This window comes from Deinococcus marmoris DSM 12784 (assembly GCF_000701405.1).
Lineage (GTDB): Bacteria > Deinococcota > Deinococci > Deinococcales > Deinococcaceae > Deinococcus > Deinococcus marmoris.
Window position 1 is genome coordinate 1 of the sequence record NZ_JNIV01000002.1, and the last position, 112,957, is coordinate 112,957.

General features: G+C 65.4%; 111 protein-coding genes and 1 pseudogene (1 of these 112 cut by a window edge). 45 read left to right on the forward strand and 67 right to left on the reverse strand.

All coding sequences use genetic code 11. From position 1 onward, the window contains the following. The 6 genes and pseudogenes from Q319_RS0100740 to Q319_RS0100765 all read right to left on the reverse strand — a co-directional run. Positions 1-249, reverse strand: a pseudogene (locus Q319_RS0100740) (IS4 family transposase); the annotation flags it as partial. Positions 250-315: 66 nt separating this feature from the next. Then, a complete protein-coding gene (locus Q319_RS0100745) occupies positions 316-819 on the reverse strand; it encodes a putative ABC transporter permease subunit (protein WP_029479804.1) in 504 nt (167 codons plus the stop codon). A 139-nt stretch (positions 820-958) separates the two neighbouring features. Next, a complete protein-coding gene (locus tag Q319_RS0100750; protein ID WP_029479805.1) occupies positions 959-1,735 on the reverse strand; it encodes an ABC transporter ATP-binding protein in 777 nt (258 codons plus the stop codon). Between the two features lie 46 nt (positions 1,736-1,781). Beyond that, complete coding sequence (locus tag Q319_RS28540; RefSeq protein ID WP_245618866.1) at positions 1,782-2,495, reverse strand: hypothetical protein; 714 nt, start codon at positions 2,493-2,495, stop codon at positions 1,782-1,784. A gap of 9 nt (positions 2,496-2,504) precedes the next feature. Continuing rightward, positions 2,505-3,068 carry a DUF402 domain-containing protein gene (locus Q319_RS0100760; protein WP_051654980.1) on the reverse strand — a complete coding sequence of 188 codons (564 nt, stop codon included), beginning with the start codon at positions 3,066-3,068 and terminating at the stop codon, positions 2,505-2,507. An 80-nt stretch (positions 3,069-3,148) separates the two neighbouring features. Further along, positions 3,149-5,707 carry a U32 family peptidase gene (locus tag Q319_RS0100765; protein ID WP_029479808.1) on the reverse strand — a complete coding sequence of 853 codons (2,559 nt, stop codon included), beginning with the start codon at positions 5,705-5,707 and terminating at the stop codon, positions 3,149-3,151. A gap of 171 nt (positions 5,708-5,878) precedes the next feature. Here Q319_RS0100765 and Q319_RS0100770 point away from each other — a divergent pair, with 171 nt between their 5' ends. Beyond that, positions 5,879-6,448 (forward strand): ankyrin repeat domain-containing protein, encoded by a 570-nt coding sequence (locus tag Q319_RS0100770; RefSeq protein ID WP_034413223.1) that lies wholly within the window; start codon positions 5,879-5,881, stop codon positions 6,446-6,448. Positions 6,449-6,630: 182 nt separating this feature from the next. Then, positions 6,631-7,965 carry an aspartate--tRNA(Asn) ligase gene (gene aspS, locus Q319_RS0100775; protein ID WP_029479811.1) on the forward strand — a complete coding sequence of 445 codons (1,335 nt, stop codon included), beginning with the start codon at positions 6,631-6,633 and terminating at the stop codon, positions 7,963-7,965. Positions 7,966-8,112: 147 nt separating this feature from the next. On the opposite strand, the gene Q319_RS0100780 is transcribed toward aspS, so the two are convergent. Next, positions 8,113-8,601, reverse strand: coding sequence for an FKBP-type peptidyl-prolyl cis-trans isomerase (locus Q319_RS0100780; protein WP_029479813.1), 489 nt, complete (start codon positions 8,599-8,601; stop codon positions 8,113-8,115). Between the two features lie 156 nt (positions 8,602-8,757). On the opposite strand from Q319_RS0100780, the gene Q319_RS0100785 reads away from it, so the two are divergent. Both Q319_RS0100785 and Q319_RS25275 read left to right on the forward strand, forming a co-directional pair. Next, positions 8,758-9,963 carry a molybdopterin molybdotransferase MoeA gene (locus Q319_RS0100785; protein WP_029479815.1) on the forward strand — a complete coding sequence of 402 codons (1,206 nt, stop codon included), beginning with the start codon at positions 8,758-8,760 and terminating at the stop codon, positions 9,961-9,963. Between the two features lie 223 nt (positions 9,964-10,186). After that, positions 10,187-11,386, forward strand: coding sequence for an Ig-like domain-containing protein (locus Q319_RS25275; RefSeq protein WP_156039117.1), 1,200 nt, complete (start codon positions 10,187-10,189; stop codon positions 11,384-11,386). 75 nt (positions 11,387-11,461) lie between these two features. On the opposite strand, the gene Q319_RS0100795 is transcribed toward Q319_RS25275, so the two are convergent. The 4 genes from Q319_RS0100795 to Q319_RS0100805 all read right to left on the reverse strand — a co-directional run bounded on the left by Q319_RS0100795 (position 11,462) and on the right by Q319_RS0100805 (position 16,902). Next, positions 11,462-12,670, reverse strand: coding sequence for a thiolase family protein (locus tag Q319_RS0100795; RefSeq protein ID WP_029479820.1), 1,209 nt, complete (start codon positions 12,668-12,670; stop codon positions 11,462-11,464). A 12-nt stretch (positions 12,671-12,682) separates the two neighbouring features. After that, positions 12,683-13,180: a hypothetical protein gene (locus Q319_RS26785; RefSeq protein ID WP_156039118.1), complete on the reverse strand. Its 498-nt coding sequence runs from the start codon at positions 13,178-13,180 to the stop codon at positions 12,683-12,685. Then, positions 13,177-14,346 (reverse strand): alpha/beta hydrolase family protein, encoded by a 1,170-nt coding sequence (locus tag Q319_RS0100800; RefSeq protein WP_051654983.1) that lies wholly within the window; start codon positions 14,344-14,346, stop codon positions 13,177-13,179. The genes Q319_RS26785 and Q319_RS0100800 overlap by 4 nt, the downstream gene beginning before the upstream one ends. A gap of 210 nt (positions 14,347-14,556) precedes the next feature. Then, positions 14,557-16,902, reverse strand: coding sequence for a 3-hydroxyacyl-CoA dehydrogenase/enoyl-CoA hydratase family protein (locus Q319_RS0100805; protein ID WP_029479824.1), 2,346 nt, complete (start codon positions 16,900-16,902; stop codon positions 14,557-14,559). Between the two features lie 318 nt (positions 16,903-17,220). Between Q319_RS0100805 and Q319_RS0100815 the strand changes: the two genes are divergently transcribed. Continuing rightward, the gene (locus Q319_RS0100815) at positions 17,221-17,868 is read left to right on the forward strand and encodes a hypothetical protein (protein ID WP_029479826.1); all 648 of its coding nucleotides are present in this window, start codon (positions 17,221-17,223) and stop codon (positions 17,866-17,868) included. A gap of 5 nt (positions 17,869-17,873) precedes the next feature. On the opposite strand, the gene Q319_RS0100820 is transcribed toward Q319_RS0100815, so the two are convergent. The 3 genes from Q319_RS0100820 to Q319_RS0100830 form a co-directional block, all read right to left on the reverse strand. Beyond that, positions 17,874-18,971, reverse strand: a complete 1,098-nt coding sequence (locus Q319_RS0100820) for a hypothetical protein (protein ID WP_029479827.1) — start codon at positions 18,969-18,971, stop codon at positions 17,874-17,876. A 249-nt stretch (positions 18,972-19,220) separates the two neighbouring features. After that, a complete protein-coding gene (locus Q319_RS0100825) occupies positions 19,221-19,487 on the reverse strand; it encodes a hypothetical protein (protein WP_029479828.1) in 267 nt (88 codons plus the stop codon). Further along, positions 19,484-20,251 carry a sulfite exporter TauE/SafE family protein gene (locus tag Q319_RS0100830; RefSeq protein ID WP_029479829.1) on the reverse strand — a complete coding sequence of 256 codons (768 nt, stop codon included), beginning with the start codon at positions 20,249-20,251 and terminating at the stop codon, positions 19,484-19,486. Before Q319_RS0100830 ends, Q319_RS0100825 begins: the two co-directional genes overlap by 4 nt. Positions 20,252-20,420: 169 nt before the next feature. Between Q319_RS0100830 and Q319_RS0100835 the strand changes: the two genes are divergently transcribed. Further along, positions 20,421-20,789, forward strand: coding sequence for a hypothetical protein (locus tag Q319_RS0100835; protein WP_029479830.1), 369 nt, complete (start codon positions 20,421-20,423; stop codon positions 20,787-20,789). A gap of 77 nt (positions 20,790-20,866) precedes the next feature. Here the strand turns inward: Q319_RS0100835 and Q319_RS0100840 are convergent, their stop codons facing one another. The 5 genes from Q319_RS0100840 to Q319_RS0100860 all read right to left on the reverse strand — a co-directional run bounded on the left by Q319_RS0100840 (position 20,867) and on the right by Q319_RS0100860 (position 26,110). Continuing rightward, positions 20,867-22,561, reverse strand: coding sequence for a VanW family protein (locus Q319_RS0100840; RefSeq protein WP_029479831.1), 1,695 nt, complete (start codon positions 22,559-22,561; stop codon positions 20,867-20,869). A 159-nt stretch (positions 22,562-22,720) separates the two neighbouring features. Next, positions 22,721-24,049: an aspartate aminotransferase family protein gene (locus Q319_RS0100845; RefSeq protein ID WP_029479832.1), complete on the reverse strand. Its 1,329-nt coding sequence runs from the start codon at positions 24,047-24,049 to the stop codon at positions 22,721-22,723. Between the two features lie 86 nt (positions 24,050-24,135). Further along, on the reverse strand, positions 24,136-25,014 hold the full coding sequence (locus Q319_RS0100850) for a DMT family transporter (protein WP_029479833.1): 879 nt from the start codon (positions 25,012-25,014) through the stop codon (positions 24,136-24,138). Further along, positions 25,011-25,667, reverse strand: a complete 657-nt coding sequence (locus Q319_RS0100855; protein WP_051654984.1) for a pyridoxamine 5'-phosphate oxidase family protein — start codon at positions 25,665-25,667, stop codon at positions 25,011-25,013. Before Q319_RS0100855 ends, Q319_RS0100850 begins: the two co-directional genes overlap by 4 nt. Next, entirely contained in the window at positions 25,664-26,110 is a 447-nt protein-coding gene (locus Q319_RS0100860) for a GNAT family N-acetyltransferase (protein WP_029479836.1), read from the reverse strand. Before Q319_RS0100860 ends, Q319_RS0100855 begins: the two co-directional genes overlap by 4 nt. Positions 26,111-26,127: 17 nt before the next feature. On the opposite strand from Q319_RS0100860, the gene pdxR reads away from it, so the two are divergent. After that, on the forward strand, positions 26,128-27,609 hold the full coding sequence (gene pdxR / locus Q319_RS0100865; protein WP_029479838.1) for a MocR-like pyridoxine biosynthesis transcription factor PdxR: 1,482 nt from the start codon (positions 26,128-26,130) through the stop codon (positions 27,607-27,609). Between the two features lie 9 nt (positions 27,610-27,618). On the opposite strand, the gene Q319_RS0100870 is transcribed toward pdxR, so the two are convergent. The 4 genes from Q319_RS0100870 to Q319_RS0100885 form a co-directional block, all read right to left on the reverse strand. Further along, positions 27,619-28,191 carry a cob(I)yrinic acid a,c-diamide adenosyltransferase gene (locus tag Q319_RS0100870; protein WP_029479840.1) on the reverse strand — a complete coding sequence of 191 codons (573 nt, stop codon included), beginning with the start codon at positions 28,189-28,191 and terminating at the stop codon, positions 27,619-27,621. Positions 28,192-28,318: 127 nt separating this feature from the next. Continuing rightward, positions 28,319-29,905: a 4-alpha-glucanotransferase gene (gene malQ, locus Q319_RS0100875; RefSeq protein WP_081845824.1), complete on the reverse strand. Its 1,587-nt coding sequence runs from the start codon at positions 29,903-29,905 to the stop codon at positions 28,319-28,321. A gap of 248 nt (positions 29,906-30,153) precedes the next feature. Then, a complete protein-coding gene (locus tag Q319_RS0100880; protein WP_029479844.1) occupies positions 30,154-31,851 on the reverse strand; it encodes a bifunctional metallophosphatase/5'-nucleotidase in 1,698 nt (565 codons plus the stop codon). A 306-nt stretch (positions 31,852-32,157) separates the two neighbouring features. Next, positions 32,158-32,865 (reverse strand): TetR/AcrR family transcriptional regulator, encoded by a 708-nt coding sequence (locus tag Q319_RS0100885; RefSeq protein WP_029479845.1) that lies wholly within the window; start codon positions 32,863-32,865, stop codon positions 32,158-32,160. Positions 32,866-33,377: 512 nt separating this feature from the next. On the opposite strand from Q319_RS0100885, the gene pnp reads away from it, so the two are divergent. Then, a complete protein-coding gene (gene pnp, locus Q319_RS0100890; RefSeq protein ID WP_029479846.1) occupies positions 33,378-35,546 on the forward strand; it encodes a polyribonucleotide nucleotidyltransferase in 2,169 nt (722 codons plus the stop codon). Between the two features lie 127 nt (positions 35,547-35,673). Here pnp and Q319_RS0100895 read toward each other — a convergent pair whose 3' ends face one another. The 3 genes from Q319_RS0100895 to Q319_RS0100910 form a co-directional block, all read right to left on the reverse strand. Beyond that, complete coding sequence (locus Q319_RS0100895) at positions 35,674-36,465, reverse strand: amino acid ABC transporter permease (RefSeq protein WP_029479848.1); 792 nt, start codon at positions 36,463-36,465, stop codon at positions 35,674-35,676. A gap of 197 nt (positions 36,466-36,662) precedes the next feature. After that, positions 36,663-37,598, reverse strand: a complete 936-nt coding sequence (locus tag Q319_RS0100905; protein ID WP_029479850.1) for a hypothetical protein — start codon at positions 37,596-37,598, stop codon at positions 36,663-36,665. Positions 37,599-38,090: 492 nt separating this feature from the next. After that, positions 38,091-39,449 carry an acyl-CoA dehydrogenase family protein gene (locus Q319_RS0100910; RefSeq protein WP_029479851.1) on the reverse strand — a complete coding sequence of 453 codons (1,359 nt, stop codon included), beginning with the start codon at positions 39,447-39,449 and terminating at the stop codon, positions 38,091-38,093. Between the two features lie 107 nt (positions 39,450-39,556). On the opposite strand from Q319_RS0100910, the gene Q319_RS0100915 reads away from it, so the two are divergent. Then, the gene (locus tag Q319_RS0100915; protein ID WP_029479853.1) at positions 39,557-40,072 is read left to right on the forward strand and encodes a hypothetical protein; all 516 of its coding nucleotides are present in this window, start codon (positions 39,557-39,559) and stop codon (positions 40,070-40,072) included. 29 nt (positions 40,073-40,101) lie between these two features. On the opposite strand, the gene Q319_RS0100920 is transcribed toward Q319_RS0100915, so the two are convergent. Then, positions 40,102-41,502: a M1 family metallopeptidase gene (locus tag Q319_RS0100920; RefSeq protein WP_245618868.1), complete on the reverse strand. Its 1,401-nt coding sequence runs from the start codon at positions 41,500-41,502 to the stop codon at positions 40,102-40,104. 73 nt (positions 41,503-41,575) lie between these two features. Beyond that, positions 41,576-42,052 carry an NUDIX domain-containing protein gene (locus Q319_RS0100925; RefSeq protein WP_029479857.1) on the reverse strand — a complete coding sequence of 159 codons (477 nt, stop codon included), beginning with the start codon at positions 42,050-42,052 and terminating at the stop codon, positions 41,576-41,578. 174 nt (positions 42,053-42,226) lie between these two features. On the opposite strand from Q319_RS0100925, the gene Q319_RS25280 reads away from it, so the two are divergent. From Q319_RS25280 to Q319_RS0100955, 6 genes are all read left to right on the forward strand, one after another. Further along, positions 42,227-43,369, forward strand: a complete 1,143-nt coding sequence (locus Q319_RS25280; protein ID WP_051654986.1) for a MerR family transcriptional regulator — start codon at positions 42,227-42,229, stop codon at positions 43,367-43,369. 77 nt (positions 43,370-43,446) lie between these two features. Beyond that, positions 43,447-44,331: a complex I NDUFA9 subunit family protein gene (locus Q319_RS0100935; protein WP_029479860.1), complete on the forward strand. Its 885-nt coding sequence runs from the start codon at positions 43,447-43,449 to the stop codon at positions 44,329-44,331. Between the two features lie 163 nt (positions 44,332-44,494). Continuing rightward, a complete protein-coding gene (locus Q319_RS0100940; RefSeq protein WP_029479862.1) occupies positions 44,495-45,655 on the forward strand; it encodes a YjgN family protein in 1,161 nt (386 codons plus the stop codon). A 2-nt stretch (positions 45,656-45,657) separates the two neighbouring features. After that, on the forward strand, positions 45,658-46,809 hold the full coding sequence (locus tag Q319_RS0100945; RefSeq protein ID WP_029479864.1) for a M48 family metallopeptidase: 1,152 nt from the start codon (positions 45,658-45,660) through the stop codon (positions 46,807-46,809). Positions 46,810-46,818: 9 nt separating this feature from the next. After that, positions 46,819-47,397, forward strand: a complete 579-nt coding sequence (locus Q319_RS0100950) for an NADPH-dependent FMN reductase (protein WP_029479866.1) — start codon at positions 46,819-46,821, stop codon at positions 47,395-47,397. Continuing rightward, a complete protein-coding gene (locus Q319_RS0100955; protein WP_029479868.1) occupies positions 47,394-48,134 on the forward strand; it encodes an RluA family pseudouridine synthase in 741 nt (246 codons plus the stop codon). Before Q319_RS0100950 ends, Q319_RS0100955 begins: the two co-directional genes overlap by 4 nt. Before the next feature lie 36 nt (positions 48,135-48,170). On the opposite strand, the gene Q319_RS0100960 is transcribed toward Q319_RS0100955, so the two are convergent. Together Q319_RS0100960 and Q319_RS0100965 are read right to left on the reverse strand one after the other, a co-directional pair. Then, positions 48,171-48,872: an aminotransferase class IV gene (locus tag Q319_RS0100960; RefSeq protein WP_034413270.1), complete on the reverse strand. Its 702-nt coding sequence runs from the start codon at positions 48,870-48,872 to the stop codon at positions 48,171-48,173. Then, on the reverse strand, positions 48,869-50,782 hold the full coding sequence (locus Q319_RS0100965; RefSeq protein ID WP_051654997.1) for a chorismate-binding protein: 1,914 nt from the start codon (positions 50,780-50,782) through the stop codon (positions 48,869-48,871). The genes Q319_RS0100960 and Q319_RS0100965 overlap by 4 nt, the downstream gene beginning before the upstream one ends. A gap of 87 nt (positions 50,783-50,869) precedes the next feature. Here Q319_RS0100965 and Q319_RS0100970 point away from each other — a divergent pair, with 87 nt between their 5' ends. From Q319_RS0100970 to Q319_RS0100980, 3 genes are all read left to right on the forward strand, one after another. After that, positions 50,870-51,334 (forward strand): Rrf2 family transcriptional regulator, encoded by a 465-nt coding sequence (locus Q319_RS0100970; protein WP_029479874.1) that lies wholly within the window; start codon positions 50,870-50,872, stop codon positions 51,332-51,334. Positions 51,335-51,466: 132 nt separating this feature from the next. Beyond that, positions 51,467-52,552 (forward strand): quinone-dependent dihydroorotate dehydrogenase, encoded by a 1,086-nt coding sequence (locus Q319_RS0100975; protein ID WP_029479877.1) that lies wholly within the window; start codon positions 51,467-51,469, stop codon positions 52,550-52,552. A gap of 2 nt (positions 52,553-52,554) precedes the next feature. Next, complete coding sequence (locus tag Q319_RS0100980) at positions 52,555-53,304, forward strand: metallophosphoesterase family protein (RefSeq protein ID WP_029479879.1); 750 nt, start codon at positions 52,555-52,557, stop codon at positions 53,302-53,304. 218 nt (positions 53,305-53,522) lie between these two features. Here Q319_RS0100980 and Q319_RS0100985 read toward each other — a convergent pair whose 3' ends face one another. From Q319_RS0100985 to cobA, 3 genes are all read right to left on the reverse strand, one after another. Continuing rightward, complete coding sequence (locus Q319_RS0100985) at positions 53,523-54,758, reverse strand: aminopeptidase (RefSeq protein WP_029479881.1); 1,236 nt, start codon at positions 54,756-54,758, stop codon at positions 53,523-53,525. A gap of 97 nt (positions 54,759-54,855) precedes the next feature. Next, positions 54,856-55,038: a 50S ribosomal protein L32 gene (gene rpmF / locus Q319_RS26055; RefSeq protein ID WP_029479883.1), complete on the reverse strand. Its 183-nt coding sequence runs from the start codon at positions 55,036-55,038 to the stop codon at positions 54,856-54,858. Positions 55,039-55,231: 193 nt separating this feature from the next. After that, positions 55,232-56,755, reverse strand: coding sequence for a uroporphyrinogen-III C-methyltransferase (cobA, locus tag Q319_RS0100995; protein ID WP_029479886.1), 1,524 nt, complete (start codon positions 56,753-56,755; stop codon positions 55,232-55,234). Positions 56,756-56,825: 70 nt separating this feature from the next. Between cobA and Q319_RS0101000 the strand changes: the two genes are divergently transcribed. Then, entirely contained in the window at positions 56,826-57,557 is a 732-nt protein-coding gene (locus Q319_RS0101000; RefSeq protein ID WP_029479888.1) for a GNAT family N-acetyltransferase, read from the forward strand. Positions 57,558-57,560: 3 nt separating this feature from the next. Here the strand turns inward: Q319_RS0101000 and Q319_RS25285 are convergent, their stop codons facing one another. From Q319_RS25285 to Q319_RS28935, 6 genes are all read right to left on the reverse strand, one after another. Continuing rightward, a complete protein-coding gene (locus tag Q319_RS25285) occupies positions 57,561-58,811 on the reverse strand; it encodes a peroxiredoxin-like family protein (RefSeq protein ID WP_029479890.1) in 1,251 nt (416 codons plus the stop codon). A gap of 131 nt (positions 58,812-58,942) precedes the next feature. Then, positions 58,943-59,389, reverse strand: a complete 447-nt coding sequence (locus Q319_RS0101010) for an NUDIX hydrolase (RefSeq protein WP_029479892.1) — start codon at positions 59,387-59,389, stop codon at positions 58,943-58,945. After that, positions 59,386-59,829, reverse strand: coding sequence for an NUDIX hydrolase (locus Q319_RS0101015; protein ID WP_034413234.1), 444 nt, complete (start codon positions 59,827-59,829; stop codon positions 59,386-59,388). Before Q319_RS0101015 ends, Q319_RS0101010 begins: the two co-directional genes overlap by 4 nt. Positions 59,830-59,838: 9 nt before the next feature. After that, positions 59,839-60,741, reverse strand: coding sequence for a P1 family peptidase (locus Q319_RS0101020; protein WP_029479896.1), 903 nt, complete (start codon positions 60,739-60,741; stop codon positions 59,839-59,841). A 126-nt stretch (positions 60,742-60,867) separates the two neighbouring features. Next, positions 60,868-61,518, reverse strand: coding sequence for a M3 family metallopeptidase (locus Q319_RS28930; RefSeq protein WP_281173818.1), 651 nt, complete (start codon positions 61,516-61,518; stop codon positions 60,868-60,870). After that, the gene (locus tag Q319_RS28935) at positions 61,400-62,659 is read right to left on the reverse strand and encodes a M3 family metallopeptidase (protein WP_281173819.1); all 1,260 of its coding nucleotides are present in this window, start codon (positions 62,657-62,659) and stop codon (positions 61,400-61,402) included. Before Q319_RS28935 ends, Q319_RS28930 begins: the two co-directional genes overlap by 119 nt. A 177-nt stretch (positions 62,660-62,836) precedes the next feature. Between Q319_RS28935 and Q319_RS0101030 the strand changes: the two genes are divergently transcribed. From Q319_RS0101030 to Q319_RS0101045, 4 genes are all read left to right on the forward strand, one after another. Continuing rightward, entirely contained in the window at positions 62,837-64,078 is a 1,242-nt protein-coding gene (locus tag Q319_RS0101030; RefSeq protein ID WP_029479899.1) for an ABC transporter substrate-binding protein, read from the forward strand. A gap of 216 nt (positions 64,079-64,294) precedes the next feature. Continuing rightward, positions 64,295-65,233, forward strand: a complete 939-nt coding sequence (locus Q319_RS0101035; RefSeq protein WP_034413238.1) for a carbohydrate ABC transporter permease — start codon at positions 64,295-64,297, stop codon at positions 65,231-65,233. 133 nt (positions 65,234-65,366) lie between these two features. Beyond that, positions 65,367-66,221 carry a carbohydrate ABC transporter permease gene (locus Q319_RS0101040; RefSeq protein WP_029479903.1) on the forward strand — a complete coding sequence of 285 codons (855 nt, stop codon included), beginning with the start codon at positions 65,367-65,369 and terminating at the stop codon, positions 66,219-66,221. Between the two features lie 235 nt (positions 66,222-66,456). After that, on the forward strand, positions 66,457-67,584 hold the full coding sequence (locus tag Q319_RS0101045; protein ID WP_029479904.1) for an LLM class flavin-dependent oxidoreductase: 1,128 nt from the start codon (positions 66,457-66,459) through the stop codon (positions 67,582-67,584). A gap of 60 nt (positions 67,585-67,644) precedes the next feature. On the opposite strand, the gene Q319_RS0101050 is transcribed toward Q319_RS0101045, so the two are convergent. The 4 genes from Q319_RS0101050 to Q319_RS0101065 form a co-directional block, all read right to left on the reverse strand. Further along, positions 67,645-68,160, reverse strand: a complete 516-nt coding sequence (locus Q319_RS0101050; protein ID WP_051654989.1) for a hypothetical protein — start codon at positions 68,158-68,160, stop codon at positions 67,645-67,647. 88 nt (positions 68,161-68,248) lie between these two features. Further along, positions 68,249-69,622 carry a phosphoglucosamine mutase gene (gene glmM, locus Q319_RS0101055; RefSeq protein WP_029479906.1) on the reverse strand — a complete coding sequence of 458 codons (1,374 nt, stop codon included), beginning with the start codon at positions 69,620-69,622 and terminating at the stop codon, positions 68,249-68,251. A 39-nt stretch (positions 69,623-69,661) separates the two neighbouring features. Beyond that, positions 69,662-70,771: a DNA glycosylase AlkZ-like family protein gene (locus tag Q319_RS0101060; RefSeq protein WP_029479907.1), complete on the reverse strand. Its 1,110-nt coding sequence runs from the start codon at positions 70,769-70,771 to the stop codon at positions 69,662-69,664. A 2-nt stretch (positions 70,772-70,773) separates the two neighbouring features. After that, on the reverse strand, positions 70,774-71,244 hold the full coding sequence (locus Q319_RS0101065) for a peroxiredoxin (RefSeq protein ID WP_029479908.1): 471 nt from the start codon (positions 71,242-71,244) through the stop codon (positions 70,774-70,776). A gap of 251 nt (positions 71,245-71,495) precedes the next feature. On the opposite strand from Q319_RS0101065, the gene Q319_RS0101070 reads away from it, so the two are divergent. From Q319_RS0101070 to rpsI, 3 genes are all read left to right on the forward strand, one after another. After that, positions 71,496-72,635: a deoxyguanosinetriphosphate triphosphohydrolase gene (locus Q319_RS0101070; RefSeq protein ID WP_029479910.1), complete on the forward strand. Its 1,140-nt coding sequence runs from the start codon at positions 71,496-71,498 to the stop codon at positions 72,633-72,635. Between the two features lie 222 nt (positions 72,636-72,857). Next, the gene (gene rplM / locus Q319_RS0101075) at positions 72,858-73,331 is read left to right on the forward strand and encodes a 50S ribosomal protein L13 (RefSeq protein WP_034413241.1); all 474 of its coding nucleotides are present in this window, start codon (positions 72,858-72,860) and stop codon (positions 73,329-73,331) included. Between the two features lie 2 nt (positions 73,332-73,333). Continuing rightward, positions 73,334-73,735, forward strand: coding sequence for a 30S ribosomal protein S9 (gene rpsI / locus Q319_RS0101080; RefSeq protein WP_029479913.1), 402 nt, complete (start codon positions 73,334-73,336; stop codon positions 73,733-73,735). A 102-nt stretch (positions 73,736-73,837) separates the two neighbouring features. Here the strand turns inward: rpsI and Q319_RS0101085 are convergent, their stop codons facing one another. Together Q319_RS0101085 and Q319_RS0101090 are read right to left on the reverse strand one after the other, a co-directional pair. Next, positions 73,838-74,308 carry an NfeD family protein gene (locus tag Q319_RS0101085; protein WP_029479914.1) on the reverse strand — a complete coding sequence of 157 codons (471 nt, stop codon included), beginning with the start codon at positions 74,306-74,308 and terminating at the stop codon, positions 73,838-73,840. 2 nt (positions 74,309-74,310) lie between these two features. After that, positions 74,311-75,231, reverse strand: coding sequence for an SPFH domain-containing protein (locus Q319_RS0101090; RefSeq protein ID WP_029479915.1), 921 nt, complete (start codon positions 75,229-75,231; stop codon positions 74,311-74,313). A 75-nt stretch (positions 75,232-75,306) separates the two neighbouring features. Here Q319_RS0101090 and Q319_RS0101095 point away from each other — a divergent pair, with 75 nt between their 5' ends. Further along, positions 75,307-76,731 (forward strand): ATP-binding cassette domain-containing protein, encoded by a 1,425-nt coding sequence (locus Q319_RS0101095; RefSeq protein WP_051654990.1) that lies wholly within the window; start codon positions 75,307-75,309, stop codon positions 76,729-76,731. A 47-nt stretch (positions 76,732-76,778) separates the two neighbouring features. Here Q319_RS0101095 and Q319_RS0101100 read toward each other — a convergent pair whose 3' ends face one another. Then, positions 76,779-77,732, reverse strand: coding sequence for an SMP-30/gluconolactonase/LRE family protein (locus Q319_RS0101100; protein ID WP_034413243.1), 954 nt, complete (start codon positions 77,730-77,732; stop codon positions 76,779-76,781). Between the two features lie 158 nt (positions 77,733-77,890). On the opposite strand from Q319_RS0101100, the gene Q319_RS0101105 reads away from it, so the two are divergent. After that, on the forward strand, positions 77,891-78,481 hold the full coding sequence (locus Q319_RS0101105; RefSeq protein ID WP_029479918.1) for a PsbP-related protein: 591 nt from the start codon (positions 77,891-77,893) through the stop codon (positions 78,479-78,481). A 178-nt stretch (positions 78,482-78,659) separates the two neighbouring features. On the opposite strand, the gene Q319_RS0101110 is transcribed toward Q319_RS0101105, so the two are convergent. Together Q319_RS0101110 and Q319_RS0101115 are read right to left on the reverse strand one after the other, a co-directional pair. After that, complete coding sequence (locus Q319_RS0101110) at positions 78,660-79,508, reverse strand: HAD-IIB family hydrolase (protein ID WP_342667876.1); 849 nt, start codon at positions 79,506-79,508, stop codon at positions 78,660-78,662. Positions 79,509-79,603: 95 nt separating this feature from the next. After that, on the reverse strand, positions 79,604-80,611 hold the full coding sequence (locus tag Q319_RS0101115; RefSeq protein WP_029479920.1) for an MDR family oxidoreductase: 1,008 nt from the start codon (positions 80,609-80,611) through the stop codon (positions 79,604-79,606). Between the two features lie 348 nt (positions 80,612-80,959). Here Q319_RS0101115 and Q319_RS0101120 point away from each other — a divergent pair, with 348 nt between their 5' ends. Continuing rightward, positions 80,960-82,297, forward strand: a complete 1,338-nt coding sequence (locus Q319_RS0101120) for a hemolysin family protein (RefSeq protein WP_029479922.1) — start codon at positions 80,960-80,962, stop codon at positions 82,295-82,297. Further along, on the forward strand, positions 82,294-82,758 hold the full coding sequence (gene cdd / locus Q319_RS0101125; RefSeq protein WP_029479924.1) for a cytidine deaminase: 465 nt from the start codon (positions 82,294-82,296) through the stop codon (positions 82,756-82,758). Before Q319_RS0101120 ends, cdd begins: the two co-directional genes overlap by 4 nt. 75 nt (positions 82,759-82,833) lie before the next feature. On the opposite strand, the gene mnhG is transcribed toward cdd, so the two are convergent. The 7 genes from mnhG to mbhE all read right to left on the reverse strand — a co-directional run bounded on the left by mnhG (position 82,834) and on the right by mbhE (position 89,381). After that, positions 82,834-83,205 (reverse strand): monovalent cation/H(+) antiporter subunit G, encoded by a 372-nt coding sequence (gene mnhG, locus Q319_RS0101130; protein WP_029479926.1) that lies wholly within the window; start codon positions 83,203-83,205, stop codon positions 82,834-82,836. Between the two features lie 97 nt (positions 83,206-83,302). Then, on the reverse strand, positions 83,303-83,563 hold the full coding sequence (locus Q319_RS0101135) for an MrpF/PhaF family protein (RefSeq protein ID WP_029479927.1): 261 nt from the start codon (positions 83,561-83,563) through the stop codon (positions 83,303-83,305). Then, entirely contained in the window at positions 83,560-84,072 is a 513-nt protein-coding gene (locus tag Q319_RS0101140; RefSeq protein ID WP_029479928.1) for a Na+/H+ antiporter subunit E, read from the reverse strand. Before Q319_RS0101140 ends, Q319_RS0101135 begins: the two co-directional genes overlap by 4 nt. 115 nt (positions 84,073-84,187) lie before the next feature. Beyond that, the gene (locus tag Q319_RS0101145; RefSeq protein WP_029479929.1) at positions 84,188-85,756 is read right to left on the reverse strand and encodes a proton-conducting transporter transmembrane domain-containing protein; all 1,569 of its coding nucleotides are present in this window, start codon (positions 85,754-85,756) and stop codon (positions 84,188-84,190) included. After that, a complete protein-coding gene (locus tag Q319_RS0101150; protein ID WP_081845826.1) occupies positions 85,753-86,217 on the reverse strand; it encodes a Na+/H+ antiporter subunit C in 465 nt (154 codons plus the stop codon). The genes Q319_RS0101145 and Q319_RS0101150 overlap by 4 nt, the downstream gene beginning before the upstream one ends. Positions 86,218-86,386: 169 nt before the next feature. Further along, complete coding sequence (locus Q319_RS0101155; protein ID WP_029479932.1) at positions 86,387-86,890, reverse strand: MnhB domain-containing protein; 504 nt, start codon at positions 86,888-86,890, stop codon at positions 86,387-86,389. Between the two features lie 133 nt (positions 86,891-87,023). Then, on the reverse strand, positions 87,024-89,381 hold the full coding sequence (mbhE, locus tag Q319_RS0101160; RefSeq protein WP_034413247.1) for a hydrogen gas-evolving membrane-bound hydrogenase subunit E: 2,358 nt from the start codon (positions 89,379-89,381) through the stop codon (positions 87,024-87,026). Between the two features lie 335 nt (positions 89,382-89,716). Here mbhE and Q319_RS0101165 point away from each other — a divergent pair, with 335 nt between their 5' ends. Further along, a complete protein-coding gene (locus Q319_RS0101165; RefSeq protein WP_051654991.1) occupies positions 89,717-90,817 on the forward strand; it encodes a 3-deoxy-7-phosphoheptulonate synthase in 1,101 nt (366 codons plus the stop codon). A gap of 175 nt (positions 90,818-90,992) precedes the next feature. Here Q319_RS0101165 and mglA read toward each other — a convergent pair whose 3' ends face one another. Together mglA and mglB are read right to left on the reverse strand one after the other, a co-directional pair. Then, positions 90,993-91,583: a GTPase MglA gene (gene mglA / locus Q319_RS0101170; protein ID WP_029479937.1), complete on the reverse strand. Its 591-nt coding sequence runs from the start codon at positions 91,581-91,583 to the stop codon at positions 90,993-90,995. A gap of 79 nt (positions 91,584-91,662) precedes the next feature. Further along, positions 91,663-92,148, reverse strand: coding sequence for a GTPase-activating protein MglB (gene mglB / locus Q319_RS0101175; RefSeq protein WP_029479938.1), 486 nt, complete (start codon positions 92,146-92,148; stop codon positions 91,663-91,665). 174 nt (positions 92,149-92,322) lie between these two features. On the opposite strand from mglB, the gene Q319_RS0101180 reads away from it, so the two are divergent. Together Q319_RS0101180 and Q319_RS0101185 are read left to right on the forward strand one after the other, a co-directional pair. Next, on the forward strand, positions 92,323-94,254 hold the full coding sequence (locus Q319_RS0101180) for a phosphodiester glycosidase family protein (protein WP_034413249.1): 1,932 nt from the start codon (positions 92,323-92,325) through the stop codon (positions 94,252-94,254). A gap of 131 nt (positions 94,255-94,385) precedes the next feature. Beyond that, a complete protein-coding gene (locus Q319_RS0101185) occupies positions 94,386-95,615 on the forward strand; it encodes a S8 family peptidase (protein ID WP_029479940.1) in 1,230 nt (409 codons plus the stop codon). A 30-nt stretch (positions 95,616-95,645) separates the two neighbouring features. Here Q319_RS0101185 and Q319_RS0101190 read toward each other — a convergent pair whose 3' ends face one another. The 6 genes from Q319_RS0101190 to Q319_RS0101215 form a co-directional block, all read right to left on the reverse strand. Continuing rightward, a complete protein-coding gene (locus Q319_RS0101190; protein ID WP_029479941.1) occupies positions 95,646-96,215 on the reverse strand; it encodes a 3'-5' exonuclease in 570 nt (189 codons plus the stop codon). 70 nt (positions 96,216-96,285) lie between these two features. Further along, on the reverse strand, positions 96,286-97,182 hold the full coding sequence (gene uvsE / locus Q319_RS0101195; RefSeq protein WP_156039122.1) for a UV DNA damage repair endonuclease UvsE: 897 nt from the start codon (positions 97,180-97,182) through the stop codon (positions 96,286-96,288). Next, positions 97,176-97,355, reverse strand: a complete 180-nt coding sequence (locus Q319_RS29060; protein ID WP_029479944.1) for a DUF2256 domain-containing protein — start codon at positions 97,353-97,355, stop codon at positions 97,176-97,178. Before Q319_RS29060 ends, uvsE begins: the two co-directional genes overlap by 7 nt. Further along, entirely contained in the window at positions 97,345-97,842 is a 498-nt protein-coding gene (locus Q319_RS0101205; RefSeq protein WP_029479945.1) for a gluconokinase, read from the reverse strand. The genes Q319_RS29060 and Q319_RS0101205 overlap by 11 nt, the downstream gene beginning before the upstream one ends. A 109-nt stretch (positions 97,843-97,951) precedes the next feature. Continuing rightward, positions 97,952-99,190 (reverse strand): TCR/Tet family MFS transporter, encoded by a 1,239-nt coding sequence (locus Q319_RS0101210; RefSeq protein WP_029479946.1) that lies wholly within the window; start codon positions 99,188-99,190, stop codon positions 97,952-97,954. Between the two features lie 204 nt (positions 99,191-99,394). Further along, positions 99,395-100,030 carry a nitroreductase family protein gene (locus Q319_RS0101215; RefSeq protein WP_029479947.1) on the reverse strand — a complete coding sequence of 212 codons (636 nt, stop codon included), beginning with the start codon at positions 100,028-100,030 and terminating at the stop codon, positions 99,395-99,397. Positions 100,031-100,118: 88 nt separating this feature from the next. Between Q319_RS0101215 and Q319_RS0101220 the strand changes: the two genes are divergently transcribed. The 9 genes from Q319_RS0101220 to Q319_RS0101260 all read left to right on the forward strand — a co-directional run bounded on the left by Q319_RS0101220 (position 100,119) and on the right by Q319_RS0101260 (position 108,214). Then, positions 100,119-100,499, forward strand: coding sequence for a winged helix-turn-helix transcriptional regulator (locus Q319_RS0101220; RefSeq protein ID WP_029479948.1), 381 nt, complete (start codon positions 100,119-100,121; stop codon positions 100,497-100,499). Position 100,500: 1 nt separating this feature from the next. Next, positions 100,501-100,728 carry a hypothetical protein gene (locus Q319_RS0101225; protein ID WP_029479949.1) on the forward strand — a complete coding sequence of 76 codons (228 nt, stop codon included), beginning with the start codon at positions 100,501-100,503 and terminating at the stop codon, positions 100,726-100,728. A 43-nt stretch (positions 100,729-100,771) separates the two neighbouring features. Beyond that, positions 100,772-101,347 carry a hypothetical protein gene (locus Q319_RS0101230; RefSeq protein ID WP_029479950.1) on the forward strand — a complete coding sequence of 192 codons (576 nt, stop codon included), beginning with the start codon at positions 100,772-100,774 and terminating at the stop codon, positions 101,345-101,347. 205 nt (positions 101,348-101,552) lie between these two features. Further along, complete coding sequence (locus Q319_RS0101235; RefSeq protein ID WP_029479951.1) at positions 101,553-102,524, forward strand: aldo/keto reductase; 972 nt, start codon at positions 101,553-101,555, stop codon at positions 102,522-102,524. Then, positions 102,518-103,438: an NAD-dependent epimerase/dehydratase family protein gene (locus Q319_RS0101240; RefSeq protein WP_051654992.1), complete on the forward strand. Its 921-nt coding sequence runs from the start codon at positions 102,518-102,520 to the stop codon at positions 103,436-103,438. Before Q319_RS0101235 ends, Q319_RS0101240 begins: the two co-directional genes overlap by 7 nt. Next, positions 103,435-104,436 carry an SDR family oxidoreductase gene (locus Q319_RS0101245; RefSeq protein ID WP_029479954.1) on the forward strand — a complete coding sequence of 334 codons (1,002 nt, stop codon included), beginning with the start codon at positions 103,435-103,437 and terminating at the stop codon, positions 104,434-104,436. Before Q319_RS0101240 ends, Q319_RS0101245 begins: the two co-directional genes overlap by 4 nt. A gap of 110 nt (positions 104,437-104,546) precedes the next feature. Then, entirely contained in the window at positions 104,547-105,845 is a 1,299-nt protein-coding gene (locus tag Q319_RS0101250; RefSeq protein ID WP_029479956.1) for an aspartate aminotransferase type Ic, read from the forward strand. Positions 105,846-105,899: 54 nt separating this feature from the next. Next, complete coding sequence (locus Q319_RS0101255; protein ID WP_051654993.1) at positions 105,900-106,400, forward strand: MarR family winged helix-turn-helix transcriptional regulator; 501 nt, start codon at positions 105,900-105,902, stop codon at positions 106,398-106,400. Between the two features lie 149 nt (positions 106,401-106,549). Further along, positions 106,550-108,214, forward strand: coding sequence for a VOC family protein (locus tag Q319_RS0101260; RefSeq protein WP_029479960.1), 1,665 nt, complete (start codon positions 106,550-106,552; stop codon positions 108,212-108,214). Between the two features lie 5 nt (positions 108,215-108,219). Here the strand turns inward: Q319_RS0101260 and Q319_RS0101265 are convergent, their stop codons facing one another. Continuing rightward, a complete protein-coding gene (locus tag Q319_RS0101265) occupies positions 108,220-108,915 on the reverse strand; it encodes a DUF2259 domain-containing protein (protein WP_029479962.1) in 696 nt (231 codons plus the stop codon). 164 nt (positions 108,916-109,079) lie between these two features. Between Q319_RS0101265 and Q319_RS0101270 the strand changes: the two genes are divergently transcribed. Next, positions 109,080-110,999 (forward strand): heavy metal translocating P-type ATPase, encoded by a 1,920-nt coding sequence (locus Q319_RS0101270; RefSeq protein ID WP_029479964.1) that lies wholly within the window; start codon positions 109,080-109,082, stop codon positions 110,997-110,999. Positions 111,000-111,025: 26 nt separating this feature from the next. Here Q319_RS0101270 and Q319_RS0101275 read toward each other — a convergent pair whose 3' ends face one another. Both Q319_RS0101275 and Q319_RS0101280 read right to left on the reverse strand, forming a co-directional pair. Further along, positions 111,026-111,322, reverse strand: a complete 297-nt coding sequence (locus Q319_RS0101275) for a hypothetical protein (RefSeq protein WP_029479965.1) — start codon at positions 111,320-111,322, stop codon at positions 111,026-111,028. An 82-nt stretch (positions 111,323-111,404) separates the two neighbouring features. Further along, positions 111,405-111,701, reverse strand: a complete 297-nt coding sequence (locus Q319_RS0101280) for a hypothetical protein (protein ID WP_029479967.1) — start codon at positions 111,699-111,701, stop codon at positions 111,405-111,407. 135 nt (positions 111,702-111,836) lie between these two features. Between Q319_RS0101280 and Q319_RS0101285 the strand changes: the two genes are divergently transcribed. Beyond that, entirely contained in the window at positions 111,837-112,058 is a 222-nt protein-coding gene (locus Q319_RS0101285; RefSeq protein WP_029479968.1) for a hypothetical protein, read from the forward strand. A gap of 24 nt (positions 112,059-112,082) precedes the next feature. Further along, the gene (locus tag Q319_RS0101290; protein WP_029479969.1) at positions 112,083-112,412 is read left to right on the forward strand and encodes a hypothetical protein; all 330 of its coding nucleotides are present in this window, start codon (positions 112,083-112,085) and stop codon (positions 112,410-112,412) included. 61 nt (positions 112,413-112,473) lie between these two features. Here the strand turns inward: Q319_RS0101290 and Q319_RS0101295 are convergent, their stop codons facing one another. Next, positions 112,474-112,957, reverse strand: the 3' portion of a protein-coding gene (locus tag Q319_RS0101295) for a type III polyketide synthase (protein WP_029479971.1). 578 nt of this gene lie beyond the right edge of the window; only the last 484 of its 1,062 coding nucleotides appear in the window; its start codon lies off the right edge, out of view — the gene reads right to left on this strand; the stop codon is at positions 112,474-112,476.

The following is a 112,957-nucleotide window of genomic DNA, read 5'->3' on the forward strand; positions in this document are numbered from 1 at the left end:
CAGGAAGAAATCGCTGTCCAGTTGCGGATCCTGTATACACCGTCCCAGACGCTTTTTCTTGGCTTCTGGGGAGCCAGTCCCAGGCATGGCCTGGGACCACTGCTGCTGATTGGTGGAGCGCTGCTCAATCAGCGCACATATCGCATCCTGGGCACGTTGCAGGGTATCGCGGCGCAAGAAGGGGAAGCGCTCTTTCAGGAGCTGGACGAACTTGATAGCGTCGATCTGGGCGGCTTCTTCTTGTTTCACAGCTTCAGGAAGCCGCCTACTGCCGTTTCAGACTACGATCAAATGCCCAAACGGCAAAAATGCCGTTCAGAACACTGTCAACATCAAGTTGTCCAGTACTGAAGCCCAGATCGGCGCGTGGAAATACACGCCCACCGTCAGCAGCAGCGGAATGGTCAGGAAGGCAGGAACCAGGGCCGTATTCAGGAACGTCTCGGAGACTTTGAGGGCAAAGACGCGCCATGTCTTGATCGGCTGGGTCAGCAGGAAATTCAGGTCTTCGCTGAGGTACAAAGTAGAAATAGCGGCGGTGGTGGCGCTGAAGGTCACGCCGCTGCTCAGGGTGATCAGGCCGATTTCCAGCACGCGCGCAAAGACGTTGGTGCCAATGCTGCCGAATGACCCCAGGAAATTGAGCGCCCTCCAGGTGCCGTAGACCTCACCCCAGACGAGTAACACGGCCAGCACGGCGACGAAGGCATAGCCCCACTTCGGCCCCCGCCGCAGCGTATGCCGCAGGGCGGTCAGTTTGAGGCCCACGAGACTGGGTTGGCGCAGGGGCTGGGTGTTGGAGGCAGGGCGGGTGGTCATGGGCTGGGTTGATGGTTGAAGGGTGATGGTTGATGGAGGCGGACACGGATGGGATGGGTTCGCTTCTGGGTGGCCCCCCCTCCCCGGCCCTCCCCCACGAGGAGGGAGGGAGAAAAGCTCGCGGCTCTCAGCAAGCCATTCATCCTGCCGCCACCACTTCCCGCCGCTGCCTTTCTTCCTCCTGCTCCTCTTCCATCAGGCGGAAGAAGATGCGCTCCAGGCTGTCGCCGTGGACGCCCCCGGCTGCCGTGCCAGTGCGGGCGCGCAGGTCATCCATCGTGCCCTCGCCCAGCACGCGGCCCCGGTCCAGCACCACCAGCCGGTCACACACGGCCTCGGCCAGCGGGAGGCTGTGGGTGGTCAGCAGCACGGTGCGGCCCCGGTCCGCATGGGCGCGGAACAGTTCGCGCACCTGACGGGCGGCGTAGGGGTCCAGGCCCACCATCGGCTCGTCGATGATCAGCACGCCGGGATCAGGAAGCATGGCGGAGATGATCGCCACCTTCTGCCGCATCCCGTGCGAGAAGGTCTCGATCAATTCGTTGCCGAAGTCCTCCAGGCGAAACAGCGTGAGCCAGCGGTCAATCTCGGCGTCTGCGCCCTCCACTTTATAGAGCTGGCCCACGAAGCGCAGCAACTCCCGCGCCGTCAATTTGCCGTACAGGTAGGGGCGGTCCGGGATATAACCGAAGGCGGCCTTGGCCTTGACCGGCTCCTTCCACACGTCAAATCCAGCCACGCGCACCGTGCCGGAAGTCGGACGCGTCAGGCCCACCAGCGCGCGAATGGTGGTGGTCTTCCCCGCCCCGTTGCTGCCCAGCAGGCCAAAGACCGCTCCTGGCTGCACGGTAAAACTGAGGTCCTGCACCGCCTCGTGTGCGCCGTAGCGCTTGCTGTAGTGGCTGACCTCGATCATTGGGCAAAGTTTAGGCCGGGTGGAATGACAGGGGCCTGACTTGGATTCAGGGCACGGCTTCGGGTTCGCTGCCGCCGTCCCGGTAGGTCAGATCGCCAGTCAGGCGCGTGGCCAGACGTTCCAGCGCGTCCTGACGTGACCGCGCTTCAGGTGCGACGAGGACGGCATTCAAATCCTGCGCCACCTCTGGATTCTTGACGGCGAGATCAGCGGGCCAGCGCTCACGCTTGATCTCCCACCAGCCGTTTACGGCGTACAGACGATCCACAGCGCGGCTTGCCACAGCCAGCGCTAGCAACGAATGAATCGGCTGACCCATGACGCCCCGGCAATCCATCACCTCCTCAATCAGATTGAACCGTTGTGCCTCGGTGAGCGGGTGGAGCGGCGGGCCAGCCGCGTACAGCGCCCGAGCCTCGGTCATCAGCGCTTCCAGATCGGGATGAGACAGCACCACGCGGCCCTGGGCGAACATCGTGATCGTCGCGGCGTCCTCTGCGGCGAACATGGCACGCACCTTGCGAACCGGGTTGTGAAAGACCTCCACGGGTACGCCGTCCACCACAAAATTGCTGCGCCAGCGGTGATCGCCCGTCACCAGCGCGTGAAAATCCAGATCGCTGTAGGCGTTGGCCTCCCCACGCGCCGCAGACCCGCACCACAGCGCGGCATAAACGCCTGGCGTGGCGAAAATACGCTCCAGCGCGGCGGGCAGGGCAGCTTCCAGGCGAGTCTGATGTGGGTTGTCGGCAGCCTTCACCCGTAGATGTTAGGACAGAACCGTCTGCCTGATCTCTACTTTCTGTTCTCTCTGCTCGTCCTGAACATCGCTCTGCCATTCCAGCCGCAAATCCTGCGCGGTCAGCCAGTGGTTCAGGGTGTACTCGGCGCGGGCCAGTTCCGAGACGGTGCCGTGGGCCACCTCGATGGCCTGCCGCAGTTCGTCGGAGGTCAGGAAACCCGCCTCCCAGGCTGCCAGCAGTTCATCGGTGTCAGCGATTTCTGCGCCCAGACCGTCGTGCAGCACGATGTCCAGATACAGGTCACGCACGCTCCAGACTCCGCCCTCGCGGCTGATCTGGGCCACGTCGATGTAATAGTCGTGTTCGCGTCGCCCGTGAAAGGCGTAGCGGCAGACCACCAGATGCTGCGCGGGCAGCAGGTGCGCCTGCCAGTGGCGAATGCGTGGATGTCCAACGAAATCGCGGGCCACATACAGGCCCGCGCTCGTCTCTCGGTAGGTTTTCACGGCGCGCACGCCGGTATTGGTGTAATGACATTTTGCCTGAACATCGTGCCGCTCCACCTTGACCGGATGCGCGTGAGGAAGCATGGGACAGCGTACCCGAATACACCCCAATTGACCGGGAGGAATCTAACATCCCCGTTCGGAATGCCGGGACTGCCTGGAGATTACACGATGGGCAGCGCGTCCAGCATTCCGAAGTCGTGCGGTATGAACAGGCTGCCCTCGGTGGTCCCACCCTCCGAAAGTTTCGAGAGGGTGGCCTCCAGTTCACCCCCACCGATCTCTCCTGCCAGGAAAGCGCGGTGGGCGCGGATGACCTCGCGCACCTGCTCTGGCGCTTCGTGAACGAATTCCAGGCGCAAGTCGTGCAGGCCCGCCGCCAGCCAGTCCTTCAGATGAGCGGCGGCGATCTGCGGACGGCCCTCGAACACGGTGTTGCGGCAGCCCACGTCGGCCATCACCGGATGCGTGCGCCCACGTTCGTCACGCAGGGCAATGCGGTGGGTCTCGCAGGGGTGACCGCAGTTGGTGTAATCGGTGCCGTCGCTCAGGAAACGGCAGAACACGCAATGCTCGGTGTGGAAGACCGGGAGGTGACCGTAGGCGATGACCTCCAGCCGCCTGGGGCCAACCAGCCCGGCCAGCTCCGTGATCTGCTGCGCGTTCAGGTCATGCGTGGGCGTCAGCCGTTGCAGCCCCAGCTCCAGAAGCGCGCGGGCGGTCAGCACATTGACGGCGTTGAGGGAGAAGTCGCCGGTCAACTCGGTTTCGCCCGCGTCCTGCAAGCCTTCCAGCAGGCCGCCGCTGCGAATCAGAATCCCGGCGTCCAGCGACAGCAGGAACTTCTGCAAGTTCTGCTCGGTGGGCTTGAGGATGCGCGGACTCGCCACCCGCACGGCGATTCCAGCCGCTTTCACGCGCTCCACGCTGGGTTTCAGGCCATACAGTTCCAGATAATCCAGGGTGATGGAATCCGGCGCTTCGGCCAGGGCCGCGTCCAGTTGTTCGGGGGTGCGGACGAGGATGTGCAGGCGTGGGTTTTCAGTCCTCTGTTCATCCAGTGGACGTGGGGCGGCGGAAAGAACATGCTCCAGCACGCCCTCGATCCGCCGCACCGGAGCCGCTGCCCGCAGTTCGGTCAATCCCTCCACCACTTCCCGCCGCAGTCCGTTCAGAGCGCTGACGGGCAAAAAGCCCTCGCCGCGTAAATCCACACTCAGGCCGGAGAGGTGATAGCCGGTGCCGCCCAGCTTGCCCAGTTGCTCCCGCAAGCCGGATTCGTCCAGTGCGCGGTTGCGTGCGGGTGACAGCGGTTCGGGAAGAACGGCGGTGAAGCTGTGGCCTGCCTCATCGGTCAGGGTGAGCTGGGGCGGCTGCCCGACATAGCCCACGAAATGCGCGCTGATCGGGCGGGTGTAGACCGGATCGCCCGCCTCGATCAGCGGTTTGACGCGGGCATTCAGGCTGGGATCATGCGTGCGCCAGACCGGATCGCCCACGCGCACGCGCGAGCCGTCCACCGCGCCGCGCCCGAAGCGCAGTTCGTAGACGCCTCCAGCCCGCACGTCTTCGGTCTGCTGGCCGTTTTGCCACAGGCCGTACAGGAAGCCGCCTTCCTCGCGGCCCTCGGGGGTGCGCCAGTTGGCGGGATCGAAGACCAGACCGTCGCCGGGCCTGAGCGGTTCGGACAGTTCAGCCAGCACACCGCGTTCGGTGACGCCGCGCACGGTGCCGATGGGCACGCCCCGGTGCCTCGGCGCACGCCCACGCACCACCGTCTGGTGGTTGGTTCCGGCCATGAAATGCGGGGCCAGGCCGCGCGAGTAGACCTGCTCCAGATCCTGCTCCTGCTGCGGCGTGATGCTCAGGGGCAGGCCCGCCCACGCCTCGTCCACGGCCTGGCGGTAGGCGGCGGTGGTCAGGGCCACGAATTCGGCGTCCTTGTAGCGGCCCTCGATTTTCAGGCAATTCACGCCGATCCGCACCAGTTCCGGCACCTGATGCAGCGCGTAGAGGTCACCCGGCGACAGCAGGTAGCGGGCGTCGCCCAGATCACGGTATTCACCGTCCACCAGCAGGTCATACGGCAATCGGCACGCCTGGGCGCACTGGCCCCGGTTGGCGCTGCGGCCCCCCCACGCCTCGGAGGAAAAGCACTGGCCGCTGTAGCTGACGCACAGTGCGCCGTGGACGAAGGTTTCCAGCTCCACGTCGGTCTGGCTGGCAATGCGCTCGATGTCCTTCAAGCTCAGCTCGCGGCCCAGCACCACGCGGCTGGCCCCGAAGCGGCGGGCGTGTTCGGCCCCCTCGGCGGAGGTGATACTCATCTGCGTGCTGCCGTGGATGGGCAGATCGGGGCAGATCTGCTGGGCGAGGCGGGCGACACCGTGATCCTGCACGATCAGGGCGTCCACCCCCGCCTCGGCCAGCGCCATCAGTTGACGTTCGGCATCTCGCAACTCGCGGTCAAAGACCAGCACGTTGAAGGTGACGAAGCCCTGCACCCCGCGCGCGTGCAGGCCGCGCATGATCTCTGGCAGGGCCTCGGCATCGAAACCGACTTTGGCCCGCGCGTGAAAGCCCGCGCCATCTGCCCGGCCCTCGCCACTGGCCGGGTTGACGCCGAAGAACACCGCGTCGGCCCCGGCTTCCACCGCTGCCTTCAGTTGGGGAAAGCCTCCCACTGGACTCATCACTTCGGGCTTGACTCGGGGACGCAACATAACAGGGCAGTGTACGGGCTGCGGGGCAGCGCATATGGGAAGGGGGAACAAAGCGCGTCCGCTCACTCCCAGATCACCAGCCCTCACACCAACGGCCCTTATGCTGGCGGCAGAAGTTTGTCCGCCTCCCAGCCGCACTTTCCCCAACCTCATCCGCAAAGGAGTTTCACCATGTCTGCCGACAACGATCCACAAACCCAGCCGCAATCCGCCGACGCCACCGACGCCGAGGTGCTGGACATCATGCAGTCGGCCTTCGAGGCAGCGCGCAACGGGGACGCCGATTTTCTGAAAACGTGGCTGGAAAAGGGCCTGCCACCCAACCTGCAAAATACGCGCGGCGACACGCTGCTGATGCTGGCGGCCTACCACAGCCACACGGAAGCAGTTCGCACGCTGCTGGACCACGGCGGCGATCCCGACATCCTGAACGATCAGGGACAGACACCACTGATGGGCGCGGCCTTCCGGGGCGATCAGGCCACCGCCGAACTGCTGGTAGAGCGCGGCGCGGGGCTGGACGTGGCCGCGCCCGGCGGCAGGACAGCGCTGATGATGGCCGCCATGTTTAACCGCATGGACATGCTGAACTGGCTGTTGGAGCTGGGGGCCGATCCCAGCGTGCGCGACGTGGGTGGAGCCAGCGCCGCAGACGCCGCCCGCGTGATGGGCGCGGCAGAGACGGCGGCAAGATTGGACGCCGTGATGGCGGCCCGTGGTGAGGATGCCACCGCTGATTAGCCTCCCCTGCCTAGCCGCCGCATTGACCCCCACCCACGCGCCCGCTAGACTTGCCCGCATGTTCGCGGCCCCCACCAACAACAGCGACAACGATCCCCGGTAGGGGACGCCTGAGCCGTTGCGCCCCCGACCTCCTCACTGGAGTCGGGGGCTTTTTTTAGCCAGTCCATACAGGAGACTTCATGACCACCGAAACCCAGCCTGCCGCATCGACACAGAAACTCCCCCGCACCCTGACCCGTGATCTCGCGCAGCACGACGGGCAGACCGTGCGCCTGCAAGGCTTCGTCCATGCCCGGCGCGATCTGGGCGGCGTGCAGTTCGTGGTATTGCGCGACGTGTCCGGCATTACCCAGTGCGTGGGCAGCGGCCTCACGTTGCCCCTGCCCGAAAGCAGCGTCGAGGTGATCGGCAAGGTCAAGGCGCACCCCAAAGCGCCGGGGGGTTTTGAGGTCCAGATTGAGGACTTCAAGGTGGTCAGCGCCGCCGTGGAAGCGCCGCCCCTCGAAATCCCCAAGATGGAATGGAACGTCAACCCCGAGACCATGCTGGATTACCGCTACGTGTCGCTGCGTGGGCTGCGCGAACGGGCGGCGCTGAAGGTGCAGGGCGAGATCGTCTACGGCTTCCACACCTACCTGCGCGAACATGGGTTCACCGAGATCAGCACGCCCAAGATCGTCTCGGCGGGGGCGGAGGGCGGCGCAAACCTGTTCAAGCTGGATTATTTCGGCGAGCAGGCGTATCTGGCGCAGAGTCCTCAGCTCTACAAGCAGATCATGGTGGGCGTCTTCGAGCGCGTGTACGAGGTGGCCGCCGTCTACCGCGCCGAGGAACACGCCACCAGCCGCCACCTCAACGAGTACCTGTCGCTGGACATCGAAATGGGCTTCATCGACAGCGAGGAAGACGTGATGGCCCTTCAGAACGGCCTGCTGGCGTCCATCATGGAACGGCTGCGCGAGACCAGCGCCGGAGAGTTTGAGCTGCTGGGCGCGACAATTCCCGACGTTCCGGCCCACATCCCGCGCATTCCACTGATGGAGGCCCGCGCCCTGGTCACCGAGAAATACGGGCATCAGGTGGGCGGCAAAGATTTAGACCCAGAGGCCGAACGCCTGCTGAGCCAGCACTTCGCAGAGACAGAGGGCAGCGATTTCGTGTTCGTGACCAAGTACCCGCGCGCCGCCCGGCCCTTCTACACGCACGCGGACCACAATGCGGACGGCAGCCTCAACCCAGACCTGACGCGCGGCTACGATCTGCTGTTCCGGGGCATCGAGATCACCTCCGGCGGGCAGCGCATCCACGACTACGCCATGCTGATGGACTCGATCCGCGCCTACAAGATGAACCCCGACGCCATGACCGGCTACTCGGAGGTCTTCAAATTCGGTATGCCCCCGCACGGCGGTTTCGCCATCGGGGCCGAGCGCCTGACGGCCAAGCTGCTGGGCATCTCCAACGTGCGCTATGCCCGCGCGTTCCCACGGGACCGGAACCGCCTGACGCCCTGACTTCCAGCGCCCCCTCACACACGGGCAGAGGGGGCGATGCAAAGCGGCGGAAATAAGCCGTACCCTCCACCAGCATCTAAAAAGCAGGGCAGAGACTGGCCGTCCATCGGCCCACCTCTGCCCTGCTCCGTCCTGCACGTTCAGGTTTTACGCGTCGTGTTCGTGGTCCATCATGTCCGGGGTGTGGGCGTGGCCGTGTTCCAGTTCCTCGGCGGTGGCGTCGCGCACGCCCACCACAGTCACGTCGAAGTTCAGGACCTCGCCCGCCAGCGGGGGGTTGAAGTCCACCTTGACCATGTCGCCGTTCAGTTCCATGACCGTGAAGGGAATCACGCTGCCGTCCTCGGCCTGCGCGTAGTAGGTTTCACCGATCTCGATGTCGTCCTCGAAATCCTCGCGGGCCAGTTCCTCGGTGTTGTCCTCGTCGCGCTCGCCGTAGCCGTCCTCGGGCTGCACGGTCACCTGCATGGTGTCGCCCTCGCTCTTGCCTTCCAGCGCCTTTTCTAGGCCCGGAATGATGTTGCTGTGACCGTGCAGGTAGGTCAGCGGCTCGCCGGGTTCACTCTGATCGACGACTACACGTTTCACGGTCAGCTTATATTCCAGATCGACAACTTTGTCCTGTTCAATGTTCATATGGCCCTCCATAGCTCGTCCGGCGGCAGATGCCAGTGGGTACGGGACGAGTTTTCTCGCCCGAAGAGTGTAACGCTTTGGGATGAGCGGCGCGGCCCCGGCCCTACAGCTTCGCTTCACGGAGGGCGGCTCCGGCTGGCCCACTATGCTGACAGCATGTCTGCCCCCACTTCCGCCAACCCATCCTTCCCCATGCACGTCAGCGTGGCCGAGGCCCGCGAGATGCTGGCCGCGCTGCTGCCCGAACTGGAGACCGAGACCGTGCCTGTCGCCGGGGCGCTGGGCCGCACCCTGGCCGCCGATCTGGAAGCTCTGGTCAGCCACCCCAGCGCCACCGAGAGCGCCCTGGACGGCATCGCCGCGCGTGAGGTGGACACACTGAGCGCCAGCGCCGAGACCCCGGTGCGCCTGAAGATCGTGGGAGAAAGCCGCGCCGGAATGCCGTTTGATGGCCGCGTGGGCGCGGGCGAGTGCGTGCGAATCTACACGGGTGCGCCGCTGCCACCGGGGGCTGATGCCATCTGTCCCGTTGAGGAACTGGCCGACGACGGCCCCGAACACGTTCACCTGCTGCGCCCCGCCTTTCCCGCCGACGTGCGCCCCGAGGGTGGCGACTTCCGCGCGGGCGAAACGGTGATGCGCGCCGGACTGCGTCTGAGCGCCCCCCGTGTGGCGCTGGCCGTTGCGCTGGGTCACGCCCGCCTGCCGGTGCGCCGCAAATTGCGCGTGGCGCTGCTGTCCACCGGAGACGAGGTGATTGAGCCGGGGTTGCCCCTGCAAGCCGGGCAGGTCTACGACAGCAACCGCGTGGGCCTCTCGGCCATGCTGGGGGAAAGCGGCTGCGAGGTCATCGAGCTGGGCCACGCCCCGGACAGCCCGGCGTCACTTCAGGCGGCCATCGCGGGGGCGGGCGGCGCGGATGTGCTGCTGACCAGCGGCGGCGTCAGCATGGGCAAGTACGACTTCATGCGCGACCTGCTGATCGAACGTGGCCGGGTCTCGTTCTGGAAGGTGCGGATGCGGCCCGGCGGCCCGGCCATTCTGGGGGGCTGGAACGGTCTGCCGGTGTTCGGCCTGCCGGGGAATCCGGTCAGCAGCCTGGTGGTCTTTCATGTCATCGTGCGCCCCGCCCTGACCGGGCAGCCGGTACAGAGCCTGAAACTGCGTGCCGCCACGCCGTTTCGCGGCCTGAAAGACAAAACGGCCTTCTGGCGCGGCGTGATTCAGGACGGAGAGGTGAGGGACTACGGCTCCCAGGGCAGCGGCATCCTACGCTCGTTGAGCGACGCCGACGCGCTGGTGATCGTACCGGAAGGCGGCGGTGTGAAGGCCGGGGAATTGATAGACGTGGTGCTGCTGTAGACGCTCTAAATCTCTGTTCAGACCCGGCAGCCCAGGCAGGATGGTGTGATCGTCCGCGAAGTGACGGACAAAATAGCCCTGCTGCCTGGAAGGGCTGCATCTGGATACGCGCCATGCCGATCACCTTGCAGAACGACTGGTGGCGGACAGCGCCAAGCTAGACAGCGCCGGGGAGAGTGCGAAAATCCACTCCCGCCTCTCTTATGAGATTTAAAATATTGACGTGAAGAAACTCTTCCTGCCAGTCCTCGGCCTTTCTCTGCTTCTCGCTGCCTGTGGTGGTGGCACTCCACAGATTGCCGACGCTACAGCTCCCACAGTCACATTAGACGCTTCCCAGAGCGGTACCACTGTCAATCTGAGCGCCGCCGCCAACGACAACGTGAAGGTCACCAGGGTGGAGTTCTACCGGGGCAGCACCCTGGTCAGCACCGACGATTCCGCGCCCTACACGGCCATTGCCACCGTTTCTGCCGCCGATAATGGCAACGTGACCTACACGGCCAGAGCGTTTGACGCCGCAGGCAATGTAGGGCAGGGCAGCAAGACGATTGCCGTGAGCGTGACGCCGTCCACCGACATCACCGCCCCCACCGTCAGCCTGAATGCCTCCCAGAGTGGAACCAGCGTCAATCTGCTGGCCACGGCCACCGACAACGTGAAGGTCACCAGGGTGGAGTTTTACCGGGGCAGCACCCTGATCAGCACCGACGATTCCGCGCCCTACGCGGCCATTGCCACTGTTTCAGCCGCCGACAACGGCGACGTGACCTACACCGCCAAAGCCTATGACGCTGCCGGAAACGTGGGGCAGGGCAGCAAGACGGTTGCTGTGAGCGTGACGCCTGCCCCCCCAGGAACCGCGACGTTATATCAGGGCGTATGGAGCTGGGCCATCGGTGACCTGACTTCCAGAGCAGTGATCGACAGCGGCGTGGTTATATTTTCAGATGAATTTGCGAACGAGGGCCAGACTATCGCCTTTGGCGTGTACGCCAATCAGACCGAGATTGCAGCTCAGGGCACGGGCAAGTTCGGCGCGGCCCTGATGGGTCCTGTCCTCCAGGCGGGCAACCTGGATGTGGGATTTTTCCTGGGCACAGATGAGGATGCCAGGATCTTCTTTACCGGTCAGGACAGCGACAACGCATTGGGCGTGTTCCAGGGCAAAGCCGCTTTCGAGGGAGCGGGCAACATCGCCACCGCCAGCAATGAATCAGGGCAGGCGGTCGCAATTGCCCTGGTTCAGGTCAGTGACACTGTCCCCACCAATGCGGCGGCTCAGAATGTGATGAAGGCCGAGGGCAAGTTGATGGCGGCAGGGGCACTGAGAGCCACTTTCGACGCTCCTGCACGTGCCACCGCCAAGGCCAATCCAGCACTGTTCAGGGCCATGCAGCAGAGTCTTCAGCTCAGGCGCTAAATCCATATCGAACAGAGCAAAGAGAGAAGCGCGGCCCCCAATCGACGGGGCCGCGCTTCAATTTAAAACCAGAGGTCAGTCTGCCGCTTGCGCCTTCTCTTCTGCCGGGTAAACCTCCAGCACGCCCGCCGCGCCCATGCCGCCGCCGATGCACATGGTGATCAGCGCCTTGCCGCCGCCGCGCCGTCCGAGTTCGTAGATGGCCGTGGTGGCCAGCTTCGCGCCGCTGCATCCCAGCGGATGGCCCAGCGCAATCGCGCCGCCGTTGACGTTGGTAATTTCTTCGTTCAGGCCCAGTTCACGGATCACCGCGAGGCTCTGGGCGGCAAACGCCTCGTTCAGCTCAATCAGGTCAATGTCGTCCAGGGTCAGGCCCACCTGCGCCAGCACCTTGGGAATGGCCTTGACCGGGCCGATGCCCATCAGTTCGGGATCGACGCCCGCCACCGCGAAGCCCAGGAACTTCGCCAGCGGCTTGAGGCCCAGTTCCTGCGCCTTGTCGCCGCTCATCATCAGGACGGCGGCGGCACCATCACTGAAGGGGCTGGCGTTGGCTGCCGTCACGCTGCCGGTGGTCTTGAAGGCGGGGCGCACCTTCGCCATGTCTTCAAGATTGGCATCGCGGCGGATCAGCTCGTCCTTTTCAAACTGCACCGTTTCGGTTTTGATCTTGGTGCCTTTCACGGTGTCCCGCTCCACCGGCACGGCCACGATCTCGGCATCAAACTTTCCGGCGTCCTGGGCAGCGGCGGCGCGCTGGTGGCTGCGCAGGGCGAAGGCGTCCTGATCGGCGCGGCTTACACCGTACTTGTCGGCCACGTTCTCGGCGGTCATGCCCATGCCGATGTACGAGCCGGGGCGGCTGTCCACCAGATCGGGGTTGGGACTGGGGTTGTGGCCGCTCATGGGCAACATGCTCATGCTCTCCACGCCCCCGGCCAGCATCACTTCCGCCTGTCCGGTCTGGATGGCCGCCGCCGCCATCGCAATGGTCTGGAGGCCGCTGGAGCAAAAGCGGTTGACGGTCACGCCGCCCACGCTGTCGGGCATTCCGGCGCGCAGGGCGGCGAGGCGGGCCACATTCAAGCCCTGCTCGGCTTCGGGAATGGCGCAGCCCAGGTAGACGTCTTCCACCAGGGCGGCGTCAATTCCGGCGCGGCGCACGGCCTCGTTCATGACCAGGGCGGCCAGATCGTCGGGGCGGGTGTTGGCGAGGGTGCCTTTGATGCCGCGTCCCACGGGGGTACGGACAGCGGATACGATTACAGCGTCTTTTAGATTCATGGTGAACTCCTCTCAATACATTTGTGCAAGTTTAGATTCATGAAAATCAGGCTCGCTAAAAAAGAGCCGACTTTGCAAAGGCTGCTGGGTCAATCCTATATTCAGAATGGTGTGCGTATATCGCCAGGTATGCTCTAAAACGATGCGTTGGTTCCATTCATATTTGGCTGTCTGGCCCAAGCTCAGCTCTGCTACTTTTCCTCGGCCCGATGGATGGCTAGCGTAAGGAATCAATTGTAATTTACCGTCTTCCAGTTTTAGTTCCACTTCTGCTGGACGAGCGGAAACTAAGCTTATGTACTCGTAAACCTGCTCCCGTGCCTCAGCAAATGCATCCGCGTCACTAAAACTTAGAGTATGAACCAGAGCCGCCATTGATTCGGGGTGAGTTTTCGTCGGAAGACGTGCATACTGTGGTGCCTGATTTCGTCGGGCTGCCAAAACGCCCCCCCTGGCTTCTTTTCCCCATTCAAAAGTGATTCTCTGAACGACGACGAGAAGAGAAGTCATGCCTCCATCCCCGGCAAAACCCTCGCTATAAACGCCTCCAACTCCCCATCGTATTTTTCAGGATTGATGTTCCAGCAGCGGATGTGTTTGGCCCCCTCCACGCGGTGGTATTCCACCAGATCGGGGCGGGCGGCGGCCAGAGCGTCGGACTGGCGAATGGGAATGGTGGCGTCGCGGGTGCCGTGCCACAGCAACATGGGAAGGTTGAAACTGGGGGTGGCGGCCAGTTGATCCACCACATCAAAATCCTGCCCACTGCGCCGCGTGACCAGATACTGCACGAAGTTGCCGATGTGCCGCGCCATAAACGTGGGAATGCCGTAGCGCTGCCCGTTGCTGCGAATGGTGTCACGCCAGTCCAGCGCCGGACAGTCCAGCGCCACGCCCGTGACCGGAATCGGGTACGGCTGATGCCGGGAGCGCAGCACGCACAGCGCGACGTTGCCGCCCATGCTGAAGCCGTAGAGCATGGCCCGCCTGTAGCCAGCAGCCTTCGCCCACTGCAACGCAGAGATCACGTCGGCAGCCTCGCCGTCGCCCAGGCTCAGGTAGCCCTTGCCCACACGCGGCGCACCGTGCGCGTTGCGGAAGGTGACGAACAGCGAGGCCACCCCCGAACGCCGCAGCGCCGGAAGCATCCTCAGCGCCTGCGCCCGCTGCCCACCGTGGCCGTGAATAACGATGGCGATGGCATCCTTCTGGCCAGACACCGCAGGAATGTGCCACGCGGGCATCTCCCCGACTTCCGTAGGGACGGACGTGACCTCGTAATCCACGCCCAGTTGCTCCGGCGTGCCGTTGTAGACGAAGGTGGACACCCACGCCAGCGAACCGTTCGGCAGCACGCCGCGTTCATCCAGAATCTCGCGCCGCACCAGCGTTCCGGCCAGTTTGGGCGGCCCCAGAATGGCGTGGCCCTTGTTCGGCAGCAGCGGCACAATACCCACCACCCCGCGCGACAGCGTTTCCGGCGAGGCAGGCAGATACACCGAATTGCCCCGCCGCCCCACCGGAACGAACTCGCCCTTGACCCGCCGCGTCTTGGACCGCAGGGTGATCTCTGCGCCCAGGAACGCACCAGACAGGACGGCGAGGCTGTAAGAGAAAGCAGCCCAGCCGAGCGCACGGCGGCGGTTGATCTGGCGAATTCGGGTGAGGATGGACACGGGGCATTCTCCTACGAAGGGGGAGGTGGATTCTTTACTCCCTCCCTCCTTGTGGGGGAGGGCTGGGGACTCGCAGAGCTGCGAAGCAGAGGGGGGGCCACCGGGCAGTCGTCAACGGAACAAGATGCCCTGACTTTCTGGCCGCGCTGGGAAGGCGTCTGCGTTACCCCCCTGCCAGCCTCCCCCGCAAGGAGGGAGGAGCTAAAAATCTCAGTTCCGCAGCGGCTTCCCGGTCTTCAGCATGTGGTCAATCCGCTGCTGCGTTCCCTTCTTGCCCAGCAGGGTCAGGAACGCCTCACGCTCCAAGTCCAACAGATGCTGCTCGCTGACCTTCGCGGTGCGGTTATTGCCCGTGCCACCGCTGAGGACCTTGCCCAGTTCGTGGCTGACCACCAGGTCGTAATCGGTGATAAAGCCGCCCTGGTGCATGCCGTACAGCGCACTCTTCAGTGCAGCGATGGCGGCGTCGCCCATCACGGGGATGTCCTGGCGGGGCGTGGGCTGCACGTAGCCGGGGGCCAGCGCCAGCACCTGCCGCTTGGCTTCCATGATGATGTGGTTCTTGTTCATGGCAATGGTGTCGGTGTCGCGCAGGAAGCCCAGGTTGCGGGCCTCCAGGGCGCTGGTGGAGGTCTTGGCCGTGCCGATCAATTCAAAGGCGCGTTGCACGGCGGGCAACATGGTTGCGCCGATCTGCTGGCCGGGGTGCAACTGATCGGTGAAGCGCAGCAGCATTTCCTTGGTGCCGCCGCCGCCTGGGATCAGGCCCACGCCCACTTCCACCAGACCCATGTACAACTCTGCGGAGGCGACAACGTGATCGGCGTGCAGCGTGAATTCCGCGCCGCCCCCCAGTGCCAGACCGAAGGGGGCCGCGACGGTGGGGTGCGGGGAGAAGCGCAACGAAGTCGTGACCTGCTGAAACTGCTTGATGGAGTCGTCCAGCTCGTCCCACTCGTCGGCCTGCGCCTGAGACAGCACGAGCGGCAGGTTGGCCCCGGCGCTGAAGTTCTCGCCCTGGTTGCCCAGCACCAGCCCGGCGTAGCCCATCTCCTGCACCAGTTTGTGGCCGTCCTGCACGGCGCGGAGCTGATCTTCGCCCAGCGCATTCATCTTGGCGTGCCATTCCACAAGCAACACGCCGTCGCCCAGATCCACGACGCTGGCCCCGCCGCGCTTCTTGATGACCTTGGAGGCGTCTTTCTTCAGATCGGTGAGGATAAAATATGGTGCTTCGTACTTCGTCGGCTGGCCTTCCGGCGTGACCGTTTCCTCACCCTCGTAGAACTTCTCGCGCCCGCTGTCCTTCATGGACTGGAGCAGGGGCGGCAGCGTGCGGCCTTCCTTCTCCAGATTGGCGATGACGGTCTGCACGCCCAGGGTGTCCATCGTTTCAAACGGCCCCTGCTCCCAGCCGAAGCCCCATTTCAGCGCGTTGTCAATGTCCTGTAAGCGGTTGGACACGTTTCCGGCCATCTTGGCGGCGTACCAGAACCCGTCGTTCATCACGCCGCGCAGGAAGTCGCCTTCCTTGCCCTCGGCGGTGTAGAGCGCCTTCACGCGTTCGGCCAGCGGCTTGCCCTTCACGGCCTCCACGGGGTCCACTTTCACGCGGCCCTGATCCTCGTATTCCATCGTGTCGAGGTTGAGATTCAGAATTTTGGTCTTGCCCTTCTCGTCCTTGGTCTTCTTGTAGAAGCCGCTGCCGGTCTTGTCGCCCAGCATCTTCTTGTCTTCCACGAGGGTGCGGAAAGAATCGGTCAGGCTGAAATCCTCATCGTCCGGCGTGACCTTCCCGATGTCATTGGCAACGTGGTAAATGATGTCCAGCCCCGACAGATCAGCGGTGCGGAAGGTGGCGGAGTTGGCGCGGCCCAGCACGGGTCCGGTCAACTGGTCCACCTGCGCGGGGGTCAGTCCGGCGGCCTGCATGTGCTGCATGGCGCGGATGATGCCGTAGACGCCGATGCGATTGGCGACAAATCCCGGCACGTCGTTGGCGATGACGACGCCCTTGCCCAGCGTGGTTTCGGCAAACTGGCTGAAGGCTTCCACGACTTTGGGATCGGTCTTGGGGGTAGGAATCACTTCCAGCAGATGCAGGTAGCGCGGCGGGTTGAAGAAGTGCGCCCCAACAAAACGGCGCTGGAAGTCCTCGCCCCGGCCCTCGATTTGCAGGTGCATCGGGATACCCGACGAGTTGCTGGAGATGATGGCCGTTTTCTTCGCCACCTTTTCCACGCGCTCCCACAGGCTGCGCTTGGCGTCCAGCTTCTCGATGATGGCTTCCAGCACCCAGTCGGCGTCCTTGAGTTTCGCCAGATCGTCTTCCAGGTTGCCGGGACTGATCAGCGCGGCGCGGGCCTTGTCCATAAAGGCAGCGGGCCGGGCCTTCAGGGCGCGCTGAATGCCCTGTTTCGCCAGGAAATTGCGATCGGGGTTGTCCGGCAGCACGATGTCGAGGAGCATCACGGGAATGCCCGCGTTGGCGAGTTGCGCGGCGATGGCAGCGCCCATTACACCTGCGCCGATGACGGCAGCTTTCTGAATCTTCATGGAACCTCCTAACAAAGAGTGGTCTGGGAGAGACGGCGAACATCTGTGAATAAATTTAGACTCGGTTCAAAGTTTAGTGCAGAGCAGGGTCAATTGTCCACCGCACAGGTGAGACCAGATCTTTATCTGGCCCAGTTCAGTCTGTCCGCAAGTCAGGTTCACGGCAACGTCAGCGCCTGTGTCCCCGCACAATCATCTGCTGACCCTGCCCTGTCTGATCCGGGAACAGGTCCTGGCCGGTACGGAGTTGACGGTGTGATCATGTGCCGATCACGGTCTCCCTCCTATGCTGTCTTTGTTGCTGACTGGAGGTCCACCATGAAATCACCTGTCCGATTCCGCCCCGCTCTCTTCCTGGCCGCACCCCTTGCCCTGGTTGCCGTGGCACTGGCGGCTGGCCCCTACACTGTTCAGTGGAACGGAAAGACCGTTGCCGGCGACGCCATCGTGCAGGGCGGCAAAACCTACGTCAGCGCCGAGGCCCTGAAAAACGCGGGCATCGGCGTGAGCGTCAGGGGCAACGTGGTCAGTCTGGCTCCCGTCGGCGGCGCGAATGAGGTTGGAGCCGCCCAGGGCTGCCTGAATCAGCAACTGTTCAACGGCGTGTGGCGCTTCAAGGTGCTGTCGGTGGCGCAGAACGGTCCGCTGTGGCGACTGAAGGTGGAAATGAAATTCGGCAGCGTCACGGGCGGCTACAGCACCAGCGGCACGGGCGTCCTGGGCTACAACCTGCAACTGGAGAGCGGCAAGGTGATTCCCGTGAACAGCAGCGTGGTGGAACTGCGCGACAGGGCTTTCATTCCCGGCGAGGGCTTCACGACGACCCTGGACTTCGAGGCAGGCGCGGGTGACGGCAAGCCCAGGAAACTGGTGGTGCCCATCGACCCGCAGGGCGTCGCCAGCACCAGCCTGAGCTACAGCGTTAAAGACCCATCGTTCCGGGTGGACCTGACCTGCAAGAAATAGCGGGTCTAACGGGCGGCCAGCCACGTCCGGGTCTTGGTTTCCAGATCTGAGAAAGAGGAAAGGCCCAGCGCCCGCGCCGCACGGTCCGCATCGCCTGTCTCAGCGAAGGCCAGCGCGAGTTGCATGGGGGCCTGCTTGCCGCGCGTCACGGCCAGGAACTCGACGAGGCCCAGCCCCTGGGCGTATACAAACGTCCAGCGGTTCTCGGGAACGGCGTTGAAATCGGCCAGTTCGGAGAGCGGCACCCAGTCGCCCTTCGCGTATCCGGCCACGCGCTTGCGGCGGCTTTCAGCGGCCTCCGGCGTCCAGTACGCCCGCGCGACGAAATCGGCCAGTCCCTCGTGGAGCCACCAGGGAATGCGTTTGTCCCGCCCCTGGCCCGCCGCCCCCGACACGCTCAGGTGCGTGAATTCGTGGGACAGCACGCGCAGGAGTTCCTGACCCGGATTCGCACTGGCTGGCAACACCAGCTTGATCGCCTCGCCCGGCTCGTTCCAGCCACCGACGGGTTGCAGGGACAGGGCGACGCTGGCGCTGAGGGTGACCATATCGGGGTAAACCTTGACGGTGGCGGCGTCCGGCATCTCCAGCCCCAGCGTCTCGCGCACCCTGGCGGCAGCCTGCGGGAGCAGCGGCGCGGTGGCGGCGGCCCGCTCTGGAAGCCCCAGCACGTCCAGCGCCAGCAGCGAGTATTTCCCGGCGTCCAGAGCCTTCCAGGTCTCCCCGCCGTAACGCCAGACCTCACCTGCCCTGAACAGCGTGACCGGCAGCGTCACGCGCGAAATCTGCCCCGGCTGACGCTCCCAGTTCAGGCGCAGATCGGCGCGGGCCTGATCGCCCACCACGTTCAGATCCGACAGATTCGAGAACTGGAAAACAGCGGTGGGCTGCGGTACCCGGCCCAGATCGGCGGCGAAATTGGGACCTTCCACCGCGAATGTTCCCTCGACGCGCAGCAACTGGCGGTAGGCGTCGGCGTTCCCGGCACGCGCGGCAGCTTGCAGCGCCCCGGCCAACGCTTCAGGCGTACTCTGCGCGCAAGCTGGCGAGGCACAGGCCAGCGAGGTCAGCAGGGCAAGGGTCAGCAGCGGGCGCAGGCGCATCCTTCCAGGGTAACGGGAGCAGCGGCAAGTCAGCCGTGCCAGCGGTTACGAAAGGCAGGAGCGTGAGCGTGAAGGGAGACGTTACCAAAAGACTGTTTTGGTGATCGGGTGAGCGTCCTCAAGTGACCGCAAGCGGTTTTGACCAGGACTGTGGATGCCTCTCGTCAGGCAGGACGGGTACAGCTTGCCCGCAATAGAACAGGATCACCGAAAGAAAAAATTTCCAGTGACCCCATTTGCGGAACCGCTCTAACTGATCAACTGCTTGACGAAGAACACCGCCACCAATCCCGCCAGCGCCAGCAACGCGGCCACGCTCAGGCGGCGGTCCCGGTTCCACGCGGTCACGGCCACCCACAGCGCGGCCAGCACCGGGACCGCGCCGATCCAGGCCACCCCTACGGCGGCCAGATTGGGAAAGAGCACGCCCACGGCCAGCACCACCACGCCCACCCAGAATCCAGCCGGGTACAGCCAGAACGGCAGCCCCGCAACTTCGCTAGACTTATTGGTCACGCGCTCCCCCAGTATTTCCACAGCAACTGCACGGCGGTGAAGATCAGCAGCAGGCTGAACACCAGTTTCAGGCGGTCAGCGGGAATGCGGCTTTGGAGTCCGGCCCCGGCCCGCGCGCCGATCAGCACGCCCAGCGCCACTCCGGCGGCCAGCTTCAGGTCCAGCAGCCCCCCGGCCTGGTACACCAGCGCGTTGCCCACGGCAGTCAGCCCCATGATGAAGGTGCTGGTGGCGATGGCCTCGCGGATCGGCACCCCGGCCATCAGGTTCAGGACGGGCACCTGCACGGTGCCGCCGCCGATGCCCAGCAGACCGCTCATGATCCCAGCAAAGGTCATGGCGGGGGGCACCAGTCGGCTGGGTTCGCGCTCCACCTCCACCCGCTTCAGGCCGCGCAGCAGATTGTAGGCGGAGTACAGCAGCAGCACGGCAAACACGGTGGCCACCACCCGCGCGGGCAATACCAGCCCCAGGAAACTGCCCACCGCGCCGCCCAGGATGGTATACGGCGAGAGCAGGTAACCGGTGCGGGCGCGCACCAGACCTTTTTGCAGGTACGCGGCGGCCCCGCTGAGGCCCACCGCCAGTACCCCGATCTGACTGATCGCCACCGCCTGCCCGATGCTGATCTCCTGACCAAAGCGTGGCAGCACGAATTCCAGCGCGGGCACCACCACCACGCCGCCGCCCAGGCCCAGGATCGCGCCCAGCACCCCGGCCAGCAGTCCTATGCCGATCACGGCCAGTGTCAACGCGGAAATCAAGGTTGCCTCACGGCCCAGAGGCTAACACGGCGGGCGGGAAAAGAGGACCGCCCGAACCTTCTGAAAGTCCACGAATGCAGTCTCTGAAAAACGGCTTCCCGAAAACGGCCCGGGGGGTCTGCCCCTGGCCGGACAGTTGACACCCCCCGGCTGTGGCAGCATAGAGGGCGTGAATCCTACTTTTCTCCCCCGCACCGCCCTGATCACGGGCCTGATCATCGGCGCGTTGAACATCGTCTTCGGCGGCGTGGAATACGGCTTTGCCAACCTGCCCATCTGGTTTTATCTGGTGCAACTGCTGCTGATTCCGGCCATGCTGGTGCCGATGTTCTACTTCCCCCAGGCCGCCGTCGCGCGCGACTTTCTGCGCCGGGCCGCCTACTTTGCCATGGGCTGGGCCGTGCCCTTTGCCATCTACAAGTTCTCGCTGGACGTGCTGAACCCCAACTTCAGCCCCCCCGCCTCGCTGCTCAGCTACCTCGTCGTGATCGTCGCCTTCTCGCTGATCATGGCCGCCGTCCGCAAGCCCATCAAATAACCATGTCCTCAAAAGCGAAGTGGGCCAGAGATCGCATCTGGCCCACTTCGCTTTAGTCCAATTCCACGCCTACCAGCTCAGCTCGGTCCCACCTCGTATACGGCCTGCCACGGCTTGTAGACCGTGCTGGTCTTATCGGTCCGCACACCGCTGGCGTCCTTGATGGTGCGGGTGATGTAGAGGTTAAAGCCGTCTGCCGCCCAGTCCACCTGCTTGCTGGTGCCGGGGCGCATGTTGGGATTGACCACGTACTTGGCAGGGGGATGCGCCGTCCGGTTCAGGATCACGGCGGGGCTGACCGCCACCGTGCGCGTCTGCTTGACGCCCCAGATCTGCACTTCCAGCGTGCTGCCCGCGTCGTTGTTGATGGTCTTGATCAGCAGCGGGCCGCCCGTGTCGTTCCCGAATTTGAGGTCCAGGCCCGGATCGTAGACGGCGGCTTCAAAGCCCACCTGCGGCTCGTAGTAGCCCACGCGGTAGCTGTGCTGGTTGCGTTCCTCGACAGGAAGGCCCGCGCCGTACATCGCGCGGAACACCGTGGTGCTGACCTGGCACACGCCGCCGCCCAGACCGTCCACCGTCCGCCCACCCGCGATGATCAGGCCGCCCACGAAGCCGTTGCCCTCGGTGATGCCCCCCAGACTGTCCAGAAAGCTGAAGGTGCCGCCCACGGGAACGACCGCACCGTTGATCTTGGCGGCGGCGTTGTCGACGTTGACGCGGCGCTCGGGGCTGCTGTTGTAGTAGGTGCTGACCCCGGTGTGGATCAGGCTCAGCTTGCTGGCGTCGGGCAGTTGCGCGGCGCTCAGCCTGGGACTGACCTTCTTGGACGCCAGCACCATGCTGGATTTAGCCGGGTCCAGCACGCCCGCCTGAAAAGCAGCGTAGGCCGCGCTCTGGGTCACGCGCCCGGCCTGCTCGGGCACCTTGACCAGTTTGTCGCCCTCGAAGGCGAAACGGGCATTCTGCGCGGGCTGATCGATAAATTCGGTCAGCAGAGCAAAGGCGCGTTTCATGGCCGCGTCGTCCGCGACGATCCCCTGCGGCCTGACCCAGTACAGGTTGGCGACTTGCAGCGGGGTCAGCACACCCTTGCGCGTGGTTCCGTCCAGCGTGACGCCGAAGGGCCGCATCAGTGCGTTGCCCCGATCGGCGTACCCCTGAAGGACGGGAGCGGTGTACTGCGCCTTCCATTCCTTGACCGGAATCTGGATGGCCGTGGCGGTGGGCGTGGCGGCGTAGGTGCTGGCGGCGGTGGCCGCGTCGTACTGGCGGCCCGGCGCGTCCCTGGCAGTCAGCGCGTACTTCAGGGTTGTCTTGTTAAAGGCCACGGCAGCGTTCTTCGGCTGCACGTTCAGGTTGGCGGTCAGGCTGGACAGGGCGACCTTGGCCACAGCAGGATCAACAGCGGCAATCAGCGGAAAGTTCTGCGGCTGCGTCTGACCGATCATGCCCTGAACGCGCTCCATCAGGGTGCGGGCTGCGCTGACCTTTACGGCGGCGGCCACGCTGGTCTCTGCGTCGGCGCGCCAGCCCAGTTGATCGGCCCCCAGGGTCCAGGTCTGCGGCCCCGCCGTCACCGTGACCTGTGGGGCGGCGGCGGCGCGCTCACCAATGGCGGCAATAGCCTGCTGCGGCGTCAGGCCGCCCACGTCCACCCCGGCCACGCTCAGGCCCGGCGCGAGTTTTTCATCGGAACTTGCTGCCACGCCCATGGCCAGCGCTCCACCCAGGAGCGCCACCATCGGTATACCCACTAACCAGAACTTCACACCCCACAGTGTAAGGAAGTTCACCCCCGCAATTTGAGGGATTTCCACACTCTGCCGCGTCTTTCTGGCTGTCTTTCGCCTCTGTTCGCCCCATACGGACATCAAAGGAGGCTGGAGGCCAGTCCGCAGACCCGCCTCCAGCCTCGTTAACAGATGGGGTTACTCGCTCTGTTTTTCCTCGGCCTGCGCGGCCAGTTCGGCCTGACGCTCGGCACGGGGATTGACGCCGTTCAGCACGCGCGTAAAGGCGTCCACCACGGTGTCGATCTGTTCTTTCGTAATCGTGATCGGGGGCAGGAAACGGACCACCAGCGGCGTGGCGGCCAGCGCCATCACGCCCTCGTCGTGTTCCAGGGCGGTGATGTACGGCGCGCTCTTTTCCTTGAGTTCCACCCCGATCATCAGGCCCATGCCGCGCACCTCGCGGATCTTGGACGAGTCGATGGCGCGCAGGCGGTCCATGAAATACTCGCCCTTCTCGCGGGCCTGCTCGGCCATGCCCTCATTTTTCATGGCGCGGATGGCGGCTATACCGGCGGCCATCGCCAGCGGGTTGCCGCCGAAGGTGGTGCCGTGTCCGCCTGCGGGCATCTTGTCGGCCACGGCGGCGGTCATGGCAAAGGCCCCGATGGGCACGCCCCCGGCCATCGCCTTGGCCAGCGTCATGCCGTCGGGCACCACCTGACACTGGCTGTCCACCTGGCAGCCACAGCGAATGCCGTCGGCGTCCTGGCACTCCTGGGCGCAGAAGTGTTCCACGGCAAACATCTTGCCCGTGCGGCAAAATCCGGTCTGAATCTCGTCCAGAATCAGCAGGGCACCCTTCTCGCGGGTCAGCTCGCGGGCCGCGCGCAAGAACTCCACATTGCTGGGCCGCACCCCGCCTTCCCCCTGGACCGGCTCCATGATGACGGCGGCCACATCCTCGGTGATCGCGGCCCGCAGTTCTTCAATGTTGCCGTAGGTGACGAATGAAACGTGTTCATTGTCCACCGCTGCGCCAAACGGTTCGCGGTACTTGGGTTCCCAGGTCAGAGCCAGTGCGCCCAGCGTGCGGCCCGAGAACCCGCGCTTCATGCTCACGAAGCGGGTGCGCCCGGTGGCGGTGATGGCAAATTTCTTGGCCGCCTCCACCGCTTCCGTGCCGGAGCTGCACAGAAAGATCCGGTCGAGGCCAGCGGGCAGCACACCCGTCAGCTCCTGCAAAAATTCGGCGCGTTTGTCGTTGGGCACGCTCTGGGGCATGACCATCAGCTTGCCCGCCTGCTCCTGAATGGCCGCCACCACGTCCGGGTGGCTGTGGCCGATGTTGGCGACGCCGTAACCCGCCACGCAGTCGATGTACGAGCGTCCGTTCTCGTCCCACACCGTTGCGCCCAGGCCGCGCACCATCACCACTTCATGCTTGTTGTACACGCCGCTGTCGTACTTCATCTCGGCGTCCAGCCACTTGCTGTTGGTCTTGCTTTCAGGGGTTGTTGCGGTCATAAAATCCTCCGTGTGCCTGTAGTGTAGGCGTCGTCAATGGGAAAGTCGGTAAGGTGTCCAGCCTATCGGTCAGAGGAAGCCACAGGTCAGGCCGGGGCAGGCTGGCGGGGGCGTCTGGACCGCAGATTCAGCAGCGCCAGCCCGGCCAAGATCACGCCCACACCGACCACCGAGAGCAGGCCCACCCGCTCCCCAGCCACCGCGCCCCAGAACAGGCCCCAGACGGGCAGCAGATAGGTGACGGCGGTGACCTGCGTGCTGGACACGCGCGCGAGCAGGCCGTAGTAGAGCAGGTAGGCAAAACCGCTGCCGAACACGCCCAGAAACAGCATGGACAGCACGGCCTGTGAAGTCAGCGCGGACGGCGCGGGGCCGAGCAGTACGGCGGGCAGCAGCATGACTCCAGCCAGCGACAGTTGGGTGGTCGCCAGCCCCACCGGATTCTGGCCGCCCAGCGTGCGTTTGGCCACCACCGTCGCCAGCGCGTACCCCAGCCCCGCCGCTGTCAGAACGCTGATGCCCAGAACAGAAGCCTGACCGCCGCTCAGGCCGCCGAACACGGTCAGACCCACGCCGCCCAGACCGATCAACACGCCCAGGATCACGCGGGCGCTGGGGACGATCTCGCGCACGCCCAGGCTGATGATCAGCGTGAACAGCGGCGTGGTGGCGTTCAGGATGGCGGCGATGTTGCTGGACACGGTCTGCTCGCCCCAGGCAAAAAAGGTCCACGGCACCACGTTGTTGAAAAAGGCCACCAGCAGCAGCGGTTTCCACAGGCTGGTGGGCGGCAGCGTGTGGCGGCCCAGCCTCAGCGCCAGCCACAGCACCGCCGCGCCGAACACGCACCGGAGCAGCGCCATCCACAGCGGCGGAAAGACCTCGCCGCCCCACTTGATCAGCAGAAACGAGATGCCCCACACGGCAGAAAGGAGAAACAGTTGGATGGCGTCCTGACGGGTCACGGCCTGACTCTAGCGGCATCGGGGACGACGGGGTTTGGAATGGCGGGACGCGGGCGGGCCTGTTCCGGCGTCAGCGCGGGCCACTCTTCGGTCTGATCAGTTGCGGACTGCCAGTTTTCCTTGCCGCTCCAGCGTTCCACCCCCAGCGAATAGACACTGGTGCGCGCCAGATCGGCGTCCAGAATCGGGCGGGTCTGCTGGCCGATCTGCAAGTCGGGAAATAACCTTTCGGAGAGAACGCGCAAAGCCTCACGGGCTTCCTCCCGGTCTGTCAGGAGGCGGGCTGTGCCAAAGGCCACGGCGCTGCGGTACTGAACGCTCAGCTCCAGCGGATTGTTGCTGGGCAGCAGACAACCGATTTCCGTGGCCTCGAAGGTGGTGGGATGGCCCAGGCGTTGACTCTGCCCCACGTTGGCCCACAGCCGCCCGGTGATGTTGGTGTGGTACACGATGTCGTGCGTGTCTGGGCGATACACGAAGGCCAGCGTGGTGATGAACGGGAAGGGCTGCCCGTCCTCCGACTGCCACACGGTGGCCACCCGTCCGATGCCCACGCGGGCCAGCAACTCCTGGATCCAGGCGTCGTCCCGGCGATTCTGCGGGCGGCGGCTGATGCTGGGATCGCGCTGCTGGGGATCGTAGAAGTCGGTCACAGCAACTCCTTCGCAAAGTGATGTGCCGTGATGTTCATGCCGTGCTTGAGGTACTGGCGGTGGGCGGTAAAGCGGGCGGGGCCGACGCCTGGATCCAGGTGCAGGGCGACGCAACCCAGGCGCACAGCCTCGGCGTCCAGCCAGTCCAGCAGGGCGCGGGCGTGACCCTTCCCGCGTGCATCCGGCAGGGTGGACAGGTCATCCAGGTACAGGATTCGCCCATAGGCCAGCGTCTCCATCACGCGGTATCCGGCGACGGCGGCAGCGTCCGTGCGTCCGTCCTCGAATGCGCCCGCCAGTCGGTAGCCCTCGGCCTGGGCAGCGGCCAGATGTGCGGCAAAACTCGCCTCATCCTCAAGTGCGGGCGAGTGGGAACGCAATTCACGCAGGGCGGGCAGGGCCAGAGCAGCATCAGCAGCGGAAATGGCGCGAACATGGTTCATTCCCCTACACTAGCCCGATGGTGGCCCCCCGAAAAGCTCCACTTCAGACCAAACAGAGCAGTCCACTTCCAGGCAGTCCACTCACGGGCGAACTGCCCATTGCACTGAATCTGAAACGCGGCGTGGAGCAACCCCTGCACGCGCAACTGGCCGAACAATTGCGGGCAGCGGCGCTGTCAGGGGCGTTGCCTGCGGGCCTGACCCTGCCCGGTTCGCGCACGCTGGCTGCCGGACTGAATGTGACGCGCGGCGTGGTGGCCGATGCCTACGCCGAACTGGTGGCCGACGGCACGCTGGAGGCTGCGGTGGGACAGGGAACGCGCATTTCGCTGGGTGCGGCGCAGGCCAGAGGTGTGGACGGCGGCGCACCCGGCTGGTTCGTGCCTCCGCAAGTTGCCCCCGTAGACGGTCCCCGGCAGCCCGGAGGCATCCACTTCCGGGCCGGGGTGGCGACGACGGCCACGCTGAATCTTCGGGCGTGGCGACAGGCGTGGGCGGCGGCGGCGCGGGCCGACGTTCCGGGCGATTACGGCGATCCGGCAGGGGAACCGGCATTGCGTGCGGCGCTGGCCGCGTTCGTGGGGCGCTCGCGCGGGCTGGGTGCCACGCCAGAGCGCGTGCTGGTCACGGCGGGTTCCTTGCAGGCCCTGAACCTGATCCTGCGGCTGCTGCCCCCCGCCTCTGCGGTGCTGTTCGAGGCCACCGGCTACCGCGCCGCGCGGCAGGCCATTCTGGACGCCGGACACACCCTGATCCCACTGGAACAGGACGGGGACGGCCCAGTCATCACACCCGAAACGCCGCCCGCACGGCTGGCCTACGTGACGCCCAGCCACAGCTTTCCCCTGGGCGGGCGCATGAGCGTGCCGCGCCGACTGGCCCTGCTGGAATGGGCCACGCAGCACGACGCGCTGATCGTGGAGGACGACTATGACGGCGAGTTTCGCTATGGTGCGCCGCCTCTGCCCACGCTGGCGAGTCTGGACCCGCAGGGCAGCCGCGTCCTCTACCTTGGCACGCTGTCCAAGGTGCTGACGCCGGGGCTACGAACAGGATTTCTGATCGGCCCGCCCGCGCTGATGCCCACGCTAGTGCGCGCCCGCACGCTGCTGGATTCGGGCCACCCGCTGCCCGTCCAGCACGCGCTGCTGCATCTGCTGAAAACGGGCGAGGTGGACCGCCACATCCGCCGCACGCGCCGCTGGCACGCCGGTGTGCGGGCGGTGCTGACCCGGATTCTGGAGCCGCTGGCCCCCCGCGCCACGCTGGGCGGCATCGAGGCCGGGTTGCACGTCTGCCTGTTCCTGTCCCCGCCGCTGGACGCGCGGGCCGTGGCCGCCGAACTCTCGGGGCGCGGCGTGCATGTGTCCACGCTGGATACCTACACCTTCGCCGGGGCCGTACCAAACGCCCTGCTGCTGGGGTACGGCGGTCTGACCATTCAGCAGGCGGAAGCGGGCGCGTGGGAGATCGTTCAGGTCATCTCTGGCAGCGGCTAAGCCGGCAGCCTAGCGCCGTCCCTTGACCAGCCAGGCGTGTTCCTCGATGCCTGCGGCCTGATTGGCAGCCCGCGCCATCACGAACAGCAGGTCCGACAGGCGGTTCAGGTAAATCTGCACTTCCCTGTTGGCCTCCTCCACTTCCAGCAGGCGGATCACCTCGCGCTCGGCGCGGCGGGCCACCGTGCGGGCAATGTGCAGCGTGGCGGCGGCGGGCGTGCCGCCGGGATGAACAAAGCCGGTGAACGGCGGCGCGGCCTCCTGATAGCGGTCGATCATCGCCTCCAGAAAGGTGGAATCCTCGGCGTCGATCCGGCTGAGCTTCTTCTCGTAGACCGTGCCGGGGCGGGTGGCGAGGTCCGCGCCCAGGTCAAACAGCGCGTTTTGCAGGTATTCCAGATCGGCGTCCAGGGTGGCATCTGGCTTGTGGCTGCGGGTGTTGTGGGCGCGGGCCAGCCCGATAGCGCTGTTCAGTTCGTCCACGGTGCCGTAAGCCTCCACGCGCGGGTGCGTCTTGCTCACGCGGTCCGCGCCGTACAGTCCGGTGGTGCCGCCGTCGCCTGTCTTGGTGTAGAGCTTCATGGGGCACAGCGTAGTGGGTTTGGGAGCCGTGGGGTGTGGGAACGGCAAAAAAGACCCCTGCAAGAGAGGTCTTCAACGGTTTGGTTTTGATATGGGAGAGAACCGCCTGCCTCTCCCCCACTGCCGACTAGTTGCCCTGTCGCCCGGTTTCCTCGGTCAGCGCCCGCAGGCTGTTCGCCAGATCGGGGCGCAGGTCGCCCGCGTGATAACGCCAGGTCCAGTTGTGGTCCCCGGTGGTGCCGGGCAGATTCATGCGGTCATCGGTGCCCAGGTTGAATACGTCCTGCAAGGGCACGACGGCCAGATTGGCGCGGCTCTCGAAGGCCAGACGCATCATCTGCGGCACGAAGGTGGTCTCGCTGGGGTCTGAAGACGTGTAGGTGCGGAAATTGTGCTTCTCCAGTTCCTCGGCGTGGACCCACCAGCCGCGCGTGGTGTCGTTGTCGTGGGTGCCGGTGTAGACCACCTGATTCTCGCGCAGGTTGTGGGGAAGGAAGTCGTTGACCGCGAAGTCGCCGCCCCCGAAGGCAAATTGCAGCACCGCCATCCCCGGAAACTCGAAGTCGTCGCGCAGCTTTTCCACGTCGGGGGTAATCACACCCAGATCCTCGGCAATGATCGGCAGCACGCCCAGCGCGTCGCGTACGGCCTGGAACATCTCGTGGCCCAGCGCAGGCACCCAGCGCCCGTGCATGGCGGTGTCGGCGGGAAACGGAATCTCCCAGGACGCCGCGAAACCCCGGAAATGGTCAATGCGGATCAGGTCAAACAGTTTGAGACTGCCCTTAAAGCGCTCGACCCACCACGCGAAGTTGTCCTTCTGCATGGCCTTCCAGTCGTACAGCGGATTGCCCCAGAGTTGCCCGGTCTCACTGAAATAATCCGGCGGCACCCCGGCCACCACGGTGGGCTGGCCCTGTTCATCGAAATAGAACAGATCGCGGTTGGCCCAGGCGTCGCTGCTGTCCATCGCCACGAAGATAGGAATATCGCCGATGACCTCGATGCCGCGCTCGCGGGCGTAGGTGCGGACGGCGTCCCACTGCCGGAAGAACAGGAACTGGATAAATTTGGTGCGCTCGATGGTCACGTTCAGGTCGCTCTGTGCCAGTTCCAGCGCTTCCGGCTGGCGGTCCCGCACGGCAGGTTGCCAGGCGTTCCAGGGCAGCCCGCCGTGCGCGGCTTTCAAGGCGGTGAACAGCGCGTAGTCGTCCAGCCACGCCGCTTCCTCGGCCTTGAACGCCCCAAAATCCGGGGTCAGATGTTCGGCGAATCCACCCACGAACGAGATGTAGGCGCGCTCCAGCATCTGGTTACGCCAGATGTATTGCTGGCCAAAATCCACCCGGCCCGGCGTGAACACGGGCGTGGCGGCAAAGTCGGTCTCATGGAGCAGGCCCTCGCTCCGCAGGGTGGCCAGATCGATCAGGTACGGGTTGCCCGCAAAGGCACTGAACGCCTGATAGGGGCTGTCGCCGTAGCCCGTCGGCCCCAGCGGCATGACCTGCCAGTATTTCTGCCCCGCGTCCGCGAGCCAGTCGATGAAGTTGCGCGCATAGACGCCCAGCTCACCGATGCCGTAGGGGCCGGGCAGGCTGGTGGGATGCAGCAGAACGCCGCTGGAGCGGGCCAGAGCTGAAGAAGGCTGCGTTGATGCGGGCTGTGCCGCTGTGGGCTGCGCAGATGCGGTCTGGTTTGAATTGGTCTGGGTCATGTCAGAAAACCTCCTGCGAGGATGAGGGCGTTTGGAAGTGATTCCAACGTGGACGGTCCGGTATCGCAGAGGATAGTACATGGGCTGCGCGTGGGAATCCGCCTCCAAAGGGACGGTCAAGGCAGGCGGCACGAGAAAGCGCGCCCACCTCCTTAGCAGGGTGAGGGCGCGCACTTTTTGAATTTGCGGGAGGTGAGACCGTCTCCTCTCTCACTCTGAACCAGGTCAGGGGTTGCGAACCGCCAGCTTTATTTGGCCCTGGTAATGCGGTCCTGCGCTCCCGCCGCCAGGCCAGGATTGGCCTTGACATAGGACACGGCGGCGTCCACATCCACTAGGTTGGGCAGTTGCAGCACGTTGGTGCCATCCTTGAAGGCCAGGAAGTTGTCGCCGCCGCCCGCCAGGAACGAGTTCATGGTGACGCGGTAGGTCTTGGCGGGGTCCAGCGTCACGCCGCCGAGCTTGATGCTGGCCGCGTCCACCCGGCTGCCCTTGGCGGCGGTGGAGTCGTAGCTGTAGGCAAAGCCCTTGCTGACCTGTAAGACGCGGCTGCTGGTTGCGTCAGGATTCTCGAACTGCTGCTCCAGCAGGGTCTTGATCTGCGCGCCGGTCAGGTCCATGACCACCAGCGTGTTGCCGAAGGGCTGCACGGCGAACACGTCGCCGAAGGTCACCGTGTTGCCTGCTGCGCTGGCGATCAGGTCCGCGCGGATGCCGCCGGGGTTCATGAATGCGATCACGGCCCCCTTGTCGGCGGTGGCGGCCAGTTGCGAGTCGGCGATCACGTCGCCCAGCGCGCTCTCACCCGCCGCGTTGTTGGTGCGGCTGATGCTGGCGCTGGCCAGGGTGCCCACCGGCGCGCCCTTCACGGCGTCGGTCAGCATCTTTGCGCGGGTCAGGATGTCGGTCATGGCCGCCGCCTTGGGCAGAGAGCGGGGGTCCATGACCACATTGGCCGCGCTGATTTCCAGCACCTTGTGGTTGGCCTTGTCCACGGTCAGGTCCAGGCGTTGCAGCAGGTGACCGTAGAAATCGCCCTGAATGACGGGAATGCCCTTTACCACGCAGTTGTAGCCCTGGTGGGTGTGCCCGCTGACCACGGCGCTGATGGCCGGGTCCAGCCTGTTCACGATGTCCACGATGGGGCCGGTCAGGTTGCCGCAGGCCGGGACCGCAAAGCCGTCCTTGGCCAGACCGCCCTGGTGGATCAGCACGACGATGGCGTCCACGTTCAGCTTCTTGAGTTCGGGGACGTACTTGTTGATCGAGGTGGCCTCGTCCAGAAAGTCCAGCGTCTTGACGCCGTCGGGGCTGACGATGCTGGGGGTGCCCTGAAGCACCGCGCCGATAAAGCCGATCTTCACGCCGCCCACTTCCTGCACGCCGTATGGCTCGAAAACGGGCTTTCCGGTGGTCTTGTCGGTCACGTTCGCGCCCAGCCACTTGAAACCGGCTGCGGGGTAGGGGTTCTCGAATTTGCAGGCTTTGGCGGTGTCGTTGCTGTCGCAGCCGCCGTTCTGCATCCGCAGCAGTTCCCCCAGGCCCTGATCGAACTCGTGGTTGCCCAGCGAGCTGAATTTCATGCCCAGTTTGGTCAGGGCGATGGTGCTGGGTTCATCCCGCAGCAGACTGCTGGTAATCGGCGACGCGCCGATCAGGTCGCCCGCCCCCACAAAAATCAGGTTGGGATTCTTGGCCCGCTCCTGATCCAGATAACCGCCGATGACCTCGATGCCTCCGGCCATCAGGCGAATCTGCTTGGTGGGGTCCTTGGGATCGGGAATCATGACCCCGCTGAAGTTGGACGCTTCCAGGTTGCCGTGAAAGTCGTTGAGGCCCACCACCGTCACCGATACCGGTTCTGCGGGTTTGGGACCGGTTTCGGGCGTCACGTTGCACGCGGCCAGGGTCAGGGCTACGCCGATCAGAAGAAGGTTTCGTTTCATGGATCTCCATCATAGACGCCGATCATCCGCGCTGGATCAGCAGACCGGGAAAGACAGGGTTTTTTGGAATGACCGGAGGAATGACTGCACAGGTATTCAGAGCAGCCAGATCAAGTCACCCGCAAACCGGGCCATTTCGGGAGCGCATCAGCGTTTTTGCGGAGATGCGGTTTGCAGGCCCCAGGCCCAGGCTAAAAAGCCCCTCCGCCCAGGAAGAACAACCCTGTACAGCGGAGCGTATGGCTAAGAAATGGAGTTATGGGGTGTCGGCCACTGGTGCAGCGTCCAACTGGTGCAGCGTCCAGCTCAGGCAGGCGCGGCGACGCGGGTCATGCGGTCGATCACGGCCCGCACTGCCAGCCCAAATTCTTCATCGGCATCGTGCTGTCCGCCGCTCAGCACACAGCCCTGACCCAGCGCCGGGCCGGTCTGCGCGTCAGTTGGCCGGGGCTGGAGCTTTTGGGGCTGGAACTTCTGGGGCTGAGGCTGCTCGGACAGGTGCTGCCAGCCGATGGCCAGGGCGTACAGGTGGCGCAGCACGCGCACGGACACTTCCCGCTCCAGCGGCATCAGCGCCAGCAGGCGTTCCAGATGCACGTTCAGGTTCTGATAGAAGCCCTGGAGCAGCTCCGGGCGCACCCGGCGTTCCAGGACCGTTCCCAGCAGCACCAGCAGGCGGCGCACCGAGTGGGAATCCTGCCCGGCCTCCAGCAGCGCGTCGGCCAGTTGCGCTGGCGTGCGCGGACGGCGTTCTTCCAGAAGCGCGGCGGCGCGCGTGATCCAGGCGGCCAGATGGCTGTCCACCAGCGCCAGGAACAGCTCTTCTTTGGTGTCGAAGTACAGGTACAGGGTGCCCTTGGCAAGCTGAGCGGCGCTGGCCACCTGATTCATGCTCAGATCCGCGTAGGGGGTGGTGGTCCAGAGATCTTCGGCGGCGCACAGGATATCGGCCCGGCGCTGCTGTTTTTCCGCCAGACTGCGCGCACGCATGGGGCGGGAGGGATGAGTGGTCATGGGGGCTGAACATAGGCCAAGCACCGCCCCACCGCTGTTAAGTGCTTCACGCGCGGCCTTAACACGGGGGACAGCTCAAGGAAACCGGGAGGTTTGCCCAACGCCGGACGGCAGGCGTGCCCCGAACACACGGCGCAAGCTCCAGCCTTGAGCATGGAGCAGAGATGGTGGGCAAGTCATCTCTCCCGCGTTCCAGCCTGTGTCGAACGCCAGTCTCCGAGTGCCGATCTCTGGACAATTGGCGTTCCGGTGATCCGCACAGAGAGACGCGGCGCTTTGCACTCGGGACGGACAGGCCGCACCGTGTATTCCCATCTGCGTATTCCCATCTGCACGCCGCGCACGATGCGCTCCGCAACACAAATCATCGGCCCTGTCTTTCCGCCCAAATCTTTCAGTCGTGCCAAAGTCGGGAGCCGCCGCGATCCGTATCACTGCATGAAGAGTTGGCGGGACCGCACAGCGGGAAAGGTTTCTCTTCACCGGGGACCGCGCGGGATAGACTGCCGCTCATGATTGGAAAAACCTACACCACCATGCTCGGCGGGCGCGAGCTGAGCATCGAGACCGGCAAACTGGCCAAGCTGGTCAGCGGCAGCGTTCAGTTGCGCTACGGCGACACCATGCTGCTGGTCACCGCCCAGGCCCGCGATGACAAAAGCACGCTGGATTTTCTGCCCCTGACGGTGGAATTCGAGGAACGCCACTACGCCGTGGGCAAGATCCCCGGATCGTTCCACCGCCGCGAGGGCCGCCCCGGCGAGAAGGCCATCCTGGGCGCACGCATCACCGACCGCCAGATTCGCCCGCTGTTTCCCAAGACCTACCGCCACGAAACCCAGGTGATCATCACCGTGATCAGCGCCGACGGCCAGAACTCGCCGGACGTGCTGGGACCGGTGGGCGCTTCTGCCGCCCTGTCCCTGAGTGACATTCCCTGGGCTGGCCCCACGGCCTGCGTGCGCGTGGGCCAGATTGACGGCCAGTACGTCATCAACCCCACCGCCGACCAACTGAAGAACAGCCCCATGGATCTGGTGGTGGCCGGAACGAAGGACGCCGTGATGATGGTGGAGGCCGGGGCGCAGAACGCCAGCGAGGACGATCTGGTGGGGGCCATCGAATTTGCCCACGCCGAGATGCAGGGCGTGATCTCGCTGATCGAGACCATGCGCGAGGAAATGGGCCAGGAAAAGTTCAACTTCCTGGAAGAATCTGACCTGACCACCGATCTGGTGCCCGAATTGACCGAGAAAGCCAAGGCGGGCGGCCTGAAAGACGCCCTCCTGACCGTCAAGAAAAAGGAGCGCAGCGCCCGGACCAAAGCCCTGCGCGACGGCATCATCGCCGGGTACGAGCCGGACCCCGACGCCGACGGCGCAAAGGAGCGCATCACGGCCCTCAAGAACGCCTTCAACAAGGTGGAGAAGAAGGAACTGCGCCGCCTGATTCTGGAAGACGATCTGCGCGCCGATGGCCGCGATTCCAAAACCGTGCGCCCCATCTGGATCGAGGCCCGCCCGCTGCCCCGCGCCCACGGCAGCGCCATCTTCACGCGCGGCGAGACGCAGGTGCTGGGCGTAGCAACGCTGGGCACCGAGCGTGACGAGATTCTGGTGGATGACCTGAGCGCCGAGACCGGCGACAAGTTCATGCTGCACTACAACTTCCCGCCGTACTCCACGGGCGAGGTCAAGCGCATGGGCGGGCAGTCGCGCCGCGAGATCGGCCACGGCAACCTGGCTAAGCGGGCCATTCGCGCCGTGCTGCCCAGCTTTGAAGAGTTCCCCTACGTCATCCGCATCGTGGGTGAGGTGCTGGAATCTAACGGATCGAGCAGCATGGCAACCGTGTGCGCCGGGGTGCTGGCGCTGATGGACGCGGGCGTGCCGATCAAGGCTCCGGTGGCGGGTGTGGCGATGGGTCTGGTCATGGAGGGGGATAAGTACCGCGTCCTGACCGACATCCTGGGCCTGGAGGACGCGCTGGGCGATATGGATTTCAAGGTCTGCGGTACGGCTGAAGGCGTGACCGCCCTGCAAATGGACATCAAGGTGGGCGGCATCACCCCGCAGATCATGCGCGAGGCATTGGCCCAGGCCCGCGACGGACGCCTGCACATCCTGGGCAAGATGGCCGAGGTGCTGGCCGCGCCGCGCCCGGAACTGTCGCCCACTGCGCCGCGCATCATCTCCCTGAAGATCAACCCCGAGCTGATCGGCAAGGTCATCGGCCCGGGCGGCAAGCAGATCCGCGAACTGGAAGCGATGGGCGCACAGATCACGGTGGAAGAGGACGGAACCGTGCGCGTGTTCAGTGCCGAGAGTGCCAGCGCCGAGGCCGTGCGTGACCGCATCATGAGCATCACCCGCGAGGCTAAAGCGGGCGAGGAGTTTGACGGTACGGTGGTCAAGACCACGCCGTTCGGGGCCTTCATCAACCTGTACCCCGGCCAGGACGGCATGCTGCACATCTCGCAGATGAGCGAGGAACGCGTCAACGCTGTGGAAGACGTGATGAACGTGGGCGACAAGCTGCGCGTGAAGATCGTGGCCGTGGATGACCGGGGCAAGATCGACTTGATCCGCCCCGAGCTGGAAGGCAAGATCGCGCCGCGTGAAGCGCGTCCCCCGCGTTCCGGTGGCGGGGACAGGGGCGGACGGCCTCCCCGCCGGGACTGAGGGAAAGAGCCAGGGCTTGCTGGCCTCGCCTGAAAGATAGGAAAGAAAAGAGCCACCTCCAATCACGGAGGTGGCCCTTTTCATGGGTTTGCGAGCTGACCTGTAGAACCTGCACCGCGCCCCATTCTCACCGACTCGCGATCTTCGTCCGCCGCTCCAACTGGTCCGTGAACAGCGTCAGCACGGTGGTCAGGGCCAGATACACCACGGCCACGGTGGTCAGCACCGGAATGGGCTGGAAGCTCTCGGAACTGACGCGTGAACCGGCCAGGGTCAATTCCAGCAGGGCGATGCTAGAGGCCAGCGAGGAATCCTTGAGCAGCGCCACGATGTTGTTGACCAGAGGCGGCACCACGATTCGCAGAGCCTGGGGCAGCACCACGGTGGTCATGGTCTGCGCGCCGCTGAGGCCCAGGCTGCGGGCCGCCTCGGTCTGGCCGCGCGGAATCGCCAGAATCCCGGCGCGAATGACTTCCGCGTTGTACGCGCCCACGTTCAGCGACAGCGCGATCACGGCGGACCAGAATTCGTTGAGTTGCAGGTTGATGCCCACAGCCGCCAGAATGCCCGGCAGCGCGTTGTAGACGAACAGGATCTGCACCAGCAGCGGCGTGCCGCGCACCAGCCAGATAAAGAAGTTGGCGGGCGCACGGACCCAGGCGTTGTCGCTGGTCTTCTGAATCCCCGCGATCATGCCGATCACCAGCCCGATCAACCCGCTGACCACCGTGAGCTGCACGGTGACCCGCGCGCCCTCTGCAAACAGATCGGCGCGCGGGCCAATCGGATCGGGCATCAGGCGCAGCACGAAGGTGATCACGAAAAACAGGGCCAGAAAGGCGGCCACCGCCCCCAGCAGCCACAGGAAGATCGAGGGGCCACCGGGCGAGGGCGGACGGACGGCTTTCGGCGCGGTCATGCGCGGCGCTCTGGCAGCAGGGGCAGCAGCAGGGACAGACAGAGACGAGAGCTGATTTTCATTTCGCCGATGATGCCACAGCTCACGTTCGGAGTCGTGGATTCGTTCAGGCGCGCTGGCATTTGCATGGGCAAGGCCCGAAAAAAGCCGCGCCCCAAGTTGGAGGCGCGGCTGATAAGAAATTCTGTGGGCGAGGCTTAGTTGGGGCGGCGGACGGCGACGTTGGTCACCGGGGCGGTGGCCGCGCTACGCGCACCGAAGATGCTCGCCAGCAGGGTCAGGCCAGCCACCAGCAGCCAGCCCCAGCCTGCCGTGCTGGCAGCGGTACGGGCGGTCTTCTCGGCGTTCTGGAGGGCCTGATCGGTCTGCTTCTGAATGCGGTCCACGGACTGATTGACCTCGGCCTGCACGTCGGTGGCCTCGGCGTTGCTCAGGCCCTGACGCTCCAGACGGGTCACGAACTGCGGGCCGCTCAGGGCCTTCTTGATCGAGTCCACACGGGCCTGGGCAAAGTCGCCGATGTTGTTCAGGTCCACGTCGCCCAGATCGTTGCTGGCGCGGCGCACGATGCCCGAGATCACGTTGGCGGTGGCCGTGACCTGTTCCTGATCCAGATCGGTGTTGTCGGCGATCAGTCCTTCGGCGTCGGCGGGGGTGATGTTGGCAAAGAAGTTCTGGATGCCGGGCACCTGCGCGCCGCCCGCACCAGCAGCGGCGGTGGCGGTGGCTGCCGTGCCCACCAGACCGCCCAGAGCGCTGGTGGCCGTGCCAAGAATGCGCGAGGCGCTGTTAAAGGCGAACAGCGTGGTGATCAGCACCAGCACGCTGCCCATCACCAGACCGGTCAGGGTGGCGTCGCTCCCGGTCATGGCGGCGATCCCATCATCACTGCGGGTGGCGGGGGCGCTGGAGCGCACAGCGGTCAGGCCCGCCAGATACGCGCCCACCAGCGCGGCAATGCCGGTCCAGATGGCAGCGGCGATGCCCACACCGCTCAGGCTCAGGCCGGTCAGGGCCGTGATGACCAGCCCCAGCGCGATAATGGTGAGGGTGGAGACCAGTCCGACGACCAGGCCAGCGATGATGCCGCGCCAGGAAAGACGGTGGGAATTGAAATCACGGTTCAGGGTCATAGTTACTCCTTGCGCGCCGGACTGGGGGGTATGGGGCCAGCCCAGCACTGCGCTCCCGAACCGTCGTGGTTGCGGGGAACGCCTTGCATTCCCCCAACCTAGCCGCCAGTCCACCCATGGTTTCCACCCCTGTGCTTAACTTGCTGCTCATATGAAAATGTAGTGTGGGACAACAAAACACTGTGTTAGGAATGGTTAAAAGAATGGCCCGAAAAAAGGGGATGAGTGTATGCAGCTCTCATCCCCTTTTACTCTCAACCGTTTACACGGGTTTCGTCTGTTCTCTGTTCCGCCTGTTTCATGCAGAAATCGGGACGGCGCAGGGTTCCTGCACTCCACGCCCGGAGGGCTGTTTTTCTCCTGCTCCCTCTCGTCATGAACAGACTGTTTTCGTGGGACAGCACCCGTATGTGGCTCCTCCTCTGCTAGCGCAGCTCTGCGAGTCCCGTTCGGATTTTTAAGTGTTCCCAACGCCTTCCATCGGAGTCTGTATCAGACGAAAGCGCTCAGGCCCGTGATAGCCCGGCCCACCACCAGCGTGTTGATCTCGTTGGTGCCCTCGTAGGAATAGATCGCCTCGGTGTCGGCGAAGTGCTTGGCGACGCCGTATTCCAGCAGGATGCCGTTGCCGCCGAAGGTTTCACGGGCAAAGGCCACCGTTTCGCGGCAACGGGCAGCGGTGAAAACCTTCGCCAGCGCGGCGTGTTCGTCCTTCATATCGCCGCCGTCGGCCATGTGGCTCAGGCGCAGGCACAGCGCGAACATGCTGGTCACGTTGCCCAGCATATGCACCAGATGGTTCTGGATCAGTTGGAACTCGCCGATGCGCTTGCCGAACTGCTCGCGTTCCTGGCTGTATTTCACGGCCAGTTCATATGCGCCCATCGCGCAGCCCACGCCCTGCCACGCCACGCCCGCACGAGTCAGCTTGAGGACTTCCGCCGTGGTGCGCCAGCCCTGCACGTTCTGGAGGCGGTCACTGTCCGGCACGCGGCAGTCGTCCAGGGTGATCAGGCCGTTTTCCACGATCCGCAGGGCAATCTTGCCCTCGATCTTCTCGACGCTGTACCCCGGCGTTCCGGCGCGCACGATGAAGCCGCGCACCTCCTGGGTGTCCACGTCGCGCGCCCACACCACGGTCATGTCGCTGAAGGTGGAGTTGCCGATCCACTTTTTCTGGCCGCGCAGGGTCCAACTGTCGCCGTCGCGCTTGCAGGTGGTCCGCATGCCCTGGCTGACCTGCGAGCCGCCCTCGGGTTCGGTCAGGCCGAACGCGCCGATGGCCTCGAAATCCATCATCTTGGGCAGCCATTCGGCCTTCTGCGCGTCATCGCCGCCCAGCGCGACGCTGGCGAAGGCCAGACCCGCGTGGACGCCAAAGAACACAGCCGTGGACACATCCACCTTGCAGCCTTCCAGCGTGATCAGACCCTCAATCACGGTGGCGTTGGGTTTACGGCTGCCATCCTCGTTCCAGATTTTGCGCAGCAGGTCCAGCTTGCGCAGTTCGGGGATGATCTGCTGCGGGAATTCGTCGCGGCTCCAGTGTTCGTTCATGATGGGGGCGACGTGGTCGTGCATGAACTTGCGCGTCACCATCGCCACCTCGCGCTCCTCGCCGGTCAGGGTGTCCATCTGGCCGTAGAAGTCGCCATTGGCCTCGGGCAATTCCTTCGCCTTGTCCTCTTTGCCGCCCGCCAGCATGCGCGTCAGTTGCTTGAGCTGGCCATCGCTCATGCCGGAAGCGGCGTTCAGCAGGGCGGGCAGGTCCACCTTCTGGCTCAGGCGGCCCAGGGCGTCCATATCGATCTGCGCGAGCAGGGCCATCGGATTGGGAGCAGATTTGGTCATACATCTTTGTACCGCGTTCAGCATTTTCCGACAGGGTGAAAGCGCCCAGCCCCATGTTCACCGATCCTTTAGGGCCAGGGGGCAGGGCGAACGGGTAACATGGGCCTATGACCGCCTCTGCCGAGCGGCCCACCCGCCCGCTGGCCACCAGGCCCGGCGGCTACGTGGAGCTGGCGCGCTATTCCAGCCTGTCGCGTTTCTGGGCGCTACTGGGGGGCGCTGTGCGCTCAGGGCGCAACGTCAGCGCCGTGCGCGGTGACCTGCCGGAAGTCTGCCGCCGCCGCATCACCGGGTACACGCTGCCCAACGCCTCCATTTTTCTGGACACGTCCCGGCTGCTCAAGGAGCTGGAGGACGGCTTCGAGCCGCATCCGGCGCTGGTGGACCTGCTGTCGGGCGATCCCTTTCCGCTGCGCGCCGAGCTGAACGCCCATTTTGAATTGCGCGCCGATTTCGTCATCGCCTTCACCGCCCGCCGTGACCTGATCGCCCGCCCCGAATTCCGTTTCACCCCTATCGTGCAGGGCCTGAGCAGCCTGCCGGATGGCCTGCCACTGGACGCAAGGCGGCTGGGGCGAGATGAGTTGCATTTACTGTTGCAGCGGGCGTGTGGGGTAGCTTGATCATCTCCAGCCGTTCGCCAGCCTGAACCCTACTTCTCTGGCAAAGGCGGCAACTCCGGCGACTCGGCCCACAGCCGCAGCGCAGCCTCTGCCCTCGCTCCAAGAGTGGTGCGGGTGTAGGTCAACAGATCAGCGGTGGTCACGGGGCGATTCTGGAATTCCGAGACCCAGCCGCGCAAGTACGCCTTGAAAGCCGCGTCGTCCACGGTCACACGAACGGCTTGCAGGGCCAGCGCACCCCGGATATACGAGGTGGTGTCGAACAGTTGGGATTCGGTGGTGGCGACGAGCGGACGGGTCTGGTTGCGGCCCGCGCGGGCGTACCAGCCGCGCACCATGTCATCCCCAGTTTCACCCTGCGCCTGCGCCCACAGCAGTTCGGCGTAGGTGGCAAAGCCCTCGTTGAGCCAGACCCCGGACCAGTCGGCCAGCGTCACGCGGTTCCCGAACCACTGGTGGGCCGCCTCGTGAACCACCACGCGCACGTTGCTGGAAGTCACCGGCATGGTGGACAGCGTGGCCGTTTCCAGCGCCGGAACGCGCGGCGTGACGATGGCCGAACCGTAAGCACTGAACGGGTACGGCCCGAACCAGTCGGCCAGCACCTTCAGAATCTCGCCCGTGGAGACATAGGCGTCGCGCGTGCCAGCCGGGATGCCCACAGGAAAATAATCGCGCCGGATCACGTCCGCGCCGCCCTTCCCCACTGGCACGGCGGCAGAATCCACCCGCTCGAAGCGGTTGACATGGATCGCCAGCGTGTAGGTAGGAATCGGCTGCACCTGCTCGAAGGTGAAGGTGCGGCCCCCGTTCGGCGCAGCGACCTCGGAAAGCTGCACGCCGCTGGCCGCTGCCGTGTACCCGGCGGGCACGGTGATGCGGGTGGTGAAGGTGGCCGGGTCAGACGGGTGATCGTTGACGGGTAAAAAGGTGCGCGTGCCGTCCGGTTCGCTGAGGGTGAAGTTTGCGCCCACCCGCTCACCCACTGCCGGGACCGCCTGCCAGCCCACGTTGATCGGCAGGTACGGGTCTGGCCGCACCCCCACCTGTCCGGCAAAGCGCACCGTCACTTCGGCCCGCATGCCAGGAAGCAGCGGCTGGGGCGGCTCAATGGTCAGCTTGCCCACCACCTGATCATGACGGTAAGGGGCAGGCAGGCCGTTCCAGCGCACCTCCATCACCTGCGGCCCCAGAAAATCCAGGCTCAGCACGGGCAGCGGCTGGGTAGAGGTCACCGTCAGAACCACCGTGCCGCGCAGTTCGGAAGTGCCGGGGCGGTCCACGGTCAGGTCCAGATCGTAATTCAGCACGTCCAGCCCGGCCTGTCCCAGCGCCGGGAAGATCGAGTCTCCAATCGGCTTTGCTGCGACTGAAGCCGAGAGCGGCGGCAGCGTGGGAATGACTGTCTGGCCCTGAGCGCCGGCCAGCAAGACCAAAAAGAGCAAGCTGGAACGCTTCCGGGATGATCTGACAGCGGTGCGGGCCATTGCTGCGGGCCTCAGCCTAGATCGGGTAATAGGCGCGCGGCTGGCCCTTCACGAAGTCGCGGGTGGGCACCCAGATCAGGGGGTTGCGCTCCTCGATCTCGGGTGGGGGGCCGTAGCGGACCAGCATCTCCACCTCTTCAAACGGCACCCAGCGGATGCCCACCACTTCGGGATCGGTGGGGTTCAGCTCGCCCGAAAAGGTGGCGGTGAAACGCCCGAAATTGGCATAACACTCGTTGCGGGTGCCGGTCAGCAGTTCGCCTTCCAGCAGGCTCAGGAAGACCAGATCGGTGACGATCAGGCCCGTTTCCACCAGCACCTGCCGCACGGCGGCGTCCCCCAGCGTCTCGCCGGGATGGGCCTTGCCGCCGGGCAGGCCGTAAAAGATGCTGCCGTCGTCCATGCGTTCCTCGACCAGCAGCAGCTTGCCGTCCTGGACCAGATACACGTGCGCGGCGCGCTTGACGGGTAGGGTGCGCGACAGGTGGCTCATGGGCGGACCGGGGCGAAGGGGCGGTGGGGAGGCAGCAGACGGGTCATGTGCAGCGCAGTCTAGCGGAGACCTGCCGCGTGAGGCGGGTCTCAAGGAATTGTCTGTTCTGGAGGGGTGGGGTGGGCACGAAGCGTTACGGTCCCGCTGGCCCGCTTTGAGCCACAATGGGCGGCGATGACAGCAGACGGCGGGAACCAGGAACAGTGGGCGCAAACCGCCATGTTCACCGCCTCGGAGGTGGAGACGCAGACGGGCGTACCCGCCGCCACACTGCGGCAGTGGGAGAGGCGCTACGGCTTTCCGCGCCCGGTCCGTGATGCCAACGGCTACCGCCTATATTCGCCCGGAGACGTGCGCGATATCGGCATCATGCTGGAGCACCAGCGGCGTGGCGTCAGTGCCAAACTGGCGGCGGAACTGACGCTGCGCGGGGTGTCGGTGGGCAGCGCCGGAAAACTGCCGACTGCCCCCACGCCAGACCGCACGCTCCCCCGCCCCCCGGTTGATGTGCCCGAGCTGGCCCACGCGCTGGCACAGGCATTGATTGGCGCTGACAATGCGCGGGCCGGGGACCTGCTGGCCGAGGCGCACGCCCGCCTGCCCGTCGAGGACGTGCTGACGCACGTGATGTCCCCGGCCCTGGTGGAAATCGGCATGCTGTGGGCGGGCGGCGAGATCACCATTGCCCACGAGCGGGCCGCCAGCCATTACCTGCGCTCACGCCTGTCGGCCCTGATGGAAATCGCGGGGGGCGAGGAGGGCGGGGGCGGCAGCTTCGGCCCGCTGGTGGTAGCCGCCTGCGCCCCAGGCGAGCAACACGAACTGGGCCTGATGATGCTCACGCTGGCCCTGCGCCGCCGGGGCGTGCGGGTGGCCTACCTGGGCGCGAACGTGCCGCTGGGCGACCTGACCACCTTTGCCCATGAGCGGCAGGCGCAGGCCATCCTGCTGGGCGTGAACGGCGACTGGGCCTTACAGGGATGGGTGGCCGGGGACTGGAACGGCAAGCGTTGGGTGGCCGACGCCTCCCCGGCAGAAGACCCACCGACGCGCGAAGTGGCGAGGGGACGGGTGCTGAACGGCGCAGGCACAGCAATAAATTCAGGCTCAGCTTCCAGGCGGCCTATCCTGCAACGGCTGGGCCTGCCGGTATTTCTGGGCGGGGCGCTGATGAACGCGCAGCCCGAACTGGCCGCCGAGCTGGGCGGCATCTATGCCGGACCCGACGCCACCGCAGCCACAGCCATTATTTCTGAGGCGCTGGACCACGCCTTGCAGGCCGCACCGGAATCACGCCAGAAGCCCAGGCTAAATTAGAAGCCCAGGCCAGACCAGAAGCCCAGAACAGAAACCGAGAGCAGACACTGAAAGCAAACCAGGAAAGGAGAACAACCATGAAGATACTCGTGACCGGGGGAACCGGATTCGTCGGGCAGGCCATCGTGAAGGAACTCGTCTCGCGCGGCCATCACGTTTGGGCAGGCAGCCGGGAAGGCAAGCAGGGCGGTGCGGGGCAGGCCATAACACTGGACGTGACCGATCCCGCCAGCGTGCTGGCCGCCGTGGCAAAGGTAGACCCCGACGCCGTGGTCCATCTGGTGGGCATCATTGCCGAGAAGGGCGCGCAGACCTTCCAGGCAGTGCATGTGGAGGGCACGCGGCATGTGCTGGCAGCGGTTCCGCGTGGGGCGCGTTATGTCCACATGAGCGCCCTGGGAGCTGACGTGGACAGTGCCAGCGGCTACAGCGCCAGCAAGGGCCGCGCCGAGGCACTGGTCAAGAGCAGCGGCCTGCGCTACACCATCTTTGAACCCAGCCTGATCTTCGGTCTGGGCGACGACTTCTTCGGGCGGGTGCTGCGCGAACTGGTCAGCGTGGCCCCCATCGTGCCGCAGATCGGCGACGGCAGCTTTCCCTTCCGGCCCGTCAGCGTGCAGGATGTGGCGCAGGCATTCGCCGGGGCCGCCGAGTCGGACATCGGCTTGAACGAGACCTACGCCCTGACCGGCCCCGAGGAATACACCTTCCGGCAGTTGCTGGAAATGGAACTGGGCGCACTGGGCAAGAAAAAACCCATCGTGCCTGTGCCGATTGTGCTGATGAATTTGGCCGTGCCGATGATGAACCTGCTGCCCAATCCGCCGATCACCAAAGACCAGTACGCCATGCTCAAGGAGGGCAACACCGCCCCCAACGAGCCAGCGAAAACCGTGTTTAACCTGCCCATGCTGAAGCTGCCTGACCATCTGCCGCAGATCGTGGCGGCGGCGAAGAAATAGGGGCGCGCAGAGCGGCAGCAGACCCGTCATCCGTGCGCTTCTCCGTCCTCTCCCCTCCTGGCATGACGGCTATGCGGTGGGGGTATTCTGCCCCCATTACGCTCCCTGACTTCCGGCTGTTTCGCTATCCGCAGGCCGTTTCAGCGCATAGCATGACAGGCAGATGACCGATCCCGCCGCGCCCCCGAACGACGTTCCGAATCTGGGCCGACATGTTCAAGCTCTGTCCTCCGAAGCTGTTCAATCCGGCCCCGCCACCGTCACCGAATATCCCGTCGGCTTTACCGGCACGGCAGGAGAGTATTTCCGGCTGTGGATCGTGAACATCGCGCTGACCTTCGTGACGCTGGGGCTGTATCTGCCGTGGGCACGCGTTCGCAACCGGCAGTATTTTTATGGGCATACCTGGGTGGACGGCCAGAACTTCGAGTACCGCGCCAATCCGGCGGCGCTGCTGCGCGGTTACCTGATCGTGGCGGCGCTGTTCGTGGCCTACGCGGTTTCGGGGCAATTCGAGCGGACGCAGTGGGTGGCGGTGGTGCTGGCCGTGGTCTATGGGATTGGCTATCCGGTGCTGGTGCGCCAGTCCATGCGCTTTCAGGCGGTCAACACGGTTCACCGGGGCCTGCGCTTCCGCTTTCACGGCACGGCGGGCGGGGCCTACGTGGCCTACATGCTGGCAAACTTCGTGGCAAGCATTTCCTTTGGGCTGGCGCTGCCGTGGGCGTGGTACATGCAGCGGCGCTATCAGGTGGACGGTCTGGCCTACGGCTCGGCGCGTGCCACGTTCCGGGGCGATGTCGGCCCCTTTTACCTGATCGGCCTGACCGCGCTGGGACTGACCATCGCGGGCGGCGTGGTGATCGGCATCCCGCTGGTGGCGCTGGCCGCCACGCTGGTGGGCAGTTTCGATTTCGCCGACATCGACCTGGCGAATCTGGCGGCCTCTGTACCCTTTCTGGCGGCGGCAGCGGCTGGCTATCTGGCGGTACTGGTTCTGTACGTGGTGGGCTGGCAATACGTGCGCGGCGCGACGATGGTTTACGTCCTGAACAACATGGAACTGGGCGGCGTGGTGAGAACGCGGGCGACATTCAGCCCCTGGCGGCTGGTGTGGATCAGCGTGACCAACAGCGCGGCGCGCGTGCTGACATTGGGGCTGGCCTCCCCGTGGGCGGCGGTGCGCCAGAACCGCTACGTGCTGGGCGGCCTGACCGTGCGCGCCATCGCCCCGCTGGACGACTTTGCGGCGGGGGTAAGCGGCGAAACCTCGGCGTTTGGCGAGGCGGCCACCGAACTGCTGGACATTCAGGTGGGCTTCTAGCGATGGCAGAGCAGCATGGGCCGATCATCCTGGAGGGCGTGTACTTCGATGGGCGCAGCAGCCGCGATCAGCCCGCGACATTGACCGTGGACGCGCAGACGGCGTCGCTGAGGGTGGCCGCGAGCGCCGGTCTGGGCCTTCCTGGCACGCTGCCTTTCGCGCAGAGCTGGCCCGCGCGGACGCTGGGCGTGGAGGCCCCGATTCCTGGCGTGCGCCGCGCCATCACCTTCCCCGGCGCAGGCCGTTTCGAGACCCGCGACGACGCGGGCGTGAGTGCCTGGGAACGCGCCACCGGACGCAACCGCGCCCTGAGCGGCGTGCGCGCCCTGGAATCGCGCTGGTGGGCGGCGCTGGCCGCGCTGGGGGTTTCGCTGGCGGCACTGGCCCTGTTCGTCGTCTACGGCATTCCAGCGGTGGCGCGGCAGGCCGCCCTCGCCACGCCCCGCAGTGTGCTGGCCACCTTTGACCGCGAAACCATCGGCGTGCTGGAAAACGGCGATTATTTCGGCCCATCTAAACTCAGTGCGGCGCGGCAGAAGCAACTGAAGGCCGAGTTCCGCAAGGTGGCGGCCTGGGCTGGGGGCGGCTACCCCTACCGCCTGCTGCTGCGCGACGGCGAGGCGGGCGGCGTGAGCGAACTGGGCGCGAACGCCTTCGCCCTGCCCGGCGGCACGGTGGTCATGACCGATCAACTGGTGGCGCTGGCAAAAAGTGACCGCGAATTGATGGGCGTGCTGGCCCACGAAACCGGGCATGTGACCAACCGGCACGGGTTGGCGGGCGTGTATCAGGCGCTGGGGCTGACGCTGGTGACCACCGTGATCACGGGCGATCTGATCAGCGCCGGAACGTTCGCGGCGGCGGTTCCGGCAGCCCTGCTCAGCGGCGGCTACTCGCGCGCGGCGGAAACCCAGGCGGACGAGGCTTCGGGCCGGTACATGCTCAGGACCTACGGCACCACGCGCCCCCTGCAAACCATGCTGGCCCGGTTGGAAAAGGACGACGCGAAGGACGACGCGAAGGATTCGCAGACTTCAACGAAGAAGTCCGGCCCGTCCATTTTCGATCTGCTCAGCACCCATCCGGGCACGCCGGACCGCATCGCGCACCTGAAACGAATTGAGGCAGAGGGCAAACCCGCGACAAAACGCTAGCCTCCTCGTATGAAGTTTGCTGTTCTGTCCACCAGCCTGGACCCCGAGAGCCGCAGCGCGTGGCTGTGTACGCTGGCCGCGCGCCAGCTCCGTGAGGCGGGCCACACGGTCACCCATCTGGACCTGCGCGAGACGCCGCTACCCCCGTTTGACAACGCCACGTGCTACGCCCACCCCAACGCGGACCTGTACCACCGCACCATTCTGGAGGCGGACGGCGTGCTGCTGGGCGTCCCGGTCTACAACTGGGGGCTGGGTTCGGGGGCACGGACGCTGGTGGAACTGACCGGCAGCAGCGACGCGGAGCGCGGTCTGCACGGCGCGTGGTTCGACAAGCCCGTCACTTTTCTGGTGTCCGGCGGGCTGGACCATGGGTATCTCAGCCACGGGGCCTTTGCACTTGGTTTGATGTACGACTTCCGCTGCGTCATCAACCCGCATTTCGTCTACGCCACCTCGGCCCACTGGGACGCGCCGGAGATGCCGGGGGAATGGCTGGCGGAGCGGCTGTCCAGAACAGTAGAGCGGACCGTTGACCTCGCCGAGCGATTGCGTGGGCGCGAATATCAGAGCGTGTGGGAGATTTGACCGCCCCAGCCCCCGAAAAACCGCACATCATCACCGAGCATCCCGACTTCTACATCGTCCACAAGCCCGCGCTGTGGCTGACGCACCGGGTTCACCGTGGTGGGCGCGTGGAGGTGCCGGATGTGCTGGACTGGATGCAGCGCGAAACCGGGGAGCCGGACCTCTCGCCGCCGCACCGGCTGGACCGCGAGACCAGCGGCCTGCTGGTGCTGTCGCGCGACACCGACGCTGCCCGGCGCTTTTTCACGCTGTTCAAGACGCATCTGGTGGGCAAGTCCTACCTGGCCATCGTGCGCGGCACGCCCGACTGGGAGCGCCGCACACTGGACGCCCCGCTGGGCGATCTGGGCCTGGGCGCGGCCAACCGGGTGCTGATGCGGCAGGCGGTGGTTCCGAATGGACGCCCCGCCATCACCGATTTCCGCGTGCTGGAAAAACGAAATGGACATGCGTTGATTGAGGCGCATCCGCGTTCAGGCCGCCTGCACCAGATTCGGGCGCACCTGTTCCATCTGGGGTTGCCGATGGTGGGCGACAAGATCTACGGCCCCGAGCGAGACGCCTTCGTGGAATTCATCGAGACTGGACAGACCCCCGAACTCACCGCCCGACTGGGCCTGGAGCGTCAGGCGCTGCACGCCGCCCGCATCGCCTTTCCCTGGGCCGGGGCACAGATGGTGGCCGAGGCAGCGCTGCCGGGGGATATGCAGGGCTTGTGGGACCGGCTGGACGTCTGACCGGAAAGTGTGATGTAGCCGTTCTGGTCAACCCCCTCAGCCTTCTGGCCACACCAGAGTGAAGTCAGCCGTCTGGGGCCATTCCGCAGGCAGGCTTACGCTCCAGTCCTCTCCCGCAATTTCCCGCACTGGCACGATGCCTACGCCGCTACCACAGATCCACGCACGGGTCACAGTGGGCAGTTCCGAGCAATGGACTTGACGCTCTGACCCTTCCCGGCCTTCCAGAAACGCAGCCCGCGTGATGCTCGGCAATCCACCCGCCGGAACCACCAATCCTCCGTCAATCTCCAGCAGAGGCGCGGTGCGGGAGCCGTCGGCCAGCGTGCCGTCCGGGGCGACGAGCCAGCCCTCAAAAGCGTCCCCAGCCCTCTGCATGGCGAGGCGATACGGCAGATAATTTCCGGTCTTGTGCGCGGCCAGTTGCGGGTGAACCTGAATGTCCGTCAGGCGCACGCGCACGCCGCCTGCCGGACGGGGGCCAGGGGTCAGCGGGCGGTGGCTCCAGAATGTGCCCTCCGCCCCCACCGTGACGCGCAGCAGGCCCCAGGGCCACGGCTCCAGCGCTGGCAGATCGGCGTCCGGGACAGGCAGGCCCAGAAACGCACAGGTCTGGCACAGGCGTTCCAGATGCGCGGGCCACAGCAGCGCTTCGCCCCGGCATGTGCGAACGGTAGTGAACGCCGTCATCCCATGCAACCATGCGGGATGATCCAGTTCAGGGGGCAGAGGCTTCAAACCTCCGGCACCCGCCCCGCCGTTTGCGTGTTCCATGCCCGGCTCAGGCGCAGCCAGTTGCCCAGCAGCACCCGGCCCGCCGGACTCAGGACACTTTCTGGGTGGAACTGCACTCCCCAGGCGGGTTTATTGGGAACAGCCAGCGCCATGATCTCGCCGCCTGCGCCTGTAGCTGTGATGTATTCCGGCGGCAGGTCACGCACCACCAGCGAGTGATAGCGCCCGAATTCTGCGGCGGGCGGCACACCTTCAAAGAGTCCCTCGCCGCCGTGCTGCACCGCTTCCGGGCGGCCATGTACGGGCACGGCCCGTTCCACTGTGCCGCCCAGCACCTGCCCCAGCGCCTGATGGCCCAGGCACACGCCCAGCAGCGGCAGGCCGAGGCGCAGGCATTCGCGCGTCAGTGCCAGCGTGGGATCACTGCTGTCCGGCGTTCCCGGCCCCGGCCCGGTCAAGACGGCATCTGGGGTGCCGCCCAGGATGTCCGACACCTCTGAATCCTGAGAGAAGACCGTGACCGCCGCGCCCAGCGCCCGCAGATCGTGGACCAGATTCCAGGTGAACGAATCGCGGTTGTCCAGCAAATGCACCTGCAAGCCCTGACCCGGTGTGCCGGAAGCAGTTGGAGGGGTCCACACGCGGCCCGGCGTGGGCGGTGCAGGCGGCTGGGCAACGCGCCCAGGCACACCTGCCAGCGCACTCAAAAGCGCCTGGGCCTTATGAACGGTCTCCTCCGATTCATGCCGGGGGTCCGAGTCGATGACCGTGCCGCCGCCTGCGCGAACCTCCACCTCCCAGCCGTTTTCTAGCCGCGTGAAGGCCGCCGTGCGGATCAGGATATTCAGGTCCACCCGCGCGCCGCCGATGATTCCCACACTTCCGGTGTACCAGCCGCGCGGCCCCGGCTCGTGGTCCCGGATGGCGGTCATCACCCGCTGTTTGGGTGCGCCCGTGATCGTTCCACCCGGAAAGGTGGCGGCCAGCACCTCGCGCAGTGTCACGCCGTCTGCCGCCTGTCCCCGCACCTCCGAGACCAGATGCATGACGTGGCTGTAGCGTTCCACCAGCATCAGCTCCGGCACATGCACACTGCCCGCTGCCGCCACCCGGCCCAGGTCATGGCGCACCAGATCCACCAGCATCAGGTGTTCGGCCACCTCCTTATGGCTGGCACGCAATTCGGCTTCCAGCGCGATGTCCTCGGTGGGGGTCTGGCCGCGCCGCCGCGTTCCGGCAATGGGGCGGGCGGAAATCTCACGCCCGGCCCAGTCCACCAGTCGCTCGGGGCTGCACGACACCACCACCTCTGGCCCCATGTCGAGAAAGGCCATGAACGGACTGGGATTGAGTTCCCGCAGGCGCAGGTACGCCGCCAGCGGATCGCCCTGCGCCCGCGCCCGCACCCCCCGCGAGAGGTTGACCTGATAGACCTCGCCCGCCCGGATCAGGGCCTGGATGGCCCGCACACCCGCCGGATAATCCACGTCGTCCGCGCCGAATTCACTCACACTTAACGTCGGGGACGCAGCCGGATCAAGAGCCAGAACTTTCTCCCAGTCCACATGCGGCTGTCCCACCACTTCCAGCGTTCCGGCCTCTCTATCCCAGACCAGTCCCGAGGGATAGAAACCCCACCACCCGGCCTCACCGTGCGCCGGATGCGTATCCAGTCCGAACGCCCCTGCCGCCTCATATTTCAGGCCGCCCAGCCATGCGGGAAAGTGGGAGGTGCCGCTGGGCCGCTCCGGCAGGCTGGACTGCACCCGCGTCGGCCACGCACTCAGGAACGAGTACCGCCCATACGGCACGGCTGGCCCCAGCGATTCCAGCAGGGCTATCCCCGGCGCGTTCGCCCCACGCAGGCGCAGCAGCACGTCGGCAGGCGAGAGGAGGGGCAGGGCCGGGGTCACGCCAGAATTGTACGCACGGCAGCCCCACCCGCGCACCCAATCTTAATCCCTTACAGTTCACCCGGAATTAGCTGATAGACTGCCTCTATGTGGGTGTCTACCAAAGCTCAGTACGGCCTGCGCGCCATGATCGAGATCGGACGGCAGGGGGGCGCTGCCGTGCCGCTCAAGGACGTGTCAGAGCGCCAGGGCCTCAGTCAGCACTATCTGGAGCAGATCGCCAGCAACCTGCGCCGCGCCGGGTTTATCCGCAGCATCCGGGGCGCGCACGGCGGCTACCGTCTGGCCCGTCCGGCGGCAGAAATCAACGCCTACGACGTGGTGACCGCGCTGGAAGGCAGCATCGCCCCGGTGCAGTGCGTCGAGGACGATCATACCTGCGAGAGCCAGAACGTGTGCGGCACCCAGGACCTGTGGTTCCGTGTGGACGCCGCGTTGCGCGACGTGCTGGGCGGCACCACGCTGGCGGACCTGATCGAGCAGAGTGACCGCCAGCAGCACTCGCGTCTGGTGCAGATCGAGGGCAGTTACACAGGCTCAGCCGGGTCTTAACGGCTGAGCGACAGAGAGGGCGGGCCGGGCAATTCGGCACCGCCTCTTTTTATGGCTGCCAGAGTTCTCGTGTCCCGCGTTTGAGAGAGAGACCGCCCCCATCCACCTCCCCAATGCGTATCCTGTTCCCCGATGTACCCTCGCCTTGCCCGCCCGCTGCTGTTCCGCCTGGACGCCGAAGACGCCCATCACCTGACCCTGGGTGTGCTGGAAGCCGCCTCGAAGGTTCCGGCGTGGCCCGCACTGGCCCGCGCCCTCACGTCGCCGGGCGCGGAACTGGCGCAAACGGTCTTCGGCCAGAGTTTCGCCTCCCCTATCGGGCTGGCGGCGGGGCTGGACAAGAATGCGGTGGCGGTTCCCGCTTTCGCGGCGCTGGGCTTCGGGTTTCTGGAAGTCGGCACGGTCACGCCCCGGCCCCAGCCAGGGAACGAGCGGCCCCGCCTGTTCCGGCTGCTGGAAGACGAGGCGCTGATCAACCGCATGGGTTTCAACAATGCCGGGGCAGAGGCGCTGCATGCCCGCCTGAGCGCGCTGCCCACGCAGTCCGCGCCCGTGTGGGTCAACATCGGCAGGAACAAGGACACGCCCAACGAGGAGGCTGCCGGGGATTACCTGAAGTGCGTGCATGCCTTGCAGAACGTGGCCGACGCCTTCGTGATCAACGTCAGCAGCCCCAACACCCCCGGCCTGCGTGCCCTGCAAGCGGCAGACGGTCTGGGCGAGCTGGTCCGCGCCGTGCTGGACGCCACCGAGGCGGGCCGCGTGCGAACCCTGCGCCGCCCCCCGGTGCTGGTCAAACTGGCCCCGGATCTGCATCCCGCCGACTTCGAGGCCAGCGTGGGAGCCGTGCAGGACGCGGGGGCACACGGTCTGATCGTCAGCAACACGACGCTCGGGCGGGATGGCCTGTTCAGCGAGAAGTCGAGCGAGACGGGTGGCCTCAGCGGACGCCCCCTGACCCAGAAATCCACCGCTCTGATCCGCGAGGCGTACCGCCTGACTGGAGGAACACTGCCCATCGTGGGCGTGGGCGGCATTTTCAGCGCTGCCGATGCCTACGCCAAGCTGCGCGCCGGGGCCAGTCTGCTGGAGGTCTACAGCGCCCTGGTCTACGAGGGGCCGGGGCTGGTGCGTCGCCTGAACCGGGGGCTGGCCGATCTGCTGGCCCGCGACGGCGTGGCAAACGTGGCCGGGATCATCGGCGTGGACGCCCGCTGACCGTGCGGGTTGCCGTCCTAAGCGATGTCCACGGCAACGCCTTCGCGCTGGAGGCGGTGCTGGAGGACATCCGCGCTGCATCGCCCGACTTGATATTCAACCTGGGAGACCAGATCGAGGGCAGTGCCGATCCAGCCCGCGCCGCCGCCTTGCAGGCCGAACTGGGGGCCATAGAAGTGCGCGGCAACAACGAGGAAAAACTGTGGCCGGGGGGACGGCGCGCAAAGATTTCAAAGGAGATCGGCGCGTGGCTGGCGACGCAGATGGACGACGCTGCTCTCGCCCGCCTCGCCGCCCTGCCGCTGACGGCCTACGCGCTGGACGGGCGGCTGTTCGCGTGCCACGGCACGCCCACGAGCGCCTGGGACATGCTGCTGTGGCACTGGGAAGACGAGCCTGGGCGTGGACCGGGAGCCGGGTATTACCGTGCCCGTGACCCCCGCGAACTGCGCGCCATCATCGAACCGCTGAATGCTGAAGTGGTGCTGTGCGGCCACACCCACCGCCCCGGCGCAACCTGCGTGGGCGACACGCTGGTGGTCAACACCGGTTCGGTCAGCGATCAGGTGGATGGTGACCCGCGCGCCCGCTGGACGCTGCTGGAAGAACGCGGCGGACACTGGGCGGCGGATTTCCGCGCCGTTGCCTATGACATCGAGGCCGCCGCGCACTGGTCCGGGGCGCATTCCCCATTCGGCGAATTCGAGGCCATGCTGCTGCGAAGCGGCGAGATGGTGGGGCGCGGCGGCTAGCGCGGAGGTCTAGGGCAGCCGCCCGTATCTCTGCCGACTCTGGATCATCCGCCACCCGGACCTTCAGGCGGTCATGCTCATAGGCCGTGATGCCAAAGGCCAAAGCCAGGCGACTCGAACTTCATAGTTCAAGGTCAGACCGTTGGGGATAGAAAAACAGCCGTCCAGATGGCTTTTCACAGGCCAATCTGGACGGCTTTGAAACTCCTTCACCACACTCAGATCACGAATTCGCCCGCCCGCATCACTGGCTCGCGGCTGCCGTCTTTCAGCACGCCGTCCACGTCCATCTCGCCGCTACCGATCATCCAGTCCACATGGGTCAGGCTGTCGTTGCCGCCCCTGGCGTTGAAATCCCCCACGTTCATGTCCACGCCGCCTGTCACGTTGAAGCGGTAGGCGTTGCCGATGGCGATGTGGCTGGCCGCATTCTCGTCGTACAGGGTGTTGAAGAAAAACAGGCCGGACCGCGAGATCGGGCTGCTGTGCGGCACCAGCGCCACCTCGCCCAGACGGTGGCTGCCCTCGTCGGTGTCGATCATTTTTTCCAGGGTGGTCTGCCCCTTGCTGGCCGTGGCCTTTACAACACGCCCTTCCTTGAACTCGATGCGGATGCCGTCCAGCAGTGTGCCGTTGTACGACAGTGGCTTGGTGCTGACCACCACGCCGTCCACGCGCTCGCGGTGCGGGGCCGTCCAGACTTCCTCGGTGGGAATGTTGGCGGTGAAGGTGATGCCGCCGGGGGTATCCGCCGCACCGCCGCCCCACAGGTGATCCTCGGCCAGACCCACGGTCAGATCAGTCTCGCCGCCCTTGAAGTGCAAAGCCGAGTATTGCTTGGCGTTCAAAACTTCGCGGCGGCGCTTGAGGTTCGCCAGATGCTCCTGCCACGCCTCCACCGGATCGGGCTGATCGGCGCGGGTGGCGGCAAAGATGGCGTCCCACTGCTTTTCCACCGCTTCATCCACGCTTGAATCGGGGAACATCAATTCGGCCCAGCCGGGAATCGGGGCGCTGATCAGGTTCCAGTTCAGGCGATTGGTCATGACCTGCTCGGTGTAGGGCTTGCGGTAGGCCGCCAATGCTTTCTGGTGCGTCGCCACGCGTTCGGCGTCCACCCCGCCCAGCAGGTTGGGATTGGTGGCGCGGATGGCGAGGACTGCGCCGCCCGCATTCGCCGTCTCGATCTCGGCGTCCACCCGCCACTTGCTCAGGGTGCCGAAGGTGCCGTCCGGAGCCAGCTCGAAGCGGGCCAACTGAACATCGTCGTCGTCCCAGCGCACGTCCACGAAGGACGCACCCGCCGCATACGCCTCGCGCACCACGGCGCGGGCCAGCGGGGCAGTGTCCACCGGAGCCTGAATCAGCACGCGCTGGCCCTCGCGCAGACCCAGGCCGACGCGGACGGCCAGCCGCGCGTAATTCTGCAACTTCTCCTCGAATGTCAGACTCATAGCGGGGAGGATAACGCGGGGCGGGTACAGGGCAGGGAGATTAAGGAAGGAATGAAAAAAGCTCCCACATGGGGAGCCTGTTTCAGAATGGACTTGCTTAGACGGCCAGCACCTGACGGCCATCGTAATAACCGCAACTGGGGCAGATGTGGTGCGAGAGCTTCTTGGCGTGGCAGTGGGGGCACTCGGACAGGTTGGGCACGGTCAGCGCGTGGTGGCTGCGGCGCATGTCGCGCTTGCTTCTGCTGGTCTTCTTCTTGGGAACGGGATGTTTAGCCATGTTGTGATTTCTCCTCTTGCCGGGCGTTTCCCGCCGCAGCGCATTCTGCCCGCCATATTGCGCCCAGGGACAGACCTGAAGCAGCGGGCGAGACAACAGGCGGGAGTATAGCACGGCCCAGAGTTGAGGCGAACAGTGAGCTTGAGAGGTGGTGACGTGCGGAGTGAAAGGGAGGCTGCCACGACTTTCTCCCTCACTCTGCTTCGCCCCGCACCGCCCGCTCTGCCGCGTCGGCCAGGGCTTCCAGGCTGGCCGTTTCCGCCACGGTCACGTGCGTAAAACCAGCCTCGCGGGCGGCGTCGGCGGTCTGCGGCCCCATCGCGGCGACGGGCATGTTCAGCGGATCGAAGTCCGCATCTGCCAGCTTCGCCAGATGGCGGGCTGCGCTGCCAGAGGCCAGAGTCAGCACGGCGGCGTTCTTCAGGCGCTCCAGCCTGTTCTCATCCGGTGCGGCGGCTTCCGTGCGGTACAACTCGGCCCGCGTATAGCCAATGCCCCGCAACTCCAAAGCCCGTTGCAACTCGTCCTCGGCCAGTTGGGAGGTCAGGTGCAGGGTGGCCTCTCCCACACTGGCGGGCAACTCCGCGCCCAGGTGGCGTGCGCCGGGGGTAGACGGCACAAAGTCGGCGCGCAGGCCACGCTCGGCCAGACTGCGGGCGGTGCTGGGGCCGACGGCGGCAATCCTGACGTGAGCCAGCGCGCGAGAGTCCAGCTCAGCGCCGTCCAGCAGCGAGAACAGCGCCGTCACCGCCTGATTACTGGTCAGCAGCAGCCAGCCCCTGAAGTCGCGCAGGGCGCGCAGGGCCGCCCCTCCCCCATCGGATGCCGCCCCAAAGCGGATCAGCGGCACTTCCAGCACGGATGCGCCACGCGCCCGCAGCACGTCACTGAGGGCGCTGGAGCCGTCGCGGGTGCGGGTCACGGCCACCGTCTTGCCGCTCAGGGGGCCGCCAAAAGTGGGCGCGTTGTCAAACCAGCGCAGCTTGTCGCGCAGCTTGACCACCTCGCCCACCACGGTCACGGCGGGGGCTTCCAGGCCAGCGTCCTTCACCGCCTGCGCGATGGTTTTCAGCGTTCCCACCGCCACGCGCTGCTGGTGGGTGCTGCCCCACTGGACGGTGGCGGCGGGCGTCTGCGGGTCACGCCCGGAGGCGATCAATTCGGCAGCGATGGTGTCCAGATTCCGCACGCCCATCAGCAGCAGCAGCGTATCCACCCCTGACAGGCGTTCGTAGTGCGCGCCGCCCTCGCGGGTGTTGCCCGTCAGCACGGCAAAGGAGCGGGCCACGTCGCGGTGGGTCACGGGAATCCCGGCGTAAGCGGGGGCGGCGATGGCACTGGTCACGCCGGGAACGATCTCGAACCCAACGCCCGCATGGGCGCACGCCTCGGCCTCCTCGCCGCCGCGCCCGAAGACGAAGACATCCCCGCCCTTGAGGCGGGCCACGCGCTGGCCGCCGTTCTGCTGAGCCGTGTTCACGATCAGCGCGTTGATCTGCTCCTGGGTGATGTACTCGCTGAATCCTTTTTTACCCACGTAGATGGTCCGGGCATCCGGGCACCAGCGCAGCAGTTCGGGGTTGGCCAGGTAGTCAAACAGCACCACATCGGCGTTCTGGAGGGCGTGCTGGCCGCGCAGGGTCAGCAGTCCGGGATCGCCCGGCCCGGCCCCGATCAGCGAAACGAAGGCGCGCGAGGAAGTTGAAGCCTGAGTCATGCTGCCTAAGCTAGCGGGCGGAGGCGGGGACAAATGCGGGACGCTACGCCGACAGGGATACGCTGGCGGGATGAATATGGACATTCTGACCCGGCTGGCCCATTCGGAGGCCACGGCACACGCGCGTTATGGACACACTGGCGAGACGGTGCGGTTTGGCCCGCTGGTGGCCGTTCACGCCGGGCCGAATCTGCCAGTGGATACGGGCTGGCATGACGGCACGCGGCTGCCCACGCCGCAGGAACTGGATGAATTCGAGGCGTTCTCCGCGAAACACGGTCAGCCCGCCAGCCTCCATCTGCTCTCGGCCTTTGCTGCCGCAGGTCTGCCCCTGCTGACAGCGCGCGGCTATGGACTGGACTACCTGCTCCACGGCTATGTGCGCGAATTGACAGACCTCCCTGCTTCCCCTGCATTTATCGTTCGGGAGGAAGAGGCGGGTGCGTGGGCGGCGCTGGCCGCGCGGTGTTTCGGGCCGGGAACCGAGGAGATCATGTCGGTGGTGGCGCACGCGCCGGGAACACAGCTCTTCGTGGCAGATGTGGACGGCACGCCCGCCGCGACTGCTGCGCAGAGCATCACCGAGGGCATTGCCGCCTTTCACGGCACGGCCACGCTGCCCGAATTTCAGGGGCGCGGGGTGCAAACTGCGCTGCTGGCCCACCGTCTGAATGTCGCGGCGCAGGCCGGGGCAGACCTCGCCAGCGTGTTCGTCACGCCGGGCGGGGGCAGCGAACGCAACGTGGAACGGGCCGGATTCAGGCTGCTGGGGGCGCGGCTGACGCTGACGCGGCGAAAATGAAGCTCAGTTGAGCTTACTCGATCCTGGCTTTTGCTGGTCCGCCCAGGCCAGCACCCGTTCCAGCGGCAGCCAGTCGCTGCCGTAGCTGTTGTAGTGCGCGGTCTCGATCACGCCGTCCGCACCGATCAGGAACTCGGCGGGCATCCGCAGCAGTTCGCCATCGTCCTTGAGGGCGCTGGCCCCCATCATGCGGAAGCCCTGGATCATGGTGGACAGGTTGCGGGGGTCCAGGGTGCCCCCCAGGCTCATGCGCAGGCCGTAGCGGTCATACGTTTCGTCGTGGGGATCGGCCAGCACCGGGTAGGGCGGGCGCTGTCTGCCGATCCCACTCGACAGGTCTTCCAGCGGGCTGCCCCACACCGACACGATCTGCACGCCGCGCGCACGCAGCCGCTCGTGCATGGTGATGATCTTGGCGTGGTGCGGGTTACACATGGCGCAGGTACTCTGGCGGTTGAACACCAGCCACACCGGCTGCCCGCGCAGCGCACTCAGGCGCACTTCACCCCCGGCCAGATCCGGCAGGCAGAAGTCCGGGGCGGCCTGTCCGGCCTTCAGCGCGTCGGCCACCTCACGCGGCGCGGCGGCGTTCTGCGGGCGCAGCGCACCGTCGCGCAGCAGGCGGCTGACCGTCTGTGCCAGGGTGTCCCAGCGCTGCGGCGTCCGCTGCGACATTTCTCCCAGGCTCAGGCCGCGCATGGCCGCGTGATAGACGCGCTCCTTGCCCTCGTCTCCCAGCAGCGCCGGAGCCGAGAGCGGATTCGCCGCAAAACGGGACGAGGGTTTGAGGGCGCGCTCCTCCCGCGTGAGCAGGGCCGCGTGACGCTCGGCGGTCTCAACGGCCTGACGCGTCTGGGTGCTGTTGAGGGGCAGATCGGCGGGCGCACCGCTCCACGGGGCCGAGCTGGTCATGCTGGTCTGCCACGCCAGCGGCAGCAGGGCCGAGAGTGCCCGCTCCTGCGCCGCCGTGTCCAGTTGAGCGCGGCCCAGATACCCCCGGTCCAGCAGAAACGCCAGCGCACCCTGCAAATTCCCGCCCACCTGCTGCGCCTCGGCAATGGTGGCCGGATGCACGCCCAGCGCGATCAGGGACACGCTCCAGGGCGGCAGCACGCTGCTCCGCAGCCCCACGATCTGCCCCTGCATCAGCCGCAGGGCCGTGTTGAGCTGCTGATCGGCGAACGAGAGGTTCAATACGGTGGGGCTGTCTTTCGCGGCCACCTGAGACACGGCTTGCAGGACGGGAAGCAACATGGACCGAGTGTAAAAAACTTCACCTCACAAAAGCCTTTCGTGAAGATTGCTATAGGGACTGAACCTGTCGTCTCCCTGGGAGAAGAAAATCAGGATGAACGTCTGGCAACTGGACTCCGGGCAGGCAAAGGTCAGCGCACCTGCAAAAGCCCCAGCGCCTCGCCGTCCACCGGGCCGAGTGAGGCGGGCAGATGGTCCAGATTAAAGAAACGGAGTTCGGTGCCTTCCTCGCCGTCTGGGACAGGAACGCCATGCCACTCGCGGACCAGATAGACGGCCACCACCTGATAGAACTCGTCGCCGTTGGGGAGTTTCTGATAGGTCTGCGGCCCGCTGATGACCGTCAGGAATTCAGGATGGATGGGTGTGATGCTCGCCTCCTCCCACAGTTCGCGGCGCAGGGTTTCGGGGAGCGGCTCGCCCAGTTCCGCGATGCCGCCAGGGGTGCCCCAGCCGCCGGTATCGGTGCGGCGTTGCAGCAGGACTTCATTTTCGGCGTTCAGCACCAGTGCGCAGACGCCCACCCAGTTGACAGGCGCGTGGCCGATCAGCGCGCGGAGATCGCGGACATAGTTCACGCCAGCCACGCCTGAGCTTTGAGGCCCAGACGTGTCAGGGGCGGCAGATCATTCAATGAAAAGAATCGCGCCTCTGCGATCTCCATACAGTCCGACACGGGTGTTCCGCTCCAGTCGGTCACGCGAAACAGGGCGGTGTAGCTGTAGAACTGATCGCCGTTCGCCACCTGGGCCAGCGAGACAGGACTGAGCATTTCCAGCAGTTCCACCGCACCGATTCTCAGCCCCGCTTCCTCCAGAGCCTCGCGTCGGAGCGTTTCAGAGAGCGACTCGCCCAGTTCGCTGGTGCCCGTGACCAGTCCCCAGTTCTCTGCTCCTGCACGCCGCAGCAACAACAATTCGCCGTCTCCGTTGACGATGATGCCCGCCGCGCCCACGAGGTTGACGGGCCGCGTACCGATGATCCGCCGCAGACCAGTCACGTAATCGAGTGTACTCACCTGAGTATCTTACGCACCCAAATGATTGGCCTGCCGCACCGCGTCACGCACCGCCGCACAGACGGCTTCCTGCACCAGTGCGCCCAGCAGCAGCGGATCGGCGGGCGGCTTCGCACAACTGCTGAGCATGAAGGCGGCGTCGCCGTCCCAGTAGGTGTGGCTGGGATGGATCACGCGGCCCAGCGCGGTCTGTGCGGCGTCGGCCAGGCGGCGGCAATCGGCCTTGCTCAGCGTGTGTTCGGTCACGACGGCAACCAGCGTGGTGTTCTCCACGTCGCCGGGGGTAAACGACACGGCCCCTGGCCCCGTTCCCGGCCCGGCCAGCACGCCGCCGCGTTCGTCCAGCACGTCGCCAATCGGGTTGACCACTGCCAGTACGCCCACCGAAACGCCGTACCGCTCCAGCATCACGCTGCCCAGGCCACCGGGAACCGCGCCGAGGCCACCCAGGTATTTGCCCGCCGTCGTCCCTGTGCCAGCGCCTACCCGGCCACGCGGTACGGGATCACTGGAGGCGGAACGCGCCGCCAGCTCGCCCTCCCGTTCACCCGGACGTGCCAGAGGATCGCCCATGCCCAGGTCATAGACCACTGCCGCCGGAACAATCGGCACACGGGCAAACGGGGTCTGGTGGCCCACGCCACGCTCCTCCAGCACGCGCACCACGCCGGACGCCGCCGCCAGTCCGAAGGCGCTGCCGCCCGTCAGCAGCAGGGCGTGAATGCGCTCCACCTTCTTCTCGGGCGACAGCAGCACGCCCTCGCGCGTCGCCGGACTCGGCCCCATGAAGGAGGCGGAGGCCACCGCGCCCGCCTCCGGGCAAAGAATCACGGTGCAGCCCGTCATCCCAACTGAATCGGTCCAGTGGCCGACGCGAAAGCCGGGGATGGCGGTCAGGGTGGGGTTAGACATGAAGAGGGCGGGGGAACTTGTTGACAATGGCGGCCTGCCCGGTGGCCCCCTCTCCCAACTTCCCCCGCACGGGGGAAGGAGCTAAAAACCTTAGACCCTCAACCCCTTTGACCCTTAGACCACCGCTCATCCCACCGCCTCCACATAGACGTCGATCTGCCGCCGGATCACGTCCAGGCTGCCTTCCCAGAAGTCCGGGGCGTGCAGATCAATGCCGAAGCGGGCGGCCAGGGTCAGGGGGTCCGCGCGTCCAGTGGAGGCCAGCAATTCGTCGTAACGGGTCTGGAATTCGGCCTCCGTCCCAGCCTCGCGCGCCGCCACATACTGGGCGTACAGGCCCAGGCCGAACAGCAGGCCAAAGGTGTACGGGTAGTTGTAAAAGGCCAGACTGTAGTAGTGCGGCTTCACGGCCCACATGTACGGGTGCAACGTAGCAAGAGCGTCGCCGTAGGTTTCACGCTGCGCCCAGGTCATCAGCTCGCCAAATTCCTGCGGGTTCAGGTCACCCTTCTCGCGCCGCTCGAACACGGCCCGCTCGAACAGAAAGCGGCTGTGGATGTCCACCACCACCTGCGCGTGGCCCATCAGACTGGTTTCCAGCACGTACAGGCGCTCCGGCCCCGTTGCGTCGGCCAGGGCGGCGTTCTGTACCACGGTTTCACAGAAGATGGAGGCGGTCTCGGCCAGGGTCATGGGCGTTTCGCGTTGCAGCGGTTCGGACTGGGCCAGACGGGCGTTGTGGTAGCCGTGGCCCAGCTCGTGCGCCAGGGTGGACACGCTGTCCAGGCTGGGGGTTCATCAGGATGCGGCTCTTGCCGCGCGTCCAGCGCATGCAGAACGCCCCGCTGCGTTTGCCCTCGCGCGGGCCAGCGTCCACCCAGTCGCCGCTAAAAGCCTCGGCGGCGAAGTCGCCCAGCCCGGCGGAATAACCCCGGAACTGCCGCTCCACAAATTCAGCTCCCGCACCGTAGGTCCACTCGGTCTCACTGCTACCCGCCGGGGCGAGGATGTCCCACCAATCCAGCTTTTGCTTGCCCAGCGCCCGCGCCTTGGCCGCAAAATATTGGCGGAAATCGGGGAAGGAACGCACCACCGCCCCCTGCATGGCGTCCAGCGTCTCGCGGTCAATGCCGTGCGTCAGCAGGCTGGGGGCCACCGCGTCCGCGAAGCCGCGCCGCCGCGCCAGCGTGCCTTCCTCGCCCTTGACGCCGTTCAGAGCGGCGGCAAAGACCACCTCCGAGGACTTCCAGGCGGCAATCTCGGCCTCGAAGGCGTCACGGCGCACTGCCTCGTCCGCGTCGCTGGCAAGGGCGCGCAGGGCGGTCACGGGCAGATGCCCACCCCGGAATTCGCCTTTCAGGACGCTACTGATGTTGCCCTGGAGTTTAGACCAGCCCCCGGCCCCGCTGGGACGCAGGCGGGCGGCCAGGTCTTCCTCGGGCGGCGACATCTGATACCGGGCCAGTTGTATGGCACGGCGCAGGAAGTGTTCGTGGTCCCGCGCGGTTTCAGAGGCGGCCAGCAGGTCCGTAAGCTGCGCGTCATCCAGGCCACCCAGCCACGCGGTCAGGCGGGAACGCAGCGGCCCCAGCGGCAGCGTCAGCGTCGTGAAGGCGGCCATGCGGCTCTGGGCCAGCGTATCGCGGCTGTCGGTGGTGAAAAAAGCGTTCAGATAAGCGCCAATCGGACCGGAGCGGTTGCTCAGGGCATTCATAGCGTCCAGCACGCGCCCCAGCGTTTCGGGGGTGGCGGCGGGGCCATCCATACGAACATCCAGCTCGTTAAACAGCCGTTCGAGGTCCGCGATTCCGGCGCGCAGCCCTTCCAGATCCTGTTCCAGCCGGGGGTCACTCAGGCTGGCGTACAGGTCATCGGTGCGCCAGCGGGGCATTTCGGGGGCATTCGCTGCGAAAGTCATGCGCCCAGTTTAGGGCGCGGGAAAGCAACGCCGTGAACAGCTCACTTGATCGTTTCAGTTGCCCGCAGCAACGCAGTCCACACTTGACGGACCTCTTTTGAAAAGGTGCTACTTTAAGCGGACCATTAACTGAGCTGGCGTCAGACGGACGCCTGACCCACACCGGAGGTTCCACCTATGCGTAGCCGCTTGCTGTTGTCCGCTGCCCTCGCCGTATCCGCCGCCCTGACCACCTCGGCCAGTGCCGTGACCACCCTGAACGTCTTCATGGGCAGCCAGCAGCGCCCCGAAGTGTTCCAGCCCCTGTTTGACCGCTTCCAGGCCGCCAACCCCGACATCAAGGTCAAGATCGAGACCGGCGGGGCCACCAGCGAGGCCCAGAATCAGTATCTGACCACCGTGCTGGCCGCCCGCGACGACACCCTGGACATCTTCCTGATCGACGTGGTCCGCACCGCCACCTTCGCCGCCGCCGGGTGGGCCGAGCCGCTCAACGGCTACCTCAGCGGTGTCAACAGCTACCTGGGCAGCTTCCTGCCCGGTCCGGTCAGCGCGGCTACTTACGGCGGCAAGCTGTACGCCATGCCCGCCTTCACCGACGCGCAGTTCCTGTACTACCGCAAGGACCTGCTGACCAAATACAAGGCCAAGGTGCCCACCACCTGGGACGAACTGACCGCCACCGCTGGCAAGATCCAGAAGGGCGAGGGCGGCAAGATGCAGGGCTTCAACTTCCAGGGTGCGCCGATCGAGGGCACCGTGTGCAACTTCCTGGAAACGCTGTGGACCGGAGGCGGCGACGCCAGCAATGTCAACAGCGCGGCGGGCAAACAGGGCCTGAATTTCCTGGTCAACTCGGTCAAGTCCAGATTGTCGCCAGCGGCGAGCGCCGAGATCAAAACCGACGACTCGCGCCAGCAGTTCCAGGCCGGGGACGTGGCGATGGGCCTGAACTGGAGCTACGCCTGGGCACACTTCCAGGGCAACAGCCCGCAGCCCACCACCGTCAAGGGCAATGTGGGCGTGGCCCCGCTGCCTTCGTTCGGCAAGAATGCAAGCGCCACCTGCACCGGCGGCTGGGAATGGGGCGTCAACGCCTACGGCAACAACAAGAAAGAAGCCGTCAAGCTGCTGCAATTCATGTCCAGCGTGAACATCCAGCGCGAGATGGCCGTCAAGGGCGCGTACCTGCCCGTCCGCAAGAGCCTGTACAGCGACAAAGCCGTGCTGGCCGCCAACCCGCACTTCAAGGCGCTGTATCCGGTGGTCCTCAAGGCCCGCCCACGCCCGGTCACGCCCAACTACCCCAGGGTCAGCGAGATCATCCGCAACAACGTATCCGCCGCCGTGGCAGGCAGCAAAACCGTGGACGCGGCCCTGAGCGACATGCAGCGCGATCTGGCCCCGCTGCTGAAGTAGGTTCGCCTTCCTTGCCCCCAAATCTGGAGCTGAACTGGATTTGGGGGCAACTTGTTGGAGGCGGTCTAAGGGTCAAAGGGTCTAAGGCGGGCCGAATCTGTATCTCCCAGTTTGAATGAAAACAAGAGTAACCCCATCCCCGTCCGCGAAGAAGCAAGGCCAAAGCCCTTAGACCTTTTGACCCTCAGACCCTTAGACCGCTCCGAAGGAGATTCCATGACCCAGAAGAACATCGCCGCCCCGCTGCCCAGGCGCAAGGGGCGCAGCCGGGGCGAGGCCAGCGAGGGGCAACTGGCCTTCTGGCTGCTGCTGCCCGCCGCGCTGCTGCTGTGCGGCGTGCTGCTGTTCCCGATGATCACCACCATCCGCGACAGCTTTTACTTCAACAAGCTGACCGAGCCGTTCAACGGGCAGCCCTTCGTGGGCCTCAAGAACTACGTGCAGATGTTCGCTGACCCGCGTTTCGGCACCTCGCTGCGGAACACGCTGTTTTTCGCGGTGCTGACGGTGGGTGGCTCGTTCCTGATCGGCATTCCGATGGCGCTGGCGGCCCACACGCCCAGCAAGGTGCGCGGGCTGGCGCGCGTGGCGCTGCTGCTGCCGTGGGCCATGCCTCCCGTGATGACCGGATTGATCTTCGCGTGGCTGTTCAACGCCCAGTACGGCGTGTTCAACGACATTCTGGTGCGGCTGGGCATCGTCCAGGAGCCGCTGCTGTGGCTCAGCACGCCGGGGCTGGCGGTGCTGGCAATGGTGGTCACGATTGTCTGGAAAACCAGTTCTTTCGTGGCACTGATCGTGCTGGGCGGCCTCCAGGGCATCCCCCGCGAACTCACCGAGGCTTCAGAAGTGGACGGCGCGAGCCGCGTTCAATCCTTCTTCCGCATCATCCTGCCGCTGCTGGCCCCCAGTCTGGCGGTGGCGTTTATCTTCCGCTCCATCAGCGCCGTGCAGGTGTTTGATATTCCGTACACCTTCATTCAACAGGCTCCGGCACAGGGGTTGCTGGAAACCCTGGGGGTCTATATCTACCGCACCAGCATCGAGTTTCTGGACTTCGGATACGCGGCCACCCTCAGCGTGGCGCTGTTCGCGGTGAGCTTGGTGGTCACGGGCGTTTACGTGCGCTTCGTGCGTGACGGGGCCAGCACATGACACGAATTCCGTCTGCTCCATTTGCAAACCGGGAAAGCGCCGATTCACAAATTCCACGCCCGGAATCCGCTCCGCTCCTTCTCGCATCCGCTCGGATTTCATCATTTTCGCAAATGATTCCATCGGAGTTTTTATGAGCGACGAAACGGCAGCTCCCGAGCGCCTGACACTGGGCGACAGGATAGGCCGTTGGGCGGGCCTGACTGCGCTGATCGTTGGCGGTTTCTTCCCCCTGATCTGGATGCTCCTGACCAGCCTCAAGACGGAAGCCGAGTTGCAGAAATTCCCGGTGCAGTACCTGCCAGGGATGCTGAACTTCGCCAATTACGCCCGCGTGTTCACCGAGCAGCCCTTCGCCCGATTCTTCTTCAACTCCATGACCGTCAGCCTGCTAAGTACCGTGCTGTGCATCGTGGTGGCGGTTCCGGCGGCCTACGCGCTGGCCCGGCTGAATATCCGGGGGCGCGGGCTGCTGCTGACCGCCGTGGTGGCCTTTTCCATGTTCCCGGTGGTCAGCCTGCTGGTGCCGCTGTTCCGGTTGTTCCGGGGCCTGAGCCTGCTCAACAGCTATCCCGCGCTGATCCTGCCCTACGCCGCCCTCAGCCTGCCCGTGGCGATTCTGACCCTGGTGGCCTTCTTCAGCGCCATCCCGCGTGATCTGGAGGCGGCGGCCATGATCGACGGCACCTCCCGCGTGGGCGCACTGATGCGAGTGGTGCTGCCGCTCTCGGCCCCCGGTATGGTCACGGCGGCGCTGCTGATCTTCGTCAACTCATGGAACGAATTTCTGCTGGCGCTGAGTTTCAACACCAAACTGGACATGCGAACGGTCAGCGTGGGCGTCACGCTGTATCAGGGTGAATTCGCTTTTCCGTGGCCGCTGATTGCCGCCGCCGTGGTGATTGCCACCATTCCGGTGGTCATGCTGATCGCCGTCTTCCAGCGCAGGTTCGTGGCCGGATTGACGGCGGGGGGGGTGAAGGCTTGAGGTATTGCTCAGCGAGGTTTTTGGGTGGCTGCCACGGTTTGACCCCTCAGTCTGCTTCGCAGCCAGCTCCCCTCAAAGGGAGCCAAGGAGCGCAGAAGATCAAGGCAATTCCGCAACTCTTGCCTCCCTTCTAAGGGGAGGTGGCGCGTAGCGCCGGAGGGGTTGTCTTGGGACCAACCCTTTCACCCCAGCTTAGCTCTCCCTCTTTTTCCCACACCCCACAACCGAGGTACTTATGACCAACCCATCCCAGTCCGAATTCCTGTGGTTCCTGCAACTCTCGCGCGACGGTGAGTTCATCGGCACCAAAAACAAGATGCCGCGCAAGCCCACGCTGCCCTACCTGCAAAGCCTGATTTCCACGGCGGGCGAGGCGGGCTTTGACGCCCTGCTGACCGCCACCAACTACCACAGCGAACACGAGAACTACACGGCGGCGGTGGCAGCGCTGGCCCAGACGGCGGCCACCGATCCGGCGCTGCTGATCGCCGTGCGGCCCGGCATGTTCCAGCCTGCCATGTACGCCAAGATGCTCGCCACCCTGCAAAACCTGTTTCCAGGGCGCGTGCGCCTGAACATCGTGACGGGCAGCAGCCCCGCCGAGAACGCCATGTACGGCGATTTTGAAGACCACGCCAAACGCTACGAGCGCACCCGCGAATTCATGCAGATTCTGCGCCAGTTGTGGACGCAGCTGCCGCCCCAGTCCTTCAAATCGGATATCTACGCCTTCAACGACGCGGTGCTGGACCCCGCCCCAGTGCAACCCATTCCCATCTACTTTGGCGGCGCGTCCCCGGTGGCCCAGCAGATCGCCGCCGAGCTGGCCGACGTGTACCTGATGTGGGGCGAGCGCGAGGACATGATCAAGGAGAGAATGGCGCAGATGCAGGCGCTAGCGGACAAAGCCGGGCGAACTCTCCGCTACGGTCTGCGAACCCACGTCATCGTGCGTGAAACGGAGGCCGAGGCCCGCGCCGCCGCCGAACGCCTGATCAGCCGCGTCGACCCGGAAGTGCGCGCCGCCTTTGTGGCCAGCCATGCGCATGTGGACGGCGTGGGCCAGCAGCGTCAGATTGACATGGTCAAGAATCTGGACGCCGATCTGATGATAGAGCCGGGGCTGTGGGCCGGGGTGGGCATGGCCCGCAGCGGTGTGGGCGTCGCCCTGATCGGTGACCCTGGGCAGGTGGCCGACAAGATTCGCCACTACGAGGACATGGGCTTTTCCTCGTTCATCTTCAGCGGCTACCCGCATCTGGAAGAAGCCCGCCGCTTTGGAGAGTTGGTCATGCCGCTGCTCAAGGGCAAACAGGAAGAGGGCCGCGCCATTCACACGGATAGAGTGGCTCCGGTGGCCTGATCGACAGCCAAAAGAATGGGAGGCGAGCCATAAAGACTCGCCTCCCCCCTTTGCTGCCGTCTACTTGACGGTGGCCCGGATAAAGCAGGTGGCCATGTCGCCGCCCTTCAGATCGGGAAGCTGCCAGCGGACATGGGTGTACTCACTGGGGTTGACCGTCACTTCCTTCTTCACGTCCTGGCCGTTCTCGGTGACGGTTACGAACTTCTTGAGGGGTTCGGCGGCATAAGCTTTGCCGTCGATGCTGAACAGCGCCGTCACGCCGTCCACATTGCACTGCTGCCCTGTAAACGCCGTGGCCGCCGGGACCGCCATATTCAGCTTGAGCTGCTTGACGGGCATTCTGCTGGTGTTCTCCACGCGCTGCTGCAACTGCAACAGATCGCCCGGCGAGACCCCCCGGTTGGCGGTGTCGGTCAACTTCTCCACGGTCTTGCCGTCCGTCTTGACTTCCGTGACCAGCAGGGTGGACGCGGTGACCTTCAGGGGCGACTTCTGCGCGCCCGCGACTGCGGCCAGGGCAGGGGAAACCAGCAGTGCGGTCACCAGGGCCTTCGTGATCTGGATGTTTTTCATGAGAATACCTCCTGTTGCCATTGTGCCGAGAGCGGATGAGAGCCATGCGCGGCGCGGCTGACCGGACTGGTCAGGCACTGGGGGGGGATCACTGACCAGCCACCACGCCACTCAGCCCACGTTCCTCGACGACGGCGGCCAGCACGCGGGCGATCTCATGAATCTCGGCGGCGTCCTGGCCCTCCACCATCACGCGGATCAGGTTCTCGGTGCCGCTGGGGCGCAGGTTGATGCGGCCCCGGCCTTCCAGTTGGGCCTCGGCTTTAGAGACGGCCAGTTGCACCGTCGCGTCGCGGGCAATGGCCTTTTTATCGGCTACGCGCACATTCACCAGCGTCTGCGGATACATGGTCAGCTCGTCGAACAGCACGTCCAGGGTGGTGTCCATCGTTTTCATGCTCGCCAGGGTCAGCAGCGCGGTCAGCACGCCGTCCCCGGTGGGCGAGACATCCAGGAACAGCACATGGCCGCTCTGCTCGCCGCCCAGATGCAGCCCTTTGGAGTGCAGGCGCTCGTGGACATAGCGGTCTCCCACGGCGGTGCGCTCCAGCGAAATTCCAGCCTCTTCCAGCTTCACCTCCAGGGCCATATTGGTCATGATGGTGGCCACCACCGCCGCCGCCGGACGCGCGCGGGCGTTCAGCAGCAGCATGTGATCGCCGTGAACCACGTTGCCGCGCGAGTCCACGAACAGGGCGCGGTCCGCGTCACCGTCGAAGGCCACGCCCAGGTCATAGTCGCCGTTGCGGACAATCGCCTGAAGGTGGTCCATGTGGGTGCTGCCGCAATTGCGGTTGATGTTGCGCCCATCGGGGGTGGTGTACACCGCAAACACGTCGGCCCCCGCCGCCTGGAACACCTTGGGGGCCACCCGGTAGGCCGCCCCGTTGGCACAGTCCAGCGCGATCTTGAGACCGCTCAGGTCCGGCGCGTGCGAGACCAGATACTGGATATAGATGCGCTCGGCCTCGGTGGAGTTGGTCACGCCGCCCAGGTCCACGCCGGTCACGGGGGGCAGACCGTCAACGTCGTCGATGGCCGCCTCGATCTCGTGTTCGGTGGCGTCGCTGAGCTTCTGGCCGTCCGCGCCGAAGAATTTGATGCCGTTGTCCTCATAGGGATTGTGCGAGGCGCTGATGACCACGCCCGCGTCTGCGCCCAGTTGCCGCACCAGGTAACTGACGCCGGGGGTGGGCAGCACGCCCACATGGATCACATTGACGCCGCGTGCCGTCAGGCCCGCTGCCAGGGCCGCTTCCAGCATGTCGCCGCTCTGACGGGTGTCCTTGCCGATCACCACGCTGACCTTGCCTGTTCCACCCTCCTGCGACAGAGAGCGGCGCGTCAGCACCTCGCCCGCCGCCACGCCGAGGTTCATCACCCAGGCGGCGGTCAGGGGAAACTCGCCCGCCACCGCCCGCACACCATCCGTTCCAAAATACTTCCGATCATTGTCACTCATATTGCCGTCAGCATACCGCCCATGAGTGCTTTACACACCTTACTCAAGTCCGTTCACTGAAGAGGCGGTCAGAAATGTACGGTAGCGGTCCAACTCGGCTTCCAACCCTTTGCGGAAGGCAGCAGTCTGCCGGAAGCCAGGAATAAAGCCCAGCTCCGCGTCCAGCTCTCCCCCACCCAGTTTCAGATTGGCCCAGCCCACCGCGCGCCCGGCGGAAAAGACAGGCAGCGCGTAATAGCCCATCGTGCGTCTGGCGGCGGGGGTGTACGCCTCGAAGCGGTAGGGCCAGCCGTGCAAGTGTTCAAAACGGCGGCGGTCCCACACCAGCGGATCGAACGGCCCCACGATCCGCACCCCGCGCGGGGCAGTCGAGTCGGCTGGAGATTGATCCGACGTCCAGACATACTTCACGCCGTCCACCGTTGCGCCCGACAGTTCCTCTTTCACAGCCACCTTGAATGCTGCCTTCAGTTCGCCGCGCAGGTGCGGGAACCCGAAGCCGGACAGGCTGACCAGATAGCGCAGGCTGGCCTCCGGCAGAGGGCCGTACAACGCGGCCAGCAGATGCACCGTGCGGTGCAGACGTTCGGCTTCAGGCAGAGGCGCGGCGCGCAGGGCGGCCAGATGCGTGGCCGGGCCGTAGACGCGCACGCCGCCCACCCGGCGGGTCACGCGGGCCTCGCCCCGGTAGTGCAGTGCGCCCAGAATGCGGGTGGTAGCGCTGGACTGACCGCCCCAGGCATTGACGGTGCGGCCCTTGCCCAGCGCGGCGGCCAGATCGCGGGGGTGCAGTTCCTCGCCCTCGTTCAACTGGGCGCGGACCTCCTCCAGCAACCCTGGATGCTCCAGCTCCACGCGGCCCGGCGCAACCTCACGCGGGTGCAACAATGCCTGCACAGCGCGCGGCACGAAGCCGTAATTGGGAATCATGTCTTCCTCGGCGTCCAGTTCGGCGTAGCGGCGTTCCAGCTCGCCCGCCCGGTAGCCGGGAACGCGGGCCAGCAACGTCAAATCCTGCGCGCGGGCCGGGGCGCGGATCGGATCGGCCTGCAAAAAGCCCATGTGGTCCAGCGCCGCCTGAAGCGAGGGCTGCGGCGTCAGCGTGCGGAAAGCTGCGGCCCGCAGATCGGCGGGCGTGAGGGCCGCCACTTCTACTCCGTCCGCACGGCCCGCCGCTCCAGCTCCTGCAAGATCACCGAGGCGTGGTTGGCCGGATTGGCGCTGCGGTGTTCGTAGGCCAGCACGCCCTGTGGGTCAATAAGGAAGGTGGCACGCGACGCCATGCCCAGCAGACCGCCCAGGCCGCCGATCACGCCGTACGCCCGGCACAGTTCCCGGTCACCGTCTGGAATGAGGGGGTGCGTGAGGCCGCAGGTGTCGCGGAAATGGGCCTGATGGGCCTCGGTGTCGGTGCTGACGCCGATGACCGCCGCGTTCAGGCGCTCGAATTCGGGCAGGGCCGCCTCGAAACGCCGGGCCTCGATGGAACAGCCCGCCGAACTGGCGCGCGGGTAAAAGTACAGCACCACCCACTGCCCGCGCAGGCCGGACAGGCTGACGGTGCGGCCATCGTCGCTGCGGCGCGTGAACTCGGGGGCGGATTTCTGAACGACAGGCTTCATGCCCGCAGTTTAGGGGGTGGATGGATTGATGGAAGAAGGGTGATGGTTGATAGAAGAAACCCAGGGCAACTTGTCTGGGCTGCGGCCTATCTGTAATCCTGACCCCGCCGCCGCCTTCACGTTTCACCGTAGCCTTCAGGGCTGCACCAGTTGCCCGCAAGGGGCAGGGAAGTCAAAGGACCGACACCCCGCCTCCCCCGCCCTCCTTATCTTTCCGTCAACCATCTACCATCAACCTCTACACTGTCCCCATGCTCAGCCGCGCCGATCTGGAGGCCCGCGAGGCGCAGACGCTCGCGCCCTACGCCACCCTGAGCCAGCATTCGCGTGGGCGGGAATACCCGGAAGCCGAGAGCGCCACGCGCACCGCCTTCCAGAAGGACCGGGACCGGGTGCTGCACACCACCGCCTTTCGCCGTCTGGAGGCCAAGACACAGGTGTTCCTGAACGCCAGCGGGGACCACTACCGCACCCGGCTGACGCACACATTGGAGGTGCAGCAGGTGGCCCGCTCGGTAGCCCTGAATCTGGGCCTGAACGAGACGCTGGCCGAGACGGTGGCGCTGGCGCACGATCTGGGCCATCCCCCTTTCGGCCACGCCGGGGAACGCGTGCTGAACGGCCTGATGTCGGAGCATGGCGGCTTTGACCACAACTCTCAGGCCCGGCGCATCGTGTCGGTTCTGGAGCAGCCCAAAGCGGAGTATCCGGGGTTGAACCTGACGCTGGATACGCTGGACGGTCTGAACAAACATGACCGCGCCGGACTGGGCCAGCACTTGAAACAACCCAGTCTGGAAGCCCAACTGGTGGACGCTGCCGACGCTCTGGCCTACACCGCGCACGATCTGGAGGACGGCTTGCGAAGTGGTCTGCTCTCGCACGCGGGGTTGCTGGAGCTGCCGCTGTGGGCCGAACTTTCCAGTCGAATCGGCGTGACGGGCGCGGTCCTCTCGGAAGGCCAGAGGCGGACCCTGCACCGTGAACTGCTCGGCTGGCTAATCGGAGACCTGACAGCGGCCAGCGACGCGGCCATCACAGAGAGCGGCGTGAGCAGCGCCGCCGCCGTTCAAGCCTTGCCCGCCCGCCTGATCACCTACAGCCCTCACCTCCGCGCCTTGCTGCGGGACACGGGCGTCTTTCTGAAGGAAAACCTGTACCGCCACTGGCGCGTGGAGATGCAGGTGGAGCAGGGCAGCCGGGTGCTGACCACGCTGTTTCACGCCCTCATGCAGCGCCCCAGCATGTTGCCTCCGCAGTTCCGGGAACGCACCGAAGCGGAGGAACTGGCCCGCGTGGTCTGCGATTATCTGGCCGGGATGACCGACCGCTACGCGCTGGACATGCACGCCAGCATCGCTCCACCTGCTCAGCACGCACCACATTTCTAGGCCGCGACATGAAGAACACGGCATGAAGAAACAGCCGTACAGCCATTCCCATCAAACTCCACTTGCCCAGCCACACCTCAATCTGATAGCCTGACCTTTAGTGTCTTGCGCTTGGTAGAGCGCGGATCGCCGGGCTGGCACCCGGACACGCACGAAACCTTTCCCCCCGTTAGGCCGGGGCGTGTCGCCGCCAAATCCCACTTCTCTGTACGGAGTTTTACCGTGAAAACCTTTGTTCCTAAAAATGACGAGCAGAACTGGATCGTGGTGGACGCCACCGACATCCCACTGGGCCGCCTGGCCACGGTGGTTGCAAGCCGCATCCGTGGCAAGCACCGCCCCGACTTCACCCCCAACATGATCCAGGGCGACTTCGTGATCGTGGTCAATGCCGACAAGATCGCGCTGACCGGCGGCAAGCTGGACGGCAAGATCTACACCCGCTACAGCGGCTACCAGGGCGGCCTGAAAAAGGAAACCGCCCGCGAGGGTCTGGCCAAGCACCCCGACCGCGTGATCGAACACGCCGTCTTTGGGATGCTGCCCAAGGGCCGCCAGGGCCGTTCCATGCACAACCGCCTGAAGGTTTATGCCGGAGAGCGTCACCCGCACGTCGCGCAGAACCCGCAGGCGCTGGCGATCACCAACACTGCCCGCACCAAGGCGGCGCAGTCCAGAAATAGCGAGGTCAAATAATCATGGCGATCCAGCAACCCGAACAGTTCTACGGCACGGGCCGCCGCAAGACCGCCGTGGCCCGCGTGTTCCTGCGCCCTGGCGAGGGCAAGATCATGGTCAACGGCAAGGAGTTCCAGAGCTACTTCCGTGGCCTGCTGCGCTCCGTCAACGCCCTGCAAGCCTTCCGCGAGACCGGCACGGCGGGACGTTACGACGCCCTGATCACCGTGACCGGCGGTGGCCCCACCGGCCAGGCCGACGCGATCAAGCTGGGCATCGCCCGCGCCCTGCTGAAGGTCAACCCCGACTTCCGCGCCGTCATGAAGCCCTCGGGCCTGCTGACCCGCGATTCCCGCGAAGTCGAGCGCAAGAAGTACGGCCTCAAGAAGGCCCGCCGCGCTCCTCAGTTCAGCAAACGCTGAAGCGAGACCGCCACAAAACAGCTTCAACGAAAAAGCCCCTCCAGAATTTGGAGGGGCTTTTTTTGGTCTGGGGTGGTGATGCAGGTCAGAGAGTCAAATGCTCTACACCCACGTCCCGCTGATCTCGCGCACGGCCAGCGTCGTTCCATCAGCGCTCACGATCAACACCTGAGCGCCTTCAGGGGTGTCGGGGCCAGTCGCGCGCCACTCGCTGTCACCCACGCGCACGCGGCCCGCGCCGTTGTGGATGGCGGCGGTGACGGTCACCGTGCGGCCCACCAGACGGTTCGCCCCGGTGTTCAGGCGGTCTCCCTCCTGGCCGCCCAGCGCCAGGTTACCCACATAGCGTTTGCCCACAAAGACGGCCACGATACTCAGGATGGCAAACAGCGCCAGTTGAAACGGCACGGCCAGCGGCAGCACGAACACCACGAGGCCCAGCGCGAAGGAGGCCAGCGCCAGCCACACGAAAAAGACTCCCGGCGCGGCCACCTCCAGCATCAGCAGCACCGCGCCCAGCACCCACCAGTGGCCGGGCAGGATGCGCTCGAAAGACGGCAGCAGATCGCCCATATCTACCTCTTGGTCCCGCCGAAGGCTTCTTTGGCCACCTCCGCGATGCCTTGCAGGCTGCCCAGGATACTGGTGGCCTCGATGGGCAGAATCAGGGTCTTCTGGTTGGGGGCGGTGGCGATGTCCTTCAGGGCGTCGACGTAGCGCTGCGCGATGAAGTAGTTGATGGCCTGCGCGTTGCCGTTGGCAATGGCGTCGCTGACCATGCGGGTCGCCTCGGCTTCTGCGGCGGCTTCGCGCTCGCGGGCCTCGGCGGTCAGAAAGGCAGCCTGGCGGCGGCCCTCGGCGTTCAGAATCTCGGCCTGCTTCTCGCCCTCGGCCTTAAGGATGGCGGCCTGACGGAAACCCTCGGCGTCCAGGATGTTGGCGCGCTTTTCACGCTCGGCCTTCATCTGCCGGCCCATCGAGGCCACCAGATCGGCGGGCGGCTTGATGTCCTTGACCTCGATACGCGTGACCTTGACCCCCCACGGCTCGGTGGCTTCATCCACCACGGCCAGCAGGCGGGCATTGATGGAATCGCGGTTGCTCAGCAGCTCGTCCAGATCCATGCCGCCCATCACGGTGCGGATGTTGGTCATGGTCAGGTTGAGGGTGGCCTGCTCCAGATTGCGGACCTCATAGCTGGCCTTGGCCGAATCCAGCACCTGATAGAACACCACGCCGTCCACGGTGATCAGGGCGTTGTCGCGGGTGATGACCTCCTGGCTGGGCACGTCGAACACCTGCTCCATCATGTTGACCCTGCGCCCGATGCGGTCGATGTACGGAATGATCAGGTTCAGGCCGGGTTTCAGGCTGCGTTGATACTTGCCGAAGCGTTCCTGCGTCCATTCGTAGCCCTGAGGCACGCTCTTGACGCCCGACAGAAGAGTGATGAGGACCAGCAGAACCAGAACGACGATAACGATGAGTGGACCCATGAATTTCCTCCTGAAAGCAGTACGAGGCGTGGGGGCGGAAGGTTCCCGCACCAGAAGGCTCTAAACTCGCTTGCGATGACGCTGGTGGAACTGCAAAACGTGACTGTGAGAATGGGGGGCCGCACCCTGCTCGAAGGCGTGAATCTGAGCCTGGAAAGTGGGGAAGCCCTGCGGCTTTTCGGCCCCAACGGCGGCGGCAAGACCACGCTGTTGCGGCTGCTCTCGGGAGAGGTTTCACCCATGAGCGGGGGACGGACTTACGTTCTCAACGGCTTCAAACAGACTTCGGCAGTGCGGGCGCGGCGGAGTCTGTCTGTCGTCGGGCCGGATGCCGAAGCGTTCTACCTGACCCGCGACTGGGAACAGACCGTGCGAGACGTGCTGCTGGCCGCCTACGAGGGTGACACCCTGAAACTGTGGGAGGCGACGCCAGAAGCCGAAGCCAGGCTGGCCGAAGTCGTGGAATTGACCGGGCTGGAGCCTTTGCTGGACCGCGATTTCCGCACACTCAGCCACGGGCAAAGGCGGCGGGTGGTGCTGGCGCGGGCGCTGATGCCGCGTCCCGAAGCGCTGCTGCTGGATGAATTTACCGACGGCCTCAGCGTGGGCGCACGGCGTGACCTGGGCCGCGTGCTGTCTGACGTTCACGCTTCCGGCGTTGCCATTGTCCTCGCCACCCACCGCCCGAAGGAAGCGCCCGAATTGCCGTGGCGCACGGTGAGGGTGGAGGGCGGGCGCGTGCAGGAGCGGGAGGCCGCCTCTCCCCCACCCAACGCCGCCCTGACCCTGCCGCTTCCACCGGGAACGGGCGACCTGATCCGATTAAAAGAGGTGGAAGTCTGGCGCAACGGCGCGCGGGCGCTGGGGCCGCTGAGCTGGACGTGGCAGGCCGGGCAACACTGGCTGGTGACGGGCGAGAACGGCAGCGGCAAGAGTACGCTGGCCCGCCTGATCGCCGGGGAACTGCATCCCGCGCTGGGGGGCCATCTTCAGCGCCCGTATCTACAGCGCGACCTGCTGACCGAACGCCGCCGCACCGTGGGCATCGTCGGGGCCGAACTGGGCATCCGGCAGCGGCGCGACTGGACCGGGCAGGACATCATCGGCAGCGCGCTGCACGGGACAGAAGGATTTGCACCGGAGCTGAGCGACAGGGAACTGGAGCAAGTCACCGACCTCGCCGCCCAACTCGATCTGCTGGACCTGCTGCCGCGCCACGCCGAAACGCTGTCGCAGGGGCAGTTGCGCCGGCTGCTGCTGGCCCGCGCCGTGCTGCACGCGCCCACACTGCTGATTCTGGATGAGGGACTGGACTTTCTGGACGCCGACAGCCGCGCCCGCTTCCTGGCCCTGCTGCCCGAACTGGCACGCGGCGGCACCCACATCATGGTGATCGCCCACCGGGGAAGCGACGCGCCAGACGGTTTGACGCACCATCTGCATCTGGACGGGGGGCAGATTGTGGGTGTGTCGCGCCTGCCTGTGGCGTCGGCAAAATAAAGGGGAGAGAACCGACTTTCGGTCCCCTCCCCCTCGTTGAAAACGGCTTACTTGATGGCGATATCCGAGACCGTGAAAGGCGTTTCCGGCGCTTCATTCGCGCTGCGCTTGTTGAATTGCGAGTTGACCACCAGCAATCGGTTGCCCGCCTGCGCGATGGTGGTGGGATAACGCAGGCTGGGGTCACTGAACGGCGTTCCCATCGTGCCTGCGGCGAAATCGGCGGACATCGTGATCGGCACGATGATCACGTCGGCGTTACGCACCACGTACAGCATCTGGCCGTCGAGCAGGATGCCGTCGCCGCTCATCACGGTTGTTCCCCCCACTCCACCCAGCTTGATCTCGGTCACGGACTTGTCGGCCACAGTGATGCGGAACAGTTTTCCGGTGTTGCTCTGAACCACGATCAGTGTCTTGCCGTCCGGCGTGGAAGCAATGCCGTTCAGGTTGAACCCCGGCTTGTACTCCAGCGCTGTACCGGTGAAGTCCAGCCAAGCTTCCATATCGCCCACGCTGCTGTCGGTCCGGGAGGCACGGAACAGAATCGGGCGCTGCGAATCCGTGAAATACGCGGCGTCCGGGGTCAGGGTCACGTCGTTGATGAAGGTGGGGGTGGCCGCAGGCGTGGTCAGCACCTTGAGACGCGTCTTGTTCACCGTGTCGTACACGAACGCCTTGCCGGTGCCGCCGCCCGCGACGTACAGGCGATTCTGGCCGTCGATCTTCATGCCGATGGCGGTGGTGCGCTCAGCGTCGGGCAGGTCAAATTTTTCGGTGGCCTTCTGGCCCAGCGTGCCCTTGAAGATGGTGCCGTCGGTGGTGCTGCCCACGTAAAAGTCCTTGCTTCCCGCCAGATGCGCGATGCCCTCAGGGTAAACCGCCGCGCCGGGCAGGGTATAGCTGGTCACTGCGGGAGAGGTCACGACGGGCGGCTTGGTCTCCGGTCCACATGAGGCGAGGGCAAGAGTCACGGCGGCGGCGGTCAACATTTTTTTCATGCCGTTCTTTATAGGGGCCGGGGGCTGCGCGCGGGTGCGGTTTGCCTTCAAGCCTGTTCACCTACGCTTCAGAAAAAAGTCTGGACTGCATTTTACAGCGGCATTTCTGCACGCGTTCCCGTCAGACTCGCCTCACTTTCAGGCACTAGCCTCCGCGCATGACGCGTTTTGCCCCATCTCTCCCTCTGCTGGCCCTCGCCCTGCTGGCCCTGCCCGCCCTGCCCTCTGCACTGGCGCAGACCGCCCCCGCCCCGGTGACGGCCCCGGTTGCCGCGCCCACCGGGCAGAAGGTCATCGATACCATCACCGTGACCAGCAACAAGGGCTATTCCATCAAGGTACCGAGTGGCTGGACGCCCCTGAAGAACGCGCCGAATGTCGATGTGGCTTTCGTCAACGAAGTGGTCGGTGCGCTGCGCCCCACCGTGACGGTGCAGGTCCGCGATACCCCGCCCGAACTGAAGGTGACGCTGGCCGACATCCGCGATCTGTACGCCTCGCAGATGCCCAAAGACGTGCCCAACCTGAAGATGCTGGGCGAGAAGATCATCAGGATCAGCGGCCAGAACGCCATTCTGTGGAGCTACAGCGGCGACGGCGACGGCGGCAAGGTGCGCTGGACCCAGGTGCTGACCATCAAGAACAACCGCCTGTATACCGCGACGCTGATCACGCCCACCAACACCCCCCAGGACCTGCTGGACAGTGGGCGGGCGATCATCGACAGCTTCGCGCTGACAGCCAAGTAATACGGGCTCCGTTTGTTTCGTGTAGAAATCGGGACAGCGCCGATTCCTACACTCCACGTCCGGCACCCGGTTCTTTCCTTCTCGCTCCGCTCGGATTACGGGTGTTTTCAACACCCTTTAATCGGAGTCCGTATAAGCCCCGCAACTCGCCCCCCTTTCCGTGTGGAGAGGGGATTTTTTAGCTCTGTTCCAGCCGGTCTGCCCAATCGCCCAGGTACGCGCCCAGATCGGTCTGATGGTCCAGGCGGGTGTGGGCGTGGCGGGTCAGCAGGGGCAGTTGGCCCACCTGCACGGCGTAGCCCGCCACTTCCAGCATAATCTCGTCGTTGTCGCTGTCGCCGAAGGCCACCGCGCGGTCATGCGGCACGCCCAGCGCGTCCGCAATCAGGGTCAGGGCCGCGCCCTTGTGCGCCCCCTGCGGCGTGATGGTCAGAAAGCTGAGGTAAGGGGCCTGTGCCCCGGTCACCACCAGATGCGGGTGGGACTGCCGCAGCCGCCCGGCAAAATCGGCCACCTCCGGGTGATAGAACCCGGCTTTCAGGACGTCGCCAGCAGGAGCTTCGGCCAGCGGGCCGGAGTTGCGGGCAATCATCCACGGTTCCGGCTCTGTCCCCTTGGGCAGGTCCACGAACAGGCGATCCGCCGTGAACAGCACGATTCGCGCGCCGCTCAATTCGTGGGCCAGCACCGCCTCCAGGTCTTCCGGCGTGAAACGGGACTCTGTGTGCAGTTCGCCGTTCACCACGATGCGCCCGCCGTTGTTGGTGGCCACTGCGTCGGGCTGCATGGCTTCCAGAACGGCGTCGGGGGCCAGATCCCGCCCGGTGATGATCGCCAGCTTCACCCCCAGCGCACGCAGGCGGGCCAGCGCGCTGGCCGTGGCGGCGTCCGGCTCGCGGCCCTGTTCGGTGATCAGGGTGCCGTCCAGATCAAAGGCCATCAGCAGCGGCAGGCCCGCCGGGGGGGGCAGGGGTGGGCGTCCGGCGAGGGGCTGTCCGGTGGGGGGCTGAGCGTCGCGGGAGGTCACGCGCGGCAGCCTAGCAAAGTCGGGCGGGACCAGGGGGAAAGGGGCGTTACTGACGCCGCCCCCCGTTCCCCATCAGCAGTCACGCTGATTCCGCCTCAGCGGTTCACGTCGATCACCGTCCGCCCCCGAACCTGCCCGGCCAGAATCTGCGGGGCCAGTTCGGGCACTTCAGACAGGCCACGCATCCCGGTGACGCCAGCCAGAACAGAGGCGGGCAGATCGCGCGCCAGCCGTTGCCAGGCGGCCTCGCGGCGGGGCTGCGGGCAGGTCACGCTGTCGATGCCCAGCAGCGAGACGCCGCGCAGAATCAGCGGAAAGACGGTGGTCTTCAGTTCGATGCCGCTGGCAATGCCGCAGACCGCCAGCGCCCCGTGCGTCTTGGTGGAGGCATACGCGCCCGCCAATGTTGCGCCCCCCACACAGTCCACCACCCCCGCCCAGCGTTCCTTTTCCAGCGGGCGCTTTAATGACGGCAGTTCGTCACGGGGGATAATGCTGGAAGCTCCCAGCTCCCGCAGATACGCCTCCTCCTCGGTGCGCCCGGTGCTGGCCGTCACCGTGAATCCGGCGGCGCTCAGCAGGGCAATGGCGACGCTGCCCACGCCGCCCGCCGCGCCCGTCACCAGAATGTCACCCCCATCAGGCCGCACCCCTGCATCTTCCAGCGCCATCACCGACAGCATGGCCGTGAAACCCGCCGTGCCAATGCTCATGGCCCAGGCCGCGTCGGTGCCCGTGGGCTGCGAGACCAGCCAGCCCGCCTTCGCGCGGGCGTGCGTGGCGTAGCCGCCGTCCTGCGCCTCGCCTATGCCCCAGCCCGTCAGAATCACGGGGTCGCCGGGAGCGTAGGTGCCGCTGGTATCAATCAGCACGGTCCCGGCCAGATCGATCCCGGGAGTCATAGGCAGGCGTTTCAGAATCTGGGCCGCCCCGGTGACGGCCAGACCATCTTTGTAGTTCAGACTGGAATGCGACACCTCAATCAGCACCTCGCCCCCCGGCAATTCAGAGACGGGCAGGGTCTGAAACTCGGCGCGCCGGGTTTCGCCGTCCTGAATCACGCGCAGGGCGCGGAAGGTGTCGGGCAGGGTGGGGGTGGTCATGGGTGGAACCTCCAGAGAATCGGGGAAAAGAAGAGGGCGGCTGACGAAGGGCAGGCTAGCGTCTGAACGGCGGCCCGGTCTCCATGCAGGAATCCAGCCAGTATCCATAACGAAATATTCAGGCGGTAGGAGCGGGACGGATGTGTTAAACTCTGCGCTGCTATGGAGCCTCCCAGTTTCGGCTCTTCCCCAGTGCCCGGTGAAACCCGCCCAAGGGCGGCGTTTTTGCTGTGGTATCTCATTGGTTTGACGCAACACCACCGGTCGACGACGATCCCTCCACCCGGAGCGGACGGGCAGCATGTGCCACGCGGATGACCGGGGCGCGGTTACGGAGCGCGCCCACACATGAATGACATTCTCGGAATATTCGCGCTGTTCGGTCTGGTCCTGATGAACGGTTTCTTTGTGGCGGCGGAGTTCTCGCTGGTCAGCGTGCGCCGCACCCGCATCGATCAACTGGCCGACGAGGGCGTCGCCGCCGCCAAACTCACCCAGGGCGCACTCAAAAATCTGGATCTGTACATCGCCGCCACGCAGCTCGGAATCACGATGGCCAGCCTGGCGATTGGTTTCGTGGCCGAACCGGCCATCGAGCATCTGGTGGCCCCGCTGCTGTTGGGTACGGCCCTGACCGAGGGACAGATCCGGGGCATTTCCTTTGGGCTGGCCTTTGCCATCAGCACGATTCTGCACATCGTCTTCGGTGAGCTGGCCCCCAAGACCTGGGCCTTGCAGCGGTCCGAACAGGTGTCGCTGCTGGTCACGCGCCCCCTGCTGGTCTTCACGTTCGTTTTCAAGTGGGCCATCATCGTCCTGAACGCGATGGGCAACGGCGTGGTGAGGCTGTTTGGCCTGCGCGGCGTGGCCGGGCATCACACCGCCTACTCCGAAGAGGAAATCCGCATGATCGTCGGCGCGTCCAGCCAGGAGGGCATGCTGGAAGAAAGTGAGCGCGAGCTGGTCTACAACGTCTTTGACCTGTCGGACACCACCGTGCGCGAGATCATGACGCCGCGCGTGGACATGATCGTGGTGGACGGCGCTTCACCTGTCCGCAGGATCCTGGAGCTGAGCGCCGAACACAGCTATTCGCGCGTTCCTGTTTATCAGGACACCCCCGACAACATCGTGGGCATCGTTCACAGCGCCGACGTGCTGCGCCATCTGGACGATCTGGACACGCTGACCGTGGCCGACATCATGCGCAAGGTCTTCTTCGTGCCCGAGAGCATGAAGATCAAGGACCTGCTGGCCAAGATGCGCGAGAAGAAATCCCACCTGAGCGTGGTGGTGGACGAATTCGGCGGCACGGCGGGTCTGGTCACGCTGGAAGACGCCCTGGAAGAGATCGTGGGCGAGATCTACGACGAGACCGACGAGGAAGAACTCCCGATGTTTATAGAAGTGGGCGAGGGCGTGTACCTGATTGACGGGGGCATGATCGTCCACGACGTTGAGCATATTCTGGGCAGCAATCTGGAAGACGGCGAGGGCGAATTCGATACCCTGGGCGGCTTTATGACGGACCGTTTTGGCGACATTCCCGAGGTGGGCTACACCTTTCTCCACGAGGGCTGGGCCTTTACCGTGGAGGAAGCCGATGAGCGCCGCGTCAGCCGCGTGCGGGCCGAACGCGCCGACGAATCCGGCCAGCCCCCCCTGTCTGAAGAAGGTGAAGTATGACCAGAAAGAGTGTGAGTAGAGAAGATGTCAATGCCCTTGGCCTGACGCCGGACCCGGAACTTCTGGCTGCCGCGAAAGCCGCCTTTGCAAAAGCCTACGCCCCCTACAGCAAATTCCATGTCGGCGCGGCCCTGAGAACCCCGGACGGGCAGGTCTTCAGCGGCGCGAACGTGGAGAATGCCAGCTATGGCCTGGGCCGCTGCGCCGAGCAGTCGGCGGTGCAGGCGATGGCGACGGCGGGGGCGCGGACCTTTACCGATCTGGTGGTCTACGCCGATTCCAGCCCGCCGGCCAGTCCGTGTGGCGCGTGTCGTCAGGTGCTGTACGAGTTCGCCCCCGACGCCCGCGTGGTCTGCGTGAATGCTGAGAGCGAGGTGCTGAGCGGTCTGGTGCGCGACTTTCTGCCCCACGGCTTCCGGCTGGAGGAACGCGAGGACGGGCATGGAGTGGGGACCGAGTAGGACCAATTGTCACGGATCAGAAAAGCCCGTCTCTTCCGTGAGACGGGCTTTTTGGGCTTGCCAACCTCCCCCCGTCTAACGTCCCCCCGTTTCCTCCAAACGCTCGTCCAGCAGCGCCGCCTTGCCCAGCGCGTTCCATTCGTCCGGCCCCTCCAGCAGCGGCTCCAGCCCACGCAGGTAGGCGGCCTGGGCGATCAGATAGGCGCTCAGGGGAGTGGTCAGGAACTGAAACAGCAGGACCGCCGCCAGCCGGGTCAGGGCCTCGGTCTGGGCAAATTCCAGCCCCACGCCAATGAAGATGCCCGCCGATCCCAGCGTGATCAGTTTGCTGCTGGCGTGCAGCCGCGAGTACAGATCGGGGAAACGGATCAGGCCAATCGCCGCCGTCAGCACGAAGAAGGCCCCCAGCAGAATGGGAATGTCACGGGCGGCGTTGAAGTCGTTCATGGCTGGCCTGCGGTGAGGATGGTTGATGGTTGACGGTTGATTGAAAAAGCGCAAAGCCAACTGTTTTCCTCAGACCTCTGGATCCCTGGACCGCCCCTCACTTCATCACCCGGCCCAGCAACAGATAGCGGGTCAGGGCCACCGTGCCCAGGAAGCCCAGTAGGCTGAGGACCAGCGCGGCGTCCAGCATCACGATCAGTTTTGTCTTGACGGCAATCAACGCGATCAGCACCACCAGATTGACGCTCAGGAAGTCAAAGGCCATGATCCGGTCCCCCCAGCTTAGGCCGCGCAGCACGCGCACCGTGACCAGCAGGACCGACAGGGTGACGATGCCCAGGGCAAGATCAATGATCATGCGTTTTCCTCCAGTGCAGCGGGGGCGGGAGCAACGCCCTGACCGTAGAGCGGCAGCAGGGCGTCTTCCACTTTCTTGAGGCTGGCGCGGGCGGCTCCCGGACTCTCCAGGCCGATCACATGGGCGTACAGCACGCTTCGTTCGGGGTTAAAGCCCATCGCCACCGAGCCGGGCATCAGGGTAATCGTGGCCGCCAGGACGGTTTGCCCGTTGTCGCCGCGCAGGCGCAGCGGGTAGGCGATGATCATGGGATGCAGCGGCGGACGCGGGCGCAAGGCCCACAGCGCCACCTGAATGTTGGCCACCGTCAGCTCGCGGGCAAAGAACAGCACGAACCGCACCAGCGCCAGCGCGCGCCCCACGTAATTGCCCGTCCCCAACGACAGCGGAAAGATGCTCAGGATGGCAAAGCCCAGCAGCATCCCGATCACCAGTTCGCGCAGGCTGAACTCGCCCACGAACAGTGTCCAGACGATGGCGAGGAGGATGTTGAGGGAAACGCCTCTCATGGCTGCTTCCCGTGAGAAAAGGCAATGGGAAGCAGGTCTAACTGTCTAACAGTCAAACCGTCTAACCGCAAAAAGCCGACTGTCATCCAACCGCCTCCAGCCAACCTGAACCCCCTCACGGTGTTCCCTCCAGTTCCTGCACGTCGTCGCCTTTCGGGCGGGCAGGCAGGTCCAGCGGCCCATCGCCCAGCACGCCCAGGATGTAGGAGCCGTTGCTGCCCAGTTCGTCGGCGGTGCCGCGTGCGTAGCCCAGCAGCGGCCCGGCGAACACCGCCAGCGCCACCACCAGCGCCGAGGCCAGGTAGGCAGGCAGGCGTTCGGGCCAGCGGACCCGGCGCACCGGTTCATCACGCGGGTGGCGGCCCCAGAAAAAGCCGCTCCAGACCCGCAGCAGCGCGTACAGCGTGAGCAGGCTGCTCAGGAGGGCGCTGGCGGTGGCGACATAAGCCAGCACCGTACCGCCCTCCAGCCCGGCGCGGATCAGATCAAATTTCACCACGAAGCCCGCGCTGGGCGGCAGGCCCGCCACCGTCAGGGCGCAGAACAGGAAACAGGCGGCCAGCAGAGGCAGGAATTCAATGAAGCCGCGCGCCCGCACCAACCGCGTTCCGCTGGCCCGTTCGGCCACGGCGGCGATCAGGAACATCGCCAGGGTCACCACGACACTAACCGCCAGATACGCCAGACTGGCGCGCAGGGCGTCCGGCGAGTCCAGCCCCAGCCCGAAGGCCAGGTAGCCCACTGAACCCACCACCGTGAACGACAGGATGCGCCGCCACTCGCGCTGACTGACCGCCCCCAATGCGCCGTACAGCATGGTCACGGCCCCCAGCACCAGCAGCAGCGTATCGGGCAGTTGCGGGTCCTGATTGAACACGGTGGTAAAGACACGGATCAGGGCGTACAGCCCCACCTTGGTCAGCACCGCCGCAAAGAATGCGCCCGTGGCATGGGGCACCGCCGGATAGGTGCCGGGGAGCCAGAAGCCCAGCGGAAAGAGTGCGCCCTTGGCCGCGAACACGATCAGCAGCAGCACGCCCACGGCGGTGACAGTGGTGTTCGGCCCCAGCGCGGCGCTGCGCTGCGCCAGATGCGCGAAGTTCAGCGTGCCCAGCGTGCCGTAAGCCAGGCCACAGGCCACCACCAGCAGCGCCGAAGCCGACAGGTTCATGACGATGTAGCGGAAACCCTCGCGCAGTTGCTCGCGGGTGGACCCCAGCACGGTCAGGGCGTAGCTGGCCACCAGCATGACCTCAAAGGCCACGAACAGGTTGAACAGATCGCCGGTTAAAAAGGACAGTTGCACGCCCGTGAACAGGAAAGAGGTCAGGGCGAACGAATGGTGCCTTTCTCGCACCGGGTCCGGCTGCGCGGCCATCAGCCAGACGGTGAAGACGGCGCACAGGGCCGCCAGGGCGCTCATGAACGATCCCAGACGGTCTGCGGCCATCACGATGCCGAACGGCGCTTTCCAGCCGCCCAGTTCGCTGACCAGCACCCCGCCCAGCGTCGCGTTCATCAGCAGCAGCGTGAAGAGCAGCGTGAGCAGGGACGAGGCCAGCGCCAGCGTCACCCGCCACCCCCGCCGCATGGGGATCAGCAACAGCAGCCCCAGTCCCAGCGGCGTCAGAATCGGCGCGAGGGGCAGGGCGGAAGTGACAACCCCGGTAAGTTCAGAATTCATCTCATGATCCTTCGCAGGCGCTCAAGCTCGGCCATCTGTCTCTCTGTTTCATCGGTGTGGTCCGTTTCCGGCGTATCGGGGCTGAGGTGTTCGGGATCGGCGTGCTGGCCGTCCGGGGCATCGGGATTGCGGGCCAGATTGTCGCCGAAGGCCGCCACGTCGTCGTGTCCGGCCACCTGATAGGCCCGCAGCGCCACGGTCAGCAGCAGCGCCGTGGTCCCAAAGCCGATCACGATGGCGGTCAGCACCAGCGCCTGCGGCAGCGGGTCCACATACGGCCCTTCCAGTGTCAGCAGGGGCGGCGATTCCTGCCGCAGCCCCGACACGGTCAGGATCGCCAGATTGACCCCATAGGCGACGAAGGCCAGACCCAGCACCACCCGGACAATCGTGCGCGACAGCATCAGAAAGACGCCCGCCGCCACGAGAAGGCCGATCAGGACGGCGAAGAGGGTTTCCATCAGTGGGCCGCCTGTGGGGAGGGTTGTGGGTGAATGGTGGATGGATTGGAAGTCCAGGCCGCCCGGTCAAACCGTCTAAATGTCAAACCGTCAAACCGCAGGAAAACGCGGCGGCGCTGCGCCTGAGCGTTCAGACCTTCAGACCTTTGGACATTCAGACCCCTGCGCCTCATGAATCCCCCTCCACCAGTTCCGTCGGCTCCACGTCAATCAGGGCGTAGGCCAGGGCCAGCCCCACGCCCACCACCACCAGAAACACGCCCAGGTCAAACAGCAGGGCGGTGGCCCACTCGAATTCGCCGGTCAGGGCGGTGGTGATGTAGCCGTAATCGGATTTCAGGAAGGGGCGGCCCAGCAGGTACGGCACCAGCCCGGTGGTCAGGGACAGCGCCAGCCCCCACGGAATGAATTTCACAGGGTCCAGCCGCAGGGCGCTGTTGCTGTTGGCGATGCGGTGCAGGATCAGGGCGCATACGGTCATCAGGCCCGCGATGAAGCCGCCGCCGGGGGCGTTGTGGCCGCGCCACAGCAGCAGCAACGCGAACAGGATGACCAGCGCAAAGACGGACCGGCTGATGGTCCTCAGGATCGGGTCGTTGATCAGCAGATCGCCGGGCCGGGGCTGATCTGGCGCGGCCTTGACCGCCTTCTTTGGGGCGCGCTTAGGACTCATACGGACTCCGATTGAATCGCTTGCAAAACGATGAAGATCCGGGCGGATGCGAGAAGGAGAGAGGCGGGTTCCGGGCGTGGAGTTGATGAACCGGAGCTTTCCAGGTTTGTTAACGAAACAGACGGAATCCGTATCATGGCCGCCGCCTGGGAAGGTCCAGCAGTTCCGGCGATGCGGGCGTGGTGTCCTTCTCGCTGCGGGCCTGTCCCCGGCGGCCCAATCTGACCAGACTGCCCACCGCCAGCGCCACCATGCCCACCACCACGATTTCACCCAGGGTATCAAAACCCCGGAAATCCACCAGAATCACGTTGACCACGTTCTTGCCGCCGCCCTCCTTGTAGGCGTTTTCCAGGTAATACGGCGAGATCGGCGGCGACAGAAAACGCAGGCTGGCCAGGACCAGTAGGGTGGCCCCCACACCCGCCGCCCCGGCCAGCCCCACGTCGATGATCCCGCGCGCCCGCCCGCGCGGCAGGCTGCGGAAGCCCGGCAGATAGCGGAAGACCAGCAGAAACAGGATCACCGTGACCGCCTCGATCAGCAGTTGGGTCAGCGCCAGATCGGGGGCGCGCATGGCCAGAAACGCGGTGGCGCTGCCGAAACCGGTCAGGCCGGTCAGGACCACGGCGGTCAGGCGGTTGCGCGACAGCAGCACGCCCAGCGCCCCGGCCACCAGCAGCACGGCGATGGGCAGCGTACTCAGGGGCACGGCCTCCAGCGGCTGAAACACCTGCGGCGCACGCCACACCGCGTAGCCGCCCATCAGTCCGGCGGCGGCCAGCGTGAGGCGCAGCTGGTCCGGCAGCGCTAGACCCTGCGTCCCGGTGATCACGCGTGAGGCGAGAAGATTCAGGCCGTCCAGCAATGCCCGGTAGACCCGGTTGGAACTCAGGGGAAACTCCACATGCACCTGAAGAAAATAAACCCGCGCCGCCTGCCACACCAGCAGCGCAGCCAATCCCCAGGTCAGCAGGGTCAGCAGCAACGCGGGCGTGACCCCATGCCACAGATACAGGTGACCCTCGTAGTCCGCGAACCCCAGCGCGGCCCCGGCCCGGCGGGTCAGCCACTCGGCACTGGCGGGCAGCACGCCGAACAGCAGCGCTGCCCCGGCCAGCAGCGCAGGCGGCAGCAGCAGACCCGGACCCGCCTCGTGAATCTGGGGCTTGAGGGGCTGCCCAGTGTCGTCCTCGGGGGCGCGGAAGTCGCCGAAGAAAATACTGATCAGCCGCACGCAGTAGGCCAGCGTGAAGGCGCTGCCGATCACGGCCACGGCGATAAACCCTGGCCCGGCATGAATCATCGCCTCGTAGAACAGCTCCTTGGAGATAAAGCCCCCCAGCGGCGGCAGCCCGGCCATGCTCAGGGTGGCAAGCAGGGCCACGGCGAAGGTCAGCGGCAACTTGCGCCGCAGTCCCGACAACCGGAAGGTCTCGCGCGTGCCGGTTTCGTGATCGATGATGCCCACCACGAAGAACAGCGCCGCTTTAAAGGCCGCGTGGTTGAGCAGGTGGGTGGTGGCGGCAAAGCGGCCCTCCGCGTCGGCCAGCCCGTACAGCGCCATCAGCAGGCCCAGTTGCGACACGGTGGAAAAGGCCAGCAGCGCCTTGAGGTCCGTCTGCTTCAGCGCCCGCCACGATCCCCAGAACATCGTCGCCACCCCTAGCGGCACGATAATTCCGCTCCACAGGGCACTACTGCCAAAGATCAGCCCGAACTTGGCCACCAGCACCACCCCGGCCTTGACCATCGTGGCCGAGTGCAGAAAAGCGGAAACCGGGGTGGGCGCTTCCATCGCGGTGGGCAGCCACAGATGGAAGGGGAGCTGCGCGCTCTTGGTGAAGGCCGCCAGCAGCGTGAGCAGCAGCGCCGGGATAAACAGGGGCGAGGCCCGCACCGCCTCCAGGTCCAGCCCTGAAAGGGTGGTGCTGCCCCCGGCCACCGACAGCAGGGCCACCGCCGCCAACAGGCCCAGCCCCCCCAGCGCACTGACCAGAAACGCCTTGATCGCGCCGTCACGCGCCTCGCTGCGGGTGTGCCACAGGCCGATCAAGAGGAAGCTGGTCACGCTGGTCATCTCCCAGAAGGCGAACAGGGCGATCATGTTGTCGCTGAGAACCAGTCCCAGCATAGAGCCGCCGAACAGCAGCAGGTACGGGTAGAAGCGCCCGAAGCGTTCGCGCTCCGACAGGTAGGCCACCGAGTACAGCGAGGCCAGCGCCCCGATCACGCCGATCAGGACCGCGAACAGCAGCGAGAAGCCGTCGCCCCGGAAGGCGAAATTCAGGCCCAGTTCCGGCACCCAGCCCGTCACCTGACTCAGCGGAGTGCCGCCCACCTCCACACTGTTTCCGGCCAGTGGCACGGCCAGCAGCAGGGCGGGCACAAAGCCCAGGGCCGCCAGATACCCGGTGCGGCGGCCCAGTTGGCGGGCCATCAGCGCACACACGGCGGCCATGATCAGGGGGAACAGGACGGCGAGGGTCACAGTTTGGGGTCAGTGGCGAACAGAGGGGCGATCATGCGCGCTCTATCAAATCACACCCGGATGAACGGCGCACCGCCGGGGGTTACACGGTTGCACGGCGCGCAGCTTTGCAGCCGTCTCCATTCCCCGCCTAGACCGCCCGCCCTCAGCCTCTCCCCCGCCCCTCTACACTTTCCCCATGCTTTTCAGCAGCGCGTTTTTTTATTGGTTCCGTTTCCACCGGGCCTAGCATCGCGCTGTTTCAATCCCCTGACCGCCCGGTAGACGCCCCACAAAGGCCACCGGGCGGCGTTTTTTGCCCCTGCTCAGACACACAGCCAAAAGGAGAACCGCACATGACCCAGCTCTCAGAAGTTGAACTGCCCACGCCCGAAACACAGACGCCCGCGCCCAGCCGCACCGAGAACCTGAATGTGTCCAGCTTCACGCCGCTGCCCACGCCCCGCGAACTGAAAAGCGCGCTGCCGCTGACGCCAGGGGCCGAGCGCACCGTGCTGGCCGGGCGTCAGGCGGCGCAGGCCATCTTGCGTGGCGAGGACGCCCGCCTGCTGGTGGTGGTGGGGCCGTGCAGCGTCCACGACTCCGGCGCGGCGCTGGAGTACGCCCGCAGGCTGGCCGCACTGCGGGAACAGGTGGCAGGCACACTGGAAGTTCAGATGCGCGTCTACGTGGACAAACCCCGCACGACGGTGGGCTGGCGCGGCTTTCTGATGGACCCCGACATGACCGGCGCAAACGATGTGGGCCGGGGTCTGGCCCTGACCCGCCGCCTGATGCTGGAGGTGGGCGAGCTGGGCCTGCCCGTCGCCACCGAGCTGCTGGACCCCTTCGCGCCGCAGTACCTGTTCGACGCCGTGGCCTGGGCCTGTCTGGGCGCACGCACCACCGAATCGCAGACGCACCGGGTCATGGCGAGCGCGGTGAGCGCCCCGATGGGTTTCAAGAACGGCACGGGGGGCGGCCTCAAGCTGGCGGTGGACGCGATGGTGGCGGCAGCCCACCCGCACGTCTTCTTTACCGTGGACGACGACGGGCGGGCGTGCATCGTGCAGACCGAGGGCAATCCCAACGGCCACATCATTCTGCGCGGCGGCAAGAATGGGCCGAATTACGCTCCGCAGTTCGTCAAGGAAGCCGCCGATCTGATCACGGCGGCAGGACGGCCCCCGGCGGTCATGGTGGACTGCTCTCATGCCAACAGCGGCAGCGATTTCCAGAGGCAGGGCCTGATCTGGCGCGACGTGGTGCAGCAGCGCCTGGGCGGCCAGCATGCCATCCGGGGCCTGATGCTGGAAAGCAATCTGGAGGAGGGCAAGCAGAGTGTCCCCGCCGATCCCAATGACCTGAAGTACGGCGTCAGCGTCACCGATGCTTGCGTGGGCTGGGCCGAAACCGAGGCGCTGCTGCTGGAGGCAGACGCGGCTTTGCGGGGCTGAGATGGAAGGCGAACCCCTCTCCTGCGGAGCTTTGCAAGCCAGTCTGCTTTGCCGCCAGCTCCTCTCAAGGGGAGCCAGGAAAGACGACTGACAGGCAGAGGGCCAGACAGGAATGTCAACGCAAGAGCCGGAGAAATGGGAATCCCCACGTCTCCGGCTCTTGCCCAACTCTGCTTTACTTCGTCTGAGACAGCCGTTCCAGGACCAGACGGCTGACCGTCTTGAGGGTCTCGAACACGCCCACGCCCTTGTCGGACATGGCCTCGAACAGTTGCAGCTCGTTGCGGGGATCGATCACCGCGCGGATCATGCTGGTGGGCAGGGCGTCGGGCAGATCGCGCTTGTTGACCTGCAAGACAATCGGCACGTCACGCACGTTGATCCCGTGTTCAGCCAGGTTCTCGCGCAGGTTGCGCATGCTCTCGGCGTTGGCGCGCAGGCGGTTGGGGGCGCTGTCGGCCACGAAGACGATGCCGTCCACGCCGCGCAGGATCAGCTTGCGGCTGGCGTTGTAGAAGACCTGACCCGGCACGGTGTACAGGTGGAAACGGGTTTTGAAGCCCTGCACGCTGCCCAGATCCAGGGGCAGAAAGTCGAAGAACAGGGTGCGTTCGTCCTCGGTGGCCAGCGAGACCATCTCGCCGCGCAGGTGGCCGGGCACCTTGGCGAACACCTGCTTGAGATTGGTGGTCTTGCCGCTCATGCCGGGGCCGTAGTACACGATCTTGCAGTTGATTTCGCGGGCGGCGAAGTTAATGGTACTCATGCGCTGGTGCCTCCTGTGGGCGGATTCAGTGATGGGAGAAAGTACGGTTCAGCCGGGGCGGAGCCTGTCTTCGGAAGGCTCAGCCCAGCAGATCGTCGAGCAGGGCCGTGGCCCCCGCGCTGAAATCCCCGCCGAGCTGGATTTCGGGAATGTCCTTGAGTTCGTCCAGAATGGCGGCGAGCTGAGGCACGGTCTTCTTGGAATAGACCTTGACCCGGCCCAGCGGCACGCTGGAATCGAAGATCAGCGTGAGCAGCGCGTCCGTTCCCACCGATTCCACGTACAGTGTTCCGTTCTCGCCCTGGTGAATCTGCTCGCTGAACGTCCGCTCGCCCAGCATGTTCGCCAGGGCGGCGGTGGCGGCGGCGTTGCTGGCCACCAGCGTCGCAACGCTGTCCAGCGCGGGCGGGCGCGGTGCCCACAGCGCCTCCTTGTGCGACAGCACAAAGCCCTTGCGGTCCACCAGCAGACCGTAACGCACGCCAGCGGCGTCCAGCAGCTCCTGAATAAGCGCGTCCACGCGGGCATAGGCTTCCCCGTAGAGCGCGAGTGAGGGTTCGATCATGAAATGCAGTATGAACACAGGCCAGCACAAGAACCTGACGGCACTGGAAATGAGTGGCGAAAATGCCGCATTGGTGTGGTGTGCGGCCCATCTCTGGCGTGGTCAGGCGCTAGACTCCGCCGCGTGAAGTTCGGGCAGAGGGTTGGAAAGAAGCGGGCGCTGGGCATATTGCTCATGATCGGGGCCGCGTTGCTGGCCGGAGCGGCGGACGCACGCCCCACCGCCATTGGCGGCATCCGGCAGAGCGCCAGTGTGGACTCCAGAATGCTGGGCGGCAGCGAGATGCTGGCGGTCTGGACCCTGCCGCGCCTGGGCGTCTCGGTCCGCAACGATCCGCAGGACCTGCGGCTGCTGCTGGGCAAAAGGGAACTGCGGTACGCCCCTGGCAAGGGCTGGACGGCGCACGGATTTGCGCTGACGGACACCCTGCCCACGCCCATGATCGAGGGCGGGAGCCTGTATGTGCCGTTGCGAGCGCTGGGGCTGCTGGGCGTCCGGGTGCTGGCCGATACCCCCGGCCTGCTGGCCTTCGCCGCGCCTGCCAGCGTGCCGATGGCGACGCTGCTGCCCTCGGACGGGGGACCGGAACGCCCGGTGATCAGACCGCCCGTAAGCGCGACACCCTCAGCGCCAGCGACCACCGCAGTTCAGCCCGCGCCAGCAGCGCCAGCCTCTCCCCCACCTGCCGTCACTCCATCTCCAGTTTCCCCCGAATCTTTGCCCAACATTCAGCCTGTTCCAGCGCTGCCCACGCCGACGCCCCCCCCACTCGTTCCCAGCCTGACTGTGCCGAGGGTGGCGAATCTGGACACGGTGCGGATCAGCCGGACGCTGTACCGCACGGTGGAAGTTCAGCGGGTGGTGATGGACCTGAGCGCCCCGGCCTCGCAGGAGATTTCGCGGGAGGGCGGTGGCCTGAGTGTCTTTCTCCCCGGTGTCACGGTGACCGGCAGCCAGCAGACGCTGCCGGGGGGCGACACGCTGACCCTTGCACAGACCGGGGCAGGCGCGGCCATCCGGCTGGCAACCGGGGGCGGACGCAGCGAGATCTTCACGCTGGAAGACCCATTCCGGGTGGTCATCGACACCACCACCTACAGGGATTCGAGCGTGCCGCCGCCGATCGACCCCGAGGCCCTGCCCGCCGGAGTGACCTACCGCAACAGGGAACTGCTGCACCTCCTGAGCTTCGATCCGGCCCTCTTCCAGCCGCGCGTGGTGAGTGCGCCCCTGGGCCGCTCGCTGTCGGTGCTGGACCTGGTGAAATCGGCGGGAGGGGTGGCCGGGGTCAACGGTGGATACTTTGACCCGCGCAGCAGCCTGCCCGTCGATCTGGTGGCGGTGGGCGGCCTGATGACGGCGGCCAGCCTGGAAAAACGCGCCACCGTGGGCTTCACGGCGGGAGGTGAAACGCTGTTCGGCTACCCGCGCCCGCGCTATGTCCTCAGCGGACCGTTCGGCAGCGTGACCGTGAACAGCGTGCGCGCCACGCCCAACGCTGCGCTGCTGACCGCCTTCGTGGGAGACGGAAAAACGTTGGTGGGCGGCACGGGTCTGACCACCCTGCTGCTGGCTCCCGGCAGTGTCAGCGTCACCCGCGCCGTGACCGGGCAGGTCATCCCGCCCCCCCGGACGCTGGCCTTCACCTTCGATCCAGCGCGTTTTCCAGCCCTACCCGTTGCGGCGGGCGCACCGCTCATTGTCGCCCTGAACTGGCAGGCCACCGACGCCCCCTGGGGCAGCGCCGTGGACGCCCTGAGCGCCGGGCCGCTGCTGGTGCAGGGCGGCAAGGTGGTGATCGACCCGCGCCGGGAGGGTTTCAACACCGCCGCCGGCGTCTGGCGCTCTACCCGGCAATCCGCGCTGGGCACGCTGGGCGGTCAGCCCACCATCGCCTATTTCGAGTACGGCACCCCCGAAGCCTTCGCTGCGGCCCTGGCCGGGGCAGGCGTGCGCGACGCCGTGCGGATGGACAGCGGCAGCAGCGCCACCGCCTACCTTCAGGGCGGCTACGCGGGGTTGGGCGGCTACCTGAACACGGTCTGGAGCCAGCCGGTGCCGAACGCCATCGTGTTCGTCCCGCGCGGCGTGGCCGGGAAGAAGTAATTCCGCTGATCTGAACTTACATTGATTCGCTGAAAGCAGAATATTCGCATTTTATACGCCTATGAGCAGAATCTGGGCCACGGGTTTAGACTGCCTTCCAGACCCCAGTTCACGGGTCTGGGGGGGACGGCATGAAAAAGGACCGTTTTATCGTGTGGCGGCAGGACGCCAGCATTCAGGCCAGGGCGCAGGAAGGCAGCGCCGCGCCTCCCCGGATGGACGCGGCAGACGCGCCCGTCCCCCTCTCTCAGATGACGCTGAAGGTTGAATCCCTGGATCGCCGTGAACTCCCTGATCTGCTTCAGGAAAGGGGCGTGCAGATGGCCGCCCCCAGCATTCCCATGCGCCTGATCCGCCCGGTCAGTCGTGCGGAGGCCGATGCGAGCGCCACTGGACCCACCTGGGGCGTTCAGGCTGTAAAAGCCGACACCAGCCCGCAAAACGGCAAGGGTGTGACCGTTGCCATCCTGGACACCGGCATCGACCCGGAGCATCCGGCCTTCGCGGGCGTGAATCTGGTGCGGCGCGACTTCACGCTGGCAGAGGGTGACGCCGACGGTGGCATGGATGCCGAGGGCCACGGCACCCACTGCGCCGGAACGGTGTTTGGACGGGATGTGGACGGCCAGCGCATCGGCGTGGCCCCCGGCGTTCAGCGCGCGCTGATCGGGCGGGTGCTGGGCGCGGACGGCAGCGGCAGCAGCGAGGGCATTGCGCGGGCACTGGCCTGGGCGGTGCAGGAGGGCGCACATGTGGTCAGCATGTCGCTGGGCATGGACTTTCCGGGGCTTGTGGCCGAACTGATTAAGCGCGGCCTGCCCGCCGAACTGGCCACCTCACAGGCTCTGCTGGACTACCGCGCCAACCTGGGCCTGTTTGGCGCGCTGGCCGCCTACGCCCGCAGCTACGGCGGAGACGCCACGCCCACGCTGCTGATCGCCGCAGCGGGCAACGAGAGCCGCCGCCAGCAGAACCCCGACTGGGAGGTGGGCGTCGCGCCGCCCGCGACCTCCGACGGGTTTATCTCGGTGGCGGCGGTGGGATTAGGGAGCGGAAACAAACCAGACGCGGGCCTGACCGTCGCACCGTTTTCCAACACGGGGGCTACCCTCAGCGGTCCCGGCGTGAACGTCACCTCGGCCAAACTGGGCGGGGGTCTGGTGGCCTATAGCGGCACCAGCATGGCCACGCCACATGTCGCCGGGGTTGCGGCGCTGTGGTTCCAGTCGCTGATCAACTCGGGTGATCTGACGCGCAACACGGTGGAAACTGCGCTGAAAGGCAGTGCCACGCGCGGACCCCTGGGCGCGGGCGTGGACAAGCTGGATGTGGGATTGGGGTTGGTGCAGGCTCCGCAATAGATAGAAGTGGAGTTGCACGTCTCCCCTCTCTCAAACCCCGAGACGTTCATTTCTCTTCGCCGACTCCACCCTCAGCATTTCCAGCAGCCGCAGATATGCCTGCGCGGTTACCTGCACGTCGCCGTAGCTGCGGTGGCGTCCGCCGGGGGCAAAGTTCAGGCCCAGGCGTTCGGCCAGCACGGTCAGGTTGTGGGCGCGTTCGCGCGGGAAGGCGCGGCGGGAAAGCTGCACGGTGCAATGTTCCGCCGCCGGTTTCCAGACCAGACCCTGGCGTTGGGCATTGGCGCGCATGAAGCCGCTGTCGAAGCCGATGTTGTGCGCCACCACCGCCGAGTCGCCCACGAACTCCAGAAATTCGGGCAGTACCTCGGTCATGGTGGGCGCGTGGCGGACCATCTCGTTGCTGATTCCGTGAATGCGCTCCACACGCCAGGGAATCAGCAGCGGCTGGCCGAAGTCGCCGACGGGCTTGACGAGCGTTTCATATTTCTGCGTTTCCTCGATGCGGCCATCCACCACCCGCACCGCGCCGATTTCCACGATGGCGTCTCGCTCCGGCGAGAGGCCCGTGGTTTCCAGATCGAAGACGACGACGTTCACGCCGCTTAGGCTAGCGCGCGGGACAGGACGGAACTGAAAGACGGTGAGTTGAGGCAGCAATTGCAGATGCTCAAATCGCCCCTCCTCCCATCAGTCCTCCCACCGCCTCCTCCTTGCCCTTGGCCTCCACCTCGATCCAGGGCACATCGGCAAAGGCAGCGGGTAGGTGCGTGATCAGGTGGCTGTGGCGGCGGTCCTGCGGGCTGTCGATGCCGTTGGACAGGTGGACCACCTGCCAGTCGGGCGGGGTCCAGGTGGCGCGGGCTTTCAGCACCCACTCGCGCACGGCGGGATCGTCCTGATCAGGGAGTTTGTCGTGGATGACGTGATGGTGGCCGTCGTAGACCAGCGGCACGCCCGTGGCCTCACAGACGGGCAGCAGATCGGCGGGCCCGTAGGCGTACTCGTCGTTTTCCAGGCCCAGGCGCAGACGGGCAGCGTCGGGCAGATTGGGGATGACCGCCTGCAATTCGGCGGCGCGGCCCCCCTTGCCACCGTGCAGCAGCAGCAGATTCCAGGGACTGCGCTCCAGGCCCAGGCCGTCCATCACGCGGGCGTGCGAGTTCAGGGCGTGGACGCTGCGGACGCGCACATCCGGGGTGTCGCTGTTCAGGACGATGAACTGTTCGGGGTGCATCAGCACGCGAATCTTCCGGTCCACGAACGCCTGCCCCGCCTCTCGCAACTGCCCCGAAAGAGAGGTCAGCACCGCCTCCCCCGTATCGTCACCGATCAGGTCCAGCATGGGAAAGAGGCTGGCGCTCATGCGGTACAGGCGAATACCGCGTGCCGCGCAGAAGTCGGCAGCGCCGCGCAATCTGGAGATGTTGTCGGTGTAGAGGTCCAGCAGTTTGGCCTCGCGCTCAGTCGGTGACAGCGCCCGGTAGCGGCTAAGGGTCACGGTGCGGAATCGAACCTCTGGCCCCACGGTCATGCAGACCAGACCATAAGCAGGGGCGGTCACGATGCCCCCTTTGCTGCCGCCCGACACCTGTCAGAACAGTATTTGACGCTGTCCCAGTCGCGCTCCCACTTCTTGCGCCAGGAAAAGGGCAACCCACAGACCGGGCAAATCTTGCTGGGCCGCTCGGAAGGTTTGCGGCCCCCACCAAACGCTTTCTTCGCGGCCTTAGCGGGCATCGGCAATTCCCAGGGCAGACAGCGTGATGCGTGTCAGATCAGCAGATGAGTCCTGCGCCGTGACATGCAGGGTCAGCACATCAGCCTCTCCCCGGTCCGGCGGCTCCAGCGTCTGCAACTGCGAGGGCAGCAGATCGGCGTGGGCGTAATGTCCACCGCGCTCTTGCAGACGCTCCAGCAGCAGCGACGGTGGCACGTTCAGAAACACGAAACGGGTGTGCGGCACGCGCAGCACGTCGCGGTAGCTATGGCGCAGCGAGGAACACGCCAGGATCACATCGGGCAGCGCCAGCAGTTCGGCACGCAACCGTTCCAGCCACGGCTGACGGTCCTCGTCGCTCAGGCCCAGCCCGGCGGCCATCTTCGCGCGTGCCTCACTGGTATGAAAGTCGTCGCCGTCCAGAAACGGCCAGCCAGTGCGCGCCGCCAGCGCCTGCCCCAGCGTGGTCTTACCACTGCCGGACACGCCCATCAAGATCAGTCTCACTTTGCTTGCCGCCACATCGCTCCCAGTCTGTCGCAACTGGGCCGCGCGTGGACGAGAGCAATGGGGAGGCTCCCTTCATCTGTAGGCAAGACTGGGTTACAGGCAAACCTCAGTCGCCCACGCCGCCCAGCGTCGCCTCTTCCAGCGTGCGGCGCAGCACGGACCAGATCATGAACAGGCCCGCCAGCGACAGCGCAGCTCCCATGATGAAGGCCGCCCCCGGCACGCGCACAGACGCGCCGCCGCCATTGAAATAGGCGAAGACGGCGGTGGCGACAATCGGCCCCACCACACCCACCAGACTGGACAGGCTGGTGATCGCGCCCTGCACGCGGCCCTGCTCGGTCTCGCTGACCTGTCGGCTGATCAGGCCCTGGATGGCCGGTTGCGCCAGCCCGCCCCCCGCGCCCACCACCAATGAGGCGTACAGCACCGGGGAACTGCGCGCCACGCTCAGGAGCAGGAATTCGGCGGTGGACAGCGCCAGCCCCAGCAGGATGGTGCGCCGCTCGCCCAGCTTTTTTATCGCAATGCCGATCAATCCGCCCTGCACCACCGCCGTCAGCAGACCGAAAAAGGCCAGTGCGATTCCGTTTTGCAGCGGCGTCCAGCTCAGCACGCCCTCGGTGTACAGGACCCAGGTGCTGAAGATGACCTGCCCGGCCAGCCCCAGCAGCACAAAGGTCAGCGCCAGACTCCGCAGCAGCGCGTACTCGCCCAGCGCCTTCAAGGGTGTGAGGGGGTTGAGGTCCTTGCGGTTCAGCCGTTTGCCCCGCGCCGAGGCAGGCAGCGATTCGGGCAGCACGAAGTAGCCGTACAGCAGATTTAAGCCGCTGAGGGCCGCCGCCACCAGAAACGGCACCCGCAACCCATACTCGCCCAGCAGCCCGCCCAGCGCTGGCCCCAGGATAAAGCCCAGGCCAAACGTTGCGCCCAGCAGGCCAAAGTTCTTGGCACGGTCCGCAGGAGGCGTCACGTCGGCAATGTAGGCGTTCGCCACCGTCAGGCTGGCCCCGGTGACCCCAGCGATCAGGCGGCCAATCAGCAGCCACCACAGGGTAGGCGCAAAGAACAGCAGCAGGTAATCCAGCGCCATCCCCAGCAGGCTCAGCAGCAGCACGGGCCGCCGCCCGTAGCGGTCACTCAGAGTGCCCAGAATCGGGGCAAAGACGAACTGCATCAGCGCGTAGGCCGCCGTCAGCAGGCCGATGTCGCGCGCCCCTGCCGCCTCCGATCCAGCCAGTTCCTTGACCAGCCCCGGCAGCACCGGGATGATCAGCCCGATGCCCATGATGTCGATCAGTGCAGTGATGAGAATAAAAATCAGGGCGGCGGGGCGTTTGGACATGACAGGACCTTCTTCGGGGAGGGGGGCTTCTTAGGGCAGGAGGGCAGGCATGGGATTTGACGCGACTCACGCAGAGTTTCGGCTTAAATGTAATTCCCCGAACAAATTACGTCAATAGGCAAAGCGGCGGATGTGTTTCGCTGGGCAAAATCACAGCCCGCAAAAACCGCCCCCACTTCGGAGGGCGGCTCAGAATTCAGAACTTCAGTAGAACTTGGTGACGCGCTCGACGTCGTGGCGGTGGTGCGGGAAGCCGTCCTCGGCGCGCTTGCCGATGGGCAGCAGGCCAGCGAACTGAACGTGTTCGGGCAGACCCAGCAGTTCGCGGACCTTGTCGGGCTGGAAGCCCAGCATGGGCACGGTGTCGTAGCCCAGGCCGCGCGCCGCCAGCATCACGAAGCCGAAGGCGATGTTAGCCTGAGACAGACCCCACGCGCCGCGCTGGGCCATGTCCTGACCGCCAAAAGCACCGTCGAAAGTCTTGCGCTGTCCGGCGCGGCCCTCGTCACCCATACCGGGGTGGGCGGTGTCTTCCACGGTGTTCAGGGTGTCTTCCATGTCGCTGTAGACCACGATCACGGCGGGCGCACTGCCGACTGCCGGTTGGCCGTAGGCGGCGGCCATGAGCTGCTCTTTAATCTCGGCGGTCTGGACCACGGCGAAGCGCCAGGTCTGGGCATTCCAGGCGCTGGGGGCCAGGCTGGCGAGGCGCAGGATCTCATGCAGATCGCCCTGATTCATGGGTTCCTGCACGAACTTGCGAATGCTGCGGCGGGTTTCGATGGCCTCGGCAACGGTGAGGGGCGCGACGGTCTGGAGCGGGGTCAGGGTGGCGGTCATGTCCGCTACGCTACGCCCACTAGTTTATAAAGTCAAGCGGTGTAATCCGCGCCTTAATTGGTTTTGCGTTTAGGTGTAGAATCCTACCATGAACACGGAACTTTCCGCTCCCGGACCCTCTGCCCAGGGGGTCGAGAAGGGCTTTTGCCCGGTCTACCGGGCCATCGGCGTGTTGCAGGAGAAGTGGGTGCTGCACATCGTCCGCGCGCTGCTGGACGGCGAAAAGGGCTTCAACGAGCTGGCCCGCGCGGTGGGCGGCTGCAACAGCGCCACACTGACCCAGCGTCTGGAACACCTGGAAACGCTCAAGATCATCGGCAAGCGTACCGAGGATACGCACGGCAAGCTGGCCCGCAGCGTCTACACGCTGACCCCGGTGGGCCGCGAACTCCAGAGCGTCATCGATGCCATCGACACCTGGGGCCGCGCCCACCTGCAAGAAGGGCCTCCGGGCGTGGCGGGCTGCTGAGGTGTGGGCCGCCCTCATCTTTGTCGCGCTTCCCCTTGCCCTGATCGTGCTGGCCTTCAAGATCAAGCCGCTGGTGCCGCCGGACCAGACGCGCGGCGACGCGATGGGCGGAGCGCGGGCGGCGGGCGGGATGTTCGGCAGCCACGGCCTGTCGCCCGACGAGCGCAGCGTGCGCGAAGACACCGAGCGGGTGCGCCTGAATCTGGAGGATGTGAAGACCCGTGGGTAAGCTCGCGATTCCGCTTCAGTTCCCGCTGCACTAAGCTGAACCCATGAGCCTTAAAGACAACTTCACGGCAGACGAGTGGTTCAAGGTCATGACTGGCCCCGGACGGGCAGGGGCGGCGGTGGTGGCCTCCAGCCCCAGCGGCGTGACGGGCCTGCTGGCCGAGGCCCAGGCGATAGCCAACGCCGTGCGCGAAAGCGTGAGCAGGGACAGCCGCACCCCGCTGATGGAGGCGATGGCCGCCGATCTGCTGGGCCAGCCTGCCGCCAGAGCGCCGGAGCAGGAACGCGCCCGCAACGTGGAGGACGTGAAAAACCAGAGCCTGGAAGGCGTGCGGCAAGCCATGTGGCTGGTCAATGCCAAGACCAGCGCAGCGGACGCCGCCGCCTACCGCGAGATGCTGATGCTGGTGGCTCAGCGCACCGCCGAGGCCGCCAAGGAAGGCGGATTCCTGGGCATCGGCGGCGAACGCGTGAACGACAAGGAACGCGCCGTGATCGAGGAGCTGCGCCAGATGATCGGGGGCAGCGAAACAGGCGTCGTTATGCATGAGACGCCCCCAGCCACCTCCCCAGACACGCGGCCCGAGCCGGGACCGGACGGTTCCGGAAACAGTAACTGAAGCTGAATTGAACCGATAACTTTCTTTGACAGACGGCCTCCGTACCCGGTGAGGCCGTCTTTGGTTTTGCGGGGATGCAGGTTGACCTTCTATTGCCGACCTGTTGCCGCCGCTGCCGAAATCATGAAGGCCGCGCCAGGGATGACGCCGCCGCGCCTGCGGGTGTAGCGTCGGAGGCAGAGCAAAACCCAAGGAGGCGTCAACTATGGATTACCGTCATCTGGGCCGCACTGGCCTGAAAGTCAGTCCCCTGTGTCTGGGCACCATGAACTTCGGTCCCGAAACCACTGAGCAGGACAGTCACAAGATCATGGACATGGCGCTGGACAAGGGTGTCGATTTCTTCGACACCGCCGACGTGTATGGCCGCCAGCCCGGCGAGGGCGTGACCGAGCAGATCGTGGGCCGCTGGCTGGAAAGCAACCCCGGCAACCGCGACAAAATCGTGCTGGCCACCAAGGTCTACGGCAAGATGGGCGACGGTCCCAACGATCAGAAACTCTCGGCGTACCACATCCGCAAGGCGTGCGAGGACAGCCTGCGCCGCCTGAAGACCGATCACATCGATCTGTATCAGATGCACCACATTGACCGCGCGACGCCCTGGGAAGAGGTCTGGCAGGCGATGGAACAACTGGTGCGCGAAGGCAAGGTGCTGTACGTGGGCAGCAGCAACTTCGCGGGCTGGAACATCGCGCAGGCCAACACGCTGGCCGCCCAGCGCCACTTCATGGGTCTGGTGTCCGAGCAGAGCCTGTACAACCTGTCGGCGCGCACCATCGAGCTGGAGGTCATTCCGGCCTGTCAGGCGCTGGGGCTGGGCCTGATTCCCTGGAGTCCACTGGGCGGCGGCCTGCTGGGCGGTGCCTTGCAAAAGGCCAGTGAGGGCCGCCGCGCGGGCGAGAACATGCAAAAGCAGATCGACAAACACCGCCCGCAACTGGAGCAGTACGAGGCGCTGTGTAAGGAGCTGGGCGAATCCCCGGCGGACGTGGCGCTGGCGTGGCTGCTGCACCAGCCCGCCGTGACCGCCCCGATCATCGGCCCACGCACGGCAGAGCAACTTGGCGGCGCACTGAAAGCGCTGGACATCAAGCTGAGCGACGAAACGCTGAAAAAGCTGGACGGCATCTGGCCCGGCCCCGGCGGACAGGCCCCCGAAGCCTACGCATGGTAAAGGCCAGCCCCCAGACCCCTCCGGCGGGGCCAGTGGTCCTGACGGGGGCGGCGGGCCGGGCCGGACGCGCGGCCCTGAAACATCTGCTGGAACACGGCCATGAGGTCATTGCCGTGGACACCCAGCCCATCCCAAGGCCAGAGGGCGAATTTTCCGGCTCCTTAAAAGCCGTTCTGCGCGCCGATCTGACTGATCTGGGCCAGACGCTGGAGGTCATGCACGGCGCGGGCAGCGTGGTTCATCTGGCCAATATTCCCGCCCCGGACCTTCAGGCCCCGCACCACACCTTCGTGCAGAACGTGACCATGAACCACAGCGTCTTTACAGCGGCCACCATGCTGGGGCTGGAGCGGGTGGTCTGGGCGTCCAGTGAAACCACGCTGGGCCTGCCCTTCGACGTGCCGCCCCACTACGCCCCGGTGGACGAGGCGCATTACCCACACCCCAAGTCGTCGTATGCCCTGAGTAAAGTGGTCACGGAGACGATGGCGGAGGATTTTGCACGTCACTCGGGCATTCCCTTCGTGGCCCTGCGCTTCTCCAACATTCTGGGGCCGGAGGAGTACCGCCGTTTCCCAGAGCTGGCGTGGCCCGATCCCCACGCGCGCAAGTGGAACCTGTGGGGCTACATTGACGAGCGGGACGCCGCGCTGGCCTGCCGCCTGGCGCTGAGCGCGCCCCTCCAGGGGGCCAGCAGCTTCATCATCGCCGCCGCCGACACCGTCATGCCGCAGCCCTCGCGCACGCTGATGGCGCAGGTGTTTCCGGGCGTACCCCTCCGGGAATCGCTGAAGGACTATGAAACGCTGCTGAGCATCGACCACGCCCGCGAGAAACTGGGGTTCGAGCCACAGCACCGCTGGCGGGACACGCTGGGCGAGGACGGCGCAGCCCACCAGGGAGGACAGGTATGAAGGTTCTGTTTATCGGCGGCACGGGGATCATCAGTTCAGCGTGTTCGGAACTGGCGCTGGCGCAGGGGATGGAGCTGTACCTGCTCAACCGTGGAGAGTCCTCGCGGCCCGTGCCAGACGGCGCGAAGGTCTTGAGAGGCGATATCCGCGATCCGGGCAGTGTGCGCCAAACGCTGGATGATCTGGCGCTGGGCAATCTGGAATTCGACGTGGTGGTGGACTGGGTGGCCTTCACGCCCGAACATATCGAGACCGATCTGGACTTGTTCGCGGGCCGGACCAAGCAGTATGTGTTCATCAGTTCGGCCTCCGCGTACCAGAAGCCGCTGGGGCACCTGCCGATCACGGAATCCACGCCGCTGCACAACCCGTTCTGGCAGTACTCGCGCGACAAGATCGCCTGCGAGGACCGCCTGACCCGCGCCTACCGCGAGGACGGCTTTCCGGTGACTGTCGTGCGGCCCTCGCACACCTATGACCGCACGCTGCTGCCGATGGACGGTGGCTGGACCGTGGTGGACCGCATGCGCCGGGGCAAACCCGTGATCGTTCACGGCGACGGCACCTCGCTGTGGACCCTGACCCACCACCGCGACTTTGCCGTGGGCTTCGTGGGGTTGCTGGGCCGCCCAGCGGTGATCGGCGAGGCGGTGCAGATCACGGGTGACGAATGGCTGACCTGGAACCAGATTTTCGAGCTGGTGGCCGGGGCAGCGGGCGTCAAGGCCCAGCTCGTCCACGTTCCATCCGAGGTCATTGCCGCCTTTGCGCCCGACTGGGGCGCAGGTCTGCTGGGCGACAAGGCCCACAGCGCCGTTTTCGACAACACCAAGATCAAGCGTCTGGTGCCGGAATTCAACGCCACCATCCCCTATGCGCGCGGCGTGCAGGAAGTGTTGGCGTGGTACGACGCGGACCCGGCGCGGCAGGTGGTGGATGGGAAGCTGGACGGGTTGATGGACCGGATTATCGGGCAGATTCAGGCGGTCAGGCCATAGAGGGCAACGCCGTGCGGCGCACACTGGTTCACTCGCCCCGTTCCTCAGGGCAGACGGCCCCGCCAAACAACCTCACCCCCCCGGCCCCGCCAAACGGGTAACGTACAGGCATGACCCGTGATGGTTCCGCACCTGCCGCCGCCGATGCCCTGAGCGCCGCCCAGACCGCCTACGACGCCATTCGCGCCAGGGGGCTGAAACTGAACATGCAGCGCGGCCAGCCTTCCGACGCGGATTTTGACCTGTCTAACGGTCTGTTGGGGACACTGGGCGAGACGGACCTGAGCATGGACGGCATCGATCTGCGGAACTATCCGGGCGGAATTGCCGGGCTGCCCAGCGCACGCAAGATGTTCGCGGATTATCTGGACGTGAAGGCCGAGAACGTGATCGTCTGGAACAACGCCTCTTTGGAATTGCAGGGCTTCGTGCTGACCTTCGCGCTGCTGCACGGCGTACGCGGCAGCAAGGGGCCGTGGGTGAAGGGCGAGAGCAAGCCCAAATTCATCGTGACCATCCCCGGCTATGATCGGCACTTCCTGCTGCTCCAAACCCTGGGCTTCGATCTGGTGACGGTGGACATGCAGCACGACGGCCCCGATCTGGACGCCATTGAGCGGCTGGCGGCAGAGGACGCGAACATCAAAGGACTGCTGTTCGTGCCCACCTACAGCAATCCCGGCGGCGAGACCATCAGCGCCGCGAAGGCACAGCGACTGGCCGCGCTCCAGGCCGCTGCCCCCGATTTCACCATCCTGGCCGACGATGCCTACCGCGCGCACCATCTGGGCACGCCACCCGAAACTGTTAACTTCGTGACGCTGTGCCGGGACGCGGGGCATCCTGACCGGGCTTTCGTGTTTGCCAGCACCAGCAAGATCACGCTGGCGGGGGCGGGGCTGGGGTTCGTGGCCACCAGCGAGGACAATATCAAATGGATGTCCAAGTACCTGAACGCCCAGAGCATCGGCCCCAACAAGCCCGAGCAGGCGCGGCACGTCAAGTTTCTGGGCAGTTATCCCGGTGGCATCGATGGATTGATGCGCGACCACGCCGCCCTGATTGCCCCCAAGTTCCGCGCGGTGGGCGAGACCCTGCGCGCCGAACTGGGCGAGGGCGACGATTTCGCCACCTGGGCCAATCCGCAGGGCGGCTATTTCATCAGCCTGGACACCACCGCCCCCGTGGCCGCCCGCGTGGTGGAACTGGCCGATGCGGCGGGCGTGAGCCTGACCCCCGCCGGGGCCACCTACCCGGACGGCAAGGACCCCGGCAATCGCAACATCCGCATTGCGCCGACGCGCCCGCCCGTGGGCGAGGTCTATATTGCCATGAGCGCCGTCGCCGCGTGCATCCGTCTGGCCACCGAGGAGTACCGCGCCGGGCAGCGGGGGCAGGGCCGATCCTGAACCTCTTAATTCACCGCTTGATTTCCTTGTGGCCTGCGGGCCAGGATGCCCGTCATGCCTAACCATTTCGCAGGCAACGCCGATGAACGCGCGGCGCTGGACGCCTATATCAAGCTGTGGCGGGGCGCGCACGCGGTGGAAGTCGCGGCCAACCGGCATCTGGCAGACCACGGCCTGACCCTCAGCCAGTTCGCGGTGCTGGAGGCGCTGTTTCACCTGGGGCCGCTGAGTCAGCGCCAACTGGCCGACAAGATCCTGCGCTCCAGCGGCAACCTGACGATGGTGATCGACAACCTGGAGCGGGACCAGCAGGTCAGCCGGGAGCGCAATCCAGCAGACCGCCGCGCCTTCCAGATTTCCCTGACAGAGGAAGGGCGCAGCCTGATCGAGCGGATTCTGCCCGGCCATGTGCGCGGCATTCGGGAACTGTTCGGGGTGCTGGAACCGGATGAGTTGCAGCAGCTCACCATTCTGACCCGCAAGATCGGACTGGAAGCCCAGAGGCGGGATGCGGATCGGGGCGAGGCCGCACCGACACGGAGAGCAAAGGTTTAGAAAGCGCTCACCCTGTTTTTCAGACAGACAGAACTGCTCTCTGGCACAAAGAAAACGCACCCCCAGAGAAAATAGTCTCTGGTCTCCCGAGAACAGCCTCTGTCCAGATTCTGCTTGAAAACCGCTTAACGTTAATCTATTATCACCGCATGACTTCCTCCTCTTCCAGCCAGATTTCCCCGGTCCAGGGCCTGCACCATGTCACGGTGATGGCCAGCGATCCGCAGCGCAACATCGACTTCTACACCAACGTGCTGGGGCAGCGCATGGTCAAGGTGACCGTGAATTTCGATGATCCCGGCACCTATCACCTGTATTACGGCGACCGCACCGGGCAGCCGGGCACGATCATGACCCACTTTCCCTGGCCCGGTGCGGCGCGTGGCGTGCGCGGCAACGGCGAAATTGTGGCGACGGCCTACAGCGCCCCGGCGGCCTCGTACGACTACTGGCTGGGCCGCCTGACCGCGCTGGGGCTGGAGGTAAGCGGGGGCATGCGCTTTGGGCAGAAGTTCCTGACGGTAGATGACCCGGACGGAACGTGGGTGGAACTTATCTTCGAGGACGGCGCACCCGTGGAGGAGTGGCCCGCCTCGCCCATCCCGCCCGAACACGCTCTGCGCGGTTTTCACTCGGTCACCGGCTGGGTGGGGGAAACCGGGGCCGTGCGCGATCTGCTGGTGGGTCAACTGGGATTTACCGAAGTGGGCAGCGAGGACGACGCGGAAGGCCAGCGCACCCGCTTCCGGGGCAGCGGCGATGACGACGGTGGCGCGGGCGTGGGCCTGTTCGTGGACGTGGTGGAACGGCCCGGTCAGCCGCGCGGCTCCTTCGGGGCGGGCAGCGTGCATCATGTCGCGCTGCGGACCCGCGACGACGAGCAGCAGACCGCGTACATGGGGCAACTGACGGCAGCGGGCTTCCGGCCCACCCCGGTGCAGGACCGCCAGTATTTCCACAGCATCTATTTCCGGGAAAGCAACGGCATCCTGTTCGAGATCGCCACCGATGCCCCCGGCTTCCCCGACGACGAGCCGGTGGATGAGCTGGGCAAACACCTCAAGCTGCCTGAGTGGTACGAGGCCCGCCGCCCCACCATCGAGGCGCACCTGCCGCGCATCGTCAGTCCCGAATACGGCTTGACGCTGGGAACGCGGGACCTGGGGACAGCTCCGGCCATTCAGGAGGAAGCCGCACCCTCCGGCATTCAGGTTCTCACGGCTGGACGCCCGCTGGGCGAGGCACGCGTGGCCGCCGTTCTGCTGCACGGGCGCGGGGCGACGGCGCAGGACATCCTCTCGCTGGAGGGAGACCTGAACCTGAGCGCCTTCACCTATCTGGCCCCGCAGGCGGACGGCAACAGTTGGTATCCGCAATCGTTCCTGGCCCCGCTGGAACAGAACCAGCCGCATCTGGACGCCGCGCTGGCCACCGTGGACGCCCTGCTGGCCGAACTGGAAGCGCAGGGCATTCCTCCGCAGAACGTGGTGCTGGGCGGCTTCAGCCAGGGCGCGTGTCTGGCGCTGGAATATGCCAGCCGCAGCGGGGTGAAGCTGGGCGGCGTGGTGGCCCTGAGCGGCGCGCTGATCACGCTGGACGGGACGGGCGATCTGGACGGCCTGCCCGTGTTCATGGGCAACGCCCCGGACGACGCGCATATTCCGCTGGACCGTTTTCAGGCCAGCGCGGAACTGCTGCGTTCACGAGGCGCGGCGGTGGATGCCCGCGTTTTTCCGGGGCTGGGCCACTCCATCAACGCCGAGGAACTGGACGCCATGCGGGCGCTGATGCAGGCGGTGGTGGGGCAGGCGTAGGGGTCTTAACGGAGTGTGGCCGCGATAAAAATCGGGGTGGCATCCGGCCCCTCGAAGCCCGGCCCGTAGGCGCGCACGGTCACCAGCACGCGGTTGCCGCGCACGTCCACGCGCTCCAGCGAGTACCGGGCGGCGCACTTGCGGTCTGCGGGCAGGCTCAGATCCTGGTGGATGGTCTGCGTGTTCACGGTCAGGCTGAATCCGGCGGGAACGCTGCCCGGCTCGAGCAGATCGCCATACGGGCAGGCCGAGGGCAGGGCGTACACATTCAGCTTGATCGGCACGGGGACAGACCACAGCGCCACGTTGATGATTCCAGTCTGTCCCGCGCCCAGACCGTCACTCCACTGCGGAAACGGTTGCGGATACACGCGGTTGTATTTCGCGGCGGACACGGCCCCCGGCGTCAGGCCGTAAGCAGACAGCGTGGCCGGGGTGGGCGGCGTGGTCAGCAGATTCCAGCGCAGCGTGTTGGGCAGGGCATCTGCCGTTTTCTGGCGGCTGTAGAGCTGCGCCCCCGTCGCCGTACTGAACACCTTCAGGCTGGCCGTGCCGAAGCCGGAGCCGTCCCGCACCCCCGAACTCAGGACCATCACCCGCGCCGAGGTGGAAGAGAAGCGCACCTGATTGACTGGAATGCGCTCGTTCGCCGCAGCAAAGGTGACGGTGGCGGCCAGGATCAGCGTCAGCAGATGTCTCATGACTGAGCGTACACCCTGGGCAACGTTACAGAACATAAGTCCGAAGAACCCCGCCCCATCCTGACTTCTCCGCTCAGGATGGGGCGTTGAGTTTGTAATAGCGGGGGAATAGAATGGGCTTATTGAGAATTATTCCTGTTAAGAATTCTCGCCCAGGAGGCTTCGTGACTACATCTACCCCGGCCAGTTTTGCCGCCCCCAGCCGCCAGCCCCACTTCAACGTCTCACCCGAACTGCGCTTTGCCGTCACCATGACTGGCCTGACCCTGTTGGGCCTGCTGGTGGGCGCAGCGGGGCAGTATTTAATCAACAACCCTTTCGTGATGTGGGGTGGCTACCTCGTCGCGTACCTAGCGGGGGGCATTCCCGCCGGGCGCGAGGCGCTGCACAGCCTGTTCGTGGAAAGGAAGCTGGACGTCGATTTGCTGATGGTGGTGGCCGCCCTGGGCGCGGCGAGCATCGGGCAGGCGGCGGACGGGGCCATTCTGCTGTTCCTGTTTAGCCTCAGCAACACCCTCCAGGACTGGGCGATGGGCCGCACCAAGAACGCCATCAGCGCCCTGATGGACCTGAACCCGGCGGGGGCCACCGTGCGGCGCGACGGACGCGAACGCTGGTGCGAGCTGGGCGAGATTCAGATTGGCGACGTGCTGATCGTCAAACCCGGCGAGCGCATCGCCGCCGACGCCCGCGTGACGCTAGGGCATACGGCGGTGGACGAGTCGCCCATCACCGGGGAAAGCCTGCCGATTGATAAGACGGTGGGCGCGGAACTGGCCTCCGGCACCATCAACCTGAACGGCAGCGTGGAGGCCGAAGTGGTTCGCCCAGCGGGAGACAGCACGCTGGCCCGGCTGGTGGCGCTGATGGAGCAGGCCCAGACCGCCAAGAGCCGCACTGAGACCATTACCGAGCGCTGGGAAAGCCCCTACGCGACGGTGGTGATCGTGCTGGTGCCGCTGGTGTTCGCGTTGCTGCATTACGGATTCAAGCTGTCGCTGGATGTCTCTTGGTACCGCGCCATGACCTTCATGGTGGTGGCCAGCCCCTGCGCGGTGGTGATCAGCACCCCTGCCGTGATGCTCAGCGCGATGGCGGCGGCGGCGCGCGGCGGCGTGCTGTTCAAGAGCAGCGCGGCGATGGACACCCTGGCCCGCGTGAACACGGTGGCCTTCGACAAGACCGGCACGCTGACTCAGGCAAAAATGACGGTGGCCCGCATAGTGGCCGACGATGAAGCGGGGGCGCTGGCGCTGGCCGCTGGCCTGGAAAGTCACAGCGAACACCCCATCGCGCGGGCGGTGGTGACGCTGGCGCGTGAGCGGGGCGTGTCTCCGGTTGCCGTCCGAAACGCGCAGGCCGTACCCGGAATGGGCATTGAGGCCACGCTGGACAGCGGCGAGTTGGCCTGGGCCGGAAACCTCCGCCTGATGACGCGCGAGGGGGCCAGCCTCTCCCCCATTCAGGACGCCGCCCTGCGTGAGCTGAATACCGAGGGCAGCAGCACCGTGATCGTGGGCGTGGGCAACCGCGTGCTGGCTGTGATGGGCGTGGCCGATACGCTGCGCCCAGGCATCGCTGAAGCCATTTCCAGCCTGCGGGCGGCGGGCGTGGAACATCAGGTGATGCTGACCGGCGACAAGATGGAGGTGGCCCAGGCCGTGGCCGCCCAGATCGGCCTGAGCGAGTACCGCGCCGAGTTGCTACCCGAGGACAAGCTGCGGATCATGGGTGAGTTGCCCGGCCCGCTGGCGATGGTGGGCGACGGCGTGAACGACGCTCCGGCCCTGGCCCGCGCCGATCTCGGCATTGCCGTCGCCAGCGGCACCGACGTGGCCATCGAGAGCGCCGACGTGGTGCTGATGAAAAACGATCTGGGCAAACTGGCCGGAGCCGTGAAACTGGCCAAAGATGCCCGCCGCACCGTCTTCCTGAACCTGGCCTTCGCCTTCGGGGTCATCCTGATCATCGCGCCGCTGGCTGTGGCCGGAAAGATTCCGTTGCCGCTGGGCGTCATCGCACACGAGGGCGGCACCGTGTTCGTGGTGTTCATGGGCCTCCGTTTACTGCGGCACCGACTGTAAAACGCCTGATCACTCAGCAGGCGGAGTCAGAAATTTCTGGTGACTGTAGCGGTGTAAATGAATGCCCCGATAACATAGATAAATGGGGAAACTGCCGCCAGCAACGCCAGCCTGCCGCGCCGCATGATCATCAGCGCCAGCGTGGCGATCAGACAGACGGGATAGACGTACAGCACGGTAAACATCGTCTCTGAGAAATGCGCCCCTATTGGATCCTGAGCGCCACTATCGGTGGCGAAGGCCGCTGCCACAGCGGTAAAAAAGGTCAGCACCGCTCCCAGAATCAGCAGGACGATCAGACCGAAAATAGACCAGGGTTTCATCGTTGCTCCTCTCATAGGGAAGGTTGACCGCACGGGATAGCCAGAAAAGCAAACCCGTGGCGCAGCCTTTTCAGACCAGAAATCAGCGCGAAGGGAGATCAGCCCAGATGGCAGCCAGGATGAACGCCAGCAGGAGATAGAGGAAGGGGAAAGCCGCCGCAGCCAGGGCATGGCCACCCCTTTTTCTGATGGACAGCCACACCGAAGTTGGCAAAGCCACCAGATAGACCAGCGGAACAGTCATGAAAGTCACGAAGAGAGACTGTCCTATCGGGCTTCCCTCGCCACCTGCAAAGATCGCCACGACGACGGCCAGGATGACCAGAGGCACTCCCAGCACCAGCAGGACCACTTGAACAACCACCATCCAGGTTTGCATTGGCCGCAGCTTACGGCAGCAGCCGCTGAAATCTGAGTACCCGCCCAAGCCCCAAAGCTCTGTAAACCCGCCTCGCACCACCGCCCACCCCGCTTCCTCTACCCTGAAACCACTCAAATTCAGGAGGTTCCAATCATGGGAGAAGGCAAACCAGAGACCACCCCGAGCAGCAACCAGACCAACCATCCTGCCCAGGAAGGCCACAGTCCGCAGGGCGGCAGCAAGGACACCAATGATCTGCATGACATCAAGGGTGTGCAGAAGACCGGGATGCAGGAGAAGGCCAGACAGGCCGAGAACCTGCCGGAGAGCGTTATCGGCACCGACACCCTGAAAAACCCCAACCAGCGCTCGTAACCGCAAGCCAGAAAAGGAGTCTATATGGGAGAAGGTAAACCGCAGTCACAGGCCGAAACCAATGTCCAGCAAACCGATGTGCAGACCACCGACAAGTGGGAAACCGGCACCCCCAAGACCCCCAGCGACGCCGAGGCGCAGGCCGTGGTGGACGCCATGAGCGACAAGAATGCTGGGGACGGGGCTGGCACCTCTACGGCACAGCAGGTGTCCAGCACGCTTGACCCCCGCGCCGAGGGGCAGGGCGGCGACGCGATCAACCCGTCCAGCTTCGGTGGCCTGAAAGATGGCCTGCCTGCCAGCGGCGCTCCGGCAGACCCCGACAAGACCGTGGACGCGAACGAGAAAATCTAAACCGTTGGAAGCGAAAAATGGACCGCTGGCAGTTTCGCCACGGTCCATTTTCTATGGCTGGTCAGAGTTCCAGCAGCACATGCTCGGCGCTGAAACCCGGTCCCATCGCGCTTAACAGTGCCTTGCCGCGTGGCCCAGCTTTCAGGGCTTCTTCCAGCACAAACAGAACGGTAACGCTGCTCATGTTGCCGTGGGCGCGCAACACCGCGCGGCTGCTGTCCAGCGCGCCTGACGGGAGGTCCAGCGCTTCCTCATAGGCGCTCAGCACCTTGACGCCGCCAGGATGGACGATGAATGTGCTGATCTCCTCCTGAGTCCAGCCGTGGGCGGCCAGCGCCTCAGCGACATTGCCGCGCATCATGCCACGCACCAGGGCTGGAATATCGCGGCTGAAGCGCACTTTCAGGCCGTCGTCCACCACGTCCCAGCCCATGATGTCCTCGCTGTTCTCGATCAGCGTGCTGTATGCGCCGTGAAGGGACAGCAGGGGCGGTGGGCCGGGAACGTCAGGCGACGTGACCACCAGGGCCGCGCCGCCATCGGAA

Coding starts and splice junctions, on each gene's coding strand:
- Q319_RS0100745 (WP_029479804.1), bottom strand. CDS start 819: ATGACCACCCGCCCTGCCTCCAACACCCAGCCCCTGCGCCAACCCAGT.
- Q319_RS0100750 (WP_029479805.1), bottom strand. CDS start 1,735: ATGATCGAGGTCAGCCACTACAGCAAGCGCTACGGCGCACACGAGGCG.
- Q319_RS0100760 (WP_051654980.1), bottom strand. CDS start 3,068: ATGCTTCCTCACGCGCATCCGGTCAAGGTGGAGCGGCACGATGTTCAG.
- Q319_RS0100765 (WP_029479808.1), bottom strand. CDS start 5,707: ATGTTGCGTCCCCGAGTCAAGCCCGAAGTGATGAGTCCAGTGGGAGGC.
- Q319_RS0100770 (WP_034413223.1), top strand. CDS start 5,879: ATGTCTGCCGACAACGATCCACAAACCCAGCCGCAATCCGCCGACGCC.
- aspS (WP_029479811.1), top strand. CDS start 6,631: ATGACCACCGAAACCCAGCCTGCCGCATCGACACAGAAACTCCCCCGC.
- Q319_RS0100780 (WP_029479813.1), bottom strand. CDS start 8,601: ATGAACATTGAACAGGACAAAGTTGTCGATCTGGAATATAAGCTGACC.
- Q319_RS0100785 (WP_029479815.1), top strand. CDS start 8,758: ATGTCTGCCCCCACTTCCGCCAACCCATCCTTCCCCATGCACGTCAGC.
- Q319_RS0100795 (WP_029479820.1), bottom strand. CDS start 12,670: ATGAATCTAAAAGACGCTGTAATCGTATCCGCTGTCCGTACCCCCGTG.
- Q319_RS26785 (WP_156039118.1), bottom strand. CDS start 13,180: ATGACTTCTCTTCTCGTCGTCGTTCAGAGAATCACTTTTGAATGGGGA.
- Q319_RS0100805 (WP_029479824.1), bottom strand. CDS start 16,902: ATGAAGATTCAGAAAGCTGCCGTCATCGGCGCAGGTGTAATGGGCGCT.
- Q319_RS0100815 (WP_029479826.1), top strand. CDS start 17,221: ATGAAATCACCTGTCCGATTCCGCCCCGCTCTCTTCCTGGCCGCACCC.
- Q319_RS0100820 (WP_029479827.1), bottom strand. CDS start 18,971: ATGCGCCTGCGCCCGCTGCTGACCCTTGCCCTGCTGACCTCGCTGGCC.
- Q319_RS0100845 (WP_029479832.1), bottom strand. CDS start 24,049: ATGACCGCAACAACCCCTGAAAGCAAGACCAACAGCAAGTGGCTGGAC.
- Q319_RS0100860 (WP_029479836.1), bottom strand. CDS start 26,110: ATGAACCATGTTCGCGCCATTTCCGCTGCTGATGCTGCTCTGGCCCTG.
- pdxR (WP_029479838.1), top strand. CDS start 26,128: ATGGTGGCCCCCCGAAAAGCTCCACTTCAGACCAAACAGAGCAGTCCA.
- Q319_RS0100870 (WP_029479840.1), bottom strand. CDS start 28,191: ATGAAGCTCTACACCAAGACAGGCGACGGCGGCACCACCGGACTGTAC.
- malQ (WP_081845824.1), bottom strand. CDS start 29,905: ATGACCCAGACCAATTCAAACCAGACCGCATCTGCGCAGCCCACAGCG.
- Q319_RS0100880 (WP_029479844.1), bottom strand. CDS start 31,851: ATGAAACGAAACCTTCTTCTGATCGGCGTAGCCCTGACCCTGGCCGCG.
- Q319_RS0100885 (WP_029479845.1), bottom strand. CDS start 32,865: ATGACCACTCATCCCTCCCGCCCCATGCGTGCGCGCAGTCTGGCGGAA.
- pnp (WP_029479846.1), top strand. CDS start 33,378: ATGATTGGAAAAACCTACACCACCATGCTCGGCGGGCGCGAGCTGAGC.
- Q319_RS0100895 (WP_029479848.1), bottom strand. CDS start 36,465: ATGACCGCGCCGAAAGCCGTCCGTCCGCCCTCGCCCGGTGGCCCCTCG.
- Q319_RS0100905 (WP_029479850.1), bottom strand. CDS start 37,598: ATGACCCTGAACCGTGATTTCAATTCCCACCGTCTTTCCTGGCGCGGC.
- Q319_RS0100910 (WP_029479851.1), bottom strand. CDS start 39,449: ATGACCAAATCTGCTCCCAATCCGATGGCCCTGCTCGCGCAGATCGAT.
- Q319_RS0100915 (WP_029479853.1), top strand. CDS start 39,557: ATGACCGCCTCTGCCGAGCGGCCCACCCGCCCGCTGGCCACCAGGCCC.
- Q319_RS0100925 (WP_029479857.1), bottom strand. CDS start 42,052: ATGAGCCACCTGTCGCGCACCCTACCCGTCAAGCGCGCCGCGCACGTG.
- Q319_RS25280 (WP_051654986.1), top strand. CDS start 42,227: ATGACAGCAGACGGCGGGAACCAGGAACAGTGGGCGCAAACCGCCATG.
- Q319_RS0100935 (WP_029479860.1), top strand. CDS start 43,447: ATGAAGATACTCGTGACCGGGGGAACCGGATTCGTCGGGCAGGCCATC.
- Q319_RS0100940 (WP_029479862.1), top strand. CDS start 44,495: ATGACCGATCCCGCCGCGCCCCCGAACGACGTTCCGAATCTGGGCCGA.
- Q319_RS0100945 (WP_029479864.1), top strand. CDS start 45,658: ATGGCAGAGCAGCATGGGCCGATCATCCTGGAGGGCGTGTACTTCGAT.
- Q319_RS0100950 (WP_029479866.1), top strand. CDS start 46,819: ATGAAGTTTGCTGTTCTGTCCACCAGCCTGGACCCCGAGAGCCGCAGC.
- Q319_RS0100970 (WP_029479874.1), top strand. CDS start 50,870: ATGTGGGTGTCTACCAAAGCTCAGTACGGCCTGCGCGCCATGATCGAG.
- Q319_RS0100975 (WP_029479877.1), top strand. CDS start 51,467: ATGTACCCTCGCCTTGCCCGCCCGCTGCTGTTCCGCCTGGACGCCGAA.
- Q319_RS0100985 (WP_029479881.1), bottom strand. CDS start 54,758: ATGAGTCTGACATTCGAGGAGAAGTTGCAGAATTACGCGCGGCTGGCC.
- rpmF (WP_029479883.1), bottom strand. CDS start 55,038: ATGGCTAAACATCCCGTTCCCAAGAAGAAGACCAGCAGAAGCAAGCGC.
- cobA (WP_029479886.1), bottom strand. CDS start 56,755: ATGACTCAGGCTTCAACTTCCTCGCGCGCCTTCGTTTCGCTGATCGGG.
- Q319_RS0101000 (WP_029479888.1), top strand. CDS start 56,826: ATGAATATGGACATTCTGACCCGGCTGGCCCATTCGGAGGCCACGGCA.
- Q319_RS25285 (WP_029479890.1), bottom strand. CDS start 58,811: ATGTTGCTTCCCGTCCTGCAAGCCGTGTCTCAGGTGGCCGCGAAAGAC.
- Q319_RS0101020 (WP_029479896.1), bottom strand. CDS start 60,741: ATGTCTAACCCCACCCTGACCGCCATCCCCGGCTTTCGCGTCGGCCAC.
- Q319_RS28935 (WP_281173819.1), bottom strand. CDS start 62,659: ATGACTTTCGCAGCGAATGCCCCCGAAATGCCCCGCTGGCGCACCGAT.
- Q319_RS0101030 (WP_029479899.1), top strand. CDS start 62,837: ATGCGTAGCCGCTTGCTGTTGTCCGCTGCCCTCGCCGTATCCGCCGCC.
- Q319_RS0101035 (WP_034413238.1), top strand. CDS start 64,295: ATGACCCAGAAGAACATCGCCGCCCCGCTGCCCAGGCGCAAGGGGCGC.
- Q319_RS0101040 (WP_029479903.1), top strand. CDS start 65,367: ATGAGCGACGAAACGGCAGCTCCCGAGCGCCTGACACTGGGCGACAGG.
- Q319_RS0101045 (WP_029479904.1), top strand. CDS start 66,457: ATGACCAACCCATCCCAGTCCGAATTCCTGTGGTTCCTGCAACTCTCG.
- Q319_RS0101050 (WP_051654989.1), bottom strand. CDS start 68,160: ATGAAAAACATCCAGATCACGAAGGCCCTGGTGACCGCACTGCTGGTT.
- glmM (WP_029479906.1), bottom strand. CDS start 69,622: ATGAGTGACAATGATCGGAAGTATTTTGGAACGGATGGTGTGCGGGCG.
- Q319_RS0101065 (WP_029479908.1), bottom strand. CDS start 71,244: ATGAAGCCTGTCGTTCAGAAATCCGCCCCCGAGTTCACGCGCCGCAGC.
- Q319_RS0101070 (WP_029479910.1), top strand. CDS start 71,496: ATGCTCAGCCGCGCCGATCTGGAGGCCCGCGAGGCGCAGACGCTCGCG.
- rpsI (WP_029479913.1), top strand. CDS start 73,334: ATGGCGATCCAGCAACCCGAACAGTTCTACGGCACGGGCCGCCGCAAG.
- Q319_RS0101085 (WP_029479914.1), bottom strand. CDS start 74,308: ATGGGCGATCTGCTGCCGTCTTTCGAGCGCATCCTGCCCGGCCACTGG.
- Q319_RS0101090 (WP_029479915.1), bottom strand. CDS start 75,231: ATGGGTCCACTCATCGTTATCGTCGTTCTGGTTCTGCTGGTCCTCATC.
- Q319_RS0101095 (WP_051654990.1), top strand. CDS start 75,307: ATGACGCTGGTGGAACTGCAAAACGTGACTGTGAGAATGGGGGGCCGC.
- Q319_RS0101100 (WP_034413243.1), bottom strand. CDS start 77,732: ATGAAAAAAATGTTGACCGCCGCCGCCGTGACTCTTGCCCTCGCCTCA.
- Q319_RS0101105 (WP_029479918.1), top strand. CDS start 77,891: ATGACGCGTTTTGCCCCATCTCTCCCTCTGCTGGCCCTCGCCCTGCTG.
- Q319_RS0101115 (WP_029479920.1), bottom strand. CDS start 80,611: ATGACCACCCCCACCCTGCCCGACACCTTCCGCGCCCTGCGCGTGATT.
- Q319_RS0101120 (WP_029479922.1), top strand. CDS start 80,960: ATGAATGACATTCTCGGAATATTCGCGCTGTTCGGTCTGGTCCTGATG.
- cdd (WP_029479924.1), top strand. CDS start 82,294: ATGACCAGAAAGAGTGTGAGTAGAGAAGATGTCAATGCCCTTGGCCTG.
- mnhG (WP_029479926.1), bottom strand. CDS start 83,205: ATGAACGACTTCAACGCCGCCCGTGACATTCCCATTCTGCTGGGGGCC.
- Q319_RS0101135 (WP_029479927.1), bottom strand. CDS start 83,563: ATGATCATTGATCTTGCCCTGGGCATCGTCACCCTGTCGGTCCTGCTG.
- Q319_RS0101140 (WP_029479928.1), bottom strand. CDS start 84,072: ATGAGAGGCGTTTCCCTCAACATCCTCCTCGCCATCGTCTGGACACTG.
- Q319_RS0101145 (WP_029479929.1), bottom strand. CDS start 85,756: ATGAATTCTGAACTTACCGGGGTTGTCACTTCCGCCCTGCCCCTCGCG.
- Q319_RS0101150 (WP_081845826.1), bottom strand. CDS start 86,217: ATGGAAACCCTCTTCGCCGTCCTGATCGGCCTTCTCGTGGCGGCGGGC.
- Q319_RS0101155 (WP_029479932.1), bottom strand. CDS start 86,890: ATGAGTCCTAAGCGCGCCCCAAAGAAGGCGGTCAAGGCCGCGCCAGAT.
- Q319_RS0101165 (WP_051654991.1), top strand. CDS start 89,717: ATGACCCAGCTCTCAGAAGTTGAACTGCCCACGCCCGAAACACAGACG.
- mglA (WP_029479937.1), bottom strand. CDS start 91,583: ATGAGTACCATTAACTTCGCCGCCCGCGAAATCAACTGCAAGATCGTG.
- mglB (WP_029479938.1), bottom strand. CDS start 92,148: ATGATCGAACCCTCACTCGCGCTCTACGGGGAAGCCTATGCCCGCGTG.
- Q319_RS0101180 (WP_034413249.1), top strand. CDS start 92,323: ATGATCGGGGCCGCGTTGCTGGCCGGAGCGGCGGACGCACGCCCCACC.
- Q319_RS0101185 (WP_029479940.1), top strand. CDS start 94,386: ATGAAAAAGGACCGTTTTATCGTGTGGCGGCAGGACGCCAGCATTCAG.
- Q319_RS29060 (WP_029479944.1), bottom strand. CDS start 97,355: ATGCCCGCTAAGGCCGCGAAGAAAGCGTTTGGTGGGGGCCGCAAACCT.
- Q319_RS0101210 (WP_029479946.1), bottom strand. CDS start 99,190: ATGTCCAAACGCCCCGCCGCCCTGATTTTTATTCTCATCACTGCACTG.
- Q319_RS0101215 (WP_029479947.1), bottom strand. CDS start 100,030: ATGACCGCCACCCTGACCCCGCTCCAGACCGTCGCGCCCCTCACCGTT.
- Q319_RS0101220 (WP_029479948.1), top strand. CDS start 100,119: ATGAACACGGAACTTTCCGCTCCCGGACCCTCTGCCCAGGGGGTCGAG.
- Q319_RS0101230 (WP_029479950.1), top strand. CDS start 100,772: ATGAGCCTTAAAGACAACTTCACGGCAGACGAGTGGTTCAAGGTCATG.
- Q319_RS0101235 (WP_029479951.1), top strand. CDS start 101,553: ATGGATTACCGTCATCTGGGCCGCACTGGCCTGAAAGTCAGTCCCCTG.
- Q319_RS0101240 (WP_051654992.1), top strand. CDS start 102,518: ATGGTAAAGGCCAGCCCCCAGACCCCTCCGGCGGGGCCAGTGGTCCTG.
- Q319_RS0101245 (WP_029479954.1), top strand. CDS start 103,435: ATGAAGGTTCTGTTTATCGGCGGCACGGGGATCATCAGTTCAGCGTGT.
- Q319_RS0101250 (WP_029479956.1), top strand. CDS start 104,547: ATGACCCGTGATGGTTCCGCACCTGCCGCCGCCGATGCCCTGAGCGCC.
- Q319_RS0101255 (WP_051654993.1), top strand. CDS start 105,900: ATGCCTAACCATTTCGCAGGCAACGCCGATGAACGCGCGGCGCTGGAC.
- Q319_RS0101260 (WP_029479960.1), top strand. CDS start 106,550: ATGACTTCCTCCTCTTCCAGCCAGATTTCCCCGGTCCAGGGCCTGCAC.
- Q319_RS0101265 (WP_029479962.1), bottom strand. CDS start 108,915: ATGAGACATCTGCTGACGCTGATCCTGGCCGCCACCGTCACCTTTGCT.
- Q319_RS0101275 (WP_029479965.1), bottom strand. CDS start 111,322: ATGAAACCCTGGTCTATTTTCGGTCTGATCGTCCTGCTGATTCTGGGA.
- Q319_RS0101280 (WP_029479967.1), bottom strand. CDS start 111,701: ATGCAAACCTGGATGGTGGTTGTTCAAGTGGTCCTGCTGGTGCTGGGA.
- Q319_RS0101285 (WP_029479968.1), top strand. CDS start 111,837: ATGGGAGAAGGCAAACCAGAGACCACCCCGAGCAGCAACCAGACCAAC.
- Q319_RS0101290 (WP_029479969.1), top strand. CDS start 112,083: ATGGGAGAAGGTAAACCGCAGTCACAGGCCGAAACCAATGTCCAGCAA.